We start from the raw sequence: 115,343 nt of genomic DNA, 5'->3' as shown, positions 1-115,343 counted from the left end.
CCGTGGCGTTCCTGCTCTGCGGCCAAATGGCGATCGCCTATTTCATGGCGCACGCGCCTCGCGACTTCTTCCCCGTCAACAATGGCGGCGACTCGGCGATCTCGTTCTGCTTCATCTTCCTCTATCTGGCATTCGCCGGGCCCGGCGCCTTCGCACTGGACAACCGCAACAACGCCAGGGCTTGACGGCAGGATACGCGCCCGCTTCAGGCGCGCATCCGCTGGAAGTTGGCATCGAACAACGGCGCAGCCTGAACGCGCGCCGCATGGCGCTTGCCGAGAATTTCGATTTCGAAACCGTCCGGCCGGTCGGCAATCTCCTTCGGCACATAGCCCATCGCGACCGATTTGCGCGAATTATGGGCATATCCGCCCGAAGTGACCCAGCCGCGCACAGCGCCATCGTGCCAGATCGCCTCGTCGCCGATGACGTCGGCATGCTCTGCATCGACAATGAAGGCGCGCAACCTGAGCTTGCCGCCCTGCTTGCGCTCGGCGAGCGCCGCCTCCTTGCCGATGAAATCTGCGTCCTTGCCATAGGCGACGAAACGATCGAGCCCCGCTTCGACCGGGCCGTAGATAGGCCGATATTCGCGCGCCCATGAGCCGTAGTTCTTTTCGAGCCTGAGCGCATTGAGAGCGCGCGCGCCGAACAGGCCGATGCCGAATTCCTGCCCGGCCGCCATCAGCGCCTGGAAGGCTGCGCGCTGATACTCCGGCGCCACCCAGATCTCGAAGCCCAGATCGCCAGTGTAGCTGACGCGGCCTACGAGGCACGGCGCCATGCCGATATCCATCCTTGCCACCGCCATGAAGGGGAACGCGGCGTTGGATGTATCGGCACGGGCGACCTTGGCCAGCACATCCCTCGCCTTCGGCCCGGCGATGGCGAGGCCGGTGAGTTTCTGTCCCAGCGCCTCGATGCGCGCGGATCCGTCCTTCGGCAGATGCGATTCGAACCAGCGCATGTGGTACTGCTCGGCGACGCCGGAACCGGCGATGAACCAGTCGCCGTCACCAACATTGGCCAGCGTGAAATCGCCGATCAGCTTGCCGTCATTCTTGAGCATAGGCGCGAGCGTCATGCGGCCGCGCTTGGGCAGTTTGCAGGCAAGCACGCGATCGAGCCACGCCTCGGCGCCCTGGCCGGTGACCCTGTATTTAGCGAAGCTCGAAATCTCCGCCAGGCCGACGCCCTTGCGAACGGCTGCGACCTCCTTGGCGACATGGTCGAAATCGCTCGAGCGCCGCCACGAGAATTCGTCCTTGACGCCCTCCGGCGCGTACCAAAGCGGCACTTCCAGCCCGTACGCCACGCCCCATTGCGCGCCCTCGGCCGACAGCAGATCGTAGACCGGCGTCGTCTTGAGCGGACGTGCGGCGGGCAGTTCTTCGTTGGGGAAGCGGATCGAGAAGCGGCGAGAATAGTTTTCGCGCACCTTGGCGTTGGTGTAGGCCATCGTCGCCCAGTCGCCGTAGCGCGCCACATCCATCGCCCAGATGTCGGCGCCCGGATCGCCCTCGATCATCCAGTTGGAGAGCGCCAGGCCGACGCCGCCGCCTTGGCTAAAACCCGCCATGACGCCGCAGGCGACCCAGAAGCCCGGCAGGCCGCGCACCGGGCCGACCAGCGGATTGCCGTCCGGCGCGAAGGTGAAGGGGCCATTGATGATCTGTTTGATGCCGGTTTTCTGAAAGGCCGGGAAATGACGGAAGCCGACTTCGAGTGATGGCGCGATGCGGTCGATATCGGGCTCCAGCAGCTCGTGGCCGAAGCTCCACGGCGTGGTGAATTCGGACCAGGGTTTGTTGGCCTTCTCGTAAGTGCCCATCAGCATGCCGCCGCGCTCCTGGCGCAGATAGAGCTCACCGTCGAAATCGACCGCGTGGATGATCTCGGTGCCGGTCTTCTGGTTCCAGTCGGCAACCTCGGGCATGTCCTCCGTGATCAGATACATGTGCTCCATCGCCAGCACCGGCAGTTCGAGCCCGACCATGCGGCCGACCTCGCGTGCCCACAACCCGCCGGCGTTGACCACGTGCTCGGCGATCACATCGCCCTTGCTGGTGACGACACGCCACAGCCCGTCGGGTCGGCGCACGATGTCCTCGACCTTGGTGAAGCGCTCGACCTGCGCGCCAAGCTTGCGCGCCGCCTTGGCGTAAGCATGCGTCACACCGGACGGATCGAGATGGCCATCCTCCTTGTTGCGAACCGCGCCGACGAATTGTTTCGGATCGATGAGCGGCATCAATTCGGCCGCCTCCTTCGCGGAGATCACTTCGAGATCGATGCCGAGATAGCGGCCTTTCGAGACCACGCCGCGCAGCCAGTCGAGCCGCGCCTCGGTGGCCGCCAGAAGCACGCCACCTGTGAGGTGCACGCCGGTCGCCTGGCCGGAAAGTTCCTCGATCTCCTTGTAGAGGGAGATCGTGTATTTCTGCAGCTTGGCGACGTTAGGATCGCCATTGATGGTGTGCATGCCACCCGCTGCATGCCAGGTCGAGCCGGAGGTCAACTCATCGCGCTCCAGAAGCACGACATCGGTCCAGCCATGGCGGGCGAGATGGAAGAGCACCGAACATCCGACGACACCGCCGCCTATCACCACGACCTTTGCATGCGACTTCATGGGATTTTTCTCGTTATTTCAGGGAGTCATGTAGACAAAGTGAATCGGAAAGGCAGCGCCAGGCGACGCTAACGTCACGGCTCGCCCTGCCCGATCGCTTCCTTGCGGCGTGCGACATAGGCTTCGAGAGCCTCGCGCACGCCGGGATCCATGATGGGCTCGACATATTCTTCCAGCGCCTTCTTCCAGAGCCGCGTCGCGCGCGCCGTCGCATCGGGCGCACCGGCCTCCTGCCAGGCTTCGTAATTCTGCCAGTTGGAGAGCATCGGCTGATAGAAGGCGGTGGCGTAGCGCTCCAGCGTGTGCGGCTCGCCGAAGAAGTGGCCGCCCGTCGGCACCGCGCCAAGCGCCTCGACGGCGAGTTCGTCCTCGTCGACCACAATCGGTCGCAGGAACTCCATCATGTGCTGGATCATCTCGACGTCGATGATCAGCTTCTCGAACGACGCCGTCAGCCCGCCTTCCTGCCAGCCGGCGGCGTGGTAGACGAGGTTGCCGTGGCCGAGCACCGCGCCCCACAGCGCCATCAGCGTCTCATAGGCGCCTTGCGCATCGGCGGCATTGGACGCCGAGCCAGGTGTCGTGCGGTAGGGCAGGTTGTAGCGCCGCGCCAACTGGCCGGAAGCGATGTTGGCCTTGGTGTTTTCCGGCGTGCCGAAAGCGGGCGCGCCCGACTTCATGTCGACATTGGAGGTGAAGGCGCCGTACATCACCGGCGCGCCCGGGCGAACCAGTTGCGTCAGCAGCACCCCGAACAAGGCTTCCGCATTCTGCTGCGCCAGCGCGCCGGCGAGCGTCACCGGGCTCATGGCGCCCATCAGTGTGAACGGCGTCACCGCCACCGACTGGCCGTATTCGGCCATGGTCATCAGCCCTTCCGCCATCATGTCGTCGAATCGGCGCGGCGAATTGACGGAAATGATGGTGGTAATGCCCGGATCATCCGCCATCTGTTCAAGCGTCAGCCCGCGTGAGATCGCCATCATCTCGATGCCGTCAAGCGCCCTGCCCCGGCCGATCGCCGAGACGTGGAAGCATTTGTCCGTCAGAGTCAGATTGGCAAAGTAAGTGTCGAGGTGGCGCGAGTTGGCCGGCAGCTCGATCGGCGCGCAGACCTGGTTGCCCAGCATGTGGATGCAGTTGAAATGCTGCGCCAGCCGGACGAGATCGCAATAGTCGGCGAGATTGCCGGCGCGGCGGCCGCGTTCCATGTCGTGCACGTTTGGCGGTCCGGCGACCAGCGTGAAGTTGATGGTGTTGCCGCCGAGATGAATGGCATGTGCCGGGTTGCGCGGCGTCAGCGTGTAGGAAGAACGCGTGGTCTTCAGCGCTTCGTCGACCATGCCGCGCTCCACGCGCACATTCATCGAGCCGTGATCGACCCTGGCGCCGGCACGTTCGAAGAGCGACAGCGCCCGCGGGCTCATCACCTCGATGCCGAAATTCTCGAGTATGTGCATCGAGGCCTGGTGGATCGCCTCGATCTGGTCGGGCGACAGCGGCGCCATCGGCGGATAGGGATTCACCACGCGCCGCAGCGGCAACTGGGGTATGGGGGATGGCCCGCGGTTGCTGCTCCGCTCGGGGCCGCGCTTGCGTCTTGGTTCTGTCATGGCGCCCATCAGAGCGCCGCCTTGCTTCTGCGGCTGTCAGAAATTCGTCATTTGCCGGCGCGATTTTAGCCGAGGCGGCATAAATCAGAATCGATGGCAAGAAAAGCGGCGCATCGGGTCGGAATATCGACAATGGATTTTTCTCGACGCCATGGCGAGCATTAAGGAACCGCGCAAGATTCCTTTTATGATTTCGGCCTATTCGTCTGATAATGCGTAGGTCGAGTTTTAGTAAAATTGTCGCCGTCTCTGTGCTGCTGGCGCTTTCCGCCTGCGCGACAGCGCCAAGCCATATCAACAATGTCTGTGCCGTCTTCGATCAGAACGACGGCTGGTTCGACAACTGGCAGGCTGCTGCCGAGCGCACCGAGCGGAAATACGGCGTGCCCGTTCCCGTTCTGATGGCGACTGTACGCAAGGAGTCCGGCTTCAAGAGCAACGCCCGGCCACCGCGCACCAAACTGCTCGGCTTCATTCCGTGGAAGCACGTCTCAAGCGCCGTCGGCTATTCGCAGGCGCTCGACGGCACCTGGTCGCAATATCAGATGGAGAGCGGCAACTGGGCGGCGCGTCGCTCTCGCTTTGCCGACGCGATCGATTTCGTCGGCTGGTATCATTCCAAGACCGCCGACACCCTCGGCGTCGCCCGCAACGACACCTACAACCTCTACCTGGCCTATTATCTCGGCTGGAGCGCCTATAGCCGTGGCAATCGCGGCGACGCCGGCGTGCAAAGCTACGCGCGCGCCACCGATCAGATGGCCCGCGACTACGCCGCGCAGCTAAAACAGTGCGGCAGTTGACCGGGGCGCGGAGCCGACGTTGGCGCTGCTCCCTTAGTTCGGCTTCGGCCTCTTGCCGCTCGGACGCTTCGGCGGCGTACCGGCGAAGCCCGGACCTGCACTGTTCGGCGCATCCTCCGGCACACCCTCATGCGCGGCATGCTCCTTGTCGAACTTGATGACCGGCTCCATCTTCGCCAGCACATCGTCCGACAGCCAGCAAAGGCTCATGTGACCGTCGCCGAGATTCTTCACCGGCGGCACCTTCGTCTCGCACAGATTGTCCGGCACCAGCCTCTTGTAGCCGCAGCGCGTCTGGAACGGGCAACCGGTCGGCGGGTTCATCGCCGAGGGTATGTCGCCTTCGAGCACGATATGCTTCTTGACCACGCTGGTGTCGGCGATCGGGATCGCCGACAGCAGCGCCTCCGTATAGGGATGATAAGGCGGCGAGAAGATCTGGTCCGTCGTGCCTTGCTCAACGATATAGCCGAGATACATGACGACGACCCGGTCGGCGATGTAGCGCACCACCGACAGATCGTGGCTGATGAACAGCATCGTCGTCTTGTTCTTGCGCTGGATATCCATCAACAGCTCGGTCACCGCCGCCTGGACCGAGACGTCGAGCGCCGAGACCGGCTCGTCGGCCACCACCACCTTGGCGTCACCGGCGAAGGCGCGCGCCACGCCGATGCGCTGCTTCTGGCCACCGGAGAGCTGGCGCGGCTTGCGCGTCTCGAACGCCCGCGGCAGCTTCACCAGGTCGAGCAGTTCCAGCATGCGCTTGCGCCGCTCGGCAACCGTGTTGCCGACGTTGAATTTCTCCAGCGTGCGGATGATCTGCGATCCGACCGTGTGGCTAGGATTCAGCGTGTCGAACGGGTTCTGGAAAACCATCTGGATCGACGACACCGTGTCGACACTGCGTTCCTCGATGCCGGTCGACTGGATCTCCTTGTTGGCCAGGGACACCGTGCCCGAGCTTGCGGTCTCCAGTCCGAGCAACACCTTGGCAAGCGTCGACTTCCCGCAGCCGGATTCGCCGACGATCGCAACCGTCTCCGACTCGCGCGCCGTGAACGAAATCGTTTCGTTGGCCTTGACGACGCGGCCTTCGCTCGAGCCGAACACCTCGCTGCCGCCGACCTTGTAGTATTTCTTCAGGTCCTGGATCTTGAGCACCGGCGCGCCGGGCTCGACCTTTTCGTTGACCTTCTTGGCGCCGGGCGGCAGCGCTTCCCAATCGATCTCGTTGAAGCGCACGCAGCGCGAGAAATGGCCCTCGTGCCCGTCGACCGCAATCATCGGAATTTCGGCGGCGTTGCAGACGCCCTCGACGAAATGGTGGCAGCGCGGCCCGAAATTGCACCCCTTCGGCCGCTCATGCGGCAGCGGCAATTGCCCGGGAATCGAAATCAGCGGCCGCGAATTCTTGTCGGCGCCGGGCAGCGGGATCGAGCGGAACAGCCCCTGCGTGTAGGGATGACGCATACGGTCGAACACATCCTCGATCTTGCCGGTCTCGACCGCTTCGCCGGAATACATCACCGTGATCTTGTCGCAGGTCTCCAGGATAAGCCCGAGATTGTGCGACACGAAGATCATCGAGGTGCCGAACTTCTCGCCCAGCCCCTTGACCAGTTCGACGATGCCGGCCTCGACCGTGACGTCGAGCGCCGTCGTCGGCTCGTCGAGCAGGAGCAGCGCCGGCTTCGACAACAGCGCCATGGCTATGACGATGCGCTGCTGCTGGCCTCCGGAAAGCTGGTGCGGATAGGAGCGCATCATACGCTCCGGATCGGGCAGCTTCACTGCCCGCACCATTTCGAGCGCTCGGCTATACGCCTCGTCCTTCGACACCTTGTCGTGGATCAGCGGCACTTCCATCAACTGCTGGCCGACCTTCATCGCCGGGTTGAGGCTCGCCATCGGCTCCTGGTAGATCATGGCGATCTTGTTGCCGCGGATGGAGCGAAGCTCCTCGTCGGACATTTCGCCCATGTCCTTGCCCTGGAACTTGATTCGTCCGCCCACGATCTTTCCGATGTTGGAGAGGTCGCGCATGATGCCGAGCGACACGGTCGACTTGCCGCAGCCGGATTCGCCGACAATGCCCATGGCCTCGCCGGGCATCACCGTGCAGGAAAAGTCCATCACCGCAGGTATCTCGCCCTTGCGGGTGAAGAAGGAAATCGAAAGGTTCTCGATCTCGATGATCGGCCCATCGGTTGGCTTGCCTGGATTTCGAACTGCCTCGTTCATGGGTCGCTCCAATCCTTGGTTCTTTTCCGGGCGAGGGCCAAAGACCTCGCCGTCAATCCTTCATCGACTGTTCACGCAGAGAGTCGGCCAAAAGGTTCAGTCCCAGCACGAACGACATCAGCGCAATCGTCGGCGGCAGCGCCGGATGGATGAAGGAGCGCAGCAGGCGGCTGGCATCCTTGATCGCGGTGCCCCAGTCCGGGCTCTCGGGCGCAAGGCCCAGGCCGAAATAGCCGAGCGTGCCGAGCAGGATCGTGGTGTAGCCGATACGCAGGCAAGCATCGACGATCAGCGGCCCGCGTGCGTTGGGCAGTATCTCCCAAAGCATGATGTACCAGGGCGATTCACCGCGCGTCTGCGCTGCCGCCACATAGTCGCGTGTCTTGATGTCCATGGTCAGCCCGCGCACGATGCGGAACACACCGGGACTCGATGCGAACACCACCGCCACGAAAATGTTGAGCTGGTTGGGATCGATATGGACGATCCGCAGCGGATCCTTGTCGAACACCAGGCCCGCATAGATCCAGCCGCCGAGGACCAGCGTCACCCCCATCAGGATATAAAGGCGGTCCGGCCGGTTCTTGAAGCGTGTCCAGAACAGCACGCAGAAGAAGATGATCGGGAACAGGAAGAACAGCCCGGCCATCGCATAGGGGATCGGCGTGTCCATGATGCCTGGCGTGACCAGGAGGTAGAACAGCAGGATAACCGGGAAGGCCAGCACCAGATTGGCCAGGAACGAAAGCACCGTATCGATCCTGCCGCCGTAGTAGCCGGCCGGCAGGCCGAGCGTGATGCCGACCATCAGTGCGAAACCGGTTGCCGCCGGCGCGATGATCAGCACGATCTGGCTGCCATAGACCATGCGAGAGAACACGTCGCGGGCCAGCTTGTCGCCGCCGAAATAGTAGACGAGCTTCGATGCCGGCTCGATCGCGCCGGGCAGCGAGTCCTTCATGATCGGCACCTGGGAGAGCGGATCGAAGGGCGAGATCGTCGAGGCGAAGATTGCGGTGAACAGCCAGAACAGGCAGATGCCCACGCCGGCGATGCCGACGCCGCTGTCGAAGAGCTGTCCATAGAGGCCGAGTTTCTTCTTGTAGACGAAGCTCGCCCCTATGACGATGACCAGTGCTATCCAGACAGGCCAGAAACGTCCCAGCACGCCGAGCACGACATTGAAGGCGCCGATATATTCGAACTGCATCCGCTTCGTCCCCTATTGAACTCTGATGCGCGGATTGAGGAATGCGTAGCCGACGTCGGAGATCAACTGCGTGATCAGCACGATGAACACCGAAACCAGCGAGCAGCCGAGCAAAAGGTCGATGTCGTTGTTGCCGGCCGCCTCGACCAGCGTGTAGCCGAAGCCCTGATAGCGGAACATCACCTCGACGATGACCACGCCGGTGAGCAGCCAGGGAAACTGAAGCATGATGACCGTGAACGGCGCGATCAGCGCGTTGCGCAGCGCATGCTTGACGACGACGGAGCTGAAGGAGAGCCCTTTGAGCCGCGCCGTTCGGATATATTGCTGCGTCATCACCTCGACCATCGAGGCGCGCGTCATGCGCGCGATATAGCCGATGCCGTAAATCGCTAGCGTCATCACCGGCAGGGTGAAATTGTAGAAGGTGAGGCCCTGGCTGGCCGAGGCGGCCGATCCGTTCAGCCAACCCAGCCATGACGCGAAGATGACGGTGAAGATGACGCCCGAGACATATTCAGGCGTCGCCGTCGAGGCGATCGAGGCAACGGACAGCGTGCGGTCGGTCCGCGATCCCTCCCGCATGCCGGCAAGGATGCCGACGAGCAACGAGATCGGCACCATCACCGCGAGGACCCAGAACATCAGAAGCCCGGTGGCGCTGAGCGCGGGAAAGAGCTTCGCGCCCACTGTCGTCTTGAATTTGGTCGAGCAGCCGAAATCGCCCTGCAGCACGCCGGAGAAGGTCGGCACCAGGGGGTCATTGCAGAACGAGAAGCGCTGCGCCGGCTTCCCGGTCGCCGGATCCGTCGCCGGCTGCTTGGGCAGGAGGCCCAGCCACTGACCGTAACGCACAAAGAAGTTCTGCCGGTAGCCATGCTCGACCAGCCAGCTCTCGAGCTGCTCTGCGGAGGTGTGCATTTCGGTCTGGCTGATCGCCAGCTTCTTCAGATTGGGATCGAGGTTGATCAGGAAGAAGACAATCAGGGTCAGGCACAGCATCGTCAGAGCCATTGTGCCGAGACGTCTCAGGATGAAAGAAAGCATGGCCGGCCCCTGCCGATGGGTTGGGGGAGCCTGCTTGCCCGTCCGGCCCGCCATGAGGCGGAGCAAGGCCGGCAAACAGACGATCGAATGCTGACGCCCTATTTTTGCACGAGCCAAGTCCGGGAGTCCGCAACTTTTTAGCTGCAGCGGCTCTCCGGCCGCGGATCAGGCAAGGAGGGGGACAAAGGGGCCGAATCGCCCCTTCGTCCGTTGGCTTTTGATCACGCCTGGTCGAGCCAGACCTTGCCGTAGTCGCGCTCGAAGGTCGGGTGCATCTTGTAGTTCTGCACCGCCTTCACGGAGTGGCTGTAGAGCTTGCGCCAGTAAGGCTGGATGATGATGCCGGAATCCTGCAGGATCTGCTCGATATCCTTCATCATCTCCTTGCGCTTGGTCGCGTCGGCGACCGCGAGCGCGGCGTTGAGCTTGGCGTCCCAGTCGGGGTTCGACCAAGCGGTCTCGTTCCAGGCCTCGCCGGTGCGGTAGCCGATCGCCAGAACCTGCACGCCCAGCGGCCGCATGTTCCAGTTGGTCGTCGACAGCGGATATTTCGTCCAGTCGTTCCAGAACGTCGAGCCCGGCAGAACGGTGCGCTTCACCTTGATGCCGGCGTCGCGCAGCTGCGCGGCGATCGCATCGCCGGTGTTCTTGTGCCAGTCCTCGTCGACCGAGATCAGCTCATGCTCGAAATCGGCCTGACCGGCTTCAGCCATCAAGGCCTTGGCCTTGGCTGGGTCACGCTTGATCTTCGCAAGCTCGTAATATTCCGGATGGATCTGGCAGACATGATGGTTCTCGGCCACCGTGCCGGCATTGCCGTAGCCGAGCTGGAGAACGACATTGTTGTCGACCGCGAGCTGCAACGCGTTGCGGACCTTCTGGTTGTCGTAAGGCTTGTTGTTGACGTTGGTGCGGCAGACGATCGTCGACGCCGTCACCACTTCCGACTTCACCAGATCCATGCCGTCGAGGATCGACACATAGTCGGCCGAGGTCTCGAAATTGGTGTGCACTTCACCCGCTTCGAAGGCGCTGACCATGGCAGCCGGGTCGGTGCCGTAGTCGATGAACTCGACGCCATCGAGGAACACTTCGCCGTCCCACCACTTGTTGTCGGCGCGGCGCTTGTAAACCACCTTCTGGCCGACATCGTAAGACACGAGCTCGAACGGACCGGTGCCGATCGGGCAGGCTTTGAAGTCGCCGCCTTTCTCGTCGAAGCTCTTATGGACGATGAGACCCGGATAGTCGCACATGTTCGGGATCAGCGCGATGTCAGGCTTGGCAAGCTTGAGCTTGATGGTCATGTCGTCGACCTTGGTCACGGCGCTCTCGTCGAGCTTGTCGTCCTTGACCAAAGTGCCGAGACGGCCGGGCATCGAGTTGCCCTCGGCCTTTTTGTCGGCCCAGCGCTTGAGATTGAATATGACGTCGTCTGCCGTGAAGGCGTCGCCGTTCGTCCAGGTCACGCCCTTGCGAACATGCAGCGTGTATTCGGTGGCGTCGTCGTTGACATCCCAGCTTTCCAGCAGATACGGACGGAACGTGTATTCGGTCGTGTATTTGACGAGCGGTTCGAGCGCCTGGCGCTCGGCATTGGCGATTTCCGACCAGTCGGATTTGCGCGGATCCTTCGGATCCTTGACCCACTGCGCGACCTTCAGGACGCCGCCCTTCTTGCCCTGCACGTCCTCGGCCCGTGCCGGTGTCGGATCGGCGAGACCGAGCAGCCCGTAAGCCATTGCCGTCGATGCGCCAAAAACGCTGGCGAGCGCGAGGAATTCGCGACGGTCGACATTGCCTGCCTTGGCTTCTTCGGCCAGGGCCAGGATGTGATCCGGGACGCGATCACCGTTACTCTTGTAGCTTGCCATGACTAACTCCCATTGTTGGCTTTTTGCCTTTTTAGCATTCCGCATCCAAACCGTGATGTCAAAGACGGTTTGAACTGAGAACATGTTGGCGAATGTGCAACTTTGGAATGAGGCCGGTTCGCGTGTTAGCGACAGCCCTGGCGCAAAATTGCTATTGCGTACCAGTTTTCGGACAAATATCGACGCCCGATTAAATCAATCTATTCGAGGGAACGCGGAATGCGCGAGCGCCGATCTTCGTCGCCTGCGCGCCACGGTGGGGGCGTCAGTATTCGCGTTCGTAGAAGATGCCGCCTTTGGCTTCGCCAGCATCGGTCGCCTCGCCGCGCAGCTTGACGCCACGCCCGACATTGAGGTCGATCGCCGCCTTGCCGGAACCCGGCTTGTCGCCCTTCTGGATCGTCACATAGGTGCGGTCGTTGAGGTATTTGCCGGCGGAGACGGCGGTGCCGCCCTTCTCGTCCGTGGTCACGTCCAGGTCGTCGACGCCGATGGCGCTGCGCAGGTTCTCGAGCAGCGACGTCGAGCCGCCGACGCCGGCCAGTTGCGCGGCCGCCTCGGCCAGCTGCGCGATCTGCAGCGGCGAAAGATTGGACATCGAGCGGCCGAAGATCAATTGCGCGAGCACCTCGTCCTCCGGCAGCGCCGGAACCGAGGAGAAGTTGAACTTCGGATTGGTCGCCTCGCCTTGGACCAGGATGGTGACGGTGGCGGTGCTCGTCGTCGTGGTCGCCGTCAGGTTGAGGTAAGGCACCAGCGAGCCGGAAAATCCGACCGTGCCTTCAGTGAAGGTCAGGCGCTTGGCGAGTATCGACAGCCGTCCGCGCTGCAGGGTGAAGGTGCCGACTGCTTGCGGCGACGATGCTGGGCCCGTCAGCCTGAGCGACCCGCCGAGCTCGGCGTCGACGCCCCTGCCCTGGATGAATATCTGGTTCGGCGCATTGACCGTCACGTCGAGGACGAGGCCGCCGCCGCCACCGCCGCCGCCGCTGGCGGACTCCGGGCGCAGCGCCTTGTCCTGCGCGCGCACGGCGCGGGGCGCGTTCTTGTGCTTGACATCGAGCGCCGAGAGCGACGCCGGCAGCTTGTCGGGGACGGTGATAACCGTCCGTCCCAGGTTGATGGTGCCGGCGATCACCGGCGCCGAGGCGAGCGGCCCCTTGATGGTCAGGTCGCCGCCGAGATTGGCGGTGACCACCCTGCCGTCGGTGTAACGCCCGTCGGTGAGCTTGACCGACAGGTCGGCGGGGAAGCCTTGCGCCGGATTGATGCCGACGGTGCCGCTGGCCGACAGGCTGCCGCGCGTCGACAGCGTGCCGGTCAGGCGGTTGATCCTGGCGACGCCGGAACCGATCGAAACCTCTGCGGCGATATCGTTGACCGCGAGCCCTGAGCGGGCGTCGATGAAACGGGCCCCCGAGGTGCTGACCGTGCCGCCTATGACGGGCGAGGACGCATGACCACGCACCTGCACGTTGACATTGGCCGTGCCGCTCAGCGCGAGCCCTTGCGCGGCAAGCTTCGCGGCGAGGAAGCTGAACGGCACTTTGCCGCTGAAGTCGAGCACCAGGGCCGGCGTGCCGGCCGTCATCACGGTGCCTCCACCCTTCAGGCCGAGTCCGGCGCCGTCGCTGATGTCGGCGTTGAAGGCAAGCTTGTTGCCGGCAAAGGTTCCTGTCGACGAGACGTTCAGGCCGCCAAGCCCTGCGGCGCGCGTCTGCGACGTCTGCACCCCGGCCGCAGTGATGTTGAAGGCCATGGACGGACTGGCGGCCGCGCCGGACACTTTCACGTTGCCCGAGATCGCGCCGGCCGCATCGAGGCCAGGCTTGAAACTGTTGGCGAGCGACGCCGGCACCTTGGCCAAAGTGGCGTTGATGTCGAGCGCCTGCCCGACCTTGCCCGTCGCGCTCGCCGTGCCGCCGCCGAGGTTGAGCACCAACCGGTCGAGCGTCGTCTGGCCGTTGGCGATGGTCACCGTCGATGCCTGCGCAATGGCCGCCTTGATGCCCTGGACCGTCGCCTGTCCGGAGGAGAGCTCGATCGTCGTCGTGCCGTTCACCACCTTCACGCGGCCGGTCGCCTTCGCGGGAATGTCTTTGATGGTGGCGCCGCCGGAGAAACCGGTCCAGTCGCCGTCTCGCTTCAGGTCGACATCGATGCCGCGGATTGTGGTTGTACCGGAGGTAATGCTCTCAGCGCGAACCTTGCCTGAGATAACGGGCGCGGCCAGATAATTGGCGATCTGAGCGTCGACGGTGACGTTCTTGGCGGCAAGGTCGCCGCGCCGGACCGCGGCCGTGCTCGCCTTGACCGCCACATTGGCCGAGCTGCCGGTTTTTGAGAAAGCGATCGTGCCGCGCACGTCGCCTTCCGCCTTTTCCAGGGCCAGCGCCGCCAGCGGCCCGATATCAGGCAGGTCGAGCGAGACGTTGCCGACCGGCACGAACGCCTCATCCAGCGCGAGATCACCGGAAATCTTGTTCTGACCCAGCGACAGCAACAGCCCGTTGATCGCGCTCTTGCCGTTGGTGGTCGCGAGCACTGCGCTGCCTTGCAGCGGCTGCCCGGCGACATTGCCCGTCAGTTGCACATTGGCCGCCGGATTGGCGGCGTCCGCCTTGCCGGTCGCCGTCAGCTTCAGTCCGGTGATCTCGCGCGCCGCGACCGTAAGGCGATCGCTGTTGACCGTCAGAGACAAGTCGGGCGCGGTGATGGGACCTTGCGCATTCATGGCAAAGGTAACGGCACCCTTGGCATCTTTCGACAGTGGCGAAACGTCGCTCAACGCTCCGGTGATGTCGGCGGCGAGCTTGCCACCGGCAAGGCTCGCCTGCCCGTCGGCGCTCAGCGCGCCCGAACTCAGCTTCAGGCCCTCGACATTGACATTGCCACTGGCATCGCGCTTCAGCGCGGCGCTCAACTGCGCGCGCTCGCCAAGCACGCCGCGCACGGCCGCTGGCAAGGCGGAAGACATGACCTCGGCCTTCAGATTGAGGTCGACGGCACCGTCGCCTAGCGATATTCGGCCGGCGACTTGGCTGTTGAGCGCATCGCTCTTGAGGGAGCCGCTGTTGACGGCGACGGCATCGCTGCTCAAGCGCCCGTCGACCTTCGCCGTAACCTTGCCGGCAATCAGCGGCGCGATCATGGGATTGTCGAGGGCGATCCTGTCCACCGACACCGTGCCGGAAACCGGACCAGCGCGCCCCTCGATATCGAACGCATCCGAATGCAGCACCAGTGTGAGGCCATCCACCTTGGCCTGGCTGGCTGCAATAGACGGCAGATTGGCGGAAACATCCAGGCGCGCTTGCGTGCTTTGGCCCGCCATCTTTGCCGACAACGACTGGACTTCGATCCTGACCGGGCTCTCGGCGCTGCCGACGGTCAGCGGAAGGCTGGGTCCCGATGACGCGAGGTCGAGCGAAAAGTCGCTGGCGCCATTTGGATTTATGGTGCCGGCTGCCTTGCCTGAAATCTTGTCGCCGGAAAGCGTGGCGTGGTCCAAGGCTACACCGCCCGCCAAGGTATAGGTGCCCGCGGCATCGAGGTTGAGCGGCCCGAGTCCGGCCTGCCGGGTCTGACTGGTCTCGGCCCCGGTGAGTTTTGCGTCGAAGCGAATATCGGGCCTGGACGATGCGCCCGTGACATGCGCCGTGCCGTTCAGGATTCCGGCAGCCTCGAGGCCTGGCACGAAATTGTTCGCAACCGCTGCCGGCAGATTGGCGAAGCCGGCCGCCAGGTCGAGTGTCGGGCCGGCGCTGCCGGTGACCGTCGCGGAGCCCCCACCCAGATTGAGCGAGAGCTTGTCGATGCTGGTCACGCCGTTGGCGATGGCGATGCTCGAAGGCTCGGCGATCGCCGCCTTGATGCCGCGCAGGGTCGCCTCGCCCGAAGCGATCTCGATGCTGGTCTTGCCATCGGCGATCTTCACGCGCCCGCTGGCCGTGGCCGGGATGCCCGACACCGTCGCGCCGCCGGCAAAGTTGGTCCAGTCGCCGTCGCGCTTCAGATCGATGCCGATGCCGCTGATCACCGTCGCGCCGGACGTCAAGCTGTCGGCCTTGATCGTGCCCGCAATCGCCGGGCTCTTGAGATAGTTGGCAATCAGCGCATTGACGGTGATCGTCTTCGCCGCCAACTCACCGCGCGCGATCGAGCCGCTGGCCGCATTGATGGCCAGCGTCGGAGCCTCGCCGTCCTTGGCGAAAGCGATCGTGCCATTGATGTCGCCTGTAGCCGACTGGCCGCCGAGGGCCGCCAGCGGAGCAATGTCGGGTACGGCAAGAGTCAGCGTGCCAAGCGGCAGGAAGTGATCGTCAAGCGCCAGATCTCCCGAAACCTTGTTGTCGCCGAGCGACAGGCTGAGCCCCTTGATCGAGCGCTTGCCGGCGGCGGTCACCAGCGACGCCCTGATGTCGAGCGACTGCTCCTCGACGCTGCCGGTCAAGGCGACGTCGGCAGAGGGGTTGGCGATGTCGGCCTTGCCTTTCGCCGACAGCTTGATGTCCTTCACCGTGCGGCCGGCTGCCGTCAGGCTGGCGCTGTCCGCCGAAACCGAGAAGTCCGGCGCCCAGCGCGGGCCGCTTGCGGTCAGCGCGAAATTGATCCCGCCGGCGAGCGGCGTGCCGGCAAGCGACGACAGCGTCGAGACATCGCCCAGCGTTCCCTTGACGTTGGCCTGGATGTCCGAGCCTTGCGCGCTGGCGGTGCCGCTGGCGCTGAGCGAGCCGGAGGTGAGTTCCAGCGCGTTGGCCGCGAACGCGCCTTGCGGATCGCGCGTCGCCGTAGCCGAGAACCTGACCCGTTCGCCCAGCAGCGAGCTGATCTGCGGCGGCAGCGCTTTTGACACGGCGTCGGCGTTCATCTTCAGCGTCATCGAAAGATCGGCGAGCGAGACGCCGGCCGTCAGAGATGCGTTGAGCGCATCGCTGCGCAGCGTGCCTTCATCGATGGTCACGGTCTCGCTGCTGATCGAACCGGAGAGATCTGCGGCGAGCTTGCCCGTGACCAGCGGCGTCAGCGTCGCCACATCGGTTGTCAGGCCCGCCGCCGCGAGCTTGACGCCGACCGGGCCGCTGCGGTTCTCGATATCGAAACCGTCGGAATGGATCGTTCCAGTCACATTGTTGAGCTGCGTGCCGCCGACGGCGACCGAGACCAGCGAGGCGCCGAGATCGACCATCGGCGCCTTGCCGTCGCCGAAGGCGCGCGCCGTGGCCTTTTCGACCGCGACGAGGATCGGCTGCGCGCTGGTGCCGACATCGATAGTGAACGGCTTGTCTTTGGCCGAGATCTCGACCGAGAGGTCGCTGGCGCCTTTCGGGTCGACATTGCCGGCGGCCGTGCCGTGCACGGAGTCGCTCTCAATGATGGCTCGTTCGATGTCCACCCCGCCGGTCGGGGTCGCGATGGCGGCGACATCGAAGTTCGTCTTGCCGGCAAACAGCGACTTGAACTTCTCCGGCAGGAAGCGCTCGAACTCGCCGTCCCCCTTGGCTTCGAAATAGTGGCCCTTGTCGCTCGACTGATGCCGGCCGGTGAGTTGGGTGACGATCTGCCGGTCGACGACGAATGTTCCGATGCCGCTCCAGTTGGCGAGCGGCCCGGTGCCCGACACGACGATGTCGACCGGCGGCGCATCGGGCAGCTTGAGCAGGTTGGCGATGATGCCGCCCGCGGGCTCCGAGGCCTTGAGGTCGACGTCGAGCTTGTTGTCGGCCGGCGCGAAATGGATCTTGGCGTCGACATTGCCCTGCTTGCCGTCGTGACGGGTGACGTTGAGCACCGTGTCGACCGCCAGCGGCGACGGATCGGCCTTGAGCGAGCCCTTGGCTGCAAGTTCCGCAATGCCGCTGCCTGCGAGTTCCTGCCCGAGCGCGATTTCGGGCAGGTCGATCTGCTTGACGTCGACCGAGACCGGCAGGCTGGTCGAGCCGGCTTGTGACGGCGTCTGACTTGCCTGCGGCAGCCGTGCCAGTTCGATGCGCTCGGCCGCGATCCGCTCGGCGTCGAAGTTGCGCGACAAGAGCGCGCTCGGCGACCAGTCGAGCGCCACCTTGCGCGCCACCAGCCAGGGACCGGCACGATCCTCCACCACCACATGGTCGAGCCTGAGCTGACCGGACCAGATGCCTTCTATGCCGTTGATGGTGACCTTGCGATCCTCGCTCGAGGCCATGCTCGAGATGATGCCGGCGAGATTCTGGCGGCCGCCCTCGGTGCCGGTCAGCACCGCGAGCGCGCCGACCGCCACCACCGCAAGCAGGAGCAGCGTGTAGAGGAATAAGCGAAGGATGCGCCAGAATATCTTCATGGTCAGAACGCCTGACCGATGCCGGCATAGATGCCGAAATGCGGATCGCCCGGGTCGCGGTTGAGCGGCACGGCGGCATCGATGCGCAGCGGCCCGAACGGTGTGAGATAGCGCAGGCCAACGCCGGCGCCAACCTTGACGTCCGAGAAATCCGGCGCCGATTTGGTCGAGACGCTGCCGGCGTCGACGAAAGGCACGATGCCGATCGTGTCGGTGACAGCAATGCGCATCTCAGCCGAGGTTTCGAAGAAGGAAAGGCCGCCGATCGGCTGGCCGTCGATGTCCTTCGGGCCGATCCCCTGATAGGCGTAGCCGCGCACCGAGCCGCCGCCGCCCGAATAGAAGCGACGATCTGCCGGCACGTCTTGCAGGCTGGCGCCGACGATGGAGCCGACAGAGACGCGCTCGGCCAAGACGAACTTGCTGGCCGTATCCAGCGACTGGTAGGCCGAGCCTTCGCCCTTCAGCTTCAGGAAGGTCGCGCCGTTGAGGATGTCGTAGCTCGGCTCGGCATAGGCGAGCAGCCTGAAACCCCTCGTCGGATTGAGCCGGTTGTCCCGGTTGTCATAGACATATTGTAGCGGAACGCTGGCGATCAGGTAGGTGTGCTTGCCGAAGACGTCGGTGATCTTCGAATAGTCGAGCGCGAATTCAGCCGAGACCCTCTGCTTCTTGGTCAGGTCATAGGAGACGCCCACATTGCCCTTGACCGAAAAATGGTCATAGGCGTCCGGATGCTCGAGGACCGTCTTGACGCCGGTGAAGAACTTCGACGCTGGCCCGAGCACGCCCGGTTTCTCGAACATGATGCCGGCATTGTAGTTGAGCTTTGAGATGTCATTGCTGCCGATCCCGCTGATCGAGCCGTCGATGCGAAGCTTCTCGGCCCGGCCAAACAGGTTGCGGTGGCCCCAATAGCCTTCCAGGCCCAGCCCTTCCGTGTTTGAGAAAGTGCCGCCAATGCCGAAAAAGCGCGGCTTGCGCTCGCTCACCTGGACATCGATCGGGATGTTGCCGCTGGCGTCGAGGCTGTCGTCTTCTTTGATGGTGACGCTGTTGAACACTTCGAGGCCGAGCAGCCGGTCACGCGCGTCGTCGATCTCCTGCGGCGAATATTGCTGGCCGCGCTTGAGGCCCGTCATATACTCCGTGAAATCGCGGTCGACTTTCTCGGTGCCCGCGACTGTCGTGTCGCCATAACCGGCGACCGGCCCGGCGGCCACGGTCAGCGTGACGTCGAGCGTCGAGGTGTCGTGATCGGCGACGATCTCGCGGCCCGTCACCTTGGCCAGCGGCCTGCCCTCCTCCTTTAGCGCCCGCACGATCGCCGCTTCGGCCTTGAGCACGGCACCGGATCCCGCATCGCCGCCCGCAATCAGGCCGAAATCGGCGCTGGCCAGACCGGCCGCGTCGCCCTTCAGCCTTATGTTGCCGAGCGTGAATTTCGGTCCCGCGGTTATGCTGATCGCCACCGGAATGGGTTGCGGGCCCTTGAACTCGGCATCGGGCGGCAGTTCGTCGATCGACTTGCCCTCGATGGTGATCGTGACCACGCCTTCATAGCGGGCATCGGCGTAGAGAGCGGCGACGAGTTGCTCGCGATCGCTGCGCGCCTTGGCCATCAGGCCGAGCGATCCCGAGACGGGACGCTCCTCGTCGCCCTTGAGCACGGAAGCGTTTTCCAACTTCTTGACCAGGTCCTTGTCGGCGTCGGGCGCATCGATAGTGACCGAATAGCGCAAGGGGTCGACGATGTCGGCGTCCTCGTCGCTGGATGAACCCCAGAGTTTGATGCCGAATATCTCGAAGGCGGCCGCCGGGCGCATTTCGCCGGCGAGCATGGTCGAGCAGGCCAACGCGAAAAGCAGGGCGCGCGGAAGCCCGCGCCCTGGCGCGATCCCCCCCGACATCTGCGTTTCATACGCCGGCATTAAGACAACCTAGTCGACAAAACTAAAATTGGAATGAAGTTTTGAAACGCTCGTAAAGGGGCCACAATCCAATTGTCTGAAATGGACCGGGCTTGGAATTCACACCTTTTACGCATTCGCAAGAAAGCGTGAACCCTTGTCCCGTGCAGGTTCTGTCGAAATACCGGCCTTTGGCCGGCGTGGAAACCGTTGGCGGGTTGAAAACCTGCCGCGTTCCGGCGTTGACAAGCTCGACTGAAGCTTGATCATGCCCGGACGCTAGCATGTCTGGAGGGTGATGTGGCAATGCGCGCGGCTCGGGGTCTCTCTTTCCTTCTCCTTCTCTTTTTCGCATTCAACGGTGCCGCGCAAGCGGCCGAAGCCCGAAGAATCGCGACCACCGACAATTCCGACTATTTCGGTTTCGACTTGAGGTCGGATCAGAATGTCAGCCTCGACCAATGCAAGACGACATGTCTCGGCGATCCCGCCTGCCGCGCCTTCACGTACAATACGAAGGCCAAATGGTGCTTTCTCAAATCCGACTACAATCAGCTCCAACCGTTCAGCGGCGCCGTCGCCGGCAAGATCGTCAATGTCGACGGCGACCCCGATATCGGCGCTCCGCCGGAACTTGCCTTCTTCCCCGGTTGGATGGCCGACCAGGCCCAGCAATTCCGCAACAAGCTGACCGACCCGGCCTATGACAAGCCGACCGAGGGACTGGCGGCGCTCGAGGCCGCGGCCGAGCAGGCGGCGTTGACCGGCGACCATCGCCTGGCCATGCAGAAGTATCAGGCAGCGCTTTCCGTCCTGCCGGACGACGGCGCTCTGTGGCTGGCGCTGGCGCGCGAGACCCTTGGCGTGCAACCGGCTGCCAACACCTCCGAGCCGTCGACCCTGCCGGCAAACGTCACCTCGGCCGCCTTCAATGCCTACAAGCTGGTTCGCTCCGCAAAGGCCCGCGCCGAGGCGCTGGCGCTGCTTGCCGCCGGCCTCGACAGGCGCGACCTCTTCCGGCCTTCGCTGCAAGCCTACGAGGCGAGCCTCGCACTGGTGAATTCGCCCGCGGTCCAGGCAGACTACGCCGACCTCAAGGCGCGCAAGGGCTTTCGCGTCATCGATCACTCGGTCGACGCAGATTCCAGCGCGCCGCGCATCTGCGCCCAGTTTTCCGAGGAATTGGTCAAGACCGGCATCGACTATTCGCAGTTCGTCACCGTCGACAACGCCGCCCCCAAAGCCGTCGAAGCCAAGGACAGGCAGATCTGCGTCGAAGGCCTGGAGCACGGCCAGCACTATGAGGTGACCTTCCGCGCCGGCCTGCCGGCGGCCGTCGGCGAGACCATCGCCGCCCCGGTCGTGCTGTCGATCTATGTCCAGGACCGCGCGCCGTCCGCCCGTTTCACCGGCGACAGCTTCGTGCTGCCGGCCGGCGCACGCCGCGGCATTCCGGTCGTCACCGTCAACATGAACGCCGCCAAAATGATGCTCTACCGCATCGGCGACCGCTCGCTGGCGCAGCTCCTGTCGGGCTACCAGTTCCTGCATCAGCTCGACGGCTACGACATCTCCAGCATTTCCGACCAGATGGGCGCTCCTGTCTGGGAAGGCACGCTCGAAATAACCAACGACCTCAACAAGGAAGTCACCACGTCCTTCCCGGTCGACGAGGCGATCCCGCAACGCAAGCCGGGCGTCTATGTGCTGACTGCGCAGCCGATCGACGACAAGGGCGACGACTACGGATCACGCGCCACGCAATGGTTTGTCGTTTCCGACATCGGCCTGTCCACCTATACCGGCCAGGACGGTCTTAACGTCTTTGCCCGTTCGCTCGGCTCCGCCAAGCCGATTTCCGGCGCCGAAGTGACGCTGCTGGCCAAGAACAACGAGATCCTCGGCACGTCGACCACGGACGCCGAAGGCCACGCCGTCTTCAACCCCGGCCTGACCCGCGGCGAGGGCGGCATGGTGCCGGCCGTGCTGATGGCCAAGCAGGGCGACAACGACTTCGTCTTCCTCGACATGGCCCGTGCCGGCTTCGATCTGTCGGATCGCGGTGTTGCCGGCCGCGCGTCGCCCGGCGCGCTCGACGTCTATGCCTGGACCGAGCGCGGCATCTACCGTGCCGGCGAGGACGTGCATGTCGCAGCCTTGGCCCGCGACGGTGCCGCCAAGGCGGTCGAGAACCTGCCGCTGACCTTCATCTTCACGCGTCCTGACGGCGTCGAGAGCCGCCGCCTCGTCAGCGATGGCGCCTCTGCCGGCGGCCACGCCGTCGATCTGCCGCTCGAGCCCAACGCCATGCGCGGCACCTGGACGGTGTCGATCTATACCGACCCCAAGCAGGCTGCAGTCGCGAGCCAGATGTTCTTGGTCGAAGACTTCGTGCCGGATCGCATCGAGTTCGACCTGACCGCCGACAAGACGGAGATCGCCCAGGGCGAGGCCGCCAATGTCAGCGTCGACGGCCGCTTCCTCTACGGCGCGCCGGCCGCAGGCCTGGCGCTCGAAGGCGAGATGACGCTGTCGACGACGGACAGGTGGGAAAGATTCAAGGACTTCACCTTCGGCCTCGCCGACGAGCAGTCGGCCGAGCCGTCGGTGACGCCGCTCTCGAACCTGCCCGCCGTCGGCGATGACGGCAAGGCGACCTTCCCGGTTTCGGCCGACCAGTTGCCGTCCACCACCAAGCTGGTCAATGCCAAGGTGACCGTGCGCATGCGCGAAGCCGGCGGCCGCGCGGTCGAGCGCTCGCTCAACATCGCGGTTCGTCCGCAAAAGGAGATGATCGGCATCCGCCCGAACTTCGCCGACGGTGAAGTGCCGCAGGGCGGCACCGCCAAGTTCAGCATTATCGCCGTCGATCCCAACGGCAAGCGTGAGGACCTGAAGGGCGCCCAGTGGTCGCTGGTCAAGGTCGAGCGCAATTACCAATGGTATCGCTCCAACAATTCCTGGAATTACGAGCCGGTCAACTTCACCAAGGCCGTCGCCAACGGCCAGGTCGACCTCAACGCCGACGGCGAAGCAAGCGTGTCGCTGCCGGTCGACTGGGGCCGCTACCGGCTCGAAGTCGAGACGGCTGATCCGGACGGTCCGGCGACCAGCTACGAGTTCGATGCCGGCTGGTATGTGTCTTCCACGACCACCGAGACTCCCGACGGACTGGAAATCGCCCTCGACAAGGACTCTTATGCTGCGGGCGAAGTGGCCAAGCTCAAGGTCTCGCCGCATTTTGCCGGCGAATTGCTGGTCACCATCGGCGCCGAAAAACTCTTGAAGACCGTCACCGCCTCGGTGCCTGCCGGCGGAAGCACGGTCGATATCCCGGTCGGCGATGACTGGGGCGCCGGCGCCTATGTCACGGCGACGCTGTTCAGGCCGGGCGATGCCCAGGAATCGCGCATGCCGGCGCGCGCCATCGGCGTCAAATGGCTGACCCTCGATCCGGGTTCGAAGAAGCTCGCCGTCACCCTGACGCCGCCCGAAAAGACGGCGCCCCGGCAGCAGCTGTCGATCCCGGTCGCCGTCAACGGCGCTCAACCCGGCAGCAATGCCTATGTGATGGTAGCCGCCGTCGACGTCGGCATTCTCAACCTTACCAATTACAAGGCACCCGATCCCGAGGACTGGTTCTTCGGCCAGCGTATGCTGGGCCTCGAGATCCGCGACCTCTACGGCCGCCTGATCGACGGCTCGCTCGGCACCACAGGCAAGCTGAGAACCGGCGGTGACGGCGCCAACATGCAAGCGCAAGGCAGCCCGCCGACCGAAAAGCTGGTCGCCTTCTTCTCCGGTCCTGTTCAGCTCGATGTCGATGGCAAGGCACGCGTTGATTTCGACATCCCCCAGTTCAACGGCACCGTGCGCGTCATGGCCGTCGCCTGGACAAAGGAAGCGGTCGGCCATGCCCAGACCGATGTCATCGTGCGCGATCCGGTGGTGATCACCGCCGGATTGCCGCGCTTCCTGGCACCCGGTGATGCCGCGACCATGCGGCTCGACATCGCCGACACCGACGGCCCTGCCGGCGACTATGCGCTGGCGGTTACCACCACCGGCGATCTGTCGACCGGCGACAAGCCCCTGCCTGAGAAGCTGACGCTCACCCCGGGCAAGCGGCAGACGTTGTTGTTCCCGCTCGTCGCCCATGCCGCGGGCGACGCCTCGATAACCGTCAAGCTTGCCCATGCCGACGGCACCAATGTCGAGCAGACGCTCTATCTTCCGGTGCGTCCGGCGCAGCTTCCCGTCACCAACCGCATGGTGGTCGACCTGAAACCCAAGGGCGGCGCTCTGCGGGTCGACAAGGAGCTGCTTGCTTCAAGCGTGCTCGACGGCGCTTCCGTCAGCGTCGGCATATCGCAGGCAGCCGCCTTCGACGTGCCCTCGCTGCTGATGACGCTCGACCGCTATCCCTATGGCTGCGCCGAGCAGACCACCAGCCGCGCCATGCCGCTGCTCTATGTCAACGACGTGGCTTCCAGCATTGGCATGGAGAGCGACCCCGACCTGCACGGCCGCATCCAGGATGCCGTCTACAAGGTGCTGAGCTATCAAGCCTCGAGCGGCAGCTTCGGCCTCTGGGGTCCGGGCTCCGGCGATCTGTGGCTCGACGCCTATGTCAGCGAGTTCCTGACCCGGGCACGCGAACAGAAATACGACGTGCCGGCGCAGGCGATGAACCAGGCGCTGAACAACCTGCAGAACTCGCTGGGCTACGATCAGGACGTCCAGGATCGCGGCAGCGAGATCGCCTATGCGCTCTACGTGCTTGCCCGCAACAAGAAGGCCTCGATCGGCGACCTGCGCTACTACGCAGATACCCAGCTCGAAGCTTTCACCAGCCCGATGGCAGTTGCCCAGCTGGCGGCGAGTCTGGCGCTCTATGGCGACACGCAGCGCTCGGAAGCCACTTTCCAGACGGCGTTGCGGCTGGCGCAGGCGAGCACGGAATACGACTACTACCGCTCCGATTACGGCTCGCCGCTCCGCGACGGCGCCGCGATGCTGGCGCTGGCGGCGGAATCGAAGCCGGTCCCGAGCATCGTGCCGCAGTTGATCAGGCTGGTCGCGAGGGAGCGCGCCGACGCCCGTTGGACCAGCACGCAGGATGAATCCTGGATGCTGCTCGCCGCCCGAGCCCTGAAGGAGGGCAATGATTCCATCGCGCTCTCCGTCAACGGCGCACCGCATTCGGGCGGCTACTCCGACCGTGTGTCCGGCGGCGACCTCATCGGCAGCCCGCTCACCATCGCCAACACCGGCACGACGCCGCTGCAGGCGGTGGTCACCGCGGTGGCGGCGCCGATGGATCCGCTGCCGGCCGGCGGCGACGGCTTCACCATCGATCGCACCTACTACAAGCTCGACGGCACCGAGGCCAACGTCACCGAGGCTAGGCAGAACGAGCGCTATGTTGTCGTGCTCAAGGTCTATGAGCAAAACAGCTGGCCCTCGCGCCTGCTGGTCACGGACCTGCTGCCCGCCGGCTTCGAGATCGACAATCCGAGCCTGGTCTCCAGCGCCCAATTGTCGAACTTCTCCTGGCTGGCGCAGACCGACGCCGCCCATCTGGAGTTCCGCGACGACCGCTTCGTCGCCGCCTTCAACCCCAACGAAGGCGACGGCGACCGCAATATCACATTGGCCTATGTCGTGCGCGCCGTGACGCCGGGCACCTACGCCCATCCGGCAGCAACGGTGGAGGACATGTACCGGCCGCAATATTCGGCCCGCACCGCCTCCGGCATGATGGAGGTCAAGGCGGAATAAGGTGCTTGCGAACATGACCGGGACGATGGCGCTGCCCCTCATCCGCCTGCCGGCACCTTCTCCTCGTATAGTGACGGGGAGAAGGGGTCTATCGCGACCGTCAGCATCTGTTCTGCAACGTTGGAAATTGGCGAAAGCCTCCGTGAAGGCTCTTTTCTCCCGGTCTCCATACGGGGAGAAATGCCCGGCAGCAGCGCGATGAGGGGCAGCGCCATGCTCTCAAAAAAATTCCTGCGCCGCACCGCCACGACTGCCGCCTCCTGCGCCGCCCTCTTGGCCCTTTCCGTCGTTGCCCTCTGGGAGCTCGACCGTGCCTTCCCACCGCCGCTGCCGGAGACGCTGACGGTCTCGACCGAAGTGCAGGATCGCGACGGCCAGTTGTTGCGCGCCTTCGCCACGCCTGACGGATATTGGCGGCTCGGAACCCGGCTCGACCAGGTCGACAAGCAGTTCGTCGACATGCTCGTCGCCTATGAGGACAAGCGCTTCTGGAATCACCGCGGCGTCGACGTTCTGGCGCTTTGCCGTGCCGCGGGCCAGTTTGTGAGCAGCGGCCGCATCGTCTCCGGCGGCTCGACCCTGTCGATGCAGCTCGCCCGGCTGATCGAGCCGCGCGACAGCCGCAGCTTCGCTTCCAAGGCCAAGCAGATCCTGCGCGCGATCCAGATCGAGCGGCGGCTTTCCAAGCGCGAAATCCTCGAGCGCTACCTGACGCTGGCGCCCTATGGCGGCAATCTCGAAGGTGTTCGTGCCGCCTCGCTTGCTTATTTCGGCAAGGAGCCGAAGCGCCTGACCGTCTCGGAAGCCGCCCTCCTCGTCGCCCTGCCGCAACTGCCAGAGAGGCGCCGGCCCGACCGCAACCTCGACATCGCGCATGCAGCGCGCGACCGCGTGCTCGCCCGCATGGTCTCGTCTGGCCTGCTCGGCGAGAGAGAGGCCGCGCGGGCCGCCCTCGACGACGTTGCCGGCCTGCGCCGCAAGCTGCCGGCACTGGCGGCACACGCTTCCTATGCCATGCTGCCCAAGGCCGAGCCCGGCAAGCCGCTGCAGCTCACTATCCGCAGGAGCGTCCAGCAAGGGCTGGAACAGGTGGCCAAGGAGGCAGCGAGGAAGCTTGGCCCGAAGCTTTCCATCGCCATGGTGATGGCCGATGCGCGCACCGGCGACATTCTCGGCGAAGTCGGTTCCGCCGATTTCTTCGACGCCAGCCGCTCCGGTTGGATCGACATGACCAAAGTCGTCCGCTCGCCCGGCTCGACGTTGAAGCCGTTCATCTACGGCCTTGCCTTTGAGCAGGGGCTGGTGGCGCAGGAGACCATCATCGAGGACAGCCCGGCCGATTTCGGCGGCTACCGGCCGAAGAATTTCGACATGGGCTATCAGGGCGACGTCAGCATCAGGCAGGCGCTGCAGCTGTCGCTTAACGTGCCGGCCATCCGTGTGCTCGACGCCGTCGGCCCGGCGCGGCTCACGGCGCGCTTCCGCCAGGCTGGCGTCCATCCGATCCTGCCGATCAACGAGGCGCCTGGCTTGGCGATCGGGCTCGGCGGTGTCGGCGTCACATTGCGCGATCTGGTGCAGCTCTATACGGGCCTCGCCAATGGCGGCAAAATGCACACGCTGCATGACGGCACCGAGCCGGCCGGTGCCCAGCGCACCACTGCCACCATCCTCGACGATCAGGCCGCCTGGCAGATCAACGACATCCTGTCCGGCGTGAAGCCGCCGGAAGGTGCCGCCCAGCGCGGCATCGCCTACAAGACCGGCACGTCTTACGGCTATCGCGATGCCTGGTCGGTCGGCTTCGACGGCCGCTACGTGCTGGGTGTCTGGGTCGGCCGCGCCGACGCCAGCCCTGTCCCCGGCCTGTCCGGCTATGTCTCGGCGGCGCCGATTCTGTTCGAAGGCTTCGTCCGCTCCGGTCTGGCCAGCGTGCCGCTGCCGAGCCGGCCGCCGGGTGCCTTCAATCCCAAACGCGACGAATTGCCGGTGACGTTAGCCCGCTTCGGCGCCGGTTCGGACGGGCTGGTGCAGGCCACGCCGACCGAACCGGCTCCCACCATTATCTTCCCGCCGAACGGCGCCCGCGTCGATCTCGGCACCAGTTCGGCCGCCGCCACGCCGCTGGTGCTCAAGCTGCAGGGCGGCCGTGCGCCGTTCCGCTGGCTCGCCAATGGCAAGCCGCTTGCCGGCATCGACCGACGCCGCACCGCGACTTGGCTGCCCGACGGCACCGGCTACTCGACGCTGACGGTGATCGACGCCGCCGGCCGCGCAGCCAGCGTGAAGGTTTTCGTTGAATAGAATGCGGCAAGCGATTCAGCGCCTTGTGCTTCTTGGCCGCATGTCCGGCGCGAGGCACCCCCCTCTGGCCTGCCGGCCATCTCCCCCTCAAGGGGCGAGATCATTCGCTTCACCGCCTTCGCCAATCTCCAACGTTGGAAAGATAGGGCCGGCGCGGGAGCTGCCGATCTCCCCCCTTGCGGGGGAGATGCCCGGCAGGGCAGAGGGTGGCGCCTCGCGCCAGCCTTGGTTGGTTGTATTCCTCGCGACGCTGGCACTCTTCTCCCCAGCCAGCGCCGATCCCCTGCCCTCAGGCTTTGTCAGGCTCGCCGATGTCGATGCGACCATTCGCCAGGATATCCGTTATGCCGGAGCCGACAATTTTCTTCGCCGCAAGGTCGATGGCTACGAGGCGCCGGTCTGCATCCTGACCGAGCAGGCCGCCAGGGCGCTTTCAAACGTGCAGAAAGCAATCGCGGCGAAAGGTCTAACCCTGGTGGTCTTCGATTGCTACCGCCCGGCGCGCGCCGTCGCCGATATGGTCCGGTGGACGATGCAAGGCGGGCCGCCCGATCCGCAATGGTACCTGAACGTCGACCGAGGTGATCTCATTGCCAAGGGATATGTCGGCGAGTTGTCCAGCCATTCGCGCGGCTCGACCGTCGATCTTGCGATCGCCGAGAAGAAAGGCAACGGCACGATACACCCGACCTGCGGAGCGCCCGACGCGGGCACGCTCGATTTCGGCACCGGCTTCGACTGTTTCGATCCGGCAAGCGAAACGGCCCGCCGCCCTCTCCCCATTGTCGCCGCGGCGAACCGCAAGATCCTTCTCTCCGCCATGCGCGCCGCCGGCTTCCGCAACTACGCGCGCGAATGGTGGCACTTTACGCTGGCGCCAGAGCCCTTCCCAAAACAGCGCTTCGATTTTCCGGTCACCGCTCAATAGCAGTAGACCTTGCCGCGCCCGGTGCCGGTTCTAGTTAGGCCGGCTGACGCGGGGTCCGGCCGCGCGCCGTTGAGGAAGTTATTTCCTCGACCAGCGATTGTCCGGCGAAAATTTGCTTCGAGGAGGTGAAAAAGGCAACATTCAATGCATCTAATTTCTATAAACTCGGTAGAGTTTGCAGCAGTTCAATGGAGGCGGAAATGACCAACCCTCATTTCAGGAAACTGCTCGGCGCGCTGGTCGCCACATCTGTCCAGTTCGGCACGCTCGGTTTCGCGCTCGCCGATACAACCATTCTGAACGTGTCCTACGACCCGACACGTGAACTCTACAAGGCCTATGACGAGGCCTTCGCCGCGCACTGGAAGGCCGAGACCGGCGAGACCGTCACCATCCAGCAATCGCATGGCGGATCGGGAGCGCAGGCCCGGGCCGTGATCGACGGGCTAGACGCCGACGTGGTCACGCTCGCGCTGGAAGGTGACATCAACGCCATCGCCACCAAGTCGAAAAAGATCGATCCTGACTGGCGCAAGAAGTTCGAGAACAATTCAGCGCCCTACACCTCGACCATCGTCTTCCTGGTGCGCAAGGGCAACCCCAAGGGCATCAAGGACTGGGGCGACCTGGTCAAGGACGGCGTCCAGGTGATCACCCCGAACCCGAAGACCTCGGGCGGCGCGCGCTGGAACTATCTGGCCGCTTGGGCCTATGCCAGCGCCAATGACGGCGGCGACGAAGCCAAGACCAAGGAGTTCGTTGCCAAGCTCTATGCCAATGCCCCCGTGCTCGACACGGGCGCGCGCGGCTCGACCGTGACATTTGCGCAGAAGGGCCTCGGCGACGTCCTGATCGCCTGGGAAAACGACGCCTATTTGGCGCTCGACGAGTTCGGCGCCGACAATTTCGACATTATCTATCCGCCGACCTCAATCCTGGCCGAGCCGCCGGTCGCCGTGGTCGACGCCAATGTCGACGCCAAGGGCACGCGCAAGGTGGCCGAAGCCTATCTCACCTACCTCTATTCCAAGGAAGGCCAGACCATCATCGCCAAGAACCATTATCGGCCTTCCAAGCCGGACTTGGTGCCACCGGAGGATCTCGCCAAGCTGCCACCGATCAAGCTGATCACCATCGACGATCCGCTTTTCGGAGGCTGGAAGAAAGCACAGCCTTACCATTTCGGCGACGGTGGTATATTCGACCAGATCTACAAGCCGGCCCAGTGAGGTCCGACGGTCGGCGAGCCTGACGTGGCATGCCTTTCGAAAGTGACGCGCGAAAAGCCATTCTGGTTGGATAAGAAGGGACGATCCAGCACATGACCACAGCACCCGCTCACGCGGGGTGGCGGTTCAGACAGCCGAGCGTCATTCCGGGCTTCGGATTGACGCTCGGCTTCTCGCTTGCCTACCTCACGCTCATCATCCTCATTCCGCTCTCCGGGCTGGTCTGGCGTTCGGCCGCGCTGGGCTGGACCGACTTCTGGGCGATCGCCACCGACCGCCGCACGCTCAACGCGCTCGAAATCAGCTTCGGCGCCGCCTTCATCGCCGCTGCCGTCAACGTCGTTTTCGGCACGCTCGTCGCCTGGGTGCTTGTGCGCTACCGCTTTCCGGGCCGGCGCATCGCCGATGCCATGGTCGACCTGCCTTTTGCGCTGCCGACGGCCGTGGCGGGCATCGCGCTCACCACTCTCTACGCCCCCACCGGCTGGATCGGCATGTTGCTGACGCCGCTGGGCCTCAAGGTCGCCTACACGCCGGTCGGCATTGTCGTGGCGCTTGTCTTCATCGGCCTGCCCTTCGTCGTACGCACCGTGCAGCCGATCATGGAAGAACTGGACAAGGAGGTCGAGGAAGCGGCCGCCACGCTGGGCGCGAGCCGCTTCCAGATCATCAGCCGCGTCCTCTTCCCGGGCCTGGCGCCGGCCATCGTCACCGGCTTCTCGCTCGCCTTCGCGCGCGGGGTCGGCGAGTATGGCTCTGTCATCTTCATCGCCGGCAATTTGCCGTTCAAATCCGAGATCGCGCCGCTTTTGATCGTCATCCGGCTGGAGGAGTACAACTATCCGGCCGCGACCGCGATCGCGGCGATAATGCTGGCGCTGTCCTTCCTGATGCTGCTTGTCGTCAATCTGGCGCAGACATGGAGCCGCAAGCGCTATGGCTGATCCCGAGATCAAATCCTACGAGCCGTTTCACGAGAGCCAGTCGGCCGCAGTCACCGAAAGCCGCCCGGCACGGGCCGTGCTGATGACCGTTGCCTTCGCCTTCCTTGCGATCTTCCTGCTCTTGCCGCTGATCATCGTCTTCAAGGAAGCCTTCGCCAAGGGCATCGAGGCCTACACGGAAGCGCTTACCAATCCCGACACACGATCCGCCATCCGGCTGACCCTGCTGGTGGCGGCGATCTCGGTGCCGCTCAACGTCGTTTTCGGTATCTCGGCGGCCTGGGCGATCGCCAAGTTCGAGTTCAAGGGCAAGGCCTTCCTGACGACCCTCATCGACCTGCCTTTCTCGGTCTCCCCGGTCATTTCGGGCTTGGTCTACGTCCTGCTCTTCGGCGCTCAGGGCCTGCTCGGCGCATGGCTCAAGGCGAACGGCATCCAGATTTTGTTCGCCGTGCCCGGCATCGTGCTCGCCACCATCTTCGTCACATTCCCCTTCGTCGCCCGCGAGTTGATCCCGCTGATGCAGGAGCAGGGCAATGGCGACGAGGAGGCGGCGCTCTCACTCGGCGCCAATGGCTGGCAGACCTTCTGGTATGTCACGCTGCCCAACGTCAAATGGGGCCTGCTCTACGGCGTGCTGCTCTGCAATGCCCGCGCCATGGGCGAGTTCGGCGCCGTGTCGGTTGTGTCGGGCCACATACGCGGCCTCACCAACACCATGCCCCTGCATGTCGAAATCCTCTACAACGAGTACAATGCCGTCGGCGCCTTCGCCGTGGCTTCGCTGCTTGCCGGCCTCGCGCTGGTGACGCTGGTTTTGAAAACACTTCTCGAGATGCGCTACGGCGCCGAGATCGCCGCGACGCGCGGACACTGAAAAGGGCCGATCATGGAAGTTCGCGTTGCCAACGTGCGCAAGGAATTTGAGCGGTTCCCGGCCCTCCACGACGTGTCGCTCGACATCAAGTCCGGCGAACTGATTGCGCTGCTCGGACCTTCCGGGTCCGGCAAGACGACCCTGCTCAGGCTGATCGCCGGACTGGAGCGGCCGACCAAGGGCGCCATCTTCTTCGGCGACGAGGATGCGTCGCAGAAGTCGATACAGGAGCGCAATGTCGGCTTCGTCTTCCAGCACTACGCGCTGTTCCGCCACATGACGGTCGCCGACAATATCGGCTTCGGCCTCAAGGTGCGGCACGGGGCGGCGCGCCCGTCCATGCAGGAAATCCGCCGCCGCGCTTCCGAGCTGCTCGACCTCGTCCAGCTTTCGGGTCTGGAGAAGCGCTATCCGGCACAGCTCTCCGGCGGTCAGCGCCAGCGCGTGGCGCTGGCCCGCGCCATGGCGATCGAGCCCAGGGTGCTGTTGCTCGACGAGCCGTTCGGCGCGCTCGACGCACAGGTGCGCCGCGAACTGCGCCGCTGGCTGCGCGAGATTCACGACGCCACCGGCCATACAACGGTCTTCGTCACCCACGACCAGGAGGAGGCGCTGGAGCTTGCCGACCGCGTCGTGGTGATGAGCCAGGGCCGCATCGAGCAGGTCGGCACCGCCGACGAGATCTACGACTCGCCAAACTCGCCCTTCGTCTACAGCTTCATCGGTGAATCGAGCTCGCTGCCGGTCAAGGTCGACAATGGCGAAGTCTGGATCGCCGACCGGCCTATCGGTGTGAAGGCGCCGCACGCCCCTTCCGGCCCCGCCCTGCTCTATTTCCGACCGCATGACGTCGATCTGCTGGACGACTGCAACGGCTGCATTGCCGGCACGGTTGCCGCCAGCCGCCGCGTCGCCGGCACCAGGCGCGTGGAATTGGAAGTGGGCGGCGAGCGTCAGCGCGTCGAGATCGAACTGCCGGTCGACCATCCGGCGGCGCAGAAGAGCAGGGTGGCGTTCAGGCCACGGCGCTGGAAGCTGTTCCCGGCTGCGTGAGCTCGCGCGTGTTGACTGCAGCCTCCCTCAAACATGCCCCAGTGAATCTGCTTGGACGAAAATCCTACCAAACAGCTGTTTCGACGGGGAATTTTCCGACCGACCGGGTTTGCTGCAGACAGCGTGTCTCGCCGTTCCGGGCTTTCCTTTCTATGGTCGCGCCATAATTCCCATCTCTCCCGAGGAGGCTCGTTTCATGAAACGCTTGTTGCTCGCCATTGCCACTGTCGCCGGCCTCGTCCTTACATCCTCCGAGGCCTGGACGGCCGACAAGCTGCTCAACGCCTCCTATGACGTCGGGCGCGAGTTGTTCGCGGAAGTGAACAAGGCCTTCATCGCCAAGCATCCCGGCGTGGCCATCGACCAATCGCATGCCGGAACCTCGGCGCAGGCGCGCGCCATCGCCGAAGGGTTGGCGGCCGATGTCGTCACCTTCAACCAGGTCACCGATGTCGACTTCCTGGTCAAGAAAGGTTTCATCTCGGCCGACTGGCAGAAGGACTTCCCGGACAACGCCTCGCCCTTCTACTCGCTGCCGTCCTTCCTGGTGCGTGCCGGCAACCCCAAGCACATCAAGGACTGGAACGACCTCGTGCGCGACGACGTGCAGGTGATCTTTCCCAACCCGAAGACATCCGGCAATGCGCGCTACACCTATCTCGCCGCCACCGCCTATGCCAAGGAAGCCTTCAAGGGCGACGACGCCAAAGTGAAGGAGTTCATCACCAAGCTGTTCAGCAACGTGCCGATCTTCGACACCGGCGGGCGCGCCGCCACCACCACCTTCGTGCAGCGCGAGATCGGCGACGTTCTGATCACCTTCGAATCGGAAACGCGCGGTATTCGCAAGGAATATGGCGACGACAAGTTCGAGCAGGTCACGCCCTCGGTGAGTCTGCTCGCCGAGTTTCCGGTGGCCATCGTCGACAAGGTCGCCGACGAGCATGGCAGCCGCGACCTCGCCAAGACCTATCTCGACTTCCTCTATTCGCCGGAAGGCCAGGACATCGCCGCCCGCAACGGCCTGCGAGCCCGCGACGCGACGGTGGCCGCCAAGTACAAGGCCGATTTCCCGGATGTTCGGCTGCTGACGGTCGATGAGGTCTTCGGTGGCTGGGACAAGGTGCAGAAGGAGCATTTCGCGGCAGGCGGCCTGCTCGACCAGGTCTACACCAGCCGCTAGCCGTTTCGCGCAAGACTGCGCAGCGGTTTTGGACGAACGACTGGGATCAACGATGCTGAAACGCGTCGCGCCTATCCCTTGCGTGACGCGGCTTCGGCCCTCAATCAGGAAGAGCAACAGGCCGGCATTTTGCCGGCTTTGTCGATGGCTCGTGCAGCGACGGGTCGGTTGCCGAAATTGCTGCGCCCATTGTGAAAAACATTACGAAGAATCAACGCGTTTATGCCTAAGCTGCGCTGGCAAATCGTTGGACCAGACAGCTCATTGGCCAATCTGTCATGATTTGCACACAAACAACCGCCAGATGCAGGCGATTGGGGTTTGATGAACTGAATCGGGCATGCTCACCAAAAAAGGCAAATACGGCCTCAAGGCCTTGGTGCATCTATCTGGATTGCCGGCCGGCCAGCTTGCATTCGTCAACGACATAGCGGTCGCCAACAACATCCCGAAGAAGTTCCTCGACGCCATCCTGGGCGAATTGCGCAATGCCGGCTTCGTGCAGAGCCGCAAGGGCAAGGAAGGTGGCTATCGCCTCGCCCGGCCGGCTTCCGAAATCAAGATCGGGCATGTCGTGCGCGTGCTCGACGGTCCGCTGGCGCCGATCCCTTGCGCCAGCCGCACCCAGTATCAGCGTTGCGACGACTGCGACGAGGCGACCTGCCAGGTCCGCCACATGATGCTGGAAGTGCGCCAGGCGATCGCAGAAGTTCTCGACAATCGCAGCCTTGCTGCCATGCGCGATGCCGACAACGACGATTTCCCGGCCGAACTGACGTCGCAGATTTAGCGCCATCCCGGGAAGCTCTTCCGCACACAACGGCGTGAAAACATTTGGTTGGAGCGGTTGCGGATTTCATCCAACGCCGAACCGCAGCGGCGCGCGTAGCGCAGGGTCCTGCCGCCGGTTGCGTCTGCGGCCTGGAGGCAGTAAAGCCGCTGAAGGATTGATCTGGGCTGGACACCTGACGAATGAGGCTGCCTTGGCTTCGCAAATCCCGCAAAGCCAACCGGAAGCCCTCTTCCGCCAACATCTATCATACCGAAATCATTGCCGACGTGCCGGTGCCCGAGCGCGGCGAATCCGTCCGTTTCTTCAGCCGCCGGCTGGTTCGCCCCGGCAAGCTGCGGGGCTTCTCGAACAAGGACTTTCGCGAAGGCCTGTTGTTCATTTTCTACCTCGGCGTCGCAGCCGTTCTGCCGATTGCCTGGTGGGCACCGATCTGCGGCTTTGTTTCGACGTTTCGGCGCAAGCGCCATTTCCGCAAGGAATTCGCGGCCTATGACGCCGCGGTGAGGGCAGTGCTTGGCGACGCTGTCGATGGAAAAAGCGTTTTCAAAGACTATCTTGCCGCTGCCCACCGCCGCCGTCTCATGCTGGCGGCCCATCTCGTTCCCGGCTGGCGCTGGTCGCCGGCGATCCGGCTGGAAGGCCTCGACGGCCTGCGCGAGGCCTTGCGGCAGGGCCGCGGCGCCATCGTCTGGTGCGATCAGTTCACTGCGCAGACCATCATCGGCAAACGCGCGCTTCATGAAGCCGGCATCGAAGCCCATCAGGTGAGCGTCAACTTCCACGGTTTTTCCGAAAGCAAGTTCGGCCTGCACGCGCTCAATCGTCCGCTGGTCAGGGTCGAGAACCGCTTTCTCAAGAGCCGCATCGTCTTCGAACGCGCCGATGCCTATCAGGTCACCGCGCGCATCCAGAAGACCCTGAAAGAGAACGGCGTCGTGCTGATGACCAACACCATCCATGCCGGGTCCGCCTTCACTGAAGCCGCCATGGGCGAGCGCGGCTGGACCCATCTCGCTGCGGCCCCAGCCAACTTCGCCGCGCGCGCCGGCGCGGCGCTGTTTGCCATGTCGACGCTCGAGACGGTGCCGTTCCGCGAGTACCGCGCGATCGTCAGCCCTGAACTGAAGCCTGACCTCGGCGGGACCGCACCCTCCCGGCCGGCCACAGACAAGGCGGCGAAGAACCTCGTGCTGCAGGCGGCGTATATTCTGCGCAAACGGGATCGCCTCTTGGAGGCGCTCAAGCTGCATCCGGAGCAGATGATGGCGTGGTCCGGCGCCAGCCGGCTCACCGAGCGGCAGGATCAACCCACGCTCGGCAGCGACGCGAGCTAATGGATGTCGCGCGCCTGAATCCTGCTTAGCCGAGCAGCTTCCTCGCAATGTCGGCAATGGAACGCGTCGCGTCCACCGTCACCGCCTGCTCATCAAGGCCCGGTTCTTCCAGAGTCGCGAACTGGCTGTCGACCAGGCTTGCCGGCATGAAATGCCCCTTGCGGCCGGCAACCCGGCGCCAGGCTGTCTCGCGATCGATCTTAAGGTAGACAAAGACGATGTCGGGAGAAAAGCGGCGCAGCCGGTCACGGTAGCTGCGCTTCAGCGCCGAGCAGGCTGCCACGGCCTTCTGCCCATCATGGACAGAGGCTGCAATGCGCTCGCCGATGGTATTGAGCCAGCCCTCGCGCAAGGCGTCGGTCAGCGGCTCGCCGCGCGCCATGCGCGCGACGTTTTCCGGCGGATGCAGGCGGTCGCCTTCGATGAAGACTGCCTGCAGCATGCCGGCCAGCGCCTCGCCGACGACCGTCTTGCCGCAGCCGGCAACACCCATCACCACAAGAGCTGGCGCCGAGCGGATATCGCTCATGCGCATCTCGCGAGGCGATTGTTCCTGCCGACGCTCATTCACCGTCAGCGGCTTGCCGGCGCCCGGCCATAGAGCAGCAGCATGGCGACGATGACGACGCCGTAGATGATCTGCCGCCCCGCTTCCGGCATCTGCATGACCGACAGGATCGACTGCAGCAGCGTGATCAGGATGACGCCGGCCACCGTGCCGAGATAGGAGCCGCGCCCGCCCAGGATCGAGGTGCCGCCCAGCACCACGGCGGCGATCGACGGCAGCAGATAGGCGTCGCCCATCGATTGCGCGGCCTTCGACGCATAGCCGGCCAGAAGCACGCCGCCGAAGGCCGACAGTCCGCCGGACGCCGCAAAGGCGATCATCACCACGCGGCGCGTGTCGATGCCGGACAGATAGGCGGCGCGCTCGCGGTTGCCGATGCCATAGACGGCCCGGCCGAAGCTGGTCCGGGTCAGCACGAAGACCATTGCCGCGCCGATCAGAGCCCAGATGATGACCGCATTGGGCACGGCGGGTATCGCAAAGCCGGTCGCCAGGTAGCGCATCGCCGCCGTCGCCGCGTCCTGCGGCGAGAACCCGCCCGTATAGACCACCATCAGCCCTTGCGCGACGGCATTGGTGGCCAAGGTGATGATCATCGAAGGAATGCGCAAATAGGCGACGCCGATGCCGTTGACGATGCCGATCGCCACGCCGCACAGGATGCCGAACGGAATGGCGAGCGCGACGCCGACCGGGCCGTAGGCAGCGGCGGCACTGGCCATCATGGCGCCGGTCGCCACGGCCCACGGCACCGAAAGGTCGATCTGCCCGAGCAGGATGACGAGCATCATGCCGGTGGCGATAACGCCCAGGAACGAGGCCACCTTGAGCTGCTGCAAGAGATATTCCGGCGACAGGAAGCTGCGCGAATAGAGGCTGCCGAGAAGCAGCAGCAGCAGGATGCAGGCGAAGGCCGTGACCACAGCGGGATCGGCGCGGCGAATGAACTTCGGCATGCGGCCGGCAATGCCGGCAAGCGTCGTTTCGCTCACAGGAACCACTCCAGCCGGTTGCGCACCCTGAACAGCGCGAAGGCGCCCAGGCTGACGGCGATCAACAGGATAACGCCCTGGAACAGAGGCTGCCAGAGCGGGTCGAAATCGAAGACGAACAGCAGGTCGCCGATCGTACGGAAGGCGAGCGCGCCGAAGATCGCGCCGATGGCACTGCCCTTGCCGCCGAACAGCGAGACGCCGCCGAGCACGACGGCGGCGATGGAAAACAGCGTGTAGGCGTTGCCGCTGGCATAGGCGGCCTCGCCCGTATAGGTGAAGAAGGTGAGGAACAGGCCGCCGATCGCGGCAAGCAGCCCCGCCAGCGTGTAAGCCAGGAACTTGCCCCTGCGGATCGGCACGCCGGACATATAGGCCGCCGTCTCCGAAGAGCCGGCCGCATAAGCCGCGCGGCCAAGCTCGGAGCGGCTGAACGGCACCCAGACGACCAGCACGACGACGAACAGCGCCACAAGGCTGGCCGGCACGACGCCGAAGAAGCGTCCCGTCAGGAAATCGGCGAGATCTTCATTGACCGAGCCGCCCGGAACCGGCCGAAGCAACAGCGCAAGCCCGAAGTAGACGGCACCGGTGGCGATGGTCGCGACGATCGGCTGCAGGCGGCCATAGATGACGATGGCGCCGTTGACGGCGCCGCACAGAAGTCCGGTGCCGAGCACGGCCACCACCCCGAAGGCGGATTCGAGCCCGGTGCCGATCACCAGCCAGGAAGCCAGGCAGTTGGTCAGTGTGAAGATCATGCCGACCGAAAGGTCGATGCCGGCGGTGAGCACGACCAGCGTCTGCGCCATCGCGACGAAGGCGAGAAGCACGCCCTTGTTCGCGGCCGTCTGCACGACGTTGGCGGTGAAGCCGGCCGGATGGTTGCCGCTGTAAATCGCGAACATGGCGATGAAGATGCCGAAGGCGAGCAGCGTCCCTCGCTGTTCGGCCAGCCAGTAGCGCCAGTCCTTCACGCCCCCTCCTCCTGCTTCATGCGGGCGGCCTCGCCATGGATGTTGAGCGCGCTGGCGATCAGCGCGCGCTCGGTGATCTCGGTTCCGACCAGCTCGCGCTTGACCGCGCCGTCATAGAGCACCAGCACGCGGTCGCAGCAGCCGATCAGCTCGTCATAGTCGGTCGAATAGAACAGGATCGCCGCGCCCCCATCGGCCAGCTTTCGCATCAACTGGTAGAGCTCCTGCTTGGTGCCGACGTCGATGCCGCGCGTCGGATCGTTGAGCAGGATGATGCGCGGCTGGCGCATCAGCCACTTGGCGATGACCACCTTCTGCTGGTTGCCGCCGGACAGCGCACCGACGGGGATGTCGAGACCCGCCGTCTTGATGGCCAGCAGCCCGACCATATCGTCGATCAGCCGCTGCTCGGCCGCGCGGTCGATGACGCCGGCTTTCGACAGTCTGTCGAGCGCGGCGAAGGATAGGTTCTCGCGCACCGTCATCGGCAGCATCAGACCCTCGGTCTTGCGATCCTCCGGGATGAGCGCCATGCCGATCCGGCCGTCGCTCGCTGCGGTCGGACTGGCGATCGAAACCGGCTTGCCGTCGACCAGGATCTGACCGGAGAGGCCGCGCAAAACGCCGAAGAAGGCCAGCAGCAATTCGCGCTGGCCTTGCCCGTCGAGGCCGCCCAGCCCCACCACCTCGCCGACGCCGACCGACAGCGAGACATTGTCCAGCCGATCGCTCCAGGACAGGTTGCGCGCCTCCAGCGCCGGAACCGCGTCGCTCGCCGCGCGCATCGGCTTTGGCGGGAAGATATGGCTGTATTCGCGGCCGATCATGAGCTCGACCACTTCATTGTCGCTCTTGGTCCCGGCAGCATAGCTGGCGACATTGCGGCCGTTGCGGAACACCGTGCATTGGTCGGCGAGTTCCGCGATCTCGTTCATGCGATGCGAGATGTAGAGTAGCGCGAGCCCCTCGGCGCGCAACCGCTTGAGCACGCCGAAAATCTTGGCGACGTCGGCCGCCGTCAGGGCCGAGGTCGCTTCATCGAGGATCAGGATGCGCGGCTTCCTGGCCAGCGCCTTGGCGATCTCGACCATCTGCCGGCGCGACAGCGGCAGGTCCTTGACCAGCGCCAACGGATGGATGTCGGAGGCGCCGGCGCGGGCAAGCGCTTGCTCGGCGATGCGCCGTTGAGCCTTGCGGTCGATCATGCCGAAGCGCTTCGGCGGGTCGGAGATGACGATGTTGTCGGCGACGCTGAGTTCCGGGATGAGCGATAATTCCTGGAAAATGCAGACGATGCCGGCCTGGTTGGCGGCAGCCGGCGAGGCGAACGTCACGTCGCGGCCGTCCAGCGTCATGCGGCCTTCGTCGGGAGCGGCGACGCCGGCCATGATCTTGATCAGGGTCGATTTGCCGGCGCCGTTTTCGCCGAGTATGCCATGAATGCTGCCAGCCGTGACCGTCAGCTCGGCCTTTTCCAACGCCCGCACGCCGCCGTAGCGCTTGGAGATGCCTTCCATGCGGAAGAGCGGAGCTGCGCCGTCCATCAGCCCTCCCAGGCCGGTTCGCGATTGGCATCAAGCGACCGGCGCCGCGGCTTCCTCGCGGCGCCGATTACAAGGCTACTTGTTTTCCTTGGTCTGGCCCATGATTTCCTGCGCGGTGAAATTGATGCCGCAAGTCGGGAAGGAATTGCCGACGAAGAAGTTGTCGGACTGGTCGGGGAAGTAATCCTGCCCCTCCTTGAAGTTCGGATCCTCGACGATTGCCAGCGGCAGCTTGACCGACTGCGGCACGACATTGCCCTCCAGCGCGGTGATCGCCGTTTTGATGGCGACAGCGACCTGGGCAGGTCCGGTGCCGGCCGAAGAGCATTTCAGGCCATCGGCCGCATGGGCGGCGCAGAATTTGCGGAAGCCGTTTTCCGTCTCGCCGCCGAACGGCACGAAGGGATGCTTGGCGTCGATCATCGCCTGCACGATGCCGGTATCGCCGCCCTGCCCGGTGATGCCGACGAATGGGCCGTTGGTGGCGATCGCGTCGGCGGTAACCTTCTGCGCGGTCGGATCGTCCCATTTGCCTGCGACTTCGGTGACATCCCATTTCTTGCCCGAAGCATCCAGGACCTCATGGATGCCGTTGTGGCGGTCGGTGTCGACCGAGGTGCCGGCGACGCCGCGCACTTCGAGGATCTTGCCGCCGTCGGGGATATGGGCGATCAGCCACTTGGCCCACAATTCGCCGAGGCCCTTCTGGTCGACATTGACGTTGATGGCGTCCTTGGTGTCGAGGATGTTGTCGAAGGCGACGAGAACGACGCCGGCTTCCTTGGCGCGCTTGATCACCGGTCCGAACGCGGTCGGGTTCTGCGCGTTGACGACGATGGCGTCAAAGCCGGAATCGATGAAGTTGTTGATCGCCGATATCTGCGCCGGCACATCCTCGCCGGTCGACACCACCTTGAATTCCTTCAGCTTCTTGGCGACCTCGGGCTGCGCGGCATAGGCCTTGGCGGTCTGGATCATCTGGATACGCCAGGTGTTGGCGATGTAGCCATTGGCAAGTGCGATGCGGTACGGACCATCCTTCTTCGGATATTTGAAGAACTGCGTATCGGCCGCCCACGGCGCGAAACAGTCGGGCTCGGCCGCCGGCCCTTTTACGATCTCCGGTTCGGCGATCGCCGAAGAACTCAGCATGACGAATGCAGTGGCGGCAATGACGCCGCCAACCAGTGACTTGATCATCGGTATTCCTCCCAGTTGCAGTTCTGCTTTCTATGAAGTTCGAGCGCTTTCGGCAGGCACCTCCCGCCTTGTCCGAAGCGCGTGCCGGATGGCCCGAGCCGACCCGTGATCCTCCTCCATTGCCTCGCAGGGCGGCTCAGAAAACTATCATATTATCCATAATAAACAAGCTATTGCTGTTGCTTATGTATAATAAACAGCTTTCTCTTGCGATCTTGAACTTGCCCAAGCATCAAATGGTAGCGCTACCATCGTAGCGTGTAAACCGGCTTTCGCACAGTCGCGGATGTGTGTTTCAACGCGCTGTGCTTTCCCTGCGCATGAGTTCGTAGCCGAGATCCACGACCCGCTGCTGCGGTCTCTTTCCCGCGATCGCTGCAAGTGCCATCGCAATCGCCTGACGCCCGATCTCATAGCGATGCGTGCGGATGCTGGTGATCGACGGGAACGCCACCTGCATCATGTCGAGATCGTTGAAGCCGACGATGCCGATCGTCTTCGGCACCGCGATCGAGGCGCGATGGCACTCGAACAGGACGCCGAGAGCGATGTCGTCATTGTTGCAGAAAACCCCCTCCAGTGCAGGCACCTTGGCCAGCGCGTCGCGCAGCAGTTCGCGGCCAAGCGGCACGCTCGAAAGCAGCGGCGTCGTGGTGACGAGACGGGCGTCGAATAGGCCCGCGGCTTCCATCGCAGCGCGGTAACCGGCGAGGCGCCGCTGCGAACGCGGATCCATGCGGGCGCCGATGAAGCCGATCTTGCGGTAGCCGACCTCCAGCAAATGCTCGGTTGCCGCCCTGCCCCCGTCGAAATGCGAGAACCCGACCATCATGTCGACGGGGTGCGGTCCCGTCTCCATGACCTGCACCACCGGACAGCCGGCGTTTTCGAGCAGCTTGCGCGAGGTGGCGGTCTGGTCGATCCCGGCAACGATCAACGCGGCCGGACGCTGCGGCGCGAACACCTGCAGCAGCCGTTCTTCCTCCAGGCCGGAATAATGCGTGTTGCCAAGCTGGATGCGGAACGGGCTGTCGGAGAGGCTGTCATAGATGCCCCGCAACACCTCGGCGAAGACATTGTTGGTCAGCGACGGGACCAGCACACCGAACACCTCGGCACGCGCCGAAGCCAGCGCGCGGGCATTGGGGTCCGGAACATAGCCAAGCTCGTTGACGGCGGCCTCGATCTGGCGCCGCAGATCGTCCGAAACCCGGGCGGGCTCGCGGAGCGCGCGCGACACGGTAATTGCGCCCACGCCAGCCTTGCGCGCGACATCGGCAATGGTCGGACGGCCGCCGCCGCGGCGTGAGCGCGGCCGTGTCACGGCCCTGCCCTTTTCACCCAGAAGGAGGCAAGCAGCGCGTTGACGATCAGCACTTCAGTCCGCAGCCCCGTTTCGCAGCCCGTCCATTGCGGTCTGGGTCGCGCAGCCCATTGCCAATGTCAAGCGGATGGGGATGCGCCAGGCTGTCCAGTGGAGGTCGATGCCTCTCAGGCCAGCGCCTCGGCGCCCCGCCTCGCCCTCCACATCAGCAGCAGGATGGCGCCGAGGTTCATCAGATTCCAACCGATGCCGTTCAGGAAGGCTGCGGCATAGGAGCCTGTGAGATCATAGATCCAGCCTGACATCCAGCCGCCAACCGCCATGCCGAAGATTGTCGCCATCATGACGATGCCGACGCGCTGACCGGCCTCCTTTGCCGGCATGTAGTCGCGCACGATGATCGCATAGCAGGGCACGATGCCACCCTGCGACAGACCGAACACCAGCGACACGACATAGAGCGAGGCAAGGCCGTCGAACGGGATATAGAACAACAGCGACAGACACTGCAGCGCCGAGCCGATGAGCAGCGTCTTCACGGCGCCGATGCGGTCGGCGAGGAAGCCTGAGGCAATCCGGCTGACGACGCCCGCCGCCAACATGATCGACAGCATGTCGGCGCCGCGCGCCACGCCGTAGCCGAGATCCATGCAATAGGCGACGATGTGCACCTGCGGCATAGCCATGGCCATGCAGCAGCCAAAGCCGGCGATGACGAGCAGCACCTGAAGCGCTGACGGCGACAGCGAGATCGGCTGCACCCGCCGGCTGCCGGTGGAACCGGCATCGGTTTCACGGGGCGCGCCGCGCCTCAGCATCAGCGCCAGCGGCACCATGGTGACAATGCAGACGACCCCGATCGCCTGATAGGTGAAGCGCCAGCCTTCGGTTTGCATCAAATAAGGCATCACTGTCGGCCAGACCGCGCCGGCGAGATAGTTGCCCGAAGCCGCCGCTGTCACCGCGACGCCGCGCCGCCGATTGAACCAATGCGAGATGTCGGCGATCAGCGGCCCGAAGATCGCCGATGTGCCGACGCCAATCAAAAGCCCCTGCGCGAGGGTGAAGGCGAGGATCGAATTGGCGAGCGAGGCGAGCAGGAAACCGGCGCCAAGCGCCATGGCGGAGACCAATGCCGGAATCCAGAAGCCCAGGCGATCGATGGCGCGACCGACCAGCACGTTGCCGGCGGCAAAGCCGACCATTGTCGCGGTATAAGGCATCGAGGCCGCCGCGCGGTCGACGCCGAACTCAGCCTGCACGGCTGGCAGAACCACGACCACGGCCCACATGCCGACGGCGCCGATCGTCGCCATGAGCACTGAGATGGCGAGCCGCGTCCAGGCATAAGCGCTGTCGATGGCCGGGCTTTGTGCCCGGCTGGAGAGAGTTGTCCTCAAGGCGGCTCCTGTCCGCAGGTTCTGAAGTCCAGCGGTTCGGAGCTACTAATCGGTCCTTCGGCAAGGCAGCGAACAGCGCCACAACAGGCAATCCGTCGCGCCAGAATGGCGAGACGTCGCGGGAACCGGCATGCCAGCGCAGAGTTTTTCGAAGGAAAAGGAGTTCCGCCATGACTGCCAAGAGAAAATGGTCGGCCGAAGTGACAGAGCACAGCGATGCGCTGGATCTCGAGGAACACATATTCGAATCCGACGACGCCAGGAAGATCGCGGCCTCGCTCAAGCGATCGGCCGAACACAGCGATCGGCGCAAGGCCGAGCCGTTCCAGTCCGCCATGTCGATGCTGAATTTCTATATCAACCGCGCCGGCAGGAACCTGCCGGCATCGCGCAAGCGGGTTCTGGAAAGGGCCAAGGACGAATTGCGCATCGCTTTCGGGCGGGAAAAGGACGACTAGCCTCGGTGCGCAGGCCGACCAATCGGATATGGCCCTGCCGAACTATCTGGACTTTATGACCGCGTCGGTGTTGGCAAGCAGCTTGCGCACCGCGGCTCGCGCGGCTTCCGGACGCTGCAGCCGGATATTCCTCTCGATCGCCTCATGCAGCTTCTGCGCATGCTGCAGGTCGTCGACCTCCCGCGTCGTGAAACTGAACAGGTGGTCGAAAGCGGACTCGATCAAAACGCCGAGCGGCACCAGGAGGTCGTTGCCGGAAGCCCTCAGAATGGCGAGGTGGAAGCGCGTGTCGGCGCGTGTCCGCTCCTGCAGCGTCGCCGCCTCGCCCATCTCCCGGCAGGCCTGGCTGATCTCGGCCATCTGCTCTTCGGTGCGCCGCATCGCCGCGAAGGCCGTCGCCTCCGGCTCGATGATGTGACGGAATTCCTGCACGGTCTTCAGGAACACCTCGCGATCGGGCGAGGTCGCGTACCAGGCGAGCACGTCGCGGTCGAGCAGGTTCCAGCGTTCCTTCGGCTCCACCCAGCTGCCGATCTTCGGACGCGACGCCAGCAGGCTCTTGGCCATCAGCATCTTGATCGCCTCCCGCACAGCCGAGCGGCTGACGTCGAAGGTCTCCGACCATTTCGCCTCATTGGGCAGGATCGTGCCTGGCGGGTAATCCCCCCGCACGATCCTCAACCCGATCTCGCTGGCCAATGATGTATGCACACTGGCACCCGGGATGCGTGGCGCATTGGGCCGGCGATGGCCGGCATGGCGTTCGGCGGCCGCCGTTTGCGTCGGCTTTTTCTGATTGTTCGGCTTTGCATCCCGCATGTGTTCAGAAAGTCCGCTTTTCACAAGCTGTCAAGCACGGCAAGCCAGCTTTGCCTCAAGGCGCGCGGATGTGCACAACTGACCGGCGTTTGTCTGCCCTCATGCTGTCTTGACGTAGCGGCGCCAGCTGTGCTCGGGGCGGAAGCCGAGCACCTCCCGCGCCTTTCGGTTCGAAAGCAGCGTCTCGAATTCACCGAGCTCCGCCTTGACCGGCACGTTTGGATAGAACCGCCTCAACAGTTCGGCAGTCGGCAGGTCGGACGAAGTATCGTCGTTGGCCGCATTGAACACCTGATAGCCGAGCCCGTCCTTCTCGATGGCGCGCAAGGTGATCTGGCCGAGATCGCGGGCGTCGATATAGCTCCAGGCGATGCGCTTGCGGAAGCCAGGATCGGCGAACCATTTCGGGAACAGCGAATATTCGTGCGGCTCGATGACGTTGCCGATGCGCAGCGCATAGACGTCGAACCCGCTGCGCAGCGCGAAGGCGCGCGCCGTCTTCTCATTGACGATCTTCGACAGCGCATAGCTGTCCATCGGATCGACGTCATAGTCCTCGTCGAGCGGGAAATGCGTCGGATTGCGCGGCTCGTTGGCGAAGACCAGGCCGTAGGTCGTCTCGCTGGACGCGATGATCACCTTGCGGATGCCGAGCTTCACGGCCGCTTCGATGACATTGTAGGTGCCCATGGCATTGATGCGGAACACCTCATTGTCGGGTGTGATCATGATGCGCGGGATGGCGGCAAAATGGACCACCGCATCGACCGGCTGTGCTCGCAGCGACGGATCGAACTCATGCAGCCCCATATAGCTCGACAGCGCGTTGAACACCTGGCCGCTGTCGGTGATGTCGGTGATCAGTGTGCGCACCTTCGGATTGTCGAGCGGCTTGGTGTCGATGTTGAGCACCTGGCAGCCATGCTCGACCAGATATTGCACCACGTGTCGCCCGGCCTTGCCGCTGCCGCCGGTGAACATGATCCGCTTCGTCATTTTGCTCTCCACATTGCTCGGCCATTATGTGTATTGTCAGACAATATTGCATTCTGCAACGGTCTGCGGCAAGAAAAGCGGGCCAATTATCGATAATCCCAGACAGGACGATATGATATGACCACGACTGCCGCCCGCGAGAAAATCGGCTTCATCGGCCTCGGCCTGATGGGACACGGGATTGCCAAGAACATTGTCGACAAGGGCTATGCGCTGACCTTCCTCGGCCGCAAGAACCGCAAGCCGGCCGAAGACCTGCTCGGCCGCGGGGCACAAGAGGTTGCCACCCCGCGCGACGTGGCAACGGCTTCAGACATCGTGTTCATCTGTGTCACCGGATCGCGTGAGGTGGAAGCGATCATCCGTGGACCCGGCGGGCTGAAGGAAGGGCTTAGGCGTGGCTCGGTGGTCGTGGACTGCTCTACATCCGATCCGACCTCGACGGTGACACTCGCCGCCGAACTCGCAGCGCTTGGCGTCGAGTATGTCGACGCGCCGCTCAGCCGCACGCCGAAAGAAGCCTGGGAAGGCACACTCGATGCCATGGTCGGCGCGCCGGATGCGGTGTTTGCCAGGCTGAAGCCGGTGATCGAAACCTGGGCCGGCCGCATCGTCCATATCGGCGGCACCGGCGACGGCCACCGCATGAAGCTGCTCAACAACTTCATCTCGCTGGGCTACGCGGCGATCTATTCCGAGGCCCTGGCGCTGGCCGAGAAGGTCGGCATCTCGCCTTCCCGTTTCGACAGCGTCATCCGCAACGGCCGCATGGACTGCGGCTTCTACCAGACCTTCATGCGCTGGACGCTGGACGGCGACCGCGACGCGCACAAATTCACAATCGCCAACGCCTTCAAGGACCTTACCTACCTGGAATCGATGGCAGGCGCCGCCGGTATCGCCAATCCGCTCGGCAACGCCACCAAGAACGCCTTCGCCGGCGCCTTCGCAACCGGTCCGAAGGAACAATACGTACCGATGCTGGCAACGCATATCGCCAAGGTCAACGGCATCGATCTGAGCCCGATGAAGGATGGCAAGCGACAGGAGGTTTGACGGCTCGCGGGTCTTCTGCAGTCGCGGCGTCGCACTGGAGCTGAATCACATTCGCAAAGCGTGGCGGCATCCTGTTGTAGGAAATGGGTTTTCAAGCCGGTGCCGCGCTATCTCCTCGACCGCTCGATGACCTCGTTGGTGTTGGCAAGCAGCCTGTGCACGGCGGCTCTGGCGGCAGCCGGACGTTGCAGGCGGATGTTCTTCTCGATCGCCTCGTGCAGCGATTGCGCCCTGCGCTGATCGCTGTGCTCGCGCGTGACGAAGATGAACAGATGGTCGAGCGCCGACTCGATCAGCACGCCGAGCGGCACCAGCAGCTCATTGCCCGAGGCGCGCAGGATGGCGAGGTGGAAGCGCGTGTCGGCGCGCGTCCGCTCCTGCAGATGCGTCGCCTCGCCCATCTCGCGGCAGGCAGCGCTGATTTCGGCCATCTGCTCTTCGGTGCGCCGCATCGCCGCGAAGGCGGCGGCCTCCGGCTCGATAATGTGGCGGAACTCCTGCACCGTTTTCAGGAACACCTCCCGGTCGGGCGAAGTCGCGTACCAGGCGAGCACGTCGCGGTCGAGCAGGTTCCAGCGTTCCTTGGGCTCAACCCAGCTGCCGATCTTGGGGCGTGATGCCAGCAGGCTCTTGGCCATCAGCATCTTGATTGCTTCGCGCACCGCCGACCGGCTGACGTTGAAAGTCTCGGACCATTTTTGCTCATTGGGCAGTATGGCGCCCGGCGGGTAGTCGCCACGCACGATCCTCAGCCCGATCTCGGCGGCGAGCGAAGTATGCACGTTCTGCCCGGAGATCCGCGTCACGTCAGGATGACGCACGACGGCCGACTGGCCTGGCACGGCGGAGCGCTTCCTTGATTTGTCCTGTCGCATCGTCGTTCCGATGCGTCGGTCTTCCGCCGCAGGCCGGCGCCTGCAAAGATTGGCCGAACGCGCTTTTTTCGGGCGCGCGAAAGCGGGAGCCTGTCGCCCCTGCAGAGGTCGCGTCCATGTCCCAGGAAGGTGGCGGGGCGCCCGCAAAAAGGGGCGCCCCGGCGATCGAAGTCTACTTCTGTATGCAGGTGTCAACCGTATCCTTGGTGCATTCGTCGAGACCGGTGAAGACCGGATCGTCGACCTTCTTGCCTTCGATCAGGTCGATCATAACCGATGGCGCCTTGTAGCCCATTTCAAAAGGCCGCTGGCCGACCAGCGCGGTCACCAGACCGTCCTTGGCGATGGCCACTTCGTCGCCGATCGTGTCGGCGGCGCCGATGACGAATTCATTCTTGGCGATCTTGTCGGCCATCGGTTTGAACAGGTCGCGATAGGGCTGCGGCGCCCCGAACAGCGGCCAGCCGCCCATGATGCCGAAGGCATCGAGCTTCGGGTTGGCGGCGAGGATGTCGGTCATCGCCTGAACGCCCTTGGCCCCGTCGTCATTGGTGAACACCGGGCAACCGGCGACTTCCGTCCAGCCACCCTCGCCCTTCAGCTCCGCAAGGCCTTCCTTGCCCGACAGCGCATCGCGCATGCCCTGCGCGCGGCGCAGGATGTTGTCGGCCGCGGGATTGCCCTCGATGGTGCAGATCGTGCCGCCATTCGGCTTGGCCTTCTTGATGTACTCGCCGATCTTCTTGCCCATCAGGTAGTTGTCGGTGCCGAGATAGGTCTTGCGCAGCGCTGCGTCTTCCTTGGCCAGGTCAGCGTCGACGGTCATGATTGGGATCGACGGATTGGCGCTCTTGATCGTTTGCGCGATCAGCGGCGCGTTCGACGGCGAGATCGCCATCGCGACCGTGTCCGGCTTGCTCAGCATGTCCTGCACGATCTGCGCCTCCCCGGCTTCGTCCGAAGTCGAGGCCGGGCCGGTGTAGAAGCATTCATATTCGGAGCTGGCGTTTTCCTTGTTCCACTTCTCGCAGCCTTGGTGGATGGCTTCAAAGAACGGATTGTCGAGACCCTTTACCACGATGACGAGTTGTTTCTTGGCCAAAGCCGGCCCTGCCCCTAGCGCCATGGCGGCGACAGCGGCGAGCAAAAGTGATTTCCTCATATCAGTCCTCCCTTGAAAAAGACGGACACGGCGTGCCCGCCACACAAATCGACCTGAATACACGGCGACAGAGGGTCGTTCGCGAGCGCTCATGTCGCCGGGCCAAGCCGACAAGCATTTCCAGATGCGGCCAAAGGCCAGTTCGGCAAGTCTCTGCTGCCGGCCCCTTTCCGATTGCCTCCGTCGACAGAACCCCGGCCAGCCGCCGCGGCCTCGACATGATTTTCCTCCGACGCTCAGCTAATATCGGCTTGTCGCCAACGTCAATCTCTATTTGTCCTACAAAACTGATTTTTGGTGGGAAAGAAACCATGATTCATCCGACAATTGATTGACGCCGGTGCGGGCAATCGCATAATGGACTGAAAATCGCTGCCCCCGGGAGGAGCCTGGGAAGCGAGGCCGCGGCAGAAGCGCGAGCCGGATCACAGGGGAGGCTTAAGGGTGGTGTCGGTTCTCGAACTCACCAACATTTCCAAGCATTTTGGCGCGATCCAGGCGGTCAACGACGTCTCGTTCACGCTGGAGGCTGGCCAGGTCGTCGGCTTGATGGGCGACAACGGCGCCGGCAAGTCGACCCTGGTCAAGATGATCGCCGGAAATTTCCGCCCCAGCCACGGCACGATGCACATGGACGGCAAGGAGCTTGTCCTGCACAAGCCGGCCGAGGCCCGCCAGCACGGCATCGAGATCGTCCACCAGGACCTGGCGCTCTGCAACAATCTGACGGCGGCCGCCAACGTCTATCTCGGCCGCGAGCTGCGCAAGGGCGTCGGTCCGTTCCGCATCCTCGATTATGCTTCGATGTACAAGCGCGCCGGCCAGCTCTTCGCCGAATTGAAGTCCGAGACGCGCCCGCGCGATCTCGTCAAGCAGATGTCGGGCGGCCAGCGGCAGGCGGTGGCAATCGCCCGCACCATGCTGTCGCAGGCCAAGATCGTGCTGATGGACGAGCCGACGGCGGCGATCTCGGTGCGCCAGGTCGCCGAAGTGCTGAACCTCATCCGCCACTTGCGCGACCAGGGCATCGCCGTCGTGCTGATCAGCCACCGCATGCCCGACGTCTTCGACGTCGCCGACCGCGTTATCGTCATGCGGCGCGGCAGGAAGGTCGCCGACAAGAAAATCGCTTCGAGCTCGCCCGAGGAAGTCACCGGGCTGATCACCGGGGCCATCGAACAAGTCGCATAACGACGCCCGTGACGCTCATGCGTTTCACCTTGGGCAGGAAAGGTCGATAATGGCAGTCACTCTTGACCAGACCATCGCGCAGAAGCAGCACACCTTCGTGTCGCGCATGCTCTCCAGCCAGACTTTCTGGGTGGTGATTGCGGTCATCCTTGCGTGCCTGTTCCTGTCCTTCGCCACCGACGCTTTCGCCACGCAGAAGAACCTCTACAACATCACCCGCAACATCACCTTCGTCGCCATCGTCGCGCTCGGCATGACCTTCGTCATCATCACCGGCGGCATCGATCTGTCGGTCGGCTCGGTGCTCTGCCTGTGCTCGATGGTGCTGGCCGTCACCATGCACGCCGGCTACTCGATCGAGGTCGGCATCCTGGCCACGATCGTCACCGCTTTAGCCATCGGCGCTTTCAACGGCGTGCTGATCGCCTATCTCGAATTCCCGCCCTTCGTGGTCACGCTCGGCATGCTGTCGGTGGCGCGCAGCCTTGCCATGGTCGCCTCCAACAACACTGTCGTCTTCCAGTTCGGACCCGATCACGACAAGCTTCTGGCGCTTGGCGGCGGCGCCTGGGTGTTCGGCATCGCCAATCCGGTGCTCTACATGATCCTTCTGGCGCTGATCACCGGCTTCACCCTGCGTTGGACCAAATTCGGCCGGCACGTCTTCGCCATCGGCGGCAACGAGCACGCGGCGACGCTGACCGGTGTTCCGGTGCGCCAGATCAAGGTGGCAGTCTATATGATCTCTGCGTTCTCTGCGGGTCTAGCAGGTATCATTCAGACCGGTTGGCTGGGTGCGGTCACAACCAATCTCGGCAACGGCATGGAGCTTCAGGTGATTGCCGCCACCGTCATCGGCGGCGCTGACCTCGCCGGGGGCGTCGGCACCGCCTTTGGCGCCGTCGTCGGCGCCGCGCTGATCGAGGTGATCCGCAACAGCCTCGGCCTGCTCGGCATCAACGCCTTCTGGCAGGGCACCTTCATCGGCGGCGCCATTCTGCTGGCGGTGCTGTTCGACCGCATCCGCAACTTCCGGCGCAGCGACTGAAGGGCGGCCGGCGCTCGGCGCCGGCTTGCTCCTATCGCTCGGATTGGAACGCCCTCGCCGGTCGCTGTCTATGCGGGCTTGGCCCGAGACCTCGGCTCCGGCGTTGGCAGGCAGGGTCAGGAAGCGCATTGACGCCGCGAGCCCGATCAGGCCGATCGCGAGAAACACGATCCTGAAGTCCAAGACATCGGGTGCGGCTGCGCCTCTGGCAATCTGCGGCAGCTTGAGGACCAGCACAAGGCTGAGCCCGTCCAGAGCTTATCCAACAAACTTTCGTGCTGCCTCTCCGCCTGCTATGGGAGAGTGGGCTCGAGAGGGAAACTTGGGATGAAGCCCGTCTATATCGATTACCTCAACGCGCTCGATATCGAGGCGCTGGCGATGACCGATGCCGAGATCATCGGCGCCGTCGAGGCCGGGCTTGTGGCGCAGGGCAACGGCCAGACGGTGATCGAGCCGCGCGTCCATCTCGAGCCCGATCCCTCCTTTCACGGCCATTTCAACGTGCTGCGCGGCTATGTAGCTCCGCTCGATGTCGCCGGAGTGAAGATCGTCGGCGACTATGTCGACAACTACCTGCACGAGCTGCCCTCCGAATTCGGCATCCTCAATCTGTTCGATCCGCGCACCGGCATGCCGCGCGCCATCCTCGACGCCACCGCGATCACCGACATGCGCACCGGCGCCGTCACCGCCCTCGGCGCCAGGCATCTGGCTAAGAGATCATCGAAGGTGCTCGGCCATATCGGGGCGCGCGGCACCGCCTATTGGAACGTGCGCCTGCTCGACCATCTCTTCGACTTCGACGAGATCCGCGTCCATTCGCGGCGGCCGGAAAGCCGCGACGGCTTTGCCGCGCGGCTTGCCGGCGACCTCGGCAAACCGGTCATGGCCGCGGCGGACTGGAAAAGCTGCGTCGAGGGCGCAGACATCGTCGTCGAGGCTTCGCGGCTACCGGAGCCGCAGCCGCTGCTCAAGACCGAATGGATCAAACGTGGCGCGCTGGTGGTGCCCTATGGCACGATGAGCGCCGTCGAATTGTCGCTCACCGACGTCATGCAGAAGATCGTCGTCGACGACTGGGGCCAGTGCAAGGGCGGCAAGTTCGGCGCCTTGCGCGCCCATGTCGAAACGGGACGTCTGAGCGAGGAAACACTGCACGCCGAACTCGGCCAGATCGCAGCCGGCCTAAAGCCTGGCCGGCAAAGCGATGGCGAGACGATCCTGTTCTGGCATCGCGGCCTATCGCTCTCCGACATCGCGCTCGGCAAGGCGATGCTGGCCAAGGCCGCAAGCCGGGGCATTGGCCAGAGGCTGCGCTTCGCATGAGCCCGCTCGTTCTCACCGGCGCCGGCGTCAGCATCGAGGATGTCGAGGCTGTCGCGCGCAGGGCCTGCAGGGTCGAGGTCACGCCGACCGTCATCGAGCGATTGGTCAAGGCGCGCCAGGTGCTCGATGACGCTGCCGCGTCGGGGCAGCAGATCTACGGGCTGAATACCGGCCTTGGCGCCAATCTCGTCACCTCGGTTGAGGGCGACGCCGGTGCGTTCCAGCGGCAGTTGCTGGACGGCCGCGGCGCCGCGGTCGGCGCCGCGCTGCCCATGCAGCTCGTGCGGGCGACGATGTTTGCCCGCATCGCCATGCTTTCGGCCGGCGGCTCGGGTCTCTCGCCGCATGTGTTCAGCGCGCTGGTCGACGCGCTCAACGCCGGTATCCATCCCGTCATCCCGTCGCTGGGTTCGATCGGCGCCGGAGATCTTGTGCTGATGACGCCGATCGCCCGGGTGCTGATCGGCGAGGATGATGCCGACTATCAGGGCCGGCGCATGCCCGCGGCCAAGGCGCTGATGATGGCGCGCCTTGCCCCCGTCAGCCTGGCGGCGAAGGACGGCCTGTCGCTCATCAACGCCTCGGCCGTCTCCGTTGGCGCCGGCGCCTTGGCGCTTGTCGATGCCTTGTCGGCGCTGGAACAGCAGCAGCAGGCGGGCGCACTGTCCATGGCAGGCCTTGCCGCGAACCGCACAATTCTGGATCCCCGCCTGCACCTGGCACGACCTGCCGCCTGCCAGCAGGTGGCGGCTAGGACGCTGCGCGAGCTGCTTGCCGGCGACGAGGCGCTGGCCCCGACGGCCTTGCAGGATCCGCTGTCGGTCCGCTGCATGCCGTCTATCCATGGCGCCCTGATCCAGGCCATCGACCACGCTCGGTTGGCCGTAGAAATCGAACTCAACGCCGCTGCCGACAACCCGCTGGTGCTGGTCGATGATGCGCTTGTGCTGTCGACGGGCAATTTCCACACCGCGTCGCTGGCGCTTGCCTTCGAGACATTGGGTCTCGCCATCGCGCAGACGGCAGCGGCAAGTGCAGCGCGCTTTATTCAGCTCACCGGCTCGGGCCGCAACGGCCTGCCCAGATATCTGTCACCGCTGGGCGGGGTCTCCGCGGGCTTCGTGCCGCTGCAGAAGACCGCAACGGCGATCCTGACGGGTATCCGCCACAAGGCCAATCCGGTGATGCTCGACTTCCTGCCGGTGTCGGAAGGCGTCGAGGACCATGCGACGCAGACGCTTCTGGCCATCACCAAATGCGCCGATATGATCACGCTGTGGCGGCGGCTGATCGCGCTCGAACTGATGGCCGGCGCCCAGGCTGCCGACCTGCGCGAAGGCCTGACGCTGCCGCCGGCCACCGGCGTGATCCGTGCAGCGGTGCGCACCTTCGTTCAGCCGCTCAAGGAAGATCGGCCGCTCGGTCCTGAAGCCGAGGCGCTTTACGGCGCGCTCGCCGATGGCGGCTGGCTGGCCTGATGCATCCCGGACCTGTCAGCGCTGCCAGGCAAAAACCATGCATCAAATCAAAAACTTGAGCACGTCGCCTGAATCCCTAGCTGAGCGAGGCGCTTAGTGATGATAACTGCGACGAAGACAGCAGCCGCGAGCTGACGGCGAGCTTGGCATAGCCTGTTGCGATGCGTCGCCGGTCCGTAGAATACTTATATTCGGGATGCGAATTTTTCTCGAACCTCTGGGGCCGCGACCATGGTCAAGTTCCTGCCGCTGAAACAAGCCGTCGCGGAAAATCTGCATGACGGCGACGCGGTCGCGTTTGAAGGCTTCACGCATCTGATCCCGACCGCCGCCGCGCATGAGGCGATCCGCCAGGGTTTTCGCGACCTGACGCTGATCCGCATGACGCCCGACCTGATCTACGACCAGATGGTCGGCATGGGCATGGCGAAGAAGATGGTGTTCTCCTATCTCGGCAACCCGGGCGTCGGGCTGCTGAGGCGCGTTCGTGACGCTATCGAGAACGGCTACCCGCGCGAAGTCGAGGTCGAGGAGCACAGCCACGCCGGCATGGCCAATGCCTATGAGGCGGGCGCGGCCGGCCTCCCCTGCGCGGTGTTTCGGGGCTATCGCGGCGCCGGGCTTGCCGAGGTCAATCCCAACATCAGGACCATCGCCTGCCCTTTCACCGGCGAGCTGCTTGCCGCCGTTCCGGCGCTCAGGCCCGACGTCACCTTCATCCATGCCCAGAAGGCCGACCGCAAAGGCAATGTCCTGGTCGAAGGCATCGTCGGCATCCACAAGGAGGCAGTGCTCGCCGCCAAGCGCGCCGTGGCGACGGTGGAGGAAGTAGTCGACAATTTCAACGACTTGCACCCCAACCTCACAGTGCTGCCGAGTTGGACGATCGCAGCGATTTCGGTCGTACCGGGCGGCTCGCATCCCTCCTACACGCATGGCTATTACGAGCGCGACAACGCCGCCTATCTCGAATGGGACGAGATCGCTGCCGACCGCGACCGTTTCCAGGCCTGGATGCGGAACAACGTCATCGAGAGCAGCGCGGATGACTTTGCCGCCCGCGTCGAGCATCTGAGGAAGGCCGCATGAGCGACGGGAAGGAACTGGGCTTCACGCCCAACGAGATGATGACGATTGCGGCCAGCCGTGCGCTGACGAATGATGATGTCTGCTTCGTCGGCATCGGCGCGCCGTCTGCCGCCTGCAACGTTGCACGCCTGACGCACGCGCCCGACATCACGCTGATATACGAGAGCGGCACCATCGGGACCGCGCCCAATGTCCTGCCGCTGTCGATCGGCGACGGCGAATTGTGCGAGACCGCCGTCACCACCGTCACGGTGCCGGAGATGTTCCGCTACTGGCTGCAGGGCGGCCGCATTTCGATCGGCTTTCTGGGAGCCGCCCAGCTCGACAAGTTCGGCAACATCAACACCACCGTTATCGGCGACTACGCTCGTCCCAAGACGCGGCTGCCCGGCGGCGGCGGCGCGCCGGAGATCGCGACCTCGTCGCGGCAGGTCTACATCACCATGGCACAGTCGAAGCGCGGCATGGTCGAGAAGATCGACTTCTTCACCTCTTTCGGCCATGGCCAGGGCGGCGATCACCGCAAGCGCCTCGGCATCGACACCGCCGGCCCAACGCTCTTGATCACCGATCTTGCCATCTGGAGGCCGGACCCCGTTACAAAGGAATTTGCGGTCGTCTCCCTGCATCCGGGTGTCAGCCGCGAACAGGTGCAGGTGACCTGTGGCTGGACGGTCAAGTTCGCCGGGACCCTCGACGAGACGCCGGCGCCGACGGAACTCGAACTGAAGACGTTGCGCGACCTGCAGGCCCGCACCAGGGCCGCACATGCAGCAACCGGCAAAGGGAAAGCGGCATAGAATGGCCGAAGCATTCATCTGCGATTACATCCGCACGCCGATCGGCCGCTTCGGCGGTGCGCTGTCCTCGGTACGCGCGGACGATCTCGCCGCCATGCCGCTGAAGGCCCTCATGGATCGCAATGCCGGCCTCGACTGGGGCGCAGTCGACGACGTCATCTATGGCTGCGCCAACCAGGCCGGCGAGGACAATCGCAACGTGGCGCGCATGGCGCTGCTGCTCGCCCGGCTGCCGCAGGAGATTCCGGGTTCCACCGTCAACCGCCTGTGCGGTTCCGGCATGGATGCAATCACCATCGCCGCCCGCGCCATCAAGGCGGACGAAGCCGAGTTGATGGTCGCCGGCGGAGTCGAATCGATGACCCGCGCACCCTTCGTCATGCCGAAAGCCGACGCCGCCTTCTCGCGCAACGCCGAAATCTACGACACAACCATCGGCTGGCGCTTCATCAACCCGCTGATGAAGCAGCAGTACGGCATCGATTCCATGCCCGAGACCGGCGAGAACGTCGCCGAGGATTTCTCGGTCAGCAGAGCCGACCAGGACGCCTTCGCCCTGCGCAGCCAGGACAAGGCGATGGCCGCGCAGGCCAACGGCCGGCTGGCGAAGGAGATCGTGCTCGTGACGATCCCGCAGAGAAAGGGCCAACCAGTCCTTGTGTCCAAGGACGAGCATCCGCGCGCGGGAACGACCATCGAAGCACTGGCAAAATTGCCGACGCCGTTCCGCCGAGGCGGTACGGTGACCGCCGGCAATGCCTCGGGCGTCAATGACGGCGCGGCGGCTCTCATCGTCGCCTCGGAAGCGGCGGCCAAGAAGCATGGCCTGACGCCGCTTGCCCGCATCCTCGGCGGTGCCGTCGCAGGTGTAGCCCCGCGCATCATGGGCATCGGCCCGGCACCAGCCACGAAGAAGCTTTGCGCCCGCCTCGGCCTGACGCCGCACCAGTTCGACACGGTCGAGCTCAATGAGGCCTTCGCCTCGCAAGCCATTGCCGTCATGCGTGAACTCGGTCTTGCCGAGGACGCTCCGCACATCAATCCCAATGGCGGTGCAATTGCGCTCGGCCACCCGCTCGGCATGTCGGGCGCCCGCATCACCGGCACGGCGGCGCTGGAGTTGCGCGAACGCGGCGGCCGCTACGCTTTGGCCACCATGTGCATCGGCGTCGGCCAAGGCATCGCGGTCGCGCTGGAACGGGTTTGACCGCCTTGTTGACGTTGTCCTTGTCGTAGCTGATGAAAGGCGACGTGCCGCGCACCCTTGGCCGACATGCGTTAGTGTCCGAGACTTTCGATTTGCGCGGCAAGCTCGGCCGCGAGCCTGAGCGCGGCAGCCGTCGCCACCACCATCTGCGGCAGGATGAGCCATTCCAGCGTCCAGGCGGAGCCTGAGCGCTCCTGCTCATGCACGAGCGCTTGGTGCGTTCCGGCAAGTTGCGTGGCATTGAAACGCGCGATCGCGACCAGCGCTTCGGCCTTCACCGGGTTGTGCCTTTGCGGCATGGCCGACGAGCCGCCGCCGCCGGACAGTTCGATGTCGGCGCCGGTCAGCGCCATCAGCGCGATGTCCTGGCCGAACTTGCCCAGGCTGCCGGTAACCAGCGACATCCAGGCGGCGAACTCGGCGAGCGCATCGCGCTGGCTATGCCATTGCGGCCCGTCGGCCAGCCCGAGCCTGGCAGCGAGGGCCGCGCGGACGGCGGGCGCTTTGTTGCCAAGTTTGTCGAGCGTGCCGGCCGCGCCGCCGAACTGCACCACGAGCAGCCGGCCCGCCTGTTCCTGGAAGCGTTGCTGGTGTCGCTCGAGCGGCGCCCGCCAGCAGCTTATTCGGTCTGCCACGGTGATCGGAATTGCCGGCTGCATGCGCGTCACCGCCATCAGCGCCCTACTCCCGAACTCCTCTTCGAGATTGGTAAGCCGCACGATATTTTCGCTGAGCAGCAGGCCGATATGCTCGACCGCCGAGGTCAGGCGCAGCACCAGGGAAGTGTCGACGACGTCCTGGCTGGTCGCGCCGAAGTGGACAAATTGCGCGTATGGCTCACCGACGGCCGCCCTGACCTGGCGCACCAGTTCCGGCACCACGATACCGTCATGAACGACCCCGGCGCGCAGCTTCGCCGTGTCCGGCCGGAACGCAGCCAGTGCCTGGAGGATCGCCGCCTCCGCATCATTCGGGATCACGCCGCATTCAGCCTCGGCTTCGGCCAGCGCCCGCTCGAAGGCGAGCATCGCCGCAATGTCGGCTTCTACGGAAAAATGCCGCGCCGCCTCTTCGTCGCCGAGCAGGCCGGAAAGCAGCGGATGATCGAAGGGCGATACGGTCATTTGGCCTACGGTCAGCTGTCGAAGAAGACCGTCTCCTTCTCGCCTTGCAGATGAACATCGAAGATATAGGTATCGCCCTGGCGCTCGGCGATCAGGGTGGGCAGGCGATGCGCGATGGCGGCAGCGCGACCGATTTCGACCGGCCGTTCCAGCAACTGATCACCGAGTCCGCCTGTGGGACGGTGTGGGCACGGCCCGGCCTGTCGAAGCGCGAGCGCTCGATCGTGACCCTGGCGTGTCCTCGGCACAGTTTACGTGCGCATCGCCGAGCACGGACCGGCGCACCTCGAGCCCGGCCTCGTACCGGGCGGCCCTCTTCGAGACATCATTCATGGGCCCGCCTTTCCTTGCCGAGCGAGGCGACGAAGCCGCGGACCAAGGTGGCGAGCGCGTCGGGCTGCTCTATGCAGGTAATGTGCCCGGCATCACGGATCACCTCGAAGCGCGCGCCCGGGATCAGACCGGCCAATGAGCGGACAAGGTCGGGCGGAGTGGAACCATCCTGGTCGCCGACGATGCAGAGCGTCGGCACCGCGATGCGGCGCGCGCTGTCGGTGAAGTCGGTATCGCGGACCGCGATGCAGGTGCCGACATAGCCAGCCAAGGCCTGCCTGGTCAGCATGTTGCGGCAGCCGGCAAGTTCGGCGCTGCGCCCCGCATGAAACTCCGGCGTGAACCACACTTTCATGACACCGTCGGCGATCGCCTCGATGCCGTCGCGCTCGATGGTTGCGATGCGGCTGTTCCAGCTTTCGTCTGTTCCGATCTTGTGCGCTGTATCGCTGAGGATCAGCGCCTCGACGCATCCCGGCCGTCGCGCATAGAACCGCTGCGCCACCATGCCGCCGACCGACAGGCCACAGAGCACGACCTTGTCGAAGCTGAAGTGGTCGATCAGGGCGCTGAGATCGTCGACGTGGTCGTCGATCGAACGCACGCCCTCGCCCAGATCCGACAGCCCATGGCCGCGCTTGTCGTAGAGCAGCAACGGCATTTCGCCGGCAAGCCGTGCGACGATCTCGTCCCAGATGCGGAAGTCGGTGCCGAGCGAGTTGATGAAGATGATTGGCCGCGCGCTAGCCGCCGCTTCGACATAGCGGTGGTGCAGCGTGACGCCGCCGATGCTGACGAATGGCACGAGTTCGATCCTCCAAGCTCACATTGCACGAGCTTGTTGCATCGGTAAATCCAAACCGTCCGGAATTGATCGCGCCGCCGTTTACCAGGAGTTCGGCTGCTTAGCCCAAAGTCAGCCCAGCCTTCCTCGCTTCCTCGCGCAGGAAGGGCAAGCCGACCTCGATGACGTCGCGCGGATCTTCCGCCACCGGCCGCCAGACGGCGAGCCCACCGGCGATATCGACATCGACATGGTTCATGCTTTCGAGCGTGATCGGCCCTTGATAGCCGATGTCGGCGATCGCCTTCATGCAGGCCGCCCAGTTCAGCATGCCGCGCCCCGGCACGCCGCGATTGGCCTCCGACACATGAACATAGCCGAGGAAGGGTGCTGCCGCCTCGAAGCCCGCGGCAAAGCTCTCTTCCTCGATATGCATGTGGTAAGTGTCGAGATGGATGAAGATGTTGTCGGCGCCGATGCGCTCGATGATGCGCGCCGCATCGATGCCGCGGTTCATGAGATGCGTCTCGTAGCGATTGCAGGGTTCGACACCGAGCTTCAGGCTGCGCGACTTCGCCGACTTCGCGGCACGTTCGAGGAAGCGGCACATGCCGTCGATCTCTCTTTGCGTCGGCGCCCGGCCAGTGGTCTTGCCGATCGTGCCATAGGTGACGCCGCCCAGCGCCTCGCTGCCGACCTCGTTGCACACCTTGAAGGCCGGTTGCAGGAAATCGAGCGCCTCTTCCGGGCGCTCGACCACGTCGAGCGCGCGCGGTAGCCCGAGCGACGGAATGAGCTGGACGCCGTAGTGACTGGCGAAGCCGCGGGTGCGCTTGGTGTCGATCTCCTCGGGTCTGAGCAGCGGGATTTCCATCAGGCCGATGCCGAGCTCCTTCAGCCTGTCCATCTGCGGCTCGATGCGGGCAAGGTCCCAGACCGGTGCGATGGCGAAAGTGTGCAGTCCAAAGGTGTTCATAAGCTCAGCCTCGTTGTTCATGCGCCGCCGCGGCGGCCGTGTCGCCGCCGCCGACGATGCGGCTGACGACTTCATTCATATTCGTCTTGGCGGTGACCAAATCAGCGTCCGCGCGGCCGTGGCGGAGCACGACGATGCGGTCCGTGACCGACAGCACGTCGTTCAGCCGGTGCGAGATCAGGATCACAGCGATGCCTTCCGACTTCAGTCGGCGGATCAGGTCGAGCACGCTCTGCACTTCGCGCACGGCAAGCGCCGCCGTCGGCTCGTCCATGATGACGAGCTTCGGATTGAAAGTGAGAGCACGGGCGATCGCCACCGTCTGCTGCTGGCCGCCCGAGAACGAACCGACCGAGCGGTTGATCGAGGGCAGATGCGCCCCCAGCCGCGCGACCATCCGCGCTGCCTCGCGATCCATCGAGGCCTTGTCGACGAAGCCGGGGAAAAGGCCGAACAGCCGCTTCGTCGGCTCGCGGCCGAGAAAGATGTTGGAGGCGACGTCCTGTTGTTTGGCGAGCGAAAGATCCTGATAGATCATCTCGATGCCAAGTCGCCGCCGCTGACCGGGATCGAGCGCAAGGATGTCCTTGCCGTCGAACTCGATCGATCCGGTGTCGGCGCGGTAGATGCCGGTGATGGTCTTCATCAGCGTCGATTTGCCGGCGCCATTGTCGCCGACCAGCCCGACCACTTCGCCGGCCGCGACCGCCAGGTCGACGCCGTGCAGCACATCGACCGCGCCGAAGCTCTTCCGAATGCCGTGGAGCGAGAGAAGGGTCATACGCGCGACTCCTTCCTGACCTGATACTGGTCGATGAAGACGGCGAGGATCAGCACCGCGCCGATCGCCATCTGTTGGTAATAGGACTGCACCGCAAGCAGCGTCAGCCCGTTCTGCAGCACCCCCATGATCAGCGCGCCGATCATCGTGCCGAGGATCGAGGCGCGGCCGCCGAACAGGTTGGTGCCGCCGATGATCGCGGCGGTGATCGCGGTAAGCTCATAGTTGATGCCGGCGGTCGGGTCGCCGGCGTTGACCCGGGCGGTGAAGAGCAGGCCGGCAAGACCGGCGAGCGCGCCGGACAGCGTGTAGATGATGCGGCGGTGATGTTCGACCCGGATGCCGGCAGCGCGCGCCGCACCCTCGCTGTCGCCAAGCGCCAGCGTGTGCCGGCCGAAGCGCGTATAGGCGAGCACCGCGTGCGCGACGATCGCGGTGAGCACGAAGATGATCACCGGCATCGGAATGCCAAAGGGCCTCCCTTGCCCGATATAGACGATCTCGGGCGGCAAGCCATAGATCGCCCTGCCCTGCGAGATGACGAGCGCCAACCCGCGCGCCAGGCCGAGCATTCCGAGCGTGACGATGAAGGCCGGCACAAAGGCGCGGGTGACGAGTTGTCCGTTGATGTAGCCGGCGATGCCGCCTGCAAGGATGCAGACAATCACCAAGAAGACTGACGGCCAGCCGAGATTGACGACGACGAAGGCTCCCATCACGCCGGCGAGCCCCATCACCGAGCCGAGCGATAGATCGAGCCCGCCCGAGCCGATGACGAAGGTGGCGGCGATTGCCAGAACCCCAATCGTCGAGGTCGCCAAAAGGATGTTGAGGAAATTGCTGAGCGACAGGAAGAAAGGCGACAGCAAAGCCATCGCCGCGCTCAACCCCAGCAGCACCAGCAGCGACTCCAGCCTGATGTGGAGCCGTTCGACGGATGTGCGCTGCACCCGAGCCCAGAAACCGGGCTGCGCCGTTTCGGAAGACATGTGTTTCACCCTTCGGGTAGGGGAATAGGGGAGTAGGTCAGTAGGGGAGTAGGGAAATGCGGTAGCTCGGGACCCAATCGGAGAAGCGCAAACTATCGCCCCACCTACTCCCCTATTCCCTTACTCCCTTACTCCCTTACTCCCTCTCTTCCTCACTTCACATACTGCAGCATCGGCTCCTTGCCGGCGTCGATCAGGTCCTTGGTCAGCACCAGGGTTGGCACGGCGACGCTCTCCTCGACCTTCTCGCCGGCCAGTGCCTTCTTGACGTTCTCGACCGCCTGCTTGCCGACCAGATAGGGAAGCTGCGCAACGGAGGCGTTGAGGCGGCCTTCCTTGATCGACTTCACCGCATCGACATTGCCGTCGACGCCGATGATCGTCACTTGCTCACCCTTGCCACCAGCATAGATCGACTCCACGGCGCCCAGCGCCATGGTGTCATTGGCGCAGAAAATGGCAACGAGATCGGGATGCGCCGTCAGCGTGTCGGTGGCGATCGAGGCCGACTTGTTGCGATCCCAATCACCCGGCAGCGAAGCGACGATCTGCAACCCGGGCGCCAGCTCCTTGAGCTTGTCGGCAAAGCCCTTGGCGCGCTTCTCGCCGGTGATGTTGCCCGACAGGCCTTCGATCACCAGCACCGGACCCTTGGCATCCTTGCCGAGCTTGGAGACGAGGTATTCGGCCCCTTGCGCGCCCGCAGCCACATTGTCGGAACCGATATGGAAGGTGACCTTGACGCCTTCCTTGTCGAGGACCGCCTGGTCGAGATTGTTGTCGAGGTCGACGATCTTGATGCCGGCGTCCTGCGCCGACTTCAGGCAAGGCAGGAGGTTGGTCGAGTTGATGGCAGCCGTGATCATCGCCACCGGCTTGCGTTCCAGCATGGTGTTGCAGAGGTTGAGCTGCGGCTCGGCCGCCTGGTCGCTTTCGGCCGCCTGCTGGAAGTATTTCACGCCGGCTTCCTTGGCGCCGTCGGCCACGCCCTGGGCCATAGCGCCCCAGAACGGATTGGCGAGCGTCTTCATCAGCACGCCATATTCGCCGTCCTCGGCCTTCGCAGCACCGATGGCCGACATTGCCAAAGCGACGCCAAAGGCAAGCGTAAATCGATTTATCTTAGGCATGAATGCTGTCATGTTTTCCTCCCTGTTGATGTCACGCGCCGCAAGCCAGAGCCAGGTGCGGCGCCACTCAGTTGTCGACAATGGGGCTATTGTCGGTCACCTCCCCCGAATGCGGGCCGCTGCCTGGCGAGCCAACGGATTCCCGCATCAACACCTTGCAGGGTTCGAGCCGCGCCCTTGGTGGGCCGCCCTGCCCTTCGATCCTGCGAAACAGAACCTCCATCGCATTGCTGGCGATCTCGTGCACCGGCTGCACCACGGCTGCAATTGCCGGCCATGTCACCTGCATCCATTCGGCGTCGTCGAAGCCGACCAGCGAAATGTCGTCCGGGCAGTGCCAGCCGCGCCGCCGAAATTCGGAGAGCGCCACCAGCGTGCCCTTGAGGAACAGCGAATAGACCGCGGTCGGCCGCTCGCCCTTGTCGACGCCCTTTGTGAAATAGTCGCGCAGCAGCGCCCGCAGCGGCTCGACCTCGCTTTCGGAAACCACCACGTCGATACGAATGTCCGGCGCCAGTTGCAGCGCCGTGCTGCGAAATCCTTCAAGACGAGCGCGCACCGTCGCCGCCTGCTGGCCAAGACCGACGACCAGGATGTGGCGGTGCCCTTTGCCGACAAGCGCGCGCGCCACCTCCGCGCTTGCCGCTGCGCTGTCGGCCGAGACGGTATCGAAGGCATCGTCGGCAAGCACGCGGTCGATGAGCACGCCGGTCATGCCGTTCGCCTTCATGAAGTCGGCCGCCGGTCCATGCTCGTTGCGCACCGGCGCCAGCACGACGCCGGCGACACGCCAGTCGTGCATGCGGGCCAGAATCTCCTTCTCGCGCGCTTCCGATTCGCGGCTGGAGGCGGCGACCAGCGTGTAGCCGCGCTGCTCCGCCAGGCTTTCCAATTGAGTGACCATCTGGCCGAAGAATTCGCTCTCGAACTCGGGCATGATGGCGCCGATGATGCGGCGCTTGGCCCGCCGCATGTCGGAGGCGAGCGGATCGACTCGGTAGCCGAGCAGTTCGACGGCATCGAAAACGCGTTGCGCGTTTTCCGGCTTCACCGTGGTGACGCCGGCCAGGACCTTGGAGACGGTGGCCGCGGACACGCCGGCATGGCTGGCCACGTCGTGGATCGACGGCCGCCGCTGCTGGGCCTCCTGTTGCGACATTTGATCTCCTCCCGCGGCGGGCGGCCACTCCAACCTTTGCCTAATCTAATCGATAAATCGATTTTTTGGTATTGTAAATCGTTTCATCAGGAGTAAAACACCGATAAGATGATCCAATCGCGCCGGGAGGATGAACCATGCCCGACAAGGCCTTGCCGCTGGTGATCAGCGCGCCCGAACCGCGCACACTCGACCTCATCTTCACACCCCCGCAGCTCGCGCTTTTCCGCAGGAAATATCGCATCGTCGAAACAACGCCAGAAGGCCTGTCCGAGTTGCCGACGGATATACTGGCCGAGGCACGCTATATCGTCGGTCAGCCACCCATCGCGCCGGAGACTCTGGAGAAGTTGCAGGCGCTGCGCTGCATCTTCAACGTCGAGACCAATCTCGTCAACAACATGCCTTATGAGACGCTGTTTGCCCGCGGCATCCACGTCGTGACCACCGGCCTTGTCTTCGCCGAGCCGGTGGCGGAGCTCGGTCTTGCCATGGCGCTCAACCTGGCGCGCGGCATCGTCGATGCCGATCTCGCCTTCCGGCAGGGCAAGGAACTGTGGGGCGGCGACGGCAACCAGACCGCCCGGCTGCTCTCCGGCGCCGAGGTGGGCATCATCGGCTTCGGCGACCTCGGCCGGGCGCTCAATCGGCTGCTCTCCGGTTTTCGCACACGAACCAGGGTCTACGATCCATGGCTGCCGCCATCGGTGCTCGTCGAGCATGGCGTCGAGCCGGCCAAGCTCGACAAGGTTCTCTCGGAAAGCGATTTCGTCTTCGTCGTCGCCTCCGTGACCAGCGAGAACCAGGGCTTCCTTGGAGCCGACGCCTTCGCGAAGATGCGGAAAGGGGCAGCCTTCATCCTGCTCAGCCGCGCCGGCGTCGTCGATTTTCCGGCACTGATGGCAGCGGTGAAGAGTGGCCATATCGTTGCCGCCAGCGACGTTTTTCCAGAGGAGCCCCTGGCCAAGAAACATCCGGTGCGCACCCTGCCCGGCTTCCTGCGCTCGGCGCACCGCGCCGGCGCGCTCGATATTGCCTTCAAGCGCATGGGCGACATGGTGCTGGAGGATATGGACCTCCTTGACCGCGGGCTGCCGCCGATGCGCTCCAAGCGCGCCGAGCGCGAGACCGTTTCGCGAATGCGCTCCAAGCCGGTCGACAGGAATTGATGAAGAGCACTTCTCGGAAATTGCGCAGCGGTTTTCCGGATCGGCAATCGTATCGAAGCTGAACCGCCGCAGCCGCCCGAGCGGCGGTGACTTCGAAATGCAAGATAGCGTGTAGCCTACACGGCGCCTCGCCGAAGCGCATTGCGGGCGATTCGCCAGGCGGTTTCGACATGCCGCCGTGCCGCCGCTTCGGCCTCCTCCGGCTTGCGTGCGCGGATCGCGTCCATGATCGCGTTCATCTCGGCAATGGCCGGCTCGCGGCGATTGGGGGATGCGATGGTCATGGAGCGCAACTGATTGATGCGCATGTTGAGCCCGTTGACGATTTCCCAGGCCATGGGTTTGTCGGCGGCTTCGAACAAAACCTCATAGAATCTTGCCGTCGCGCGCATCACCTCGACCGGCGCACCCGATGCCCAGGCCTCGACCAGCTTTTCCAGCGCCGCATCGAGCAAGGCGATCTGCTCGCGCGTCGCCGCCGCCGCGCACGCCTTCGCGGCCAGCCCTTCGAGCAAGGCGCGCAATTCGTAGATCTCGTCGGTGCGGCCGAGATCTGGCTTGGCCACGGCAGGGCCATGGCCCGGGACCATTTGCACCAGGCCCTCGGCTTCGAGCTGCCGCAACACTTCGCGCACCACCGAACGGCTGACCCCAAGCTGGTCGCAAAGCGGCCGCTCGACCAGCCTTTCGCCGGGCTGGAAGTGGAAGTCCATGATCGCCTCGCGCATGCGCTCCAGCGCCAGTGTTCTCAGCGTCTTTGCCGAGCGATCGATCCGCAGCGTGTCCTCAGTCATTCTCTTCGGCCTCTTACGTCGCTCAACAGAACAGATTCCATGGCCCGTTGACAAGGTACGCGACGTTCCGTAGTATGGTATACCATAAGATGATGTCAAAATCGATGCGACCCGCGACGCGGTGATTATCGGAGGAACTTCAGTGAAGCCGGCCATCCGCAAGATCGTGACGTATGTCGAGAACACGCTGATCGAGGGCGGCAAGGCAGCGCCGCAGCCGCTGCGCCTGATCGGCGTCGCCGCTGTTCTCACCAATCCCTGGGCGGGTCGCGGTTTCACCGAGGATCTATCGCCGGAGGTCCGCGCCTTTGCCCCCGTGCTCGGTGAAACGCTGACGCATGAAATCATCGCCGTCGCGGGCTCGGGCGAAGCGATCGAAGGCTATGGCAAGGCTGCCATCTGCGGCACGTCGGGCGAAGTCGAGCATGCGTCGGCGCTGATCCACACGCTGCATTTCGGCAATCACTATCGGCGCGCCGTCGGGGCCAAGACCTATCTCGCCTTCACCAATCTGCGCGGCGGCCCGAACACGCCGATCATGATCCCGCTGATGGACAAGAACGACGAGGGCCGCCGCTCCCACTATCTCACGGTGCATTTCCAGATCGGCGACGCCCCCGCCCCCGACGAGCTGGTGGTTGCGCTCGGCGCGTCCATCGGCGGACGCCCGCACCACCGCATCGGCGACCGCTACCAGGACCTGAAGGAACTCGGGGATCTGCATGGCTGACGCCGCGATGATCCGGAGCACGGCTCCCGATGGCACCGGCTTTATCCGGGCCGGTTCCGGCGCGCCTGTCCTTCTCATCCACGGCGTCGGCATGGATGCTTCGATCTGGCAGCCGCAGATCGCCTCGATGCAGGACCGGTTCGACCTCATCGCCATCGACATGCTCGGCCATGGCGTCTCCCCCCTGCCCCCGGAAAATGCCGGTCTGTCCGACTTCGCCGAGCAGGCTATCCGGCTGCTCGATCGTCTCGGCCTCAAGCGCGTCGCGGTCATCGGCCACTCCATGGGCGCGCTGGTCGCGCAGGAGATCGCCCTTCGTTCCCCCTCGCGCGTCAGTTCACTCGTCTGCCTCAATGCCGTGTTCCGCCGACCGCCCGAACTCGCACAGGCGGTGCGAGATCGAGCGGCCGCGCTCGGCGGCCCCGGCGATCCGTCAGCCATAGCCGCGACGATCGCCCGCTGGTTCGGCAATCCTGTCCCGCCCGCTCTGGAAGACGCGGCCGCGACGGCCCGCGCAGCGCTCGAAAGCGTCGATGCGGAAGGCTATGCACGAACTTATCGGCTCTTTGCATGCGCCGACACGGCGCATGCCGATCACCTGGCCGCTCTTGCCGCGCCGGCTCTTTTCATGACCGGGTCCGAAGACCGCAACTCGACCCCCGCAATGTCTGCCGCGATGGCGCGGCTCGCGCCGGCGGGGCAATGCCTTGTGCTCAATGGCGAAAAACACATGATGACAATCGCTTCGCCGGCAAAAGTGACTCAGCACATCACTGCATTTCTTGACCAAGTGGCGGACGTTTCGACAAGCGTTGACGTCGGCCCCGTATTCGACGTCGTCGAGTTCCGGCGTGCGCTCGGCTCCTTCCTGACCGGCGTCACCATCGTGACAACCATCGACGAGGCTGGCGACCCGCGCGGCTTCACTGCCAACTCCTTCACCTCGGTCTCGCTCGAACCGCCGCTCGTGCTTGTCTGCATCGCCAAGAAGGCTCTCGGGCACCAGGCCTTCTCGACTTCCAGGGGCTTTGCCGTCAACATCCTGTCGGAGGCCCAGAAGTCTGCGTCCGGCATCTTCGCCTCAAAGGCCGCGGACAAATTCGCCTCCGTGGTTTGGCAGCCCGGACAAACCGGAAATCCTCTGATCGATGGGTCGGTCGCGGTGTTCGACTGCGGCATGGAAAAGTTGGTCGACGCCGGCGACCATTCGATCCTCATCGGCCGCGTCCAGGCTTTCACCCATAGTGGCGCCCAGCCTCTCGGCTATTGCCGGGGCGCCTATGTCGCGCCGGGGCTCAGCCAGGAGGCCCTTGCCGCCGCACCGCCCGGAACCGAGGTCGGCGCCATCCTGGAAAGCGAAGGCCGCGTGCTGTTCTTCGAAACCGCCGACGGTTCTTATCAACTGCCGTCCGGACTTGGCCTTGGCACCGCCAGCGACGCTCGCAGCCTCAAGGGACGGCTCGCCGCCAAGGCCATCGATGCCGAACTCGGCTTTCTCTTCGCTGTATGGGACGATGCCAAGGACGCCGCCCGCACGCATGTCTATTATCGCGGCACGGTACAGGCTCCGCTCCCCGATGACGGCCAACTCCGCCTTGTCGATATCGAGCGGCTTGCCGATTTGAAGATCGCCGACCCGGCTGTCCGCTCGATGCTCGCCCGCTATGCGCGCGAACGCACCGAGGATCAGTTCGGCGTCTATATCGGCAACGAGGTCGAAGGCGAGGTCCGGCCGCTCGCCAAGCCAGCGCTGTCAGCGACAATCCATACCAGCCACGGGTGAGACCGATGAAGTTTTCGCTTTTTGTCCATATGGAGCGCTCGGACCTCGCCAAGCCGCATTCCGAGCTGCTGACGGAACTGGAAGAACTCGTCCTGCTCGCAGAACAGGCGGGCTTCGAAACAGCCTGGATCGGCGAGCATCACGGGATGGAGTTCACCATCTCGCCCAATCCGTTCATCAACATCGCCTATCTCGCCGCGAAAGCGAAAACCATCCGCCTCGGCACCGGAACCATCATCGCGCCCTTCTGGCACCCGATCAAACTTGCCGGCGAGGCGGCGATGACCGACGTCATCGCCGGTGGCAGGCTGGATCTGGGCATCGCGCGCGGCGCCTACAGCTATGAATACCAGCGCGTCTTCCCGGGGCTGGACGCCTGGGGCGCCGGTCAGCGCATGCGCGAAATGATACCGGCGATCCGCGGCCTCTGGGACGGCGACTACGAGCATTCCGGCGAGTTCTGGCAGTTCCCGCCAACCACATCCTCCCCCAAGCCCTTGCAAAAGCCCTACCCGCCGATCTGGGTCGCCGCCCGGGACCCGAATTCGCATGACTTTGCCGTCGCCAACCAATGCAATGTGCAGGTCACGCCGCTTGCCTCCGGCGACGGCGAGGTGGCGAGCCTCATGGATCGCTTCAACACTGCCTGCGCCGCCCATCCGCAGATCGCACGGCCGGAGATCATGCTCTTGATGCACACTTTCGTCGCCGAGGATGCGGCCGATGCCGACCGGCTTAGCCACGACCTGTCGACCTTCTATTGCCAGTTCGGCGCCTGGTTCCAGAACAAGAAGCCGGTGCATCAAGGCATATTGGCGCCGCTCACTGCCGATGAGACTGCGGCCATGCCGCAATATGCCCCGGACAAGATGCACCAGAACCTGGTCATCGGCGAAGCCGTCGAGGTGATCGCCAGGCTCAAGACCTATGAGGCGCAGGGCTACGACCAGTATTCGATCTGGATCGACAGCGGCCTCTCGCATCAGCGCAAGAAGAAATCGCTGCAGCTCTTCATCGACAGGGTGATGCCGGCCTTCCGGACGGCTGAAGCGAGGTCGCCATGAGCAGCACCGCCTTCAGGAACTACATAGACGGCCAGTTCGCCGAAGCGTCCTCCACCTTCGACAGCATCGATCCCTCAACGGGCATGCCCTGGGCGACGATGCCGGCCGCGACCATTGCCGATGTCGACCGCGCTGTGGAGGCCGCGCACCGGGCGTTGCGCTCCGGTCCCTGGGCGGCGATGACGGCGACCGCGCGCGGCAAGCTTTTGGTCAGGCTCGGCGATCTCGTCGCCGCCAATGCCGGCCGGCTGGCCGAGTTGGAGACACGCGACACCGGCAAGATCATCCACGAGACGCGCGCGCAGATCGCCTATGTCGGCGACTACTACCGCTACTATGGCGGGCTGGCCGACAAGCACGAAGGCGCCTTCATCCCGATCGACAAGGCCGACATGGAGGTCACCGTGCGGCCCGAGCCGATAGGCGTTGTCGCGGCGATCGTGCCCTGGAACTCACAGCTCTTCCTGTCTGCGGTCAAGCTCGGCCCGGCGCTGGCTGCCGGCTGCACCGTCGTCCTCAAGGCTTCCGAGGATGGCCCGGCGCCCCTCCTCGCCTTCGCCGAGCTCGTGCACGAAGCTGGATTTCCGGCCGGAAGCGTCAACATCCTGACCGGCTTCGGGCATGATTGCGGGCATCGCCTGACCAGCCATCCGCTGGTCGCCCGCGTCGCCTTCACCGGCGGCCCCGCGACTGCCAGGCGCATTGTCGCCAACACGGCCGAGAACCTCGCCTACACGACGCTCGAGCTCGGCGGCAAGAGCCCGGTCGTCGTCTTCGCCGACGCCGATCTCGACAGTGCCGCCAACGCTGTCGTGGCCGGCATCTTCGCGGCAACGGGGCAGAGCTGCGTCGCCGGCTCGCGGCTTCTTGTCGAGCGCTCGGCAAAGGACGACTTCCTTGCGCGACTGAAACAGAAGGCCGAAGCCATCGCCATCGGCGACCCGCAGGATCCCGCCACCGAGATGGGGCCGCTCGCCACCTCGCGCCAACGCGAACGTATCGAAGCGATCGTCGCGCAAAGCGTGGCCGGTGGCGGCCGGCTGGTCACCGGCGGCGGCCGGCCCGAGGGCAACTCTGTTGGCTTCTACTACGCGCCAACGATCGTCGAGGCGCCGGATCAGGCACTCGCCTGCGTGCGCGAGGAGTTGTTCGGCCCGGTGCTCAGCGTGCTCGCCTTCGACACCGAGGCGCAAGCGCTGGCGCTCGCCAACGACACGCCCTTCGGGCTCGCTTCCGGCGTCTTCACCAGCAATCTCGCCAAGGCGCATCGCGTGGCGCGCGGCATCCATGCCGGCGTGGTCTGGGTCAACACCTACCGCGCCGTGTCGCCCCTGGTCCCGTTCGGCGGCTACGGCCTTTCAGGGCTTGGCCGCGAAGGCGGCCTCGATGCCATCCGCGATTACACGCGCTCGAAGTCGGTGTGGATCCGCACCTCCGACGATCCGATCCCCGATCCCTTCGTCATGCGCTGAGGCGCCAAGGCGACGGTGCACTGAAGAACAACAAACGGAACAGACCAATCAGAGGAGAATGACATGAAGCTGATTTTCGCCGGCATCCTTGCCGGGCTGATGGCGACCACGGCCGCAAAGGCCGACGAAATGGTGTTCACCAGCTGGGGCGGAACGACCCAGGAAGCCCAGACGAAGTCCTGGGCAGAACCCTTCGCGGCCTCGTCCGGCATCAAGGTTCTGCAGGACGGTCCGACCGACTACGGCAAGCTGAAGGCCATGGTCGACGCCAAGAACGTGACCTGGGACGTCGTCGACGTCGAGATGGACTTCGCCATCAAGGCGGCCAAGGACGGCCTGCTCGAGCCGATCGACTTCGCCGTCGTGCCCAAGGCCGACCTCGACCCCCGCTTCAGCAACGAGCATGCCGTCGGCAGCTTCTACTATTCCTTCGTTTTGGCCTGGAACAAGGGCGCCGTTTCCGGTGAGCCGGCAAGCTGGGCCGACATGTTCGACACCAAGAAGTTCCCCGGCAAGCGCACCTTCTACAAATGGTCGGCGCCGGGCGTGATCGAGATCGCGCTGCTCGCCGACGGCGTGCCGGCCGACAAGCTCTATCCGCTTGACCTTGAGCGCGCCTTCAAGAAGCTCGATACCATCAAGTCGGACATCGTCTGGTGGGGCGGTGGCGCCGAATCGCAGCAATTGATCGCCTCCGGCGAAGCCGCCTTCGGCCAGCTCTGGAACGGTCGCGTCTTCGCGCTGGAGAAGGAGGGCGCCGATGTCGGCGTCTCTTGGAACCAGAACCTGACCGCCGCGGACGTTCTCGTGGTGCCGAAGGGCGCCAAGAACAAGGACGCTGCCATGAAGTTCCTCGCCGCAGCGGCCAGCCCGACCGGCCAGGCGAAATTCGCCGAGGCGAGCGGCTACGCGCCGATCAACACCAAGGCCAAGGCCGAGATGCCCGCCGACGTGGTCAAGGGTCTGCCCGACGCCCATGTCGACGGCCAGATCAACCTCGACATGAACTACTGGGCCGAGCATCGCGACGAGATCGCCACGCGCTGGTACGCATGGCAGGCGAAGTGACGTCCGCGCATTTCTGACAAGGATCGGGACGGCGCCGTCCCGATCCCCAACTCGGGATAGCGCCCACAACTTGGGAATACCGACATGTCGGTGGAAGCACGGCAAGGCATCGCGATCACGCGAGTACCGGCGGGCCTCGGCGGCCTGGTGCCGGCGCTGGCCCTGATCGGCCTGTTCTTCGTCGTCCCAGTTCTGGCGCTGCTGCTGCGCAGCGTCACCGATCCCGCGCCCGGCCTGCAGAATTATGCGGCGCTGCTGGGCGACGGCACTTACGCACGGGTGTTCTTCAACACCTTCCTGGTCGCCTTGGTCGTCACGATCGTCACGGTGCTCGTCGCGTTTCCGGTCGCCTGGATGCTGGCGATCATGCCGCCGGCGCTCGCCTCGATCCTGTTCGGCATCATCATCCTGTCGATGTGGACCAACCTGTTGACGCGAACCTATGCCTGGATGGTGCTGCTGCAGCGCACCGGCGTCATCAACCGGGCGCTGATGGCCGTGGGCATCATCGACCAGCCGCTGCCGCTCATCAACAATCTCACTGGCGTCACCATCGGCATGGTCTACATCATGCTGCCCTTCATGATCCTGCCGCTGGTCGGCAGCTTGCGGGCGATCGACCCGATGACGCTGCGCGCGGCCGCGCTTTGCGGCGCGAGCCCGCTCGCCGCCTTCCGGCGCATCCTGCTGCCGCTCTCGCTTCCCGGCATCGCCGCCGGCGGCCTGATGGTGTTCGTCATGTCGCTCGGCTACTTCGTCACGCCGGCGCTGCTCGGCGGCACCTCGAATATGATGCTCGCCGAAATGATCGCGCAGATGATCCAGTCTCTGCTCAACTGGGGGCTGGGCAGCGCCGCCGCTTTCATCCTGCTCATCGTCACCATGGCGCTCTATGCGCTGCAATTGCGCCTCGTTGGCGCCAAGCGCACGGCGGGAGGCGTCTGAAATGCTGCTCGACTATGACCGCCTCGGCTGGCTGAAACCTGCACTGCTCGCCTTCACCATGCTGGTCGCGGCCTTCCTGCTGCTGCCCGTGATCTTCATCGTGCTGCTTTCCTTCGGCTCGTCGCGGTGGCTGGCCTTTCCGCCGCCCGGCTGGACGCTGAAATGGTATCAGGAGCTGTTCGCCGATCCGTCTTGGATCGAGGCGGCGCTCACCAGCGCCCGTATCGCGGCGATGACGGCGGTGCTCGCGGTGGGCATCGGGATGCTCGCTTCTTTCGCGCTGGTTCGCGGCAATTTCGGTGGGCGCGAGATCCTGCGCGGTCTGCTGCTGACGCCGATGGTGCTGCCGGTCGTCGTCTTCGCCATCGCCATCTACGCTTTCTTCCTGCGTCTGGGGCTCGGCGGAACCACGGTCGGATTCGTCATCGCCCACACCGTGCTTGCGCTTCCCTTCGCCATCATCCCGATCGCGACGGCGCTTGAAGGTTTCGACAAGTCGATAGAGGACGCGGCCATCGTCTGCGGTGCGAGCCCTATGCAGGCCAAGCTTAGGATCACTCTGCCGTCGATTCGCATCGGCATCTTCTCCGCTGCGATCTTTTCCTTCCTCGCCTCCTGGGACGAAGTGGTCGTGGCGATCTTCATGGCCAGCCCCACCTTGCAGACCTTGCCGGTCAAGATCTGGGGCAGCCTGAGGTCCGACCTCACACCCGTCATCGCCGCCGCCTCCAGCCTGCTGGTCGCTCTGACGCTCGCCCTGATGGTCGCGACGGCACTCTTGCGCCGGAAGCTGCAGACATGACCCAGCCCTTCCTCTCGATCCGCAAATTGCGCAAGGCATTCGGTGCCTTCACGGCCGTTCATGACGTGACGCTGGACATTCCGAAGGGCCAATTCCTGACCTTTCTCGGACCGTCGGGGTCGGGCAAGTCGACGACGCTCTATGCCATCGCCGGCTTCCAGGATCCGACCGCGGGCGACGTGCTGCTGCAAGGGAAGTCGCTGCTTTCAGTGCCCTCGCACAAGCGTAATATCGGCATGGTGTTTCAGCGCTACACCCTTTTCCCGCATCTGAGCGTCGCCGAGAACGTCGCCTTCCCGCTCCGCGTTCGCCGTCGGCCTGACGTCGAGGTCAAGCGCAAGGTGGCCGACATGCTCGCCCTGGTGCGTCTCGAAAGCTTCGCCCAGCGGCTGCCGGCCGCGCTCTCGGGCGGCCAGCAGCAGCGCGTCGCGCTCGCCCGCGCGCTGGCTTACGATCCGCCGATCCTGCTGATGGACGAGCCGCTCTCGGCGCTCGACAAGAAACTGCGCGAGGAGATCCAGGCCGAAATCCGCCGCATCCACCGCGAGACCGGCGTCACCATCCTTTACGTCACCCACGACCAGGAAGAAGCGTTGCATCTGTCGGACCGCATCGCGCTGTTCAAGGAGGGCCGCATCGAGCAGATCGGCACGGGCGAAGACCTCTATCTCAGGCCGGCCACCGATTTCGTCGCCGGCTTCATCGGCAATTCGAATTTTCTCGCCGCCGAGCATCTGGAAACCGTAGGCGGGGCCTCCACCATCCGCCTCGGCGACGGCTCGCTTGTCTCCGGCATCAACGCGAATGGCAGCTTCGAGCGGGGTCAGAAAACCAGACTGATGATCAGGCCGGAGGCGTTTCGTCTCGAACGCGATGTGAACAACGCCGAGCTTTCCGTCGAGATCGTCGATGTCGCCTTCTACGGCGAGCGTCGACGCATCGTCGCGCGCACGGACGCCGGACAGGAAATCGACATCAGGCCGACATCATCGGCCGCGACAACGCATGATGCATCGCCCGGCCGGCGGCAGGTGTTTTTCGATCCGGGCAGTGCCTTCCTGTTTCCCGCTTAGCAGCGCTATGCAACCAGACCGCTGCGGCCTGCCTGTTTGGCCGGATCGCCGAAATTGGCCTCGAGCCAAGCGATCGCACCTGTGACGTCCTCAAGAACGAAGCGTGCCGCCGTCTCGCCCTGCGGCTTCACCCGGATCGACACCCCGCCGGCGGCATTGACCGTGTCGAAGCCGTTTTCATCCGATGTGTCGTCGCCGAGGAAAACCGGGCGCCGGCCGGTGAAGGGATCGAGTTGCATGAAGCGCCGGATTGCCGCGCCCTTGGCCGCTTCGAGCGGCATCAGCTCGACGCCGGCATTGCCGGCAATGACGCGATATCCTTGCGGCAATCGGGCAAGCGCCGTCTCGACCAGTTCCGTCGCGCGAGCCAGGAGATGCGGCGCCGCCCTTGTATGGATAGCAAGCACCGGGCCCTTGCGCTCGACATAGACGGCCTTGCTCGCCAGTTCCAGTTCGATCTCGTCGGCAAGTGCGGCCATGTCCGCCGGCTCGTCGGCGGCCTCGATCTGCCCGTCCGGCGTCAGCCTGTGCTCCAGCCCGTAGAGGCCGGCGATGCGCAGTTTCAAGGGCTTGAAAAGGTGGTCGACGGCCGCAATCGAGCGGCCGGTGATGAAGGCGAGCGCACCGTCCAGCTGGCGCTCGATCGTTTGCAGAAGCAGACGAAGCTCTGCGCTGACGGACACACTATCCGGATGCGCGGCGTGCTCCAGCAAGGTCCCGTCGATATCAAGGAAGAGCGCCCACCGGCCTTCGGGAAGGGCCGGCGTCAGGTCTGTTTGAATATTCATCGGTAACCGGCTGCCTGTCTGCGTTCGAAGATGGAGACGACATTGTCGTCGTTGGGGTTCGCCAACCGGTCGGACAAGGCCGTGACCCGGTCGAGCTCGCTGCGCTTTCGCAGTCGTGCCGCGTCGAGCAGCATGCTGCCGGCCCAGCGATAGACATTGTTGTCGCGCACGATCTCGCGCATGCGCCGCATGCGCTCGCGCTGTTCGTCCGGCCCCATGGTCAGCGCCTGCAGCATAGTCTCGCTCATCGTCGCCGCGTCGTAAGGGTTGACGATGAGCGCCTCCAGCAGCTCGCGCGACGCACCGGCGAAGGTGCTGAGCAGAAGAACGCCCTGCTCGTCGTCGCGCGCCGAGACGAACTCCTTGGCCACCAGATTCATGCCGTCATGCAGGCTGGTCACCAGGCAGATATCGGCCGCGCGGTAGATTTCGTAGACACCCTTTTGGGAATGATGCTCGGCCACCATGACGACGGGGCGGTAGGTCTCGTTGCCATAGCGCTCGTTGAGTTCATCGGCGAGGCGCAGGCATTCCTCATACAACTGCTTGTAGGCCGGCAGTGTGCCGCGGCTGGGCGCCGCGATCTGCAGGAACACCACCTTGCCGATCGTTTCCGGGTGTCGGATGAACAGCTCTTCCAGCGCATGGAAGCGGTCGAGGATGCCCTTGGTATAGTCGAGACGCTCGACCCCGACGCAGAGCTTGGCATCGGCCGGAATGCCGAACCGCTCGCGGACGTGCTCTCGGGACTCCTCGACCGACGGCAGGTTTTTCAGTAGCGCGACAGGCCATTCGATCGAGATCGGATAGGCATGCACCAGCGTCGTCTGGCCGCCATAGGACACGGCGGCATCGGCGCGTTCGATCCGGCTCTCCATGAAGCGGTCGACGCTCTCGGTGAAGTTGTTGGCGTGGAACTGGGTGTGGAAGCCGATGATCGAACTGCCCAGCAGCCCGTCGAGAATACGCTCGCGCCACGGGCAGATGCTGAAGACTTCCGAATTCGGCCAGGGAATGTGCCAGAAGGTGATGACGATCGCCTCCGGCAGGCGCTCGCGGATCATGCGCGGCAACAGTGCGAAGTGATAGTCCTGGACCAGCACGATCGGCCGTTCGTTGGTCGCCTCGGCCACCACCGTGTCGGCAAATTTCCGATTGACGGCTTCATATGCTTCCCAATCGGAGGCGCGGAAGATCGGGCGGGTGAAGGCGATATGGCACAGCGGCCACAAGCCTTCATTGGCAAAGCCGAGGTAATAGCCCTGATATTGGTCGTCCGTCAGCCAGACCCGGCGCAGCGTGTAGGAAGGATCGTCCGGCGGCACCTGCACGCGATCGTGCCTGTCGACGACGACATGGTCGGCGCTGCCGCCGCCATAGGCGATCCAGGTGCCGGCACAGGCGCGCGTGATCGGCTCGAGCGCGGAGACCAGTCCGCTCGCCGGAACCACCAGTTCCACACCGCCATCGTTGTTCTCGTTGTGGATATAAGGCTCGCGGTTGGAGACGACGATCACCTGCGCGTCCGGCAAGTCCTCTGCGAGGATCTTGCGCAGCGTTTCCGGTGACCAGGTAACGAGTGCTGCGTCGACGGACTGGCCGTTCTTCTCGAATTCGCGCAACACCTTGCGCGCGGCTTCCGAAGCGACATCGTCACCCGAGGCAAGTATGGTCGCCGCCTTTGAATGCTGACGATGGTGCCTGGATATTGAAAGAAAGATCGCGAAAGCGGAGAGTCCGAGACTTGCAAGGATAAGGACCCACAAAAGGTCGACGCCATACTGTGTCATTGAAGTGCCAGGTTGCCTCCGGCTGTCCGCTCTTTGTTTTCGTTTTTGCCGGCTACCGGGAGACCGGTCTAAGTTGGCAAACGCACGGCACGGGTATCGGTTCCGACATTTTTCGATTGCCGGATGTGCCTTGGGAAGTCTTGTTCTAGGTTCTTACGATGAGCGGCACCTGGCCCTCATGGCGGTCGGACAGGAAAGCAACCACGCGGTCGCCGACCCGCTGGAAGGTGAGATCCACCGCTTTGTCGCCGACGCTCAAATGCCGGAGCGTAAGCGTGTCGATGCCGATCGGCAGCCTCGGACGCGTGACCCGCAATTCGCCCTTCCAGCCGTCGATTTCCAGGCCGAGGCAGGCCTGCATCAGCATGAAGGCGGAGCCCGCCGACCACGCCTGCGGCAAACAGGCGACAGGATAGGCTATCGGCGCCTCGCCGGGCGCCCGGGTGAAGCCGCAGAACAGTTCCGGCAGCCTCATGTTGAAATGCACGGCCGACTCGAACGTGCCGCTCATCAGCCGCACCACGCTCTCGCGTTCGCCATAGCGGGCCAGGCCGACGCCGCAGAGCGCCGTGTCATGCGGCCAGATCGAGCCGTTGTGATACGACATCGGATTGAAGAAGATGGCGTCATCGGCGAGCGTCCTCAGTCCCCAGCCGGAATGGAAGGAGGCCGACAGCAATTGCTCGGCGACGGTCTTGGCGCGCTCCGGCTGCGGCAGGCCGACAAAGAGCAGATGCCCGGCATTGGAGGTCCGCACCTTGCAGGGCTCGCCATCGCCGTCGATGGCAAGAGCGTAGAAGTTGAGATCGTCCATCCAGAAGTCGCGCTCGACGGCCAGCCGCATCTCCTCGGCGCGGTTTTCCCAATGCTCGGCATCCGCAAACTCGCCGCGGCGGCGTGCGAGTGCCGCAAGCCCTCGGAAGGCGGCAAACACATAGCCTTGCACCTCGACCAGCGCGATCGGCCCCTTGGGGATGCGCCCGTCGGCATGGAAGACGGAATCGAAGCTGTCCTTCCAGCCCTGGTTGGCGAGACCGGACTCGGCGGCGCGCTGATAAGTGACGAAACCTGTGGCGCGGCTGGCCTCTTCCGTCCATTCGGCAGCCGCCTTGAGCGATCCCCAGAGCTTGTCGATGAAGGCCATGTCGCCGGTGCGGTCGGCATAGGCGGCGGCGAGATGGATGTAGAGAGGGGTGGTGTCGACGCCGCCATAGTAGCGGCCGAAAGGAAGCTCGCGCAGCGCCGCCATCTCGCCCTTGCGCGTCTCATGCATGATCTTGCCGGGTTGGGAGTCGCTGAAGGGCGACGTCTCGGTCGCCTGGTGCTCGGCCAGGAATGCCAGCACGCCGCGCGCCAGTCCGGGATTGAGCCAGAGCATCTGCAGGCTCGAGATCACGCCATCACGCCCGAAGGCTGTCGAGAACCAGGGAATGCCGGCGTAAGGATAAGGCCCGGTCGGGAGTTCGGTGGTGAGCAGCGCGACGTCGGCGCGGGCGCGCTCGACCCAGTCATTGAAGACGCGGCCGGAACTGCGGATGGTGGCGCCGTGCCGGCGCTTGGCGCGCATGCCGAAGCGGGCACGCGCGGCGGCGGCGCGGAAGCGGTCGCGGTTGGGAGCCTCGGAAGCTTCCGGCCCGACTTCGATATAAAGCAGCTTCTTGCTGCGCTTGGTCACCGCGATCAGGAAGTCAGCACGATTGTCCCCCAATTTGTCAGGCGCCTGCGAGAAGGAGATCGCCGACAGCCGCGGCAGTCCGTCAAGACCGTCATAGCCGAGCATGACGGACTCCTTCTCGGTCTTGGCGACATGCGCCGTGCCGCGCTTCGGCCGCGTCGACCCGCGCACCTCGAACATGTCGCGGAAATCGGCGGCGAAGTGCAGCGAGACCATGATGGTCGAATGCTCGCGGCTGTAGTTGGACAGCGTGATGCGCTCGAACAGCCTGTCCTGCCAGAGCAGCCTGACGCGTTCGATATGGATCGCGCCTTGCGGAATATCGCGCCCGGCGGCGCTCTGGATCGGCAGATTGGTCAGGTTGCTGGTGAACAGCACATTGTCCTGGCTGAGCGAGGCGCCGAGCAGCGACATCTGCCTGCCGCCGACGGTCAGCCGGAATTCGGAAAGCACACGGGTGTCATCGCGGAAGAAGCCGTCGCCGGCGCCCCTGATGTCGCCATAGGCGTCGGCGACCGCAAAACAATCACCCTGCTTGAGAGCGAACAGCCGGTGCGGCTCCCGTGGCGCCGTTTCGTCGAGTGAGGCAAGGGCCACAGCGGGATCGAGCTTTCGCTCGTCGAGCTCCATCATTTATCACCTCTTCGTGTTCCCGCCCGAAGCAGTGAAGGTCAGGAGGCTCTTGCCTCCTGGGCGCCGCTCAACCGCATATAGGCGGTGAGGTAGTCCCGCGCCATTCTGGTCGACGAAAACCGCTTTTCAAAGACCGCCCTCACCTGTCGCCGTTCGAGCCTTAAAAGGGAGGGAACCATCGCGACTGCGTCGTCCGCGGAGTCCACCACGAAGCCGGTCACGCTTTGATCGATGATCTCAGGCAGAGCCCCGCAATTCCAGGCGATCACCGGCGTGCCGCACGCCATCGCCTCGATCGCCGCAAGACCGAACGGCTCCGGCCAGTCGATCGGAAAGACGAGCCCGGCGGCATTGCCGAGAAATTCCGCCTTCTCATCTTCCGCGATCTCACCGACATAGTCGATCCGATCGCCGTCAATGAGCGCTTCGATCTCATCATGGAAATAGGCGCGGTCGTCGTCGCCGATCTTGGCCGCCAGCTTCAGCTTCAAGCCGGAACGCCGCGCGATCTCGATCGCCCGATCCGGCCGCTTGTCGCGCGAAAGACGGCCGAGAAAGGCCAGATACGGCTCTTCGGCTGGTGCGTCATAGTTGGGCTGGTAGGCGTCGATCGGGATGCCGTGATGGATCGTCGCGATCCAATTGGCCTCGGGCAATCCCCGCTTCTGGCTGTGCGAGATGGAGATCATCGGAAAGCGCGGGAAGCGTCGATAGGCCGGCGCGAGATCGACATAGTCGAGCCTGCCATGCGGTGTTGTCACCGTCCGTTCTGCAATGTGCTCGAAGAACGAGAAATGCTGAAAATGACTCAAGTGAAAGTGGATGACGTCGAACTCGCCGGCCCGCGCACGGACGTCCGAAAGCATGGCGAGATGCGCGGCGATCTCCGATTTCTTCGGTCTTGGATCGAGGCGTATGGCCTGATCGCGTCCCGGCACCAGGCGCGCCGACGTTTCGCTGTCGCCGCTCGCGAACAGCGTCACATCATGCCCGAGTTCCACCAGCGCTTCGGTGAGATACGAGACGATGCGCTCGGTGCCGCCATAAAGTCTCGGAGGAACGGATTCATAGAGCGGCGCGACATGGGCGATGCGCATTGCTTCCCTCAAACTGTTGATGGGAAGCAAAATGCGTCAGCCGCCATATCGTTCCTGCGCGATTGGCCGCAGTGCCGTAGAGCCGGATCGATGTTGGGTCGCGGGTCCATCTCAAAGGACCGGACCGACAATCCTCAACCCTCAAAGCTCTCAATTAAATCAACTTGATTTTCTTAAGTGGTATCATACACTTGCCTTGACTGGTACCTATCTCATGACGCTCAAGAAAGCCATCTCCGGCACCAATCTCGAACAGGCGAAGTCTCACAACAGGCGTGTCGTGATCGAAGCGATCCGTACCAACGGCGCTCTGTCTCGGGCGGCGATCGCGCGATTGACCGCGTTGTCGTCCCAGACCATCTCCAACATTGTCGAGGAGTTGGAGAAGGCCGAGCTGCTGCGGCCGGAAGCGACGCTGAGAGGTGCCCGCGGCCAGCCGGCTGTTCCCTATTCCATCAATCCAGATGGCGGCTATTCGATTGGGCTGCAACTCGACCATCAGCTCGCCGTCGGGGTCGTAACCGACCTCTCCGGCACGGTGCGCGGGCGCGTCGAGAAGAGCGTCGACCGTCCGACGCCGGCCGAAGCAATGCCGCTCCTGGCTGAGATCGCCCGCGAGCTGATCGACCTCACGCGCCTGGACCGGACGCGGCTACTGGGGATCGGCATGGCGATGCCCGGGCCGTTCGGCGTCGAAGGCATGACCTCGGTCGGTCCGACCGCCCTGCCCGGCTGGCACGACTTTCCGATGGCGGAAGAACTGGAACGGCTGACGGGCATTGCGGTGACTGTCGAAAACGATGCCACGGCGGCCGCCATTGGCGAACGGCTCTATGGCGTGGCGCGCAACCTCGACAGCTTCGTCTACCTGTTCCTTGGAACCGGGCTCGGCGCCGGCCTCTTTCTCGACGGCCATCTCTACAAGGGCAGCCGGCACAATGCCGGCGAGATCGGTCATATCATCGTCAAGCCGGACGGCCTGCCCTGCGGCTGCGGCAAGCGCGGCTGTCTCGAGCGCTACGTCTCCCTGCGCGCGGCTTACGAGAGACTGGATCTGCCCGATCCGGACCACGCATCGCCGGAAGTGCTCGAAGAGCTGCTGGCAAATGGCGACAGCCGGCTCGATGATTGGATCCAGGAAGCGGTCGATCCGCTGCGACAGGCGATCGACGTGGTCGAGATGGCGCTCGACCCGGAGACGGTGGTGCTGGGCGGCTTCATGCCGCTGCCGGTCATCGAGGCCCTCGTCAGCCGGCTCGAGCCACTGCATCTCTCGGTCAGCTCGACCAGCGCGCGGGTGACGCCGCGGGTGCTGGTCGGCGCCGCCGGCAAGGACACTTCCGTTCTCGGCGCCGCCGCGTTGCCGATCTTTTCGGAGACCAACCCGCAGTTCGACGTGCTGCAGAAGCCGGTCGGCTGATCAGCCATAAGAACGGCATCAACATTGTGGCGCGCTGAAGCGAGCAAGACTTGCGCTGGCTGGCCGATCGCCGGCGAGCCTCGGCCGTTTCATCGGTTCGGATGAACCTGCGGCAGGGCCGCATCGAGCGACCGCTCGAACGCGTCGACCACGGCATCGACCTGCGCCTCAGTGATGATCAGCGGCGGGCAGAAAGCGATGGCGTCGCCCATATTGCGCGAGATGACGCCGTTCTGCTGCAGCAAGCCGTTGACCAGCGCGCCGAGCGCGGCCGGCTTGCCCCACGGCGCCTTGCTCGCCCTTTCGGCGACCAGTTCGACAGCGGCTATGAGGCCAACGCCGCGCACTTCTCCGACCAGCGGATGCGCGGCGAGCTTGCGCAGCCGCGCCTGCAGATGCGCGCCGGCCTTGCGTGCATTGCCGACGAGGTCGCGTTCCTCGATCAGCTTGATGTTTTCCAGCGCCACGGCCGCGGCGACCGGATGGCCGCCGCCGGTGAAGCCGTGGCCGAAGGTGCCGATCCGGTCGCTCTCGTCGGCGATCGGATCGAACACCTTATCATTGATCAGCAGCGCCGAGATCGGCAGATAGGAGGAGGAAATCTGTTTCGACAGCACCATGATGTCGGGCTTGATGCCGAAGGTCGTCGAGCCGAACATCTCGCCGGTGCGGCCGAAGCCGCAGATCACCTCGTCGGCCACCAGCAGGATGCCGTATTTCGACAGCACCGCCTGGATCTTTTCCCAATAGCCGGCCGGCGGAACGATGACGCCGCCGGCGCCCATGATCGGCTCGCCGATAAAGGCGGCGATCGTGTCCGCCCCCTCTGCCAGGATCAGTTTCTCGAGGTCGTCGGCCAACCGGCTGGAGAATTGCTCCTCGCTTTCGCCGGGTTCGGCATCGCGCCAGTGATGCGGCGTCGACGTGTGCAGCACGTTGGCGATCGGCAGGTCGAAGGAAAGATGATTGTTCGGTAGGCCGGTCAGGCTGGCGGAGGCGATGGTGACGCCGTGATAGCCGCGCTTGCGGCTGATGATCTTCTTGCGCGCCGGCTGGCCGAGCGCGTTCGACCGGTACCAGATCATCTTGATCGCCGTGTCGTTGGCCTCGGAACCGGAATTGGTGAAATAGGCCTTGCTCATCGGCACCGGCGCCATCTGCACCAGCTTCTCTGCCAGGTCGATCAGCGGGACATGCGCCTTGGATCCGAAATCGTGATAGAAGGGCAGCTTCGACATCTGCCGGGTCGCTGCCTCGACCAGCCGCTTTTCCGAAAAGCCGAGGGCGACGCTCCACAGGCCCGCCATCGCCTCGATATAGCGGTTGCCGGCGATGTCCTCGACATAGATGCCGTCGCCCTTTTCGATGACGAGCGGACCCGCTTCCTGATGCTTGCGCGCATTGGTGTAGGCATGCAGATGATAGCGGATATCGCGGGCTTCAGGGGAATTCGGTCTGTCGTCCATGATGGCTCCTGTCTGCATTCGCGGCGGCCTGCTTGATGCATCATGGCGGGATGCGGCCGCAAGAGCCGCTGTGGCAGGATCGATAGCGCCATGAGATTTTCAAGACCGACAGAGACGGTATAGTCCCTGCTAAGGGCTGCGGCGCAGCGCATGCGCAAGCGAAGGGACATGCATGGAACAGGTTGACTGCGTAGTTGCCGGCGCCGGCGTGATCGGACTCGCGATTGCGCGCAGCCTGGCCGCGAAAGGCCTCGATACGCTTATCCTCGAGGCGGCCGACGCCATCGGCACCGAGACAAGTTCACGCAATTCCGAGGTCATCCATGCCGGGATCTACTATCCTCGAGGGTCGCTGAAGGCCGAGTTCTGTCTTGCTGGACGAGAGATGCTCTATCGCTACTGCGCGGAGCGCGCGGTTCCACATCGGCGCTGCGGCAAGCTGATCGTGGCGACGGATGAAGCCCAGGAGCCAGTGTTGGCCACCATCCACGCCAATGCCGCAGCCTGCGGTGTCGGCGATCTGCGTCTCCTCGCCGCCGCGGAAGCGCTGACCCTTGAGCCGGCGCTGTATTGCACCAAGGCGCTGCTTTCGCCGTCGACCGGAATCGTCGACAGCCACACGCTTATGCTGACGCTGCTCGGCGACGCCGAGGAAGGTGGCGCGATGCTGTCGCTCAACACCCGCATCGTTTCGGGCCGCATCGAAGCCGGCCGCATTGTTCTCCAGACGACCAATGCGACCACCGGTGAAAGCTTCGAGATAGCCACTTCGCGTCTCGTCAACGCCGCCGGCCTCGGCGCGGTCGCGCTCGCTGGCTCGCTTGATGGATTCGACCGGCAGTTCCTGCCCACGCTCCGCTACGCCAAGGGCAACTACTTCTCGGTGGCCGGCCGGGCGCCCTTCTCCCGGCTGGTCTATCCGGTGCCCGAGCCTGGCGGGCTCGGCGTCCACCTGACGCTGGACCTTGGCGGCACCGCCCGCTTCGGCCCCGATGTCGAATGGACCGATAGGCTTGACTATGGGGTCGATCCATCGCGCGGTGAGCGCTTCTATGCTGAAATCCGCAAATACTGGCCGGAACTCGCCGACGAAAGCCTGCAGCCCGCCTACAGCGGCATCAGGCCCAAGCTTTCCGGCCCGGGCGAAGCCAACAGTGATTTCGTCATCCAGGACGCACCGACCCACGGCGTTGCGGGTCTGGTCAATCTGTTCGGCATCGAAAGTCCCGGGCTGACGTCCAGCCTGGCGGTCGCAGAGCATGTGGCGCGCATCCTGATGCCTGACTCGCGCCGAGCCTGACGGATTGCCAAGAGTCAGCCGAGAACCTCGACGGCCAATACTGAAACGCAGTCGCCGGCCTTGACCAGCCCAGGAAAATGTCGCGCGGCCAGCAAGCCGGACATTCTGGCTCTGATCTCCTGAGGCGCGACGCCGGTGCGCCCGATCGAATGGATGCGCGCCACGACCTGGCCCTCTTCCACCGTCTCGCCGAGATCGACCATTGTCTCGATCATGCCGTCATCCTCGGCGAAGGCGAAGCAATCGCCCGAAGGCATGTCGAGCCACTGGGTTCTGCTCTTCTCGACCGCGCCATCGACAATGCCGGCATGGCGAAGCACGTTGAGGATGCCGCGGCGGGCGATGCGCACCGTCTCGGCCCGGGACGTGCCCCCGCCGCCGAGTTCGGTGGTGACGAAGACCTTGCCCATTTCCTCGGCCGCCGTGTCATACATGCCGACGGTGTCGATCTCGGCCATGCGCATCGAGAAGGGTGCCGAAAAAGCCTCCACCGCGGCAAAGGCCTTGGCTTCCTGCACCTTGTCCGGCAGCGTGTGCGCGGCGCAGAACGGCACAAAGTCCAGCGTCTTTCCGCCGGAATGGAAGTCGAACACGATGTCCGCGCGCGGCAGCAATTCGCGCTGGAAATAGTCGGCGATCTTCTCCGTCACCGTGCCGTCCGGCCGGCCGGGGAAGCTGCGGTTCATATTGCCTTTGTCGATCGGCGAGGTCCGGCTGCCGGCCCGGAACGCCGGATAGTTCATCGCCGGCACGATGATCACCGTGCCGGAGACATGCTGGGGATCGAGCGTGCGGGCGAGCTCGTAAAGCGCCAGCGGCCCCTCATATTCGTCGCCGTGATTGCCGCCGGTGAGCAGCGCCGTTGGCCCCTTGCCGTTGCGGACGACACAGATCGGGATGGTCACCGAGCCCCAGGCGGAATCGTCGCGGCTGTAGGGCAGGCGCAAGAAACCGTGCTGAACGCCGTCGCGCTCGAAGTCGACGGTCGCGGCGATCGGCGATGGACGCAGAGCTGACATCGGCCTCAGCCCTTCACGAACAGCTTGCGCGGCACGTTCGCCAGGCATTCGACGCCGGTCTCGGTGATCAGGATCGACTCGGTGATCTCCAATCCCATGGTTTCCAGCCACAGGCCGGTCATGAAATGGAAGGTCATGCCGGGCTTGAGTTCGGTGCGGTCGCCGGGGCGCAGGCTCATCGTGCGCTCGCCCCAATCCGGCGGATAGGAAATGCCGATCGGATAGCCGGTGCGGTTATCCTTGACGATGCCGTACTTCTTCAAGACGGCGAAGAAGGCATTGGCGATATCCTCGCAGCTATTCCCCGGCTTTGCCGCGGCAAGGCCCGCCTCCATGCCTTCGAGCGTCGCCTTCTCGGCGTCGAGGAAAGCTTGCGTCGGCTTGCCGAGGAAGACGGTGCGCGACAGCGGACAATGATAACGGTTGAAGCAACCGGCGATCTCGAAGAATGTGCCCTCGCCCGCCTTCATCGGCTTGTCGTCCCAGGTGAGATGCGGCGCCGAGGCGTCGGCGCCCGACGGCAGCAGCGGGACGATCGCCGGGTAGTCGCCGCCGATACCGTCGACGCCGCGCGTGCCGGCGTCGTAGATCTCGGCAACCAGATCGCATTTGCGCATGCCGACCTCGATCTTGTCGACGATGCGCTGATGCATGGCTTCCACGATGCGGGCGGCCTTGCGCATGTACTCGATCTCGGTCGGGCTCTTCACGGCGCGCTGCCAGTTCACCAGTGCGGTGGCGTCGACGAAGCGGGCGTTAGGCATATGCTTCTGCAGCGAGGCGAAGGCGGCAGCCGAGAACCAGTAATTGTCCATCTCGACACCGATGGTCAGCTTGTCCCAGCCGCGCTCCGCCAGCACGCTGGCGAGATAGTCCATCGGGTGCCGCTCGCTCGACTGCACATAGTGATCGGCGTAGCCGATGATGTTGTCATGCGCGAGGTAGGCGGTGCGCTTGGCACCGTTGGCATCCTGGCCGCGGCCATACCAGACCGGCTCACCCGACGGCGGCACGATGACGGCCTGATGCACATAGAAGGACCAGCCGTCATAGCCGGTCAGCCAGGCCATGTTCGAGGGATCGCTGACGATCAGCAGGTCGACCCCCTTGGCCTCCATGGCTTTCCGCGTTTTGGCGAGGCGATCGGCAAATTCGCTCCGCGAGAATTTCAGGTTTGGCTGCATCGTTCTTGGTCCTCGTTTGTTGGGCCTGGAGCCTGTTTCAACCTCGTTGAATGCGGCTCGTCTTTTGTCTGAGCCGATCTTCTCGGAAACCGGTTCTCAGTTTCCGGATCGCGCTGTGGCCAGGCATCAGCTTTCGAAAATGGTTCCGGCGTTCGTCGCCCGTGCGCGGTCGCGGGCCAACGTGGCGATCGCGGTGTCCTGGACCCCGGTGCCGGTGAGGTCGGCGATCGTGACGTCGCTGGCTGAACGCCTGCCGTGCCTGGCGCCGGCGATGATCTGGCCCAGTTCGGTGACTTGGGCGTCGGCCGCCATCACGCCTGCATCGATGGCATGATGAAGCTCGCCGAGACGCCGCGTCTGCCTGGCGCTGTCGGCGACGTAGAGGTCGGCCATGCGCAGGATTGCGGGTGCGATCTCGTTCTTGTGCTCTGCATCCGAGCCCATGGCGGTGATGTGCTGTCCGGCGGAGACGAAACCGGCCTTGATCAGCGGCTCGGTAGAAGGCGTCGTGGTGACGATGATGTCGGCGCCGGCCGCCGCATTCGCCGCATCCGGCTCAGCCCGCACCACGATGCCCAGCTTTTCGCGCAGGCGGGCGGCGATAGCCTCGGCCTTGGCCGCATCGCGTGCCCAGATGCGCGCTTCTTCGATCGGCCTGACGAGGCGCAGGGCCTCCAGTTGCAGATCGGCCTGCAGGCCGGCGCCGAAAATGGCCGCGACCGAGGAGTCTTCGCGCGACAAATACTTGGCTGCGACTGCGCCGGCAGCGGCGGTGCGGATGTCGGTGAGATAGCCATTGTCGAGCAGCAGCGCCTCGACCGTACCCGTCTTCGCCGAAAGCAGCACCATCATGCCGCCACCGCTGGGCAGGCCGAGCTTCGGATTGTCGAAGAAGCCGGAGCTGATCTTGACCGCAAATCCGTCAATGCCCGGCACATAGGCCGACTTTACATCGACCTCGCCATGGTTCTCGGGAATGTCGAGCCGCAGGATCGGCGGCATCGCCACCGGCAGCGTGGCCAAAGCGCGGAAAGCAGTCTCGACGCAGGCGACGGCATCGAGATCGAGCGTCACGACCTTGCGTAGCTCCGCTTCGGTGAGGATGGTCATGCGGCTCATGCGGCGCGCTCCGTTGCTGTGGCCGCCTCGCCGCAGACAATGCGGCGATGCAGGCCCATGTCGATGTTGCGGCCGGAAAGGATCAGCACCGTCTGGCCGCTGGTGCTCACCTTGCCGGAAAGCAGCGCGCCGATGCCGACAGCACCGGCGCCTTCGACGATCTCGCGCTCCTGTTCATAGGCATGGCGAATACCGGCGGCGATCTCGTCTTCGGAAAGCAGGATGACATCGTCGAGCAGGCGGCGGCACATGGCAAAGGTCAGCCGGTTGTCGAGGCCGATGCCGCCGCCGAGCGAGTCCGCCAGCGTCGGGAGTTCCTCGACCTGCACGGGCCGGCCGGCATCGAGGCTCGCCTTCATCGCCGCACCGCGCACCATCGAAACCCCGATGACTTTGCAGCTCGCACTCACGCCCTTCACCGCCGCGGCAACACCCGCCGCCAGCCCACCGCCGGAGAGCGGCACAAGCACGCTTGCTGCGTCCGGCACCTGCTCCATGATCTCCAGGCCGAGCGTGCCTTGCCCGGCGACGATGTCGGGATGGTCGAAGGGCGGCAGCATGACGAGCCCCTCCTGCGCCGCCAGCCTGTCGACCTCGTGCTGGGCATCGTCCTGGCTGTTGCCGACGATGCGGATCTCCGCGCCAAGGTGGCGGATGGCATCGACCTTGTTTTCCGGCACCAGCCGCGACATGCAGATCACGGCGCGGATGCCTTCGAGCTTTGCCGCATGCGCCAGCGCCAGACCGTGATTGCCGGTCGAAGCGGCGACAACACCGCGTGATCTCAGGTCAGGGCTCAACGCCGCGATCGCATTGGAGGCGCCGCGCAGCTTGAAAGCGCCGGTGGCCTGATGGTGCTCCAGTTTAAGGTGGACGGGATAACCAACCTGGTCTGAGAGGCTTCGCGACAAGACGGTCGGCGTCCGCTCGACCTTGTCGGCAATCCGGTCGCGGGCAGCGCGAATATGCTGAAGCGTGACTTCCATGTGGATCACTTGGCCAAGGGCTTGGTCATCAGGCGGCCGAATTCCGGACGCGCTGTCTCATCGCCGCAGAGCCGCAGGCAGTTCCAGGCGCTGGCCTGATTGCTGGTGACGACCGGGCGCCCGATCGCTTCTTCCATGCCGGGAACGGCAAGCGCTGCGCGCAGTGCCGTACAGGAGACGAACAGCGCATCGGCCTGGGCATGCGTGCTCTTGCGCGCCAGGCCAACGAGCGAGGCCGGCTTGATCCGCGCCATCTCGCGGTCATCCTCGAAGCCGAGGCAGGTGAAGCTGACGACGTCGAAACCGTGCGCTGCGAAATAAGCCGCCATCGGCCGGCTCGTCTCGACGGTATAGGGCGTAAGAATGCTGATCCGCTTCACGCCCAACGCGCTCAGGCCGCGCATGCCGGCCATGGGCGGCGTGACCACGGCAACGCCGGGCTTGGCCGCCTGGATCGCGGCCTCGATCTCGGCGTCGCCGATCACGACGGAAGCCGATGTGCAGGAGTAGCAGATGGCGTCGAGCGGCTCGTCCGGGAGGATGAGCGCCGCGCCAGCCGAAAGCGACGGCTGCATCTTGCGCAGGTTTTCCGGTGTCGTCGGATTGGCATAGGGAATGCGCGCGACATAGACCCCGATCCGCTCGCTCGCCACCATGCGGCGGAAATCCACCTCGCTGGTGTGGTCGGTGGCCAAGGCGATCAGCCCGACACGCTTTTCCAGCGGACGCGGATCAAGGGCGGGCCGGGTCGATGCCAGCCGGATTTCGGGCAGCGGTTTCATGGTTTTCATCTCTCGATCCTGCCGTAACGATGCTCCAGCCAGCGCAGGAGCACGACGGAGCAGAGGCTGATGACTAGGAAGAACGCGCCGACCAGCGTCATCGGCTCGATGTAGCGATAGTAGCTGTTGGCGACGCTCTTGGCCTGGTTCATCAGTTCGAGCACCGTGATCGCCGAGAGCAGCGGCGTCTCCTTGAACATGGCGATGAAGTAGTTGGCCAAGGCCGGGATCATCGGCGGGATCGCCTGCGGCAGGATGATGTGCGTCCAGGTATTGCGGCCGCTCAGATTGCAGGCCTTGGCGGCCTCCCACTGGCCGCGCGGCACATTCTCGATGCCGGCGCGATAGACTTCGGCCGTGTAGGTGCCGTAATGCAGGCCGAGCCCGATGACACCCGCCACCAGCGGCGGCAGCAGGATGCCGATGTCGGGCAGCACGTAGAAGATGAAATAGAGCTGCACCAGCAGCGGCGTGCCGCGGATGAACTCGGCGAACCAGCCGACGCTGCGCGCCACCAGCCGGTTCGGCGAACGCCGCGCCAGCGCGATTGCCAGCCCGACGATCGCCGCCAGGATCGAGCCGAGCACCGTCGCCAGGATGGTGATCTTCACGCCCTGGATCAGAGTCGGCATGATCTCGCGGACGAAATTCCAATCCCATTCCATTAGTGGGCCCATTCCATCAGACACGCACTCCGTCGAGACCGCGCGCCATGCGGCGCTCCAGCGAGCGCACGCCCCAGGAGATGATCAGCGCGAGCGCGAAATAGATCACCAACACGGAAACGAACGGCATCAGCGTGCTGCCCGTCTGCGAGCGCACCACCTGCGCCTGGAAGGTGAGATCGGCGAGCGAGATCAGCGACACGACGGAGGTCGCCTTGAGCAGTTCGATCGCGTTGTTGCCGAAGGTCGGCAGCATGATGAGCAGCGCCTGCGGCAGGATGACATGGCGCATGCCTTGCCAGCGGCCGAGATTGAGCGCCGTGCAGGCCTCGTATTGCTCGCGGCCGATCGACAATATCGCGCCGCGCACCACTTCCGCGCCATAGGCGCCGACATTCAAGCCAAGCGCCAGCACGCCGGCCTGCAGCGGCGTCAGCGACAGCCCGGCGAAAGGCAGCACGAAATAGGCCCAGAACAGCTGCACGAAGATCGAGGTGCCGCGGAAGAACTCTATGTAGATCGTGGCCAGCATCCGCACGAGGAAGAAGCGCGACACGCGCCCCAGGCCGGCGAGGAAGGCCATGATCAGAGCAAGCACCGATCCCATCAGCGTCAGCTCGATGGTGACGAGCGCTCCCTGCAATATCAGGCCGAGATAGCCGGACCACTGGGTCATTTGCGTTTCAAAATTTCCAATCGTTTGCGTTTGTGCGAGGCGGCGGTGACAGCAGATGAGGGGCGGAGCCAGCCTCGCAGAACTTCGCGCTGCCCCTCATCCGTCACTTCGTGACACCTTCTCCCCGTGGAACGGGGAGAAGGAAGAAGCATCCGCTACTTCGCCGCGCAGAGCTTCTCGCGCGTCGTCGACATCGCCGCCTTGGCCGAGAAGCCGTAGGGCTCGATGATCTTGGCGAACTCGCCCGACTTCTTCATCTTGGCGAGCTCGACGTCATAGGCATCGCGCAGCGCCTCGTCGCCCTTCTTGAAGGCGGCGCCGTCGCAATAGACCGGGGCGCCCTGCACCGGGGCGATCACTTCGAGGTTCGGATCATTGGCCTTCTTGATCAGGTCGTTGATCGAAAGGACCGGCAGCGAATAGGCGTCGATGCGGCCATCCTGCACCATCTTCAGCCCGCTCTGGCCGTCCGGAACGACGATGACGCGGTCGCGCGGCACGCCGGCGTTGAGCGCGAGTTTTTCCTCGGTGCCGCCGCCCGGCGCACCGATGGTGGCGGAGGCGTCCTTGGCGATGTCCTCATAGCTCTTGAAGCCTTTCGGATTGCCCTTCTTCACCAGCATCGCCTCGGCATCGCACAGCACCGGCTCGGAATAGGCAACCGCCGCGCAACGCTCCGGCTTCATGAACAGCCCCGCGGTGACGACGTCGAAGCGTCCGGCCTGCAGGCCAGGGATCATGGCGCCGTATTCGGAGATCGAGGCGACGATGTCGTTGACGCCGAGCCGCTTGAAGATCTCGCGTGCCACGTCGGGGGCGGCGCCCGAGACCTTGCCGTCGGCGGCCACCGCCGTGTAGGGCGGCTCGTTGGCGATGGCGACGCGGGCAAAGCCTTGCGCCTTGAGCTCCTCGAGCTTGGCGTCATCCGCCGAGCGCGCACCGGAGGCAAGCAGCATCGTGCTCACTGCGAGGCCGGCGACGCCAGCCAGAATGCCAAGTTTCTTCATCGTTCCCTACTCCTGTTTCTCTTCTGGTTTGCTCACTAGCGGCGATCTTGCCGCCTCGGGACGACTTCGTCGCCCGCTGCATAGCGGTCAGACGCGATGTCCGGCCGCGATGATCTTCTTCAGGAAGCTCTGCGTTCTTTCCTGTTTGGGATGGCGGAAAATCTCATCGGGCTTGCCTTCCTCCACGATCCTGCCGCGGTCGAAGAACAGCACGCGGTCGGCGAAGTCGTGGGCGAAGCCCATTTCATGGGTGACGAGCAGCATCGTCATGTCGGTCTCGGCCGCCAGCTTGCGCATGACGTTGAGCACCTCCTCGACCAGTTCCGGGTCGAGTGCCGAGGTGACCTCGTCGAACAGCATGATCCTGGGCGACAGCGCCAGCGCACGGGCGATCGCCACGCGCTGCTTCTGGCCGCCGGAAAGCTGCGCCGGCATGGCCTTGGCCTTGTCGGCCAGCCCGACCATGTCGAGCAATTCCATGGCCCGCTTTTCGGCCGCGCTACGGGCGACGCCCTTGGTCAGCATCGGCGCCAGTGTCACGTTGTCCATGACGCATTTGTGCGGAAACAGGTTGAACAGCTGGAACACCATGCCGATCTTCTGGCGCATTTTGGCGAGGTGCCGCTCGTCGGCCGGCATCAGCTGGCCGTTGCGCTCCATGTGGTAAAGCTGCTCGCCCTCGATCTGGATATGGCCACCGTCGATCTTCTCCAGCGTCATCAGGATGCGCAGGATCGTCGTCTTGCCGGATCCTGACGGGCCGATCAGCGCCAGTTTCTCGCCGGGCATGACCTGCATCGACAGGCCGTCCAGCACCTTGAAGGCGCCGAAGCTCTTCGAAATTGCATCGACCTTGATGATGGGCGCGGGCAATCAATTTCCCCGTTCTGGAGAAGCCTATGCCCTTAACGATGCGAAACGCGTCAAATCATGTCAATTAGGAAAATAATATCATGACAATATTTCCAGCGCGGCACAATTCCAGGGCAATGTGCGCTCCCTTGTGCATCAAATGGCGAGCAGGAGATGCTCCGGGTCGCCAAGCAGAAGCTTGGCGACAACGCTCAAGCCCGCGCGCAGTTCCCCCTCGGTGGTGGAACCCAGCGAGATTCGCACGGCGGGCTGCCAGGGCGTGTCGGCGATGCGGAACGAAGCGCCCGGCGCAATAGCCACGCCGCGCAGCCGCGCCTGTGCGACAAAACTCTCCTCGGCGCGGTCTCCCGGCAGTTCGAGCCAGAGATGCAACCCGTCGCGATGGCACCGATAGTCGACGCCCGCCAACATTTCCGCAACTATCTCCTGGCGCCGTCTGAGTGCCCCCCGCTGCCAGGTCACCAATTCCATCGCCGTGCCGTCATTGACCCACCGCGTCGCGATCTCCGCCACCATCGGCGTCGCCATCCAGTTCGACACCAGATGCCGGTTGGCAACCGCCGCGACATAGCGGTCCGGCACGGCGAGATAGCCGATGCGCAGGCCGGGCACCGTGATCTTGGTGAAGGAGGTGACGTAGAGCGTCCGTTCCGCCGCGAAAGCAGCGACGGCCGGCGGCCGCCCTTCGACCAGAGGCCCAAGCACATCGTTCTCGATGATGGCGATGTCGTGCTTGCGGGCGACCGCCGCGATCTGCTCGCGCCTTGTGGCGTCCATCAAGGTCGCCGTCGGGTTGATCACCGACGGCTGGATAAAGACGGCGCGGATGTCGGAGAGCCGGCACGCCTCGTCGAGCGCCTCGGGGATCAAGCCGTTGCCGTCGATCGGCAGGCCTTCCAGGTTGAAGCCGAGATAGCGGGAAAGCGGCACCAGCGTGTGGTGGCCGATCGCCTCGGTGGCAACCGTCGAGCCCGGGGGGGCCACGCTCATCAGCGCCACCGTCATGCCGGCCGTCGCGCCATTGGTGAGGCTGATGTTCTGCGGCGAGGCTTCAAGGCCGCAGAGCTTCAGCCATTCCACCGCGACGGCGCGATGACGCGGAAACACCATGTTCGGCCGGAACGACAGCGCCGAACTCGACGGCAGGTTCTCGGCCAGCCAACCCAGCGCCTGCTTCAGCTTCTCCAAGTGCATCGGCTCGCAGACCGGCTTCAGGATGGAAAGGTCGATGACCTCGCCCAACCGCTCCGGAATGTAGGGCGGCTCCGGCTCGCGGCGCTGCGTCTGGACGAAGCTGCCGCGTCCGACCTCGCCGGAAATCAGCCCACGCCGGATCAGTTCCTCATAGGCGCGGCTGACCGTCTGCACCGAAAGCTGCAGATCATCGGCAAGGCGCCGATGCGTCGGCAGCCGCGCGCCATTGGCAAGCCGCCCGTCATGGATCGCGCGCGCAATTTGATCGGCCAGCGAGAGATAGGCCGGCCGACGGATGAGAGCAGGATCTGGCCGCCATAATGTCATGACTTATTAGAGATCGAAATCAGTGCAATTGACAATCGAAATAATGCATCGTCATGGTGTCCCGGACAAAAGGCGAAGGCGGCATGGCGGCAGCGAAACTCGACCCGATCGACCTCAGGATCCTGGACGCCATCCAGCGCGACGGGCGCATCACCAAGCTGGCGCTGGCCGAGAAGGTCGGGCTGTCGCCGACGCCGGCCTGGATGCGGCTGCGCAAGTTGGAGAAAGCCGGCATCGTCTCCGGTTACCACGCAACGATCGCCATGCGCATCATCGCGCCCGTGGCGACAGTGCTGATGGAGGTGACGCTCGCCAATCACCGCCAGGCCGATTTCGACCGTTTCGAGCGCGCCGTACGCGACATTCCCGAGATCGTCGCCTGCTGGTCGGTGGGCGGCGGCGTCGACTATGTGCTGAAGGTCATGGCGCGCGATATCGACGCCTATCAGCGGCTGGTCGATTCCTTGCTCGAACGCGAGATCGGCATCGATCGTTATTTCACCTACATCGTCACCAAGACGGTCAAGGATGAAACCGTGCTGCCGGTCGCCGACCTGTTGCCGTGAGCAATAAGACGTCGCGGAGGCTGGGCCAATTTCACGGTTTGGCGTCATCAGCCGCCGGTCGAGCTATAGAGAGATCATCTGCTTCCGCGGGCCAATAGAGACAATCTCTCTACGGACGGACACTGAAACAGTCTCCTTTTTTGCCCGGCCCGATCGATGCTTGGACATCCAAGGGAGATGTCCATGTCCGCGCATTTTGCCCGCACGAACCATCATGAAGCGCTCGATCGCCTTGCCGATCGCCGGCTGCTGCGCGCGCTGGCCTACGTCGATGGCCATTGGACCGCAAGCGAGGCGGCGGAAAGTTTTGAGGTCACGGATCCGGCGACCGGCGCCACTGTGGCCTTCGTTGCCGCACTCGATGCAAAGCAGACGACGAAGGCAATCGACGCTGCTGCCCGGGCCTTGCGGGCCTGGCGCTCGGCCTTGCCGCAGGAGCGTTCGGCAACTCTAAGAAAATGGTTCGAGCTGATCGTCGCCGCCAAGGACGACCTGGCGCTGCTGATGACGCTCGAACAAGGCAAGCCGCTGAAGGAATCGCTGGGCGAGATCGACTACGCCGCCTCTTTCGTCGAGTGGTATGCCGAGGAGGCAAAACGCCTCAACGCCGAAAGCGTCACCAGCCACCTTCGCAATGCCGAGATGATGGTGCGGCGCGAGCCGCTCGGGGTTGTCGGCGTCGTCACGCCGTGGAATTTTCCTTCGGCCATGCTCACCCGCAAGGCGGCAGCGGCGCTCGCCGCCGGCTGCACGATTGTGGCGCATCCATCCTCAGAAACGCCGCTGTCGGCACTGGCGCTGGCCGAGCTTGGCGAGCGCGCCGGGCTGCCGGCCGGCGTCTTCAATGTCGTCACCGGCGATGCCCGCACGATTGTCGCTACGATGTGCGCTGATGCCAGGGTTCGCGCCATGAGCTTCACCGGCTCGACCGAAGTCGGCCGGCTGATCGCCGCCCAGAGCGCGCCGACGATGAAGCGGCTGGTCATGGAGCTCGGTGGCCACGCGCCGCTGATCGTCTTCGACGATGCCGACATCGACAAGGCCGTGACGATCGCCCTCGACGCCAAATTCGCCACCTCCGGCCAGGATTGCCTTGCTGCCAACCGCATCTATGTGCAGCGGGGAATCTATGGCCGGTTCTGCGCCGCTTTCGCCCGTCGCATCGAGCAGCTCCGCACCGGCAACGGGCTGTCCGGCGAGACCGATATCGGACCGCTGATGCATGAGCGCGCAGTCAAAAAGGTGGAAGAGCAGGTCGCCGATGCCCTCGCCCATGGCGCGCGTTGCCTGGCCGGCGGCAAGCGCCATGCGGCCGGGCCGCTGTTCTATCAGCCGACGCTGCTGGTCGATGTGCCGGACGAAGCGCTGATCATGCGGGAGGAAACCTTTGGTCCGGTCGCCGCTGTGACGCCATTCGAGGATGAGGCGGAGGTCGTTGCCCGCGCCAATGCCACCGAATATGGCCTCGTCGCCTATGTCGTGACCGAAAACGGCGCGCGGCAGGCGCGCCTGGGCCGTGCGCTGGACTACGGCATGGTTGCAATCAACCGGGTCAAGATCACCGGCGCGCCGATCCCGTTCGGCGGCGTCAAGCAGTCCGGCATCGGCCGCGAAGGCTCGCGCCACGGCCTGGAAGCCTTCACCGACCTCAAATACCTTTGCCTGGATGTCGCCTAAGCCACCCCCGGAATTTCAGGAGTCTCAAAAATGCTCGAACAATCCAACGAACTGTCAGCCTGGGACCGCGACCACTTCTTCCATCCCTCGACGCATATGGGCACCCATGCGCGCGGCGAATCGGCGGCTCGCGTCATGGCCGGCGGCGAAGGCGTCACCATCTGGGACAACACCGGCAAGAAGAGCATCGACGCCTTTGCCGGCCTCTATTGCGTCAATGTCGGCTATGGCCGCCAGAAGATCGCCGATGCCATCGCTAGCCAAGCGAAGAACCTCGCCTACTATCATGCCTATGTCGGGCACGGCACCGAGGCCTCGATCACGCTCGCCAAGATGATCGTCGACCGCGCGCCGAAGGGCATGTCGAGGGTCTATTTCGGTCTTTCCGGGTCCGACGCCAACGAGACCAACATCAAGCTGATCTGGTACTACAACAACGTTCTCGGCCGGCCTGAGAAGAAGAAGATCATCTCGCGCTGGCGCGGTTATCATGGCTCCGGCGTGATGACGGGCTCGCTGACCGGGCTGGAGCTGTTCCACAACGCTTTCGACCTGCCGCGCGCACCGATCATGCACACGGAGGCGCCCTATTATTTCCGCCGTGCCGACCGCTCGCAGAGCGAGGAGCAGTTCTCGCAATATTGCGCCGACAAGCTGGAGGAGATGATCCTCGCCGAAGGCCCGGACACGATCGCCGCCTTCATCGGCGAGCCGATCCTCGGCACCGGCGGCATCGTGCCGCCGCCGGCCGGCTATTGGGAAAAGATCCAGGCCGTGTTGAAGAAATACGACGTGCTGCTGGTAGCCGACGAGGTGGTGACCGGATTCGGACGTCTCGGCACCATGTTCGGCTCCGACCACTACGGCATCAAGCCCGATCTGATCACCATCGCCAAGGGCCTCACCTCGGCCTATGCTCCGCTGTCCGGGGTCATCGTCTCCGACAAGGTCTGGCAAGTGCTGGTCAAGGGTTCCGACAGACTGGGTTCGCTCGGCCATGGCTGGACCTATTCGGCGCATCCGATCTGCGTTGCCGCAGGCGTTGCCAATCTCGAGCTGATCGATGAGATGGATCTGGTCAGGAACGCCGGCGACACCGGCGCCTATTTCCGCGCCGAGCTTGCCAAGGCCGTTGGCAGCCACAGAAATGTCGGCGAGGTGCGCGGCGACGGCATGATGGCCGCAGTCGAATTCGTGAAGGATCGCGACAACCGCGTCTTCTTCGATCCGGCGCTGAAGGTGGGGCCGCAGATCGCCACGGCGCTCGCCGCAAGCGGCGTCATCGGCCGCGCCATGCCGCAGGGCGACATCCTCGGCTTCGCGCCGCCGCTCTGCCTGACGCGCGAGGAGGCTGACACGATCGTGGCCAAGACCGCCGACGCGGTAAACAGCGTATTGGCCGGCATCTGAAGCGAAACGGTTTTGCGTCCGGAACTGCGTGAAAGAAAAGGGACAGAGCGACGTGAATGCCATGACCGGAACCGTACCAGCAACAATGGCCGCCATGCTGCTCACGGGCCATGGCGGCTTGGAGAAGCTCGTCTACCGCACCGACGTGAAGGTGCCCTCGCCCGCTGCCGGCGAAGTGCTGATCAAGGTCAGCGCCTGCGGCATGAACAACACCGATGTCTGGGTGCGCCAGGGCGCCTACGGCACGGAAGAGGACGCGGGGGCCGTCTCGAGCTGGCGCCGGCAGGGCAACACGTTGACCTTCCCGCGCATCCAAGGCGCCGACACCGTGGGCATTGTCGTCGCCGTCGGCGACGGCGTGCCTGCCGCTCGCATCGGCGAGCGCGTCATGGTCGACTTCTCCATCTACAACCGCGACGACGATTCGCTTGCCGACATCGACTATATGGGTCACGGCCGCGACGGCGGTTATGCCGAATACCAGACCCTGCCGGCAGAGAATGCGCATGTCGTCGACACCGAGCTGAGCGATGTCGAACTCGCCACCTTCTGCTGCGCCTATCTCACCGGCGAGCAGATGCTGGAGCGCGCGGGCTTGAAGGCCGGCGAGCGTGTGCTGGTCACCGGGGCATCGGGTGGCGTCGGTTCCGGCATCGTGCAACTGGCGCGAGCGCGGGGCGCCATTCCATATGCGGTCGCCGGCAAGGGCAAGGAGCAGGCGGTGCTGGACATCGGCGCCGAGAAGGTGATCACACGCGGCGTGGCCGACTTGCCTGCAGCGGTCAACCAGGCGACGGGTGGCAAACCGATCGACGTGGTCGCCGATCTTGTCGGGGGCGCCGTCTTCAACGACCTGCTGCGCATCCTGCGGCCGGAAGGCCGCTACACGACGGCCGGCGCCATCGCCGGGCCGGTGGTGCAGCTCGATCTCCGCACCATGTATCTGAAGCAGTTGCAATTGCACGGTTCGAGCCAGGGCACGCGGGCGGATTTCCGCCGCATCGTGCGCTACATCGAGGAAAAGAAGATCCGGCCTCTGGTCGGCGGCGTCTACAAGCTCTGGGATTTCCACCGCGCCCAGACGGATTTCATGGGCAAGGACTTCGTCGGCAAGCTGGTGGTCGTGCCCGATTCAATGTGGAACGTACAGCCCTAGCCAGCGGCTCCATAGCCCGACCTGCTTGTCTCGTTCGTGACACAGGATCCGCAGGTCGGGCCATGCTCCGGCTCGACCGACCGGCAGCGATCCAACATTGCACCCGCGGCGCTCGCAAGGCCCTAACATACGTTGTTGCGAACCGTCTTTTGTCGGCGTCCTCTCTGGCAAAGCTTGACGGATCAGCGACATGCGGTCGAAACGGTTCCGAAAACCAGTGGTGGTGCAGCCAGGGCGCATCGATCGCGATCGCGTGGTTGCTTCGGTGTTCGATGCGGCTGACGTGCTGCTGCACGAGTGGCCGAGGCCGCATTCCCCGATGAGACGGCGTGCGCTCGAGGCCTGCCTCGCCGTGCTGCGCGATCAGAAACCACCACGGATAGCACGGCAGGCTTTCGTTACTGCAGCCAAGGATGCAAGAATCCTGCTGCGCGATCCAGGCTAGATGCTGTCGCCCAGAAGTGTGCAGCGCGCTTTAGTTTTTGTCTTGATGCATGTCGTTGTCTCAGAACGCCTGCACACTTCTGAGCGGCGCGCCTTAGATGCTGCGACACATCCCTTTGGCCGCCGGGGAAGCTGCTCTCGAGCGCTTGAACGTCGCAGCCCATCCCTCAGCCACCGCACCGGAATTCCCGAGCTGACGAGCGGGGGACGATCCACGCGCTCATGAGATTGCACCGCCGCGTTTGGCTGGGAACAAAGCCGAAGCACGATTGTTCGGCTCCACCCGTAAAGCAAAGGAGCTTGGGACCATGACCACGCCTAGAATCCTCGCCCCGTTGGCGATCGTTGCGGTGGCGTTTGCCTTTCCCGCTTTCGCGGCCGATGACGCGCAGAGCTTCGTCGACAAGGCCGCTAACGGCGGCATGTTCGAAGTGGATTCGAGCAAGATCGCGCAAGACAAGGCGAAGGACCAGCAGGTCAAGGATTTCGCCAAGAAGATGATCGCCGACCACGGGGCGGCAAACGAGAAGCTGCAAAGGATCGCCGGCGAGCAGAAGCTGAAGGTGCCGGCCGAGCCCGACGCGGCGCACAAGAGCGACTTGGAAAAGCTGCGGAACAGCAACGAGGGCGTGGACCAGCCCTATGTCGCGATGCAGCGCAAGGCCCACGCCGACGCGGTCAGTCTCTTCGAATTCTATGCCAGGGACGGTGACAATTCGAGCCTGAAGGCCTTCGCCGCCGAAACCCTGCCGACGCTCAGGATGCACCAGGACATGATCGAGAGGATCGCCGCCGCCGCAGGCATGCCGGCCGTCAAGTCAGCGTCGACACCGAAACCCGCCGCCCCGGTCCCCGGGGCCAACAGCTTCACCGAGACCCAGGCCAGGAACCGCATCCAGGACGCCGGCTACAGCGATGTCTCTGCGCTCGCCAAGGATGACCAGGGCGTCTGGCGCGGTCAGGCCAGGAAGGACGGCAAGAGCATCGCCGTTGCGCTCGACTATCAAGGCAACGTCTTTGCCGGCCAGCAGTAGACCACGAAGGGAGTCAACCAGATGCAAACGATCACCGCGCTATTCGACGACTATGACGATGCCTCCGACGCCGTAGGCGAATTGGAGTCCATGGGCGTGCCGGCGTCCAACATCAGCATCGTCGCGAACAACTCCGCCGGCTGGTACAAGGATGCACCCTCCTCGGCCGCCGAAGACGCGGCCGGCGGCGCCGGCATCGGCGCCGTCGTCGGCGGCGCCGGTGGCTTGATGACCGGTCTCGGCGCCATGGCTATCCCCGGGCTCGGCCCGGTGGTTGCGGCTGGCTGGCTGGCGGCGACCGCCGCCGGTGCGGTCGCCGGCGCGGTCGTTGGCGGAGCAGCCGGCGGCATCATCGGCGGCCTGACCGACGCCGGCGTGCGCGAGGACGATGCCCATGTCTATGCCGAGGGTGTCCGCCGTGGCGGCGCGCTGGTGACTGCGCGCGTCGACGAGGAGCTTGCTTCCAAAGCCCAGGAGATACTTCACAGTCCCAATGCGGTGGACGTCGCCGAACGTCGCGGCGAGTACGAAGCAGGCGGATGGGCCGTCTTCGATCCTGCGGCCGGCACCTATTCCGCCGAAGAAATCGAGCGCGAGGCAGCGCGTCGGCGCCGTGCATGACCTTCGTTGCCGGCTGACATGGTCGGCCGGCTCCCTCGACGAGCCAGGAAGGAACCCGGCATGAGACGAGTGCTGTTGCCGCTGATACTGACTGCGGCGGTTGTGCTGATCTGTTACTGGGCCTTCGTGTATGTCGGCACGAGCTGGCCCACGGCGCCCGTGAAGCGGGCGCCGGAACAGAACCAGGGCGGGAATGCGCCGCAGGATACGTCTCCGGCGGCCGGCGTGAAGAAGAACCCCCAGGATGCCAGCAAGATGCCGGGTGCCCAGTAAGCGGGTCCTGGACGAACCCGTTCGCGGTGACGCCAAACGTAGGGCGCTGAAACCGTGCAACGCTGAAAGGAGATGTGCAGACAAGGACTTAAGAAGGCAGCTTGAATCCGTTTCAGCGCGCGGTTCACTGACGGTCTCGTCATTCGCGCTCGACAAATTCGTTGAAACGGCTGGTGGCGCCGTCTGCAGTCATGTCCTGATGCAGGAAGGCAAGGTTGTTGTCGTCGAGTATCCGGAAGAAGTCGTCCCATTCTATCGGCTGCAGAGCCTCTTCCGCTTCGCCGAAATCGACCCGCAGGATCGCGCCTTTTCCTGATGTGCTGAGAACGGCGGGCCTGCCTCCGCGCGCTTCGATCCACGCCCGGATCACCTCGTGATTTGTGGTCTTCATAGCCTCGCTCATCGTGGTCTCCATGGCCCGTTGATACGCCAAGAAGAACCCGCACCCAGGCTCGATCGTTCCCGTATGCGTCGGCTTTCTCGAAGACCGGCTCGATCCAAATCACACACGAACAGTGCTGGGACAGCATGGGTGACAAGGGCCCGTCGCCATGATTGGCAACGGGCCCACGGCGGGGCTCGGATGGGACCCCGGATCGCTGGAGGGAAAAGCGATCTGCTACCGAACTGAACTGCGGTCGGAAAGTTCCGGGAAAAACTGCGGCAAGGAACCAACCGCGCGTCTGCTGGTTCAGCAAGTATCCAAGGCGATGATGCAGGCCAGCGAATACAGCGCGCCGGCGGATTTTCGCCCTACCGCGCGGCCGAGGAGACCCACATGCTCGATCTCACCCGCGAACGCCGTCGAATGGTCGATATCCATCTCAGCCGTCGTGGCATTCACGACCGCGAGATCCTGCAGGCAATGCGGGAGGTTCCACGCGAGGCCTTCGTCGACCCAGGTTTCGAGGAATTCGCCTACGAGGATGGCCCGTTGCCGATCGCCAACGGGCAAACGATATCACAACCTTACATCGTCGCCTTCATGCTGGAGATGGCAGCAGTCGGTCCCGGCGATCAGGTTCTCGAAGTCGGCACAGGATCCGGCTACGCGGCCGCCGTGATGAGCCGGATTGTCGACCACGTCTACACGATCGAACGCCACGCCGGTCTTGCCGAATCCGCCACGCAGCGCTTCCAGAAACTTGGCTACCGCAACATCGAAGTGCGGACCGGCGATGGCACCAAGGGCTGGCCCGAGGCTGCCCCTTTCGATGCCATCATCGTTGCCGCCAGCGGGCCGGGGGCGCCGCTGGCGCTGCAGCAGCAGCTCGACGTCGGCGGCAGGCTGGTCATCCCCGTCGGCGACGACCCCTACGAGCAGCGCCTGCTCAAGGTCACCCGCACAGGCGCCTCCACCTACAGCGAGGAGGATTTCGGCGCGGTACGCTTTGTTCCTCTGATCGGCGAGCAAGGCTGGCGGGAGGACCGCGTAAAAGGCGCCAGCCGGGTTGCCCCGCATCCGCGAACCCGCAGCCTGCCCGAGATGATCGCCGCGGCGGCCGAACCGCTGCCGGACTTCGACGATCCTGCCTTTGCGGAGCCGTTCGACCGCTTCGCCGAACGCAGGATCGTCCTGCTCGGTGAAGCCAGCCACGGCACCTCGGAATTCTACCGGGCTCGCGCGGCGATCACCAGCAGGCTGATCGAGAAGCACGGCTTCACCATCGTGGCCGCCGAGGCCGATTGGCCGGACGCAGCGGCGGTCGACCGCTATGTGCGCCACCGGCCGCCTTCGCCAACCGCCGGCCGGCCCTTCCAGCGGTTCCCGACTTGGATGTGGCGCAACACCGACGTCGCGGCCTTCGTGGCCTGGCTGCGCGGGCACAACGAAACGGTCGGGACCCCGACGCGCCAGGCAGGTTTCTACGGGCTTGACATCTACAACATGAGCGGCTCCATCGCCGCCGTCCTCGACTATCTCGATCGCGTCGACCCCGAGGCGGCAAGGATCGCGCGGGAGCGTTATGGCTGCTTGACCCCGTGGCAGACGGAACCTTCGACCTATGGCCGCGCAGCGCTCACCAGAGGCTACCGTCAATGCGAAGAGGCGGTGCTGCAGCAATGCCGGGATATGCTGGCGAGACAACTCGACGATGCCGGCATGGATGGCGCCGAGCTGTTCGACGCCGCACAGAACGCGCGGCTCGTCGCTTCCGCCGAGCGTTACTATCGCGCCATGTATTATGGCGGTTCGCAATCCTGGAATCTGCGCGACACGCATATGTTCGAGACCCTGGAACACATCCTGGAAGCGCATGGGCCGGAGGCGAAAGCCGTGGTATGGGCGCACAATTCCCACATTGGCGATGCGCGCTACACCGAAATGGGCATTTCGCGCGACGAAGTGAACATCGGCCAGCTTTGCCGCGAACGCTTCGGCAGCGCCGCCGCGCTGATCGGCTTCGGGACGCATACCGGGACTGTCGCCGCCGCGAAGGATTGGGATGGCGACATGGATGTGATGTCGGTACGCCCGTCCCGGGACGACAGCTACGAGCGGCTTTGCCACGACGCCGCCGTCCCGCGTTTCCTGCTCGATCTCGGACGCGACGTGAGCCTTTTCGATCGACTGACCGAGCGTCGGCTCGAGCGATTCATCGGCGTGATCTATCGGCCGGAAAGCGAATTGCACAGCCACTATGCCGACGCCTCGCTGGCCCGCCAATTCGACGCGTTCGTCTGGTTCGACGAGACCCGCGCAGTGACGCCTCTCGGGCCAGAGCACGCGGCGAGCGGGCTGCCGGAAACCTACCCGTTCGGACTCTAGGGCCGCAAGCCGGACAGCCGCTGATCGACTTTTTCCGTGGCTGGAACATCGGGCGCGTCTCGCTGTTGGGAGACCAAAGCAGTGAGGAAAGGCTATGAGCGGAAACCGACACACGAAATCGAGAAAGCCCAGCGATGCCGACATCGGCAGCGATCCTGGCATCGGCACGTCCAAAGGCACTTTCAAGGAAGGTGACGAGTTGGAGCGGGGCGAGAATACGATCGAAGGCGATGTCGAGAACGACACCACCGCCGCCGGCGGGATCGATCCGCGGCAGAAATTGCGAACGAACAAATGAAGCCGAAGGACCGTGAGTGTAGCGCTTAAGTTTGAGCACATCCAACCTGCATCGGTCACCTACTTGATGAACATAGAACAATTCATCAAGCGATGAACAAAGTCTCAATGCAGGCGAGATAAAGACTTCGTCCATGCCTTGATCACGAATTCTATCCTGCGGAACAGGGGCAATAGACCGGTGTTGTTCTCATATCGCAATCAGGCGATAAATGAGGAGATTTCCCATGATCAAACTTGTATCGGCATCTATTCTTGCTGTTGGTTTGGCCACGTCGGCCATGGCGCAAACCAGCGGCTCCGGCACCGGAACCGACAACAACGGCACCGGCACCGGCACGGTGACAGGCACCAACGGCGGTGCCGTCACGACTGATCCGAACACCACCAACAGCACAAACTCGACCGGATCCAATGGCATGAACGATCGCTGCAAGGACGCGGCGGGCAACGACGTCGACAACAACACCGCGACCGGCAACACGACCTCGGATATGCAGAACTGCAACAAGTAGCAGCGACGCACAATTCCCCCCTTGCGCCATTGAGCAAAGCCCGCCTGCCAGGCGGGCTTTCCACACGTGTCGCTCAGAAAGGCCCAGCCAGCAATGTCCGCACGCCGCTCTTTGGTTCAGTCCTTCGCGTAATCGCCGGGTTGGCGTCCACTCTTTGAGGCTTTCGCGTCCTTGGAGTGTTGCCCACTCGAGCGGCCGGCCCCAAAGCTCTTTTGCGTCGCCGCGCGGGGCGTTGCAGAGCCTGGAGGGTTCTGGCCATCGGATTGGTGGGTCTTGTCTTCCACCTCGCCACGCTTGCGTGTGAGACCGATAGCATCGTGCGGCTTTTCGTTGTTGGCCGCGGCTTGCGAAAATTGATCGGACGGATCTGGATCGGTATTGGCCGGGTATTTCCTGGCGCCGGTCTCGCGGCGGTTCTCACGCTCGTTCATGGCTGATCTCCGGTTGGCCTGTTGGATAACACGGCTGCGGGGGGAGCGTTCCCATAGGGTGCGGCCTGGTTACCTCCGGCTTTCGCGGCCATGGAACAAACCACCTCGCATCCGATTAGGCTGCGCGCGCCAGATCCGGCGCCCCGGAGGTAAGCATGGACCGGGAAGAACGCATCAGACGCCGCGCTCATGAGATCTGGGAGCGGGAGGGCCGGCCGGAAGGGCGGCAGCAGGAACATTGGGATCAAGCGGTGCAGGAAATCGAGGCGGAGGGCTCCGAGGCCGAACGCGGGCCGGTAGCGCCCGACCCGACAGTGGGCGCAGGCTCCGATCCAAACACCAACCGACCGGGAGGTTGAGCCCTGCGCAGCCAGGCAGAATCGTCTGGCCTGGGCGTCAATGGAGAGACTTCGAGTGCCACGTATCATTGCTTTGATTGCCATCCTGATCATCGTGCTGATCGTTGTCTGGACCTGGGTGGAGCGGGAACCGGAAGGCCCAGGCGGCGGGGCTCAGCAGCCGGCGCCCCATGCCATCGACCAGAACGGCTGAGGCGAAATGTCAGCCAGCGCCTGCAGCACGCCTTCCAGTATCAGCGACTTGCGGCCTCACCGGGTCTGCAGCCTGGTCTGCGGCGGCGGGCAGCGTTGGCTCGCAAGCCCCTGAAGAACGCCTCTGATACGACAGCAAGTCGACCGGCAGGGTCCCGGTCACTGCCATTGCGGCATAGGCCAGCGGCAACAGCAGGTGTTTCCCGGTTTCGAAGCGGCCGGACAAATGGTTCCGCCGCAAGGCCTGGCCCACCGGCAAAAGCATAGCGCGCCGGAACGACTCCATCCGCACCGCGTTCTAGGAACGACTTCCCTGGTGATTGCTATGTCCAAGCGTCCGCCCGAAACGAAACCGGTGCCGCAAGATCGACGGTCCCGGCAGCCGATTTTCAGCGAGGATGTGCCGCCTCGCATGCTCGACTTGGCCAGGCGCCTGGCCAAGGCCCTGCGCCAGCGGCCTGGGAACGCCGGTGCTGACGGCAAGGCGGGCCCTAACAAGGAAGCATGAAACGTGCGCGATCTGCGAGGGCTTCACATACTGATCGTGGAGGACGAGTGGCTCCTCGCCAGCGATCTGGCCCAGTTTTTCACCGACATGGGCGCCGTCATACTCGGCCCCGTCGCGACCGTGGAGCAAGCCGCCCGACACACCGAGGCGGCGGAAGCCGCCATACTCGACATCGATCTCCAGGGCCGGCGCGTGTTTCCGATTGCCGATGAATTGATGCGGCGAAACGTGCCTTTCGTTTTCTTCAGCGGCTACGAGGATATCGCTGTGCCGGAACACCTGAGATTCGCAAGCAGCCTCAGCAAATCCTCCAGCGGCGTCACTGTGGCGGATGCCCTTTTCCCCCCAGACCAGTCCCGGCCTGCGACCGACCGGCCAGACGACGACGTGTTCTCGCTGCTGCCCAAATTACGGCTTACGGCGCGTCTTTTGCTCGGCGACGTCAATGCCTCCGATCGGCTTGTCGAGCACACGCTTCAACAAGCCCTCGACGAAATCGACAGCCGGCCGGAGGGATCGACCATCGCCGACTGGTTGAACGCAATCATGCGCAGGTTGGCGCGAGCGCGCGGAGCAAGCCTGCTGCACTGACGCCTGGGCAGCCGAACCGCCGCAGGTCGTCAGGCGAGCGTCTTTCAATGCACGAACCGACTCCTCAGCCAGGCTAAGAGCCGATTGCCCCCCATGATCCTGCGAACCCGCGCCGCAGCCCAGCTCGCGCGCATGGTGGAGCCGGCGTGGCAGCTGCAGACGACTTCATGCAATTCCCAATCGGAGAGCTCGAAGAAGCGTCTCGCCTCGCCATACGTGTCCGAAGCCAGACCGGAGGCGCGCAGCAGCGGATCGTCGAACGCCACGGTGATCGGCGATCCCGGTGCCCGCGCTTCCTGTCGGACTGAGGGATAGAGATGCTCGGTACCGGTGAGCGCCGAAAGGCACCGCAGCGGGTTCTGGTCGAGCAGCTGCGCCCACCGCTCCAACCGCTGGTTTCTTGTTTCGAGCAGCGCCGGCGCAAGCGGATTGACCTCCGCGACAGCTTGCAATTGGTCGAGCGTCTGGTGCTTCATGACTGGCTCCTGTTCATCGTCGTCTGACCGGCTGTGACCGACCTTGGGAGCCCGCGTCCGAGGTGTGCAAGGGCGCGGGCCGATCAGTGTTGCCCACCGATCTCAGCAGGCGCCAAGCAGCGGCGCTTGCAGCGACACCAAACTGGCAGCCAATTCCAATGTTCCGCGCGCCCCATCGAAATTGACCACGGAACATCCCCTGACCCCCGTCGTTAACGGAAAGCTGCCCTCAATCTGAACTGGGCGTGATGTTGCAGGAAAACATGAACAGACCGCGGCCGCAGCCTGCCTCCGACCATCGTCGCAAGCCGGCCGCTGGATCCGAGCGGTCTCTTCGCCGCGCTTCTCGCGGGCATCACACCATCGTCATCGGCGCCTCCGCCGGCGGGATCGAGCCGCTGAAGCGGATCGTCAGCGACTTGCCGCCGGATCTGCCGGCAGCGGTTTTCGTCGTGGTCCATATCGGCCAGGTCAGCTACCTGCCGGAAATCCTCGATCGGGCGGGAGCGTTGAAGGCCTCGGTGGCCAAGAATGGCGCGACCGCCCAGACCGGCAATATTTACGTGGCGCCACCAGGTTTTCACCTGCTGCTCCATGGCGATCACATGATGCTGCGGCGCGGGCCGCGCGAGAACCTCGCCAGGCCGGCGATAGACCCGCTGTTTCGTTCGGCAGCGCTCAGCCACGGCGCAAGCGTCGTCGGTGTGCTGCTTTCGGGCGCGCTTTCCGACGGCACGGCTGGTCTGAGGGCCATCAAGGCCGTGGGCGGCCTCGCCGTGGTCCAGCACCCGAAGGACGCTCTCGTGCCGGCCATGGTGGAAAATGCGCTGCACTATGCCGAGATCGACCACTGCCTGCCGGCGGCGGAGCTCGGCGGTCTGCTGGGACAACTGGCGTCCGAACCAGCCGGCGAAACCTTTGCCGCCCCGCCGGGTGTGAGGCTGGAAGCGGCAATCGCCGCACAGGAGCACTCGACCATGAAAGATGAAGATCGACTTGGCGAACTGTCGGTGTTTACATGTCCCGAATGCCACGGACCGCTGTGGGAGATCGAAGACGGTGACATGCTCCGCTATCGGTGCCATACCGGGCATGCCTTCACGGCCGACGCGGTGATGGAGGCGCAGGCGATCGAGGCGGACGAGATCTTGTGGAGTCTGCTGCGGGCACATCAGCAGCGGGCCGCGTTTGCCCGGCGCATGGCCGAGCGGGAGCGGACACGGGATCGATCCGCGCTCGCGAGAGAGTTCGGCCAGCGGGCCAGGGAATATGAGGCGGATGCAGCCGTGATCGAGCGCATCCTCGAAAGCAGGCGGGTACAGGTACCAGACGATGGCGCAGTCGGCGAGGAAGGCAACGGCAACGAAGCCACGGACTAGTTCCCGCGAGCCGGCGCTAGAGCCCGCGGTCTTCCCCATCATCGGCATTGGCGCGTCGGCAGGCGGCATCGGCGCGCTGCAGAAATTCTTTCCGGAAGTGCCGGCCGATAGCGGCTTTGCCTATGTGGTCATCCAGCATCTCGATGCCGAGCACGAGAGTGTGCTTGCCAGCATCATCCAGCGCTGCACCGCGATCGAAACGCAGACCGCGGCCGAGGGTGTCCCGATCGAGCCGGACAATATCTACGTTATTCCGCCGGGCGCCTCTGTCACGATCGCGAACCGCCGTTTTCACGTGGCCAAGATGGCTGCGACGCGGGCCAAACGGACGCCGATCGACGATTTTTTCACCTCGCTGGCTCAGGAGCAGTCGGAGAATGCCGCCGGGGTCATCCTGTCCGGGACGGGCAGCGACGGCACCATCGGGCTCAGGGCGATCAAGGAGCGCGGCGGGCTGACGCTTGCGCAGGAAAGCGCAGAATATGACGGCATGATGCGCAGCGCCGTGCAGAGCGGCATGATCGACATGGTGCTTCCCGCGGAAGAAATGGCCGCGAAACTGGTCGGCTATTTCAGCCACGCCAAGCGCACCGAAAGCGAGCGCGACCGCCGCAAGCGCGACGTGGCCGAACAGCTTTCGCGCATCGCGGCACTGCTTCGCGTGCGCACCGGCCACGACTTCAGCGGCTACAAGGACAACACCATCTTGAGGCGCATCCAGCGGCGCATGCAGGTGCTGCAGATCGATGATCCCACCGTCTTCTACGAGCGGCTGCGCGACGAGCCGCAGCAGGTCGATCTTTTGTTCCAGGACCTGCTCATCGGCGTGACCAGCTTCTTCCGCGACCCGCAGGCCTTCGACGTGCTCGAACGCATGGTCATTCCCCAGTTGTTCGAGAACCGCAAGCCGGACGAGACGATCCGGGTATGGGTGCCTGGCTGCGCGACAGGCGAGGAAGCCTATTCGATTGCCATGCTGCTCAAGGAGAACGCGCCCCGGGGTGCCGCCTCGCCCAGCCTGCAGATATTCGCCACCGATATCGATGAGCGGGCGCTGGAAGTGGCCCGAGCCGGCCGCTACCCGGCAACGATTGCGACCGATGTCACGCCGAAGCGCCTCAAGGAGTTCTTCTCGCGCGAGGACGGCACCTACCGCGTCGCCGCCGAGTTGCGGGAGGTGTGCCTGTTCTCGGCGCACAATCTGTTGCGCGATCCGCCCTTTTCCAAGCTCGACCTGATCGCCTGCCGGAACCTCTTGATCTATATGGGCCCGGAACTGCAGGAAAAGATCGTCCCGATCTTCCACTATGCGTTGCGCAACAACGGCTATCTCTTCCTCGGCTCGTCAGAGAACGTCACCCGTCACGCGCGCCTGTTCTCGACCGTCGACAAGACGAGCCGCATCTTCCAGAAGCGCGGCGGGGTCGCCACGCAGCGGTTGCCGGAATTCCCGCTCGCGGCCGCGACCAGGCAGGCCGCCCCGCATGCTCGCCAGCGGACGACGACCGGAACCTTGCAGGAAATTGCCGAACGCCTGCTGGTCGAGCGCTACTCGCCGGCCTACGTGGTGATCAATGCCGGCGGCGAGTTGGTGCACAGCTCCGGCGGCACGGGCAAATATCTCGAGCTTGCCGCCGGCGCACCCGATCACAACGTCTTTTCCATGGCGAGGCGCGGCCTGCGCATGGATTTGCGGGCAGCGCTTCACAAGACCGTCAGCACCGGGCAGGTGGCGGTCCAGAACAAGATCAACATCGGCACCAACGGCGGACGCCAGACGATCAGCCTGGCCGTGCAGCCGCTGCCCTCCGACGGCTCGGCGGACCCTCTGTACATGTTGGTCTTCAGGGATGTCGGCGGCATCAAGCCTGAGGCCGATGACGAGCCCGTCCACACCACCGACGATGTCGAAAGCGCCAATGTCAACCAGCTCGAAAAGGAGCTGAGGGAAACCCGGGAGCGGCTGCAGATCACGACGGAGGAGCTTGAATCCTCCAACGAGGAGCTGAAGTCCTCGAACGAGGAGTTGTCCTCCATCAACGAGGAGTTGCAATCGTCCAACGAGGAACTGGAAACCTCCAAGGAAGAGCTGCAGTCGATCAACGAGGAGCTCCAGACCGTCAATGCCGAGCTCAACATCCGCGTCGACGAGCTCAGCCGCGCCAACAACGACATGGCGAACCTGCTCGAAAGCACGCAGATCGCGACCGTGTTCCTCGATCGCGACCTCTGCATCAAAAGCTTCACGCCGACGGCGCGCGACCTGTTCCGGCTGGTCGAAAGCGATGTCGGCCGGCCGCTCGCGCATGTCCGACCCCGCTTTCCCGCCGACGGACTTCAGACCGACATGGAGCAGGTGCTGCGCCGCCTCGGCACGATCGAGCGGCAGATCGAAGGCGCAGAGAGCGGCAGGCGCTACATCATGCGCGTGCTGCCGTACCGAACGGTCGACAACGTCATCGCCGGCGTCGTCGTCACCTTCGTCGACGTCACCCAGATCGCGCGGGCGGAGGAAAAGATCGGCGCGCTCACTCATGACCTGCGCAACCGCCTCGACAGCCTGGAAACGCTGCTGGACCTGGTGCCGGTGGGCATCTTCATCGCCGAGGACGGCGATGGCGAGGCGATCCGCGGCAACCGCTATGCGGTGGAACTCGCCGGCCGGCGAGCCACGGACGGCAAACTGACGACCGTGCCGGCCGAACTGCCGCTGATGATCAACGGCTCCGCGTTGAAACCCGACGACCAGCCTTTGCAGAAGGCGATGCGGACGGGCAAGGCTGTCCCCAGCTATGAGGCGCGGATCGCGCGGCAGGACGGCAGCAGCCTCGACGTGATGATGTCGGCCAACCCGCTGTTCGATGAGTCCGGCAGGGTTCGCGGCGCGATCGCGGCGCTGGTCGACATCTCGAACCACAAGGAGGCGGAGCGCAGCCAGGAGAGGCTGTTGCACGAGTTGCAGCATCGCGTGAAGAACATCCTGGCCACGATCACGGCGCTGACGTCGCGCATGATCCGCTCTTCGACCTCGATCGGCGATTTCTCGACCTCGTTCCAGGAGCGGTTGCACGCCATGGCACGAACGCACGAGGTGCTGTCGTCTTACAATTGGGGCGATGCCGACCTCGAGCAGTTGCTCAGGGGGACACTTACCCCATACGGCAGCAAGGAGCGGCAGAACATAATAATCCAGGGCAAACCGTTGCATCTGAGCGCAAGCGCCGCTGCGACGCTCGGCATGGTCTTCTTCGAGCTGGCCAGCAACGCCGCCAAATACGGCGCGCTGTCCACCGAGAGCGGCCGCGTCGAAGTCACCTGGAATGCCGATAAACCCGGGAAGTTGTCGATCCGCTGGAAGGAAATCGGCGGACCGCGTGTCAAGGAGCCGCCGCGGCGGAATTTCGGAACAAGCTTCATCCAGCAAAGTTTGGAGTATGAATTGGGTGGCAAGGTGGACCTGCGGTTCGAACCTTCCGGATTGGAATGCGATCTGGAAATACCGTTGTCCACGAATGCAGGTCCTTCGCTGCCCGGCAAGGAATGAATACGGACGCGCTTCTGACCGGCCTTAAGGTCCTCGTCGTCGAGGACACTTTCCTGCTCGCGCGCGATCTCGCCGATCAGCTGGCCGCGGCAGGATGCGCCGTGATCGGTCCGGCGCCCACTAACAAACAGGCGTTCGAGAAGATCGAGGGCGTCACCCTCGATGGAGCGGTCCTCGACGTCAATCTGCGTGGCGAACGCAGCTTCCCGCTCGCCGAGCATCTCTCCGCCTGCGGCGTCCCGTTTCTCTTCCTCACCGGCTATGACAGCGTGACTGTCTTTCCCGATCAGTTCCGGGACGCGCCGAGGCTCTCGAAACCGGTCGACCACAAAGTGTTGATCGACGCGGTGGCGCGGTTCCGCAAAAGCGCCGCCCCTGGCTGAGATCGCCCTTGCTCAGATCTTTCGTGCGGCTACGAGGCGCCGCGATCCTCGACCATCCGGCTTGCCATCTCGACGATATCCTCGATTGCCGCGGGCTTCGAAAAGTATGGCGCGCCGCGGAACACCTGGCCTGGAACGCAGGATCGTAGCCTGAATGCACGATGAAGGGCACGCCAAGGTCCTTGAGGCGGCTGGCAGCGATCCCGCGTTGTCCATCGAGCAGTTGGATATCTATGATGGCCACATCGGGTCGGTTGTCGTCCAACCAGCTTCCTGCTGCCCGTTCGGAGCCGGCGCAGGCAACTTCGAATCCTCTTGCCGCTAAGCCATTCGCCACGTCGGAGGCGATCAGATACTCGTCTTGTGCCAAGGGCGCCCTCATACCGGCCTCCTCAGCTTCAACTGTTCCTGCCGGCTTAACCGGACCGCCATCGGCCCGGTTCCATCAAATGGAACGGTACGGGCTGGCTCTCTCGAGGATGGAAGCGAAAATCGTCCAGGTGCCCCGGCGGCGATCGTCCCAGCCCTTCCCGTGCGCAATTCGCGGCCGCGGCGCTGTCATGCCTTGGCTCGCAGAGATGAGAACAGCTCCGGCTGCGCAAATCGCCAGTTGGAGCACGACATGACGCCCAGTGGTGGCGTTCCCAGCCTGAGCCTCGGAGGGGCGCAAAGGGCCGAAGGTGATAACCATCCATCGTCTTCAGTATTGCCGCCTGCTCTTATGAGCGTAATCTCGTGCCTGTGAAGGAACCACAATGACCTTCCGACAGTTGAAATGCTGGGTGCGGCTACCCCTCGACCCGCCCCCCTTGCGAGGCTGCCATGATTGAGAAAAAAAGCGACATCTTCGACTTATTCTCGGAGATCTACTCCAACGCAGCACAGGAGGAGATGAGCCTCCAGCAATATCTCCTAGCCTGCCGCGAGGACAAATCGATGTACGCCTCTG

Annotated in this window: 96 protein-coding genes and 2 pseudogenes (2 of these 98 running past the window's edge); 51 read left to right on the top strand and 47 right to left on the bottom strand. The window is 64.2% G+C overall.

Going from position 1 to position 115,343, the window contains the following annotated elements; all coding sequences use genetic code 11:
- Positions 1-185, top strand: the 3' portion of a protein-coding gene (locus EN818_RS14495; RefSeq protein ID WP_129553862.1) for a DoxX family protein. The gene continues 214 nt to the left of window position 1, outside the view; only the last 185 of its 399 coding nucleotides appear in the window; its start codon lies off the left edge, out of view; its stop codon occupies positions 183-185.
- A 20-nt stretch (positions 186-205) separates the two neighbouring features.
- Here EN818_RS14495 and EN818_RS14490 read toward each other — a convergent pair whose 3' ends face one another.
- Positions 206-2,632 (bottom strand): FAD-dependent oxidoreductase, encoded by a 2,427-nt coding sequence (locus EN818_RS14490; protein ID WP_095808232.1) that lies wholly within the window; start codon positions 2,630-2,632, stop codon positions 206-208.
- A gap of 74 nt (positions 2,633-2,706) precedes the next feature.
- A complete protein-coding gene (locus EN818_RS14485; RefSeq protein ID WP_145971899.1) occupies positions 2,707-4,245 on the bottom strand; it encodes a trimethylamine methyltransferase family protein in 1,539 nt (512 codons plus the stop codon).
- A 212-nt stretch (positions 4,246-4,457) separates the two neighbouring features.
- On the opposite strand from EN818_RS14485, the gene EN818_RS14480 reads away from it, so the two are divergent.
- Positions 4,458-5,048, top strand: coding sequence for a hypothetical protein (locus tag EN818_RS14480; RefSeq protein ID WP_095808234.1), 591 nt, complete (start codon positions 4,458-4,460; stop codon positions 5,046-5,048).
- Positions 5,049-5,081: 33 nt separating this feature from the next.
- Here the strand turns inward: EN818_RS14480 and EN818_RS14475 are convergent, their stop codons facing one another.
- From EN818_RS14475 to EN818_RS14450, 6 genes are all read right to left on the bottom strand, one after another.
- Positions 5,082-7,292 (bottom strand): ABC transporter ATP-binding protein, encoded by a 2,211-nt coding sequence (locus EN818_RS14475; protein WP_095808235.1) that lies wholly within the window; start codon positions 7,290-7,292, stop codon positions 5,082-5,084.
- Between the two features lie 52 nt (positions 7,293-7,344).
- Positions 7,345-8,502: an ABC transporter permease gene (locus EN818_RS14470; RefSeq protein WP_095808236.1), complete on the bottom strand. Its 1,158-nt coding sequence runs from the start codon at positions 8,500-8,502 to the stop codon at positions 7,345-7,347.
- A 12-nt stretch (positions 8,503-8,514) separates the two neighbouring features.
- On the bottom strand, positions 8,515-9,549 hold the full coding sequence (locus EN818_RS14465; RefSeq protein ID WP_095808237.1) for an ABC transporter permease: 1,035 nt from the start codon (positions 9,547-9,549) through the stop codon (positions 8,515-8,517).
- A 221-nt stretch (positions 9,550-9,770) separates the two neighbouring features.
- Complete coding sequence (locus EN818_RS14460) at positions 9,771-11,423, bottom strand: ABC transporter substrate-binding protein (protein WP_095808238.1); 1,653 nt, start codon at positions 11,421-11,423, stop codon at positions 9,771-9,773.
- A gap of 265 nt (positions 11,424-11,688) precedes the next feature.
- The gene (locus EN818_RS14455; protein ID WP_095808239.1) at positions 11,689-17,742 is read right to left on the bottom strand and encodes a translocation/assembly module TamB domain-containing protein; all 6,054 of its coding nucleotides are present in this window, start codon (positions 17,740-17,742) and stop codon (positions 11,689-11,691) included.
- 2 nt (positions 17,743-17,744) lie between these two features.
- On the bottom strand, positions 17,745-19,673 hold the full coding sequence (locus EN818_RS14450; RefSeq protein WP_095808240.1) for an autotransporter assembly complex family protein: 1,929 nt from the start codon (positions 19,671-19,673) through the stop codon (positions 17,745-17,747).
- Between the two features lie 279 nt (positions 19,674-19,952).
- On the opposite strand from EN818_RS14450, the gene EN818_RS14445 reads away from it, so the two are divergent.
- On the top strand, positions 19,953-25,433 hold the full coding sequence (locus EN818_RS14445) for an alpha-2-macroglobulin family protein (protein ID WP_095808241.1): 5,481 nt from the start codon (positions 19,953-19,955) through the stop codon (positions 25,431-25,433).
- A 38-nt stretch (positions 25,434-25,471) separates the two neighbouring features.
- On the opposite strand, the gene EN818_RS14440 is transcribed toward EN818_RS14445, so the two are convergent.
- Entirely contained in the window at positions 25,472-25,648 is a 177-nt protein-coding gene (locus EN818_RS14440; RefSeq protein WP_165349792.1) for a hypothetical protein, read from the bottom strand.
- On the opposite strand from EN818_RS14440, the gene pbpC reads away from it, so the two are divergent.
- The 9 genes from pbpC (at position 25,647) to EN818_RS14395 (ending at position 36,078) form a co-directional block, all read left to right on the top strand.
- The gene (pbpC, locus tag EN818_RS14435) at positions 25,647-27,737 is read left to right on the top strand and encodes a penicillin-binding protein 1C (protein ID WP_245420527.1); all 2,091 of its coding nucleotides are present in this window, start codon (positions 25,647-25,649) and stop codon (positions 27,735-27,737) included. The genes EN818_RS14440 and pbpC overlap by 2 nt on opposite strands.
- 187 nt (positions 27,738-27,924) lie before the next feature.
- Entirely contained in the window at positions 27,925-28,665 is a 741-nt protein-coding gene (locus EN818_RS14430) for a M15 family metallopeptidase (protein WP_245420530.1), read from the top strand.
- Between the two features lie 200 nt (positions 28,666-28,865).
- A complete protein-coding gene (locus EN818_RS14425) occupies positions 28,866-29,894 on the top strand; it encodes a sulfate ABC transporter substrate-binding protein (RefSeq protein ID WP_129553861.1) in 1,029 nt (342 codons plus the stop codon).
- Positions 29,895-29,986: 92 nt separating this feature from the next.
- On the top strand, positions 29,987-30,838 hold the full coding sequence (cysT, locus tag EN818_RS14420; protein ID WP_095808660.1) for a sulfate ABC transporter permease subunit CysT: 852 nt from the start codon (positions 29,987-29,989) through the stop codon (positions 30,836-30,838).
- Positions 30,831-31,715 (top strand): sulfate ABC transporter permease subunit CysW, encoded by an 885-nt coding sequence (gene cysW / locus EN818_RS14415; protein ID WP_095808659.1) that lies wholly within the window; start codon positions 30,831-30,833, stop codon positions 31,713-31,715. The genes cysT and cysW overlap by 8 nt, the downstream gene beginning before the upstream one ends.
- Positions 31,716-31,727: 12 nt before the next feature.
- Positions 31,728-32,768 carry a sulfate/molybdate ABC transporter ATP-binding protein gene (locus EN818_RS14410; RefSeq protein WP_095808658.1) on the top strand — a complete coding sequence of 347 codons (1,041 nt, stop codon included), beginning with the start codon at positions 31,728-31,730 and terminating at the stop codon, positions 32,766-32,768.
- A gap of 196 nt (positions 32,769-32,964) precedes the next feature.
- Positions 32,965-33,951: a sulfate ABC transporter substrate-binding protein gene (locus EN818_RS14405; protein ID WP_095808657.1), complete on the top strand. Its 987-nt coding sequence runs from the start codon at positions 32,965-32,967 to the stop codon at positions 33,949-33,951.
- Between the two features lie 340 nt (positions 33,952-34,291).
- The gene (locus EN818_RS14400) at positions 34,292-34,741 is read left to right on the top strand and encodes an Rrf2 family transcriptional regulator (RefSeq protein ID WP_095808656.1); all 450 of its coding nucleotides are present in this window, start codon (positions 34,292-34,294) and stop codon (positions 34,739-34,741) included.
- Positions 34,742-34,923: 182 nt separating this feature from the next.
- Positions 34,924-36,078: a hypothetical protein gene (locus tag EN818_RS14395; protein ID WP_095808655.1), complete on the top strand. Its 1,155-nt coding sequence runs from the start codon at positions 34,924-34,926 to the stop codon at positions 36,076-36,078.
- 25 nt (positions 36,079-36,103) lie between these two features.
- Here EN818_RS14395 and EN818_RS14390 read toward each other — a convergent pair whose 3' ends face one another.
- The 7 genes from EN818_RS14390 to EN818_RS14360 form a co-directional block, all read right to left on the bottom strand.
- Positions 36,104-36,607: a gluconokinase gene (locus tag EN818_RS14390; protein ID WP_245420594.1), complete on the bottom strand. Its 504-nt coding sequence runs from the start codon at positions 36,605-36,607 to the stop codon at positions 36,104-36,106.
- 44 nt (positions 36,608-36,651) lie between these two features.
- Positions 36,652-37,638, bottom strand: coding sequence for an ABC transporter permease (locus EN818_RS14385; RefSeq protein WP_095808654.1), 987 nt, complete (start codon positions 37,636-37,638; stop codon positions 36,652-36,654).
- The gene (locus tag EN818_RS14380; protein WP_095808653.1) at positions 37,635-38,615 is read right to left on the bottom strand and encodes an ABC transporter permease; all 981 of its coding nucleotides are present in this window, start codon (positions 38,613-38,615) and stop codon (positions 37,635-37,637) included. The genes EN818_RS14385 and EN818_RS14380 overlap by 4 nt, the downstream gene beginning before the upstream one ends.
- Positions 38,612-40,159 (bottom strand): sugar ABC transporter ATP-binding protein, encoded by a 1,548-nt coding sequence (locus EN818_RS14375; protein WP_095808652.1) that lies wholly within the window; start codon positions 40,157-40,159, stop codon positions 38,612-38,614. The genes EN818_RS14380 and EN818_RS14375 overlap by 4 nt, the downstream gene beginning before the upstream one ends.
- A 75-nt stretch (positions 40,160-40,234) precedes the next feature.
- Complete coding sequence (locus EN818_RS14370) at positions 40,235-41,359, bottom strand: sugar ABC transporter substrate-binding protein (protein ID WP_095808651.1); 1,125 nt, start codon at positions 41,357-41,359, stop codon at positions 40,235-40,237.
- Between the two features lie 295 nt (positions 41,360-41,654).
- The gene (locus EN818_RS14365; RefSeq protein ID WP_095808650.1) at positions 41,655-42,683 is read right to left on the bottom strand and encodes a LacI family DNA-binding transcriptional regulator; all 1,029 of its coding nucleotides are present in this window, start codon (positions 42,681-42,683) and stop codon (positions 41,655-41,657) included.
- 167 nt (positions 42,684-42,850) lie between these two features.
- A complete protein-coding gene (locus EN818_RS14360; protein WP_165350014.1) occupies positions 42,851-44,083 on the bottom strand; it encodes an MFS transporter in 1,233 nt (410 codons plus the stop codon).
- A gap of 170 nt (positions 44,084-44,253) precedes the next feature.
- Here EN818_RS14360 and EN818_RS14355 point away from each other — a divergent pair, with 170 nt between their 5' ends.
- Positions 44,254-44,541, top strand: coding sequence for a DUF3175 domain-containing protein (locus EN818_RS14355; protein WP_095808648.1), 288 nt, complete (start codon positions 44,254-44,256; stop codon positions 44,539-44,541).
- Between the two features lie 42 nt (positions 44,542-44,583).
- Here the strand turns inward: EN818_RS14355 and EN818_RS14350 are convergent, their stop codons facing one another.
- On the bottom strand, positions 44,584-45,360 hold the full coding sequence (locus tag EN818_RS14350) for a FadR/GntR family transcriptional regulator (RefSeq protein ID WP_095808647.1): 777 nt from the start codon (positions 45,358-45,360) through the stop codon (positions 44,584-44,586).
- 99 nt (positions 45,361-45,459) lie between these two features.
- Positions 45,460-46,356 carry an NAD(P)-dependent oxidoreductase gene (locus EN818_RS14345; RefSeq protein ID WP_095808646.1) on the bottom strand — a complete coding sequence of 299 codons (897 nt, stop codon included), beginning with the start codon at positions 46,354-46,356 and terminating at the stop codon, positions 45,460-45,462.
- 117 nt (positions 46,357-46,473) lie between these two features.
- On the opposite strand from EN818_RS14345, the gene EN818_RS14340 reads away from it, so the two are divergent.
- Entirely contained in the window at positions 46,474-47,412 is a 939-nt protein-coding gene (locus EN818_RS14340) for an NAD(P)-dependent oxidoreductase (RefSeq protein ID WP_095808645.1), read from the top strand.
- A 107-nt stretch (positions 47,413-47,519) separates the two neighbouring features.
- Here the strand turns inward: EN818_RS14340 and EN818_RS14335 are convergent, their stop codons facing one another.
- A complete protein-coding gene (locus EN818_RS14335; protein WP_095808644.1) occupies positions 47,520-48,287 on the bottom strand; it encodes a FadR/GntR family transcriptional regulator in 768 nt (255 codons plus the stop codon).
- 172 nt (positions 48,288-48,459) lie between these two features.
- Positions 48,460-49,449: a sugar-binding protein gene (locus tag EN818_RS14330; RefSeq protein WP_095808643.1), complete on the bottom strand. Its 990-nt coding sequence runs from the start codon at positions 49,447-49,449 to the stop codon at positions 48,460-48,462.
- Between the two features lie 447 nt (positions 49,450-49,896).
- On the opposite strand from EN818_RS14330, the gene EN818_RS14325 reads away from it, so the two are divergent.
- From EN818_RS14325 to pcaF, 7 genes are all read left to right on the top strand, one after another.
- Positions 49,897-50,640: an ATP-binding cassette domain-containing protein gene (locus EN818_RS14325; protein WP_095808675.1), complete on the top strand. Its 744-nt coding sequence runs from the start codon at positions 49,897-49,899 to the stop codon at positions 50,638-50,640.
- A gap of 49 nt (positions 50,641-50,689) precedes the next feature.
- The gene (locus EN818_RS14320; protein WP_095808642.1) at positions 50,690-51,688 is read left to right on the top strand and encodes an ABC transporter permease; all 999 of its coding nucleotides are present in this window, start codon (positions 50,690-50,692) and stop codon (positions 51,686-51,688) included.
- A 327-nt stretch (positions 51,689-52,015) separates the two neighbouring features.
- Positions 52,016-53,017, top strand: coding sequence for an ornithine cyclodeaminase family protein (locus tag EN818_RS14315; RefSeq protein WP_095808641.1), 1,002 nt, complete (start codon positions 52,016-52,018; stop codon positions 53,015-53,017).
- Entirely contained in the window at positions 53,014-54,495 is a 1,482-nt protein-coding gene (gene hutH / locus EN818_RS14310) for a histidine ammonia-lyase (RefSeq protein WP_095808640.1), read from the top strand. Before EN818_RS14315 ends, hutH begins: the two co-directional genes overlap by 4 nt.
- A gap of 231 nt (positions 54,496-54,726) precedes the next feature.
- The gene (locus EN818_RS14305) at positions 54,727-55,584 is read left to right on the top strand and encodes a CoA transferase subunit A (RefSeq protein ID WP_095808639.1); all 858 of its coding nucleotides are present in this window, start codon (positions 54,727-54,729) and stop codon (positions 55,582-55,584) included.
- Positions 55,581-56,384, top strand: a complete 804-nt coding sequence (locus EN818_RS14300; protein WP_095808638.1) for a CoA-transferase subunit beta — start codon at positions 55,581-55,583, stop codon at positions 56,382-56,384. The genes EN818_RS14305 and EN818_RS14300 overlap by 4 nt, the downstream gene beginning before the upstream one ends.
- A 1-nt stretch (position 56,385) precedes the next feature.
- Positions 56,386-57,591: a 3-oxoadipyl-CoA thiolase gene (gene pcaF / locus EN818_RS14295; protein WP_135904660.1), complete on the top strand. Its 1,206-nt coding sequence runs from the start codon at positions 56,386-56,388 to the stop codon at positions 57,589-57,591.
- 71 nt (positions 57,592-57,662) lie between these two features.
- Here the strand turns inward: pcaF and EN818_RS14290 are convergent, their stop codons facing one another.
- A complete protein-coding gene (locus EN818_RS14290; protein WP_095808636.1) occupies positions 57,663-58,715 on the bottom strand; it encodes a 3-carboxy-cis,cis-muconate cycloisomerase in 1,053 nt (350 codons plus the stop codon).
- 11 nt (positions 58,716-58,726) lie between these two features.
- A pseudogene (locus EN818_RS14285) lies at positions 58,727-58,837 on the bottom strand (protocatechuate 3,4-dioxygenase subunit alpha); the annotation flags it as partial.
- Here EN818_RS14285 and EN818_RS33625 point away from each other — a divergent pair.
- A pseudogene (locus EN818_RS33625) lies at positions 58,823-58,951 on the top strand (4-carboxymuconolactone decarboxylase); the annotation flags it as partial. The pseudogenes EN818_RS14285 and EN818_RS33625 sit on opposite strands and share 15 nt — an antisense overlap.
- Positions 58,952-59,040: 89 nt before the next feature.
- Here EN818_RS33625 and pcaD read toward each other — a convergent pair.
- The 6 genes from pcaD to EN818_RS14245 all read right to left on the bottom strand — a co-directional run bounded on the left by pcaD (position 59,041) and on the right by EN818_RS14245 (position 64,867).
- Positions 59,041-59,853 (bottom strand): 3-oxoadipate enol-lactonase, encoded by an 813-nt coding sequence (gene pcaD, locus EN818_RS14270; protein ID WP_095808635.1) that lies wholly within the window; start codon positions 59,851-59,853, stop codon positions 59,041-59,043.
- Between the two features lie 100 nt (positions 59,854-59,953).
- Complete coding sequence (locus tag EN818_RS14265) at positions 59,954-60,808, bottom strand: sugar phosphate isomerase/epimerase family protein (RefSeq protein WP_095808674.1); 855 nt, start codon at positions 60,806-60,808, stop codon at positions 59,954-59,956.
- A gap of 4 nt (positions 60,809-60,812) precedes the next feature.
- The gene (locus EN818_RS14260; protein WP_095808634.1) at positions 60,813-61,589 is read right to left on the bottom strand and encodes an ATP-binding cassette domain-containing protein; all 777 of its coding nucleotides are present in this window, start codon (positions 61,587-61,589) and stop codon (positions 60,813-60,815) included.
- Positions 61,586-62,578 carry an ABC transporter permease gene (locus EN818_RS14255; RefSeq protein ID WP_095808633.1) on the bottom strand — a complete coding sequence of 331 codons (993 nt, stop codon included), beginning with the start codon at positions 62,576-62,578 and terminating at the stop codon, positions 61,586-61,588. Before EN818_RS14255 ends, EN818_RS14260 begins: the two co-directional genes overlap by 4 nt.
- 152 nt (positions 62,579-62,730) lie before the next feature.
- Positions 62,731-63,720, bottom strand: coding sequence for a substrate-binding domain-containing protein (locus EN818_RS14250; RefSeq protein WP_245420593.1), 990 nt, complete (start codon positions 63,718-63,720; stop codon positions 62,731-62,733).
- 55 nt (positions 63,721-63,775) lie between these two features.
- Positions 63,776-64,867: a LacI family DNA-binding transcriptional regulator gene (locus EN818_RS14245; RefSeq protein ID WP_095808631.1), complete on the bottom strand. Its 1,092-nt coding sequence runs from the start codon at positions 64,865-64,867 to the stop codon at positions 63,776-63,778.
- A 137-nt stretch (positions 64,868-65,004) separates the two neighbouring features.
- Here EN818_RS14245 and EN818_RS14240 point away from each other — a divergent pair, with 137 nt between their 5' ends.
- Positions 65,005-66,036, top strand: a complete 1,032-nt coding sequence (locus EN818_RS14240) for a hydroxyacid dehydrogenase (RefSeq protein WP_095808630.1) — start codon at positions 65,005-65,007, stop codon at positions 66,034-66,036.
- Positions 66,037-66,152: 116 nt separating this feature from the next.
- On the opposite strand, the gene EN818_RS14235 is transcribed toward EN818_RS14240, so the two are convergent.
- Entirely contained in the window at positions 66,153-66,830 is a 678-nt protein-coding gene (locus EN818_RS14235) for a GntR family transcriptional regulator (protein WP_095808629.1), read from the bottom strand.
- A 142-nt stretch (positions 66,831-66,972) separates the two neighbouring features.
- Between EN818_RS14235 and EN818_RS14230 the strand changes: the two genes are divergently transcribed.
- The 8 genes from EN818_RS14230 (at position 66,973) to EN818_RS14195 (ending at position 75,767) form a co-directional block, all read left to right on the top strand.
- Positions 66,973-67,560: an amino acid synthesis family protein gene (locus EN818_RS14230; RefSeq protein ID WP_095808628.1), complete on the top strand. Its 588-nt coding sequence runs from the start codon at positions 66,973-66,975 to the stop codon at positions 67,558-67,560.
- On the top strand, positions 67,553-69,343 hold the full coding sequence (locus EN818_RS14225) for an alpha/beta fold hydrolase (RefSeq protein ID WP_095808627.1): 1,791 nt from the start codon (positions 67,553-67,555) through the stop codon (positions 69,341-69,343). The genes EN818_RS14230 and EN818_RS14225 overlap by 8 nt, the downstream gene beginning before the upstream one ends.
- Positions 69,344-69,348: 5 nt before the next feature.
- Positions 69,349-70,407: an LLM class flavin-dependent oxidoreductase gene (locus tag EN818_RS14220; RefSeq protein WP_095808626.1), complete on the top strand. Its 1,059-nt coding sequence runs from the start codon at positions 69,349-69,351 to the stop codon at positions 70,405-70,407.
- Positions 70,404-71,879 (top strand): aldehyde dehydrogenase, encoded by a 1,476-nt coding sequence (locus EN818_RS14215; protein ID WP_095808625.1) that lies wholly within the window; start codon positions 70,404-70,406, stop codon positions 71,877-71,879. Before EN818_RS14220 ends, EN818_RS14215 begins: the two co-directional genes overlap by 4 nt.
- Positions 71,880-71,942: 63 nt before the next feature.
- Entirely contained in the window at positions 71,943-72,947 is a 1,005-nt protein-coding gene (locus tag EN818_RS14210; protein ID WP_095808624.1) for an ABC transporter substrate-binding protein, read from the top strand.
- 84 nt (positions 72,948-73,031) lie between these two features.
- A complete protein-coding gene (locus EN818_RS14205; RefSeq protein ID WP_095808623.1) occupies positions 73,032-73,892 on the top strand; it encodes an ABC transporter permease in 861 nt (286 codons plus the stop codon).
- 1 nt (position 73,893) lies between these two features.
- Positions 73,894-74,694 (top strand): ABC transporter permease, encoded by an 801-nt coding sequence (locus tag EN818_RS14200; protein WP_095808622.1) that lies wholly within the window; start codon positions 73,894-73,896, stop codon positions 74,692-74,694.
- Positions 74,691-75,767 carry an ABC transporter ATP-binding protein gene (locus EN818_RS14195; protein WP_095808621.1) on the top strand — a complete coding sequence of 359 codons (1,077 nt, stop codon included), beginning with the start codon at positions 74,691-74,693 and terminating at the stop codon, positions 75,765-75,767. Before EN818_RS14200 ends, EN818_RS14195 begins: the two co-directional genes overlap by 4 nt.
- A 5-nt stretch (positions 75,768-75,772) precedes the next feature.
- Here the strand turns inward: EN818_RS14195 and otsB are convergent, their stop codons facing one another.
- The 4 genes from otsB to EN818_RS14175 all read right to left on the bottom strand — a co-directional run bounded on the left by otsB (position 75,773) and on the right by EN818_RS14175 (position 81,750).
- Positions 75,773-76,555 (bottom strand): trehalose-phosphatase, encoded by a 783-nt coding sequence (otsB, locus tag EN818_RS14190; protein ID WP_095808620.1) that lies wholly within the window; start codon positions 76,553-76,555, stop codon positions 75,773-75,775.
- The gene (locus EN818_RS14185) at positions 76,552-78,345 is read right to left on the bottom strand and encodes a trehalose-6-phosphate synthase (RefSeq protein WP_095808619.1); all 1,794 of its coding nucleotides are present in this window, start codon (positions 78,343-78,345) and stop codon (positions 76,552-76,554) included. Before EN818_RS14185 ends, otsB begins: the two co-directional genes overlap by 4 nt.
- Before the next feature lie 145 nt (positions 78,346-78,490).
- The gene (locus tag EN818_RS14180) at positions 78,491-80,653 is read right to left on the bottom strand and encodes an amylo-alpha-1,6-glucosidase (RefSeq protein ID WP_095808618.1); all 2,163 of its coding nucleotides are present in this window, start codon (positions 80,651-80,653) and stop codon (positions 78,491-78,493) included.
- Between the two features lie 38 nt (positions 80,654-80,691).
- The gene (locus EN818_RS14175) at positions 80,692-81,750 is read right to left on the bottom strand and encodes a glycosyltransferase family 4 protein (protein ID WP_095808617.1); all 1,059 of its coding nucleotides are present in this window, start codon (positions 81,748-81,750) and stop codon (positions 80,692-80,694) included.
- 214 nt (positions 81,751-81,964) lie between these two features.
- Between EN818_RS14175 and EN818_RS14170 the strand changes: the two genes are divergently transcribed.
- Positions 81,965-83,170 (top strand): ROK family transcriptional regulator, encoded by a 1,206-nt coding sequence (locus EN818_RS14170; RefSeq protein ID WP_095808616.1) that lies wholly within the window; start codon positions 81,965-81,967, stop codon positions 83,168-83,170.
- A gap of 89 nt (positions 83,171-83,259) precedes the next feature.
- On the opposite strand, the gene EN818_RS14165 is transcribed toward EN818_RS14170, so the two are convergent.
- Positions 83,260-84,636, bottom strand: coding sequence for an aspartate aminotransferase family protein (locus EN818_RS14165; protein ID WP_095808673.1), 1,377 nt, complete (start codon positions 84,634-84,636; stop codon positions 83,260-83,262).
- A gap of 172 nt (positions 84,637-84,808) precedes the next feature.
- Between EN818_RS14165 and EN818_RS14160 the strand changes: the two genes are divergently transcribed.
- Positions 84,809-85,936 carry an NAD(P)/FAD-dependent oxidoreductase gene (locus EN818_RS14160; RefSeq protein WP_095808615.1) on the top strand — a complete coding sequence of 376 codons (1,128 nt, stop codon included), beginning with the start codon at positions 84,809-84,811 and terminating at the stop codon, positions 85,934-85,936.
- Between the two features lie 14 nt (positions 85,937-85,950).
- Here EN818_RS14160 and doeB read toward each other — a convergent pair whose 3' ends face one another.
- The 10 genes from doeB to EN818_RS14110 form a co-directional block, all read right to left on the bottom strand.
- Positions 85,951-86,955, bottom strand: coding sequence for a N(2)-acetyl-L-2,4-diaminobutanoate deacetylase DoeB (doeB, locus tag EN818_RS14155; protein ID WP_095808614.1), 1,005 nt, complete (start codon positions 86,953-86,955; stop codon positions 85,951-85,953).
- A 5-nt stretch (positions 86,956-86,960) separates the two neighbouring features.
- On the bottom strand, positions 86,961-88,139 hold the full coding sequence (gene doeA, locus EN818_RS14150; RefSeq protein WP_095808613.1) for an ectoine hydrolase DoeA: 1,179 nt from the start codon (positions 88,137-88,139) through the stop codon (positions 86,961-86,963).
- A 126-nt stretch (positions 88,140-88,265) separates the two neighbouring features.
- Positions 88,266-89,258: a cyclodeaminase gene (locus EN818_RS14145; RefSeq protein WP_095808612.1), complete on the bottom strand. Its 993-nt coding sequence runs from the start codon at positions 89,256-89,258 to the stop codon at positions 88,266-88,268.
- On the bottom strand, positions 89,255-90,244 hold the full coding sequence (eutB, locus tag EN818_RS14140) for a hydroxyectoine utilization dehydratase EutB (RefSeq protein ID WP_165350012.1): 990 nt from the start codon (positions 90,242-90,244) through the stop codon (positions 89,255-89,257). Before eutB ends, EN818_RS14145 begins: the two co-directional genes overlap by 4 nt.
- Positions 90,245-90,249: 5 nt before the next feature.
- Entirely contained in the window at positions 90,250-91,026 is a 777-nt protein-coding gene (eutA, locus tag EN818_RS14135) for an ectoine utilization protein EutA (protein WP_095808672.1), read from the bottom strand.
- 5 nt (positions 91,027-91,031) lie between these two features.
- Positions 91,032-91,691 (bottom strand): ectoine/hydroxyectoine ABC transporter permease subunit EhuD, encoded by a 660-nt coding sequence (gene ehuD / locus EN818_RS14130; protein WP_095808610.1) that lies wholly within the window; start codon positions 91,689-91,691, stop codon positions 91,032-91,034.
- 16 nt (positions 91,692-91,707) lie between these two features.
- Positions 91,708-92,367 (bottom strand): ectoine/hydroxyectoine ABC transporter permease subunit EhuC, encoded by a 660-nt coding sequence (gene ehuC / locus EN818_RS14125; RefSeq protein ID WP_095808609.1) that lies wholly within the window; start codon positions 92,365-92,367, stop codon positions 91,708-91,710.
- Positions 92,368-92,522: 155 nt separating this feature from the next.
- Complete coding sequence (gene ehuB, locus EN818_RS14120; RefSeq protein ID WP_095808608.1) at positions 92,523-93,374, bottom strand: ectoine/hydroxyectoine ABC transporter substrate-binding protein EhuB; 852 nt, start codon at positions 93,372-93,374, stop codon at positions 92,523-92,525.
- Between the two features lie 87 nt (positions 93,375-93,461).
- Positions 93,462-94,247, bottom strand: a complete 786-nt coding sequence (gene ehuA / locus EN818_RS14115; RefSeq protein ID WP_095808607.1) for an ectoine/hydroxyectoine ABC transporter ATP-binding protein EhuA — start codon at positions 94,245-94,247, stop codon at positions 93,462-93,464.
- A gap of 135 nt (positions 94,248-94,382) precedes the next feature.
- The gene (locus EN818_RS14110) at positions 94,383-95,768 is read right to left on the bottom strand and encodes a PLP-dependent aminotransferase family protein (RefSeq protein WP_095808606.1); all 1,386 of its coding nucleotides are present in this window, start codon (positions 95,766-95,768) and stop codon (positions 94,383-94,385) included.
- An 83-nt stretch (positions 95,769-95,851) separates the two neighbouring features.
- Here EN818_RS14110 and EN818_RS14105 point away from each other — a divergent pair, with 83 nt between their 5' ends.
- The 8 genes from EN818_RS14105 (at position 95,852) to EN818_RS14070 (ending at position 102,949) form a co-directional block, all read left to right on the top strand.
- Entirely contained in the window at positions 95,852-96,334 is a 483-nt protein-coding gene (locus EN818_RS14105; RefSeq protein WP_095808671.1) for an Lrp/AsnC family transcriptional regulator, read from the top strand.
- Between the two features lie 183 nt (positions 96,335-96,517).
- Entirely contained in the window at positions 96,518-98,011 is a 1,494-nt protein-coding gene (locus EN818_RS14100; protein ID WP_095808670.1) for an NAD-dependent succinate-semialdehyde dehydrogenase, read from the top strand.
- Between the two features lie 30 nt (positions 98,012-98,041).
- Positions 98,042-99,421 (top strand): aspartate aminotransferase family protein, encoded by a 1,380-nt coding sequence (locus tag EN818_RS14095; protein ID WP_095808605.1) that lies wholly within the window; start codon positions 98,042-98,044, stop codon positions 99,419-99,421.
- 52 nt (positions 99,422-99,473) lie between these two features.
- Positions 99,474-100,577: an alcohol dehydrogenase family protein gene (locus tag EN818_RS14090; RefSeq protein ID WP_095808669.1), complete on the top strand. Its 1,104-nt coding sequence runs from the start codon at positions 99,474-99,476 to the stop codon at positions 100,575-100,577.
- Positions 100,578-100,767: 190 nt separating this feature from the next.
- Positions 100,768-101,022 carry a DUF982 domain-containing protein gene (locus EN818_RS14085; protein WP_095808604.1) on the top strand — a complete coding sequence of 85 codons (255 nt, stop codon included), beginning with the start codon at positions 100,768-100,770 and terminating at the stop codon, positions 101,020-101,022.
- A gap of 307 nt (positions 101,023-101,329) precedes the next feature.
- Positions 101,330-102,055, top strand: a complete 726-nt coding sequence (locus EN818_RS14080; RefSeq protein ID WP_095808603.1) for a DUF4142 domain-containing protein — start codon at positions 101,330-101,332, stop codon at positions 102,053-102,055.
- A 21-nt stretch (positions 102,056-102,076) separates the two neighbouring features.
- Positions 102,077-102,676, top strand: coding sequence for a hypothetical protein (locus EN818_RS14075; protein WP_095808602.1), 600 nt, complete (start codon positions 102,077-102,079; stop codon positions 102,674-102,676).
- A gap of 60 nt (positions 102,677-102,736) precedes the next feature.
- Positions 102,737-102,949: a hypothetical protein gene (locus EN818_RS14070; protein ID WP_245420591.1), complete on the top strand. Its 213-nt coding sequence runs from the start codon at positions 102,737-102,739 to the stop codon at positions 102,947-102,949.
- Between the two features lie 139 nt (positions 102,950-103,088).
- Here EN818_RS14070 and EN818_RS14065 read toward each other — a convergent pair whose 3' ends face one another.
- Entirely contained in the window at positions 103,089-103,352 is a 264-nt protein-coding gene (locus EN818_RS14065) for a hypothetical protein (protein ID WP_095808668.1), read from the bottom strand.
- A 375-nt stretch (positions 103,353-103,727) separates the two neighbouring features.
- On the opposite strand from EN818_RS14065, the gene EN818_RS14060 reads away from it, so the two are divergent.
- The 3 genes from EN818_RS14060 to EN818_RS14050 all read left to right on the top strand — a co-directional run bounded on the left by EN818_RS14060 (position 103,728) and on the right by EN818_RS14050 (position 106,531).
- Entirely contained in the window at positions 103,728-105,719 is a 1,992-nt protein-coding gene (locus EN818_RS14060) for a protein-L-isoaspartate(D-aspartate) O-methyltransferase (RefSeq protein WP_095808600.1), read from the top strand.
- A gap of 94 nt (positions 105,720-105,813) precedes the next feature.
- On the top strand, positions 105,814-106,017 hold the full coding sequence (locus tag EN818_RS14055; protein ID WP_095808599.1) for a hypothetical protein: 204 nt from the start codon (positions 105,814-105,816) through the stop codon (positions 106,015-106,017).
- A 226-nt stretch (positions 106,018-106,243) separates the two neighbouring features.
- Complete coding sequence (locus EN818_RS14050; protein WP_095808598.1) at positions 106,244-106,531, top strand: hypothetical protein; 288 nt, start codon at positions 106,244-106,246, stop codon at positions 106,529-106,531.
- 116 nt (positions 106,532-106,647) lie between these two features.
- Here EN818_RS14050 and EN818_RS14045 read toward each other — a convergent pair whose 3' ends face one another.
- Positions 106,648-106,962, bottom strand: coding sequence for a hypothetical protein (locus EN818_RS14045; protein WP_095808597.1), 315 nt, complete (start codon positions 106,960-106,962; stop codon positions 106,648-106,650).
- 155 nt (positions 106,963-107,117) lie between these two features.
- Between EN818_RS14045 and EN818_RS14040 the strand changes: the two genes are divergently transcribed.
- The 3 genes from EN818_RS14040 (at position 107,118) to EN818_RS14035 (ending at position 108,612) form a co-directional block, all read left to right on the top strand.
- Positions 107,118-107,321: a DUF2934 domain-containing protein gene (locus EN818_RS14040; RefSeq protein ID WP_095808596.1), complete on the top strand. Its 204-nt coding sequence runs from the start codon at positions 107,118-107,120 to the stop codon at positions 107,319-107,321.
- A 55-nt stretch (positions 107,322-107,376) separates the two neighbouring features.
- Positions 107,377-107,514 (top strand): hypothetical protein, encoded by a 138-nt coding sequence (locus tag EN818_RS32690; protein WP_165350011.1) that lies wholly within the window; start codon positions 107,377-107,379, stop codon positions 107,512-107,514.
- Between the two features lie 543 nt (positions 107,515-108,057).
- On the top strand, positions 108,058-108,612 hold the full coding sequence (locus tag EN818_RS14035; RefSeq protein WP_245420589.1) for a response regulator: 555 nt from the start codon (positions 108,058-108,060) through the stop codon (positions 108,610-108,612).
- A gap of 44 nt (positions 108,613-108,656) precedes the next feature.
- Here the strand turns inward: EN818_RS14035 and EN818_RS14030 are convergent, their stop codons facing one another.
- Entirely contained in the window at positions 108,657-109,088 is a 432-nt protein-coding gene (locus EN818_RS14030) for a hypothetical protein (RefSeq protein WP_095808592.1), read from the bottom strand.
- Between the two features lie 263 nt (positions 109,089-109,351).
- Here EN818_RS14030 and EN818_RS14025 point away from each other — a divergent pair, with 263 nt between their 5' ends.
- The 4 genes from EN818_RS14025 to EN818_RS14010 form a co-directional block, all read left to right on the top strand.
- Positions 109,352-110,467, top strand: coding sequence for a chemotaxis protein CheB (locus EN818_RS14025; protein WP_095808667.1), 1,116 nt, complete (start codon positions 109,352-109,354; stop codon positions 110,465-110,467).
- A complete protein-coding gene (locus tag EN818_RS14020; RefSeq protein ID WP_095808591.1) occupies positions 110,421-114,011 on the top strand; it encodes a CheR family methyltransferase in 3,591 nt (1,196 codons plus the stop codon). The genes EN818_RS14025 and EN818_RS14020 overlap by 47 nt, the downstream gene beginning before the upstream one ends.
- The gene (locus EN818_RS14015; protein ID WP_095808590.1) at positions 114,008-114,394 is read left to right on the top strand and encodes a response regulator; all 387 of its coding nucleotides are present in this window, start codon (positions 114,008-114,010) and stop codon (positions 114,392-114,394) included. Before EN818_RS14020 ends, EN818_RS14015 begins: the two co-directional genes overlap by 4 nt.
- Positions 114,395-115,216: 822 nt before the next feature.
- Positions 115,217-115,343: the 5' portion of a PrkA family serine protein kinase gene (locus tag EN818_RS14010; RefSeq protein ID WP_095808589.1), read on the top strand. 1,823 nt of this gene lie beyond the right edge of the window; the window shows 127 of its 1,950 coding nt (coding positions 1-127); the start codon lies at positions 115,217-115,219; the stop codon falls past the right edge of the window.

The organism is Mesorhizobium sp. M3A.F.Ca.ET.175.01.1.1 (genome assembly GCF_004791945.1).
In the GTDB taxonomy this organism is placed as follows: domain Bacteria; phylum Pseudomonadota; class Alphaproteobacteria; order Rhizobiales; family Rhizobiaceae; genus Mesorhizobium.
Note: the sequence above shows the minus strand (reverse complement) of the source record. Positions and strands in the feature narration are given on the sequence as shown.

Excerpts from the sequence above, each read along its gene's own strand:
- EN818_RS14490 (WP_095808232.1), bottom strand. The coding sequence starts at position 2,632 with ATGAAGTCGCATGCAAAGGTCGTGGTGATAGGCGGCGGTGTCGTCGGA.
- EN818_RS14485 (WP_145971899.1), bottom strand. The coding sequence starts at position 4,245 with ATGACAGAACCAAGACGCAAGCGCGGCCCCGAGCGGAGCAGCAACCGC.
- EN818_RS14480 (WP_095808234.1), top strand. The coding sequence starts at position 4,458 with ATGCGTAGGTCGAGTTTTAGTAAAATTGTCGCCGTCTCTGTGCTGCTG.
- EN818_RS14475 (WP_095808235.1), bottom strand. The coding sequence starts at position 7,292 with ATGAACGAGGCAGTTCGAAATCCAGGCAAGCCAACCGATGGGCCGATC.
- EN818_RS14470 (WP_095808236.1), bottom strand. The coding sequence starts at position 8,502 with ATGCAGTTCGAATATATCGGCGCCTTCAATGTCGTGCTCGGCGTGCTG.
- EN818_RS14465 (WP_095808237.1), bottom strand. The coding sequence starts at position 9,549 with ATGCTTTCTTTCATCCTGAGACGTCTCGGCACAATGGCTCTGACGATG.
- EN818_RS14460 (WP_095808238.1), bottom strand. The coding sequence starts at position 11,423 with ATGGCAAGCTACAAGAGTAACGGTGATCGCGTCCCGGATCACATCCTG.
- EN818_RS14455 (WP_095808239.1), bottom strand. The coding sequence starts at position 17,742 with ATGAAGATATTCTGGCGCATCCTTCGCTTATTCCTCTACACGCTGCTC.
- EN818_RS14450 (WP_095808240.1), bottom strand. The coding sequence starts at position 19,673 with ATGCCGGCGTATGAAACGCAGATGTCGGGGGGGATCGCGCCAGGGCGC.
- pbpC (WP_245420527.1), top strand. The coding sequence starts at position 25,647 with ATGCTCTCAAAAAAATTCCTGCGCCGCACCGCCACGACTGCCGCCTCC.
- EN818_RS14440 (WP_165349792.1), bottom strand. The coding sequence starts at position 25,648 with ATGGCGCTGCCCCTCATCGCGCTGCTGCCGGGCATTTCTCCCCGTATG.
- EN818_RS14430 (WP_245420530.1), top strand. The coding sequence starts at position 27,925 with ATGCCCGGCAGGGCAGAGGGTGGCGCCTCGCGCCAGCCTTGGTTGGTT.
- EN818_RS14425 (WP_129553861.1), top strand. The coding sequence starts at position 28,866 with ATGACCAACCCTCATTTCAGGAAACTGCTCGGCGCGCTGGTCGCCACA.
- cysT (WP_095808660.1), top strand. The coding sequence starts at position 29,987 with ATGACCACAGCACCCGCTCACGCGGGGTGGCGGTTCAGACAGCCGAGC.
- cysW (WP_095808659.1), top strand. The coding sequence starts at position 30,831 with ATGGCTGATCCCGAGATCAAATCCTACGAGCCGTTTCACGAGAGCCAG.
- EN818_RS14410 (WP_095808658.1), top strand. The coding sequence starts at position 31,728 with ATGGAAGTTCGCGTTGCCAACGTGCGCAAGGAATTTGAGCGGTTCCCG.
- EN818_RS14405 (WP_095808657.1), top strand. The coding sequence starts at position 32,965 with ATGAAACGCTTGTTGCTCGCCATTGCCACTGTCGCCGGCCTCGTCCTT.
- EN818_RS14400 (WP_095808656.1), top strand. The coding sequence starts at position 34,292 with ATGCTCACCAAAAAAGGCAAATACGGCCTCAAGGCCTTGGTGCATCTA.
- EN818_RS14395 (WP_095808655.1), top strand. The coding sequence starts at position 34,924 with ATGAGGCTGCCTTGGCTTCGCAAATCCCGCAAAGCCAACCGGAAGCCC.
- EN818_RS14390 (WP_245420594.1), bottom strand. The coding sequence starts at position 36,607 with ATGAGCGATATCCGCTCGGCGCCAGCTCTTGTGGTGATGGGTGTTGCC.
- EN818_RS14375 (WP_095808652.1), bottom strand. The coding sequence starts at position 40,159 with ATGGACGGCGCAGCTCCGCTCTTCCGCATGGAAGGCATCTCCAAGCGC.
- EN818_RS14370 (WP_095808651.1), bottom strand. The coding sequence starts at position 41,359 with ATGATCAAGTCACTGGTTGGCGGCGTCATTGCCGCCACTGCATTCGTC.
- EN818_RS14355 (WP_095808648.1), top strand. The coding sequence starts at position 44,254 with ATGACTGCCAAGAGAAAATGGTCGGCCGAAGTGACAGAGCACAGCGAT.
- EN818_RS14350 (WP_095808647.1), bottom strand. The coding sequence starts at position 45,360 with ATGCGGGATGCAAAGCCGAACAATCAGAAAAAGCCGACGCAAACGGCG.
- EN818_RS14345 (WP_095808646.1), bottom strand. The coding sequence starts at position 46,356 with ATGACGAAGCGGATCATGTTCACCGGCGGCAGCGGCAAGGCCGGGCGA.
- EN818_RS14340 (WP_095808645.1), top strand. The coding sequence starts at position 46,474 with ATGACCACGACTGCCGCCCGCGAGAAAATCGGCTTCATCGGCCTCGGC.
- EN818_RS14335 (WP_095808644.1), bottom strand. The coding sequence starts at position 48,287 with ATGCGACAGGACAAATCAAGGAAGCGCTCCGCCGTGCCAGGCCAGTCG.
- EN818_RS14330 (WP_095808643.1), bottom strand. The coding sequence starts at position 49,449 with ATGAGGAAATCACTTTTGCTCGCCGCTGTCGCCGCCATGGCGCTAGGG.
- EN818_RS14320 (WP_095808642.1), top strand. The coding sequence starts at position 50,690 with ATGGCAGTCACTCTTGACCAGACCATCGCGCAGAAGCAGCACACCTTC.
- EN818_RS14315 (WP_095808641.1), top strand. The coding sequence starts at position 52,016 with ATGAAGCCCGTCTATATCGATTACCTCAACGCGCTCGATATCGAGGCG.
- hutH (WP_095808640.1), top strand. The coding sequence starts at position 53,014 with ATGAGCCCGCTCGTTCTCACCGGCGCCGGCGTCAGCATCGAGGATGTC.
- EN818_RS14305 (WP_095808639.1), top strand. The coding sequence starts at position 54,727 with ATGGTCAAGTTCCTGCCGCTGAAACAAGCCGTCGCGGAAAATCTGCAT.
- EN818_RS14300 (WP_095808638.1), top strand. The coding sequence starts at position 55,581 with ATGAGCGACGGGAAGGAACTGGGCTTCACGCCCAACGAGATGATGACG.
- pcaF (WP_135904660.1), top strand. The coding sequence starts at position 56,386 with ATGGCCGAAGCATTCATCTGCGATTACATCCGCACGCCGATCGGCCGC.
- EN818_RS14290 (WP_095808636.1), bottom strand. The coding sequence starts at position 58,715 with ATGACCGTATCGCCCTTCGATCATCCGCTGCTTTCCGGCCTGCTCGGC.
- EN818_RS14265 (WP_095808674.1), bottom strand. The coding sequence starts at position 60,808 with ATGAACACCTTTGGACTGCACACTTTCGCCATCGCACCGGTCTGGGAC.
- EN818_RS14260 (WP_095808634.1), bottom strand. The coding sequence starts at position 61,589 with ATGACCCTTCTCTCGCTCCACGGCATTCGGAAGAGCTTCGGCGCGGTC.
- EN818_RS14255 (WP_095808633.1), bottom strand. The coding sequence starts at position 62,578 with ATGTCTTCCGAAACGGCGCAGCCCGGTTTCTGGGCTCGGGTGCAGCGC.
- EN818_RS14250 (WP_245420593.1), bottom strand. The coding sequence starts at position 63,720 with ATGACAGCATTCATGCCTAAGATAAATCGATTTACGCTTGCCTTTGGC.
- EN818_RS14245 (WP_095808631.1), bottom strand. The coding sequence starts at position 64,867 with ATGTCGCAACAGGAGGCCCAGCAGCGGCGGCCGTCGATCCACGACGTG.
- EN818_RS14240 (WP_095808630.1), top strand. The coding sequence starts at position 65,005 with ATGCCCGACAAGGCCTTGCCGCTGGTGATCAGCGCGCCCGAACCGCGC.
- EN818_RS14235 (WP_095808629.1), bottom strand. The coding sequence starts at position 66,830 with ATGACTGAGGACACGCTGCGGATCGATCGCTCGGCAAAGACGCTGAGA.
- EN818_RS14225 (WP_095808627.1), top strand. The coding sequence starts at position 67,553 with ATGGCTGACGCCGCGATGATCCGGAGCACGGCTCCCGATGGCACCGGC.
- EN818_RS14220 (WP_095808626.1), top strand. The coding sequence starts at position 69,349 with ATGAAGTTTTCGCTTTTTGTCCATATGGAGCGCTCGGACCTCGCCAAG.
- EN818_RS14215 (WP_095808625.1), top strand. The coding sequence starts at position 70,404 with ATGAGCAGCACCGCCTTCAGGAACTACATAGACGGCCAGTTCGCCGAA.
- EN818_RS14210 (WP_095808624.1), top strand. The coding sequence starts at position 71,943 with ATGAAGCTGATTTTCGCCGGCATCCTTGCCGGGCTGATGGCGACCACG.
- EN818_RS14205 (WP_095808623.1), top strand. The coding sequence starts at position 73,032 with ATGTCGGTGGAAGCACGGCAAGGCATCGCGATCACGCGAGTACCGGCG.
- EN818_RS14200 (WP_095808622.1), top strand. The coding sequence starts at position 73,894 with ATGCTGCTCGACTATGACCGCCTCGGCTGGCTGAAACCTGCACTGCTC.
- EN818_RS14195 (WP_095808621.1), top strand. The coding sequence starts at position 74,691 with ATGACCCAGCCCTTCCTCTCGATCCGCAAATTGCGCAAGGCATTCGGT.
- otsB (WP_095808620.1), bottom strand. The coding sequence starts at position 76,555 with ATGAATATTCAAACAGACCTGACGCCGGCCCTTCCCGAAGGCCGGTGG.
- EN818_RS14185 (WP_095808619.1), bottom strand. The coding sequence starts at position 78,345 with ATGACACAGTATGGCGTCGACCTTTTGTGGGTCCTTATCCTTGCAAGT.
- EN818_RS14180 (WP_095808618.1), bottom strand. The coding sequence starts at position 80,653 with ATGATGGAGCTCGACGAGCGAAAGCTCGATCCCGCTGTGGCCCTTGCC.
- EN818_RS14175 (WP_095808617.1), bottom strand. The coding sequence starts at position 81,750 with ATGCGCATCGCCCATGTCGCGCCGCTCTATGAATCCGTTCCTCCGAGA.
- EN818_RS14170 (WP_095808616.1), top strand. The coding sequence starts at position 81,965 with ATGACGCTCAAGAAAGCCATCTCCGGCACCAATCTCGAACAGGCGAAG.
- EN818_RS14165 (WP_095808673.1), bottom strand. The coding sequence starts at position 84,636 with ATGGACGACAGACCGAATTCCCCTGAAGCCCGCGATATCCGCTATCAT.
- EN818_RS14160 (WP_095808615.1), top strand. The coding sequence starts at position 84,809 with ATGGAACAGGTTGACTGCGTAGTTGCCGGCGCCGGCGTGATCGGACTC.
- doeB (WP_095808614.1), bottom strand. The coding sequence starts at position 86,955 with ATGTCAGCTCTGCGTCCATCGCCGATCGCCGCGACCGTCGACTTCGAG.
- doeA (WP_095808613.1), bottom strand. The coding sequence starts at position 88,139 with ATGCAGCCAAACCTGAAATTCTCGCGGAGCGAATTTGCCGATCGCCTC.
- EN818_RS14145 (WP_095808612.1), bottom strand. The coding sequence starts at position 89,258 with ATGAGCCGCATGACCATCCTCACCGAAGCGGAGCTACGCAAGGTCGTG.
- eutB (WP_165350012.1), bottom strand. The coding sequence starts at position 90,244 with ATGGAAGTCACGCTTCAGCATATTCGCGCTGCCCGCGACCGGATTGCC.
- eutA (WP_095808672.1), bottom strand. The coding sequence starts at position 91,026 with ATGAAACCGCTGCCCGAAATCCGGCTGGCATCGACCCGGCCCGCCCTT.
- ehuD (WP_095808610.1), bottom strand. The coding sequence starts at position 91,691 with ATGGAATGGGATTGGAATTTCGTCCGCGAGATCATGCCGACTCTGATC.
- ehuC (WP_095808609.1), bottom strand. The coding sequence starts at position 92,367 with ATGACCCAGTGGTCCGGCTATCTCGGCCTGATATTGCAGGGAGCGCTC.
- ehuB (WP_095808608.1), bottom strand. The coding sequence starts at position 93,374 with ATGAAGAAACTTGGCATTCTGGCTGGCGTCGCCGGCCTCGCAGTGAGC.
- EN818_RS14110 (WP_095808606.1), bottom strand. The coding sequence starts at position 95,768 with ATGACATTATGGCGGCCAGATCCTGCTCTCATCCGTCGGCCGGCCTAT.
- EN818_RS14105 (WP_095808671.1), top strand. The coding sequence starts at position 95,852 with ATGGCGGCAGCGAAACTCGACCCGATCGACCTCAGGATCCTGGACGCC.
- EN818_RS14100 (WP_095808670.1), top strand. The coding sequence starts at position 96,518 with ATGTCCGCGCATTTTGCCCGCACGAACCATCATGAAGCGCTCGATCGC.
- EN818_RS14095 (WP_095808605.1), top strand. The coding sequence starts at position 98,042 with ATGCTCGAACAATCCAACGAACTGTCAGCCTGGGACCGCGACCACTTC.
- EN818_RS14085 (WP_095808604.1), top strand. The coding sequence starts at position 100,768 with ATGCGGTCGAAACGGTTCCGAAAACCAGTGGTGGTGCAGCCAGGGCGC.
- EN818_RS14080 (WP_095808603.1), top strand. The coding sequence starts at position 101,330 with ATGACCACGCCTAGAATCCTCGCCCCGTTGGCGATCGTTGCGGTGGCG.
- EN818_RS14075 (WP_095808602.1), top strand. The coding sequence starts at position 102,077 with ATGCAAACGATCACCGCGCTATTCGACGACTATGACGATGCCTCCGAC.
- EN818_RS14070 (WP_245420591.1), top strand. The coding sequence starts at position 102,737 with ATGAGACGAGTGCTGTTGCCGCTGATACTGACTGCGGCGGTTGTGCTG.
- EN818_RS14065 (WP_095808668.1), bottom strand. The coding sequence starts at position 103,352 with ATGAGCGAGGCTATGAAGACCACAAATCACGAGGTGATCCGGGCGTGG.
- EN818_RS14060 (WP_095808600.1), top strand. The coding sequence starts at position 103,728 with ATGCTCGATCTCACCCGCGAACGCCGTCGAATGGTCGATATCCATCTC.
- EN818_RS14055 (WP_095808599.1), top strand. The coding sequence starts at position 105,814 with ATGAGCGGAAACCGACACACGAAATCGAGAAAGCCCAGCGATGCCGAC.
- EN818_RS14050 (WP_095808598.1), top strand. The coding sequence starts at position 106,244 with ATGATCAAACTTGTATCGGCATCTATTCTTGCTGTTGGTTTGGCCACG.
- EN818_RS14045 (WP_095808597.1), bottom strand. The coding sequence starts at position 106,962 with ATGAACGAGCGTGAGAACCGCCGCGAGACCGGCGCCAGGAAATACCCG.
- EN818_RS14040 (WP_095808596.1), top strand. The coding sequence starts at position 107,118 with ATGGACCGGGAAGAACGCATCAGACGCCGCGCTCATGAGATCTGGGAG.
- EN818_RS14030 (WP_095808592.1), bottom strand. The coding sequence starts at position 109,088 with ATGAAGCACCAGACGCTCGACCAATTGCAAGCTGTCGCGGAGGTCAAT.
- EN818_RS14025 (WP_095808667.1), top strand. The coding sequence starts at position 109,352 with ATGAACAGACCGCGGCCGCAGCCTGCCTCCGACCATCGTCGCAAGCCG.
- EN818_RS14020 (WP_095808591.1), top strand. The coding sequence starts at position 110,421 with ATGGCGCAGTCGGCGAGGAAGGCAACGGCAACGAAGCCACGGACTAGT.
- EN818_RS14015 (WP_095808590.1), top strand. The coding sequence starts at position 114,008 with ATGAATACGGACGCGCTTCTGACCGGCCTTAAGGTCCTCGTCGTCGAG.